We start from the raw sequence: 85,752 nt of genomic DNA on the forward strand, positions 1-85,752 counted from the left end.
GTGGCGTTTGTCTGCTTTCGACTGTTTACACAATCGCAGGCTGACGAAAGAGTTGGTTGCGGGGGCCGGATTTGAACCGACGACCTTCGGGTTATGAGCCCGACGAGCTACCGAGCTGCTCCACCCCGCGTCCGAATTGTCACCCTCAAGCCGAGCAGTAGCTTGGTGGTGTTTGTCTGCTTTCGACTGTTTACACAATCGCAAGCTGACGAAAAGTTGGTTGCGGGGGCCGGATTTGAACCGACGACCTTCGGGTTATGAGCCCGACGAGCTACCGAGCTGCTCCACCCCGCGTCCGAATTTTTCTCGAAGTGGCCGAGCAGTAGCCATTTCGATTTCTCCTTTCCTACCAACCGGTTATACCGGTTTGACTGGTCAGGATCTCAGATGGTTGCGGGGGCCAGATTTGAACTGACGACCTTCGGGTTATGAGCCCGACGAGCTACCGGGCTGCTCCACCCCGCGTCTGAGGTCGCCAATAATAGGCGCCAGCGCACAGATTGCAAGTAAATATCTCAAAAAAAGTTTATTCGTAGATTAATCGGACAAATAGTGCGGTCATTAGCAGCATCATGCTGTTTTTTCAGGCAATCGAGTCCTTGCCAGGCATCCGGCACTACACTCAATAAGGTGAACACTCCTCATTTTGGGTAGGTAGAATATGCGCATCTCCGCCGGTCACTGCCGTCAGTTGGGGGCCACACCCGACAGTAACGGCGTCAACTTCGCGATCTGGGCACGCCTCGCCAGCCGGGTCGAACTGCTGCTCTTCGCAAGCGCAGACGATGCGACCCCCGAGGTGATCCCCCTCTCCCCGCGCCTAAACCGCACCGCCTACTACTGGCATATCCATGTGGAGGGGATCTCGGTCGGGCAACGTTACGCCTATCGCATTCAGGGCCCGTGGCGCCCATATGGCGGCACCCGCTTCGATGCCGAGAAGGTGTTGCTCGACCCTTACGGCCGCAGCATTGAGCTTGGCGCCAATTACGATCGATGGGCGGCGGCCCGTCCAGGCAGCAATCTGGCTTGTTGCGCCAAGAACAAGGTGGTTGATACTCGCTACTACGACTGGGAAGGAGACAAACTGCCCGCTCACTCCCTCTCCCGCTCGGTGATCTACGAGCTGCATCTGGGGGGCTTTACCAAGTCCCCGAGCTCCGGGGTCGATCCGGCGCTGCGTGGCACCTATCTCGGGCTGATTGAGAAGATCCCCTATCTGCAATCTCTCGGCGTCACCGCCGTGGAGCTGCTGCCGGTGTTCCAGTTCGATCCTCAGGATGCGCCCAAAGGACTCTCCAACTACTGGGGTTACAGCCCCATGTCCTTTTTCGCTCCGCACGCCCAATACGCCTGCGGCGATGATCCATTGACCGAATTTCGCGACATGGTCAAGGCGCTGCACAAGGCCAATATCGAGGTGATCCTGGACGTGGTTTACAACCACACCGCCGAAGGGGGAGATGATGGCCCCACCTTCTCGTTTCGCGGCATCGACAACGAGGCCTACTACATCCTCGACAACAACCAGAAGGACACCAACTATTCGGGCTGCGGCAACACCTTCAACGGCGCCCATCCGGTGGTGCTGCGGATGATCATGGACAGCCTCCACTTCTGGCGTCAGGAGATGCACGTTGATGGCTTCCGCTTCGATCTGGCTGCCATTCTGTCGCGGGATGAATCGGGTCAGCCGCAGGCCAATGCGCCGACCCTGCGCACCATAGATACCGACCCCAACATCGCCGACATCAAGCTGATTGCCGAAGCCTGGGACGCGGGGGGACTCTATCAGGTGGGGTCACTGGCCGGCGCCCGCTGGCGTGAGTGGAACGGCCAGTTCCGGGATGATGTGCGCCGCTTTCTGCGCGGGGATGACAACAGCGTCACCGCCTTTGTCGAGCGGCTCTGCGGCAGTCCCGACATCTACCACTATCACCACGCTGATCCCGAGAAAAGCATCAACTTCGTTACCTGCCACGACGGTTTTACCCTGTGGGACTGGGCCAGTTACAACAGCAAGCACAACGAGGCCAACGGGGAGGAGAACCGTGACGGCTGCGATCACAACTTCAGCTGGAACCACGGCCATGAAGGGGTAACGGAAGATCCCCAGATCAACGCCCTGCGGATGCGCCAGGCCAAAAACATGATGGTGGCGACCCTGCTCTCGGTGGGCTCCCCCATGCTGCTGATGGGAGACGAGCTGCTGCGCACCCAGCGGGGCAACAACAACGGCTACTGTCAGGACAATGCCACCTGCTGGATGAACTGGCTGCCCAATGCCCGCAGTCAGGAGATGTTCCGCTTTATGAAGGAGCTGATCCAATACCGCAAACACCTGTTCCAGCGCCCGGAGCAGGAGAGCATGCCGCTGTCGCTCACCGAGATCCTGCGCCACAGCGAGATCTGCTGGCACGGAATCAACGCCGGGCAACCGGATTTCAGCCCCCACTCCCACGCCATCGCCATGTCGGCGCTGTCGAGCGAGACCAAGCTGGCGCTCTATGTGCTGTTCAACGCCTACTGGGAACCCCTCACCTTTAACCTGCCGAGCCCCCCCAAGGGGGTCGGCGGCTACTGGCGGCGGATCCTCGATACCGCCCTCCCCTCGCCGCAGGATATCTGCACCTTCGGCATGCCGCTGGAGGGGCTGACCCGGGAGTATCTCGCCCAGCCGCGCAGCAGTTGCCTCTTTATCTGCGGGGCCGACGACTTCTATTGATCGATTGCTGTGAATTGATAGCAGCGATACCTGCAAGCCAGATATGTAAAAGCCCCGAGTGTTGGCTCGGGGCTTTCTCTTTTCAGCACCAGTGTCAGATCAGCTGGTGCAACACGCTGGTAGCGGCGATCTGGGCGATCAGCAGGCCACACAGGGAGGTGGAGACCACCACTGGCGCGGTATCACGCTGCAAGTAGAGCGGGCTGAACCAGAGCAGCAGAGAGGCCACCAGCAGCGCTGCCTGGGTCACCACCGCCGGGATCAGGGCATCGAGATTGGCCTCACCCCCTTGCCAGCCCACCAGCACTGCCAGCCAGACAAGGCTGGCCATCGCCCCCACCAGACCGGCCAGCGGCAACAGGGTGTTGAATGCCTTGAGACGATGGCGGGCCCGCAGCAGCATCAGGTGGGCAAAGGCCGCCCCCAGCATCGCCATCTGCAGCAGACCGCTCACCCAGCCCTGCAGTTGCAGCAGCCCGAAACCATAGACAGCGAGCGGCAACGCCGGTAGCCAGAGCAGTGTCGAGGGGACTGAACGCTTGCCCTCCAGCCGTGACTGGGCCAGCGACAAACCGACCCCGAGCACCAGTGCTACACCACCACTCCAGATAAGCCAGCTGGCCGCCTTGGCCTCCACCGCCAGCATCAGAGAGAGTGCGGTAATGACCCAGATGGAGAAGAGCTGCTGACTGATGCGCGAGCGCTGGCCGGGGCAGATATCACCGCGCCACAGCACGATACCGAGGGCGATCAGGGCGCCAAGCGCCATCAATCCGGTGAGGGGAAAGAGCCAAAAAGGGAGTTGGACGAACACGACGCCTCCAGCAGTAAAGATTCGAGGTGCGCCACCGAGGCGCCAGAGAGGGGCGAGTATACCCAAACCGGCGGATATCCCCAATCGCGACAAACAATCGTGGGCAAACAATCCGGGGCAATTTGCCGCCAGCAAGGCTCACCTTGAAGTGCACCCTGCTGGCAGCCATGCTCATAGTGACGAGATGCAGCGCTGGCGTTAGCCCTGACCACGGGCCAGCGCCACCACCCGGGCAAACATCTGGCGGATCACCGGCGGAATATGCTCGGCGCCGAGCCGCTCCGCCTCTTCCACCACCGCCAGCGCCATTCCCGGCTTGCTGCGGTGATGAATAGCCTTATTGATAATGTGACTGGCGCTCCACATGGCGCGCCCGCCCACCCCGGCCTCGCGGCGAAACACAGCTTCAAAACCGTTGTGATAGAGGTAGTGCTCGATGTCGGCGGCAGGGAGCTGGGTCAGTCGGTCCCGCTCCCGCTCTCCCTTGAGCTGGCCCCGGGCCGAGGTGGCATACTTGAGCCCCGCCTCGTCGCCATCGGTCAGCAGGTGCCACTCGATGCCAAAATCTCGCGCCACCTTGATGAGCGGCGACTGGCCGCACTGGGCAAACTCGATGATCCGCACCCCTTCGGCCCGCAGACTGTAACCGCAGATCTGCGCAAGCTCGGAGAGCAGCCAGATCTCGGTCTCCCCCTCCACCAGCAGCCAGCAACGGGCAAACAGCGACATGGGGCGGTTGATCCGCACGTGGAAGGCGATCTTGCGCAGATCGTCGCTGCTGTAACGCTCGCCCCCCAGCTGGTGACAGAGGATATCCTGCTGACGGCGCACCAGCCGCCGCACCTGATTGAGCGGCAGGGAAGAGAGCAAGTCCCCCGAGTTGGTGGTGAGCAGCTTCTGACCCGGCAGTTGTTCCAGCAGCCCCCACGCCAGCGCCAGCATGGTCGGGTGCAGCCGGCTCTCAGGATCCTCCAGGATCATGATGGGACGGGCCCCCTCCTCCAGCTCCCGGTTGCCCCGCGCTTGCAGCAGGGTAGCCGCCATCCCCGCCATCGCCAGCTGCAGCGCGCGGTTATCGGCGCGGCGCAGCAGGGTATGCAGGTTGCCCGGATTGCGCAATGTCATGGGGCGATTGATGATGTCACGCTGACTGCGCGGCTTGTTCTTGATGGGGGCCAGGGCGTTGAAGTAGTGATCCATCAGCTGGCGCACCGCCTGCAGCGCCTCTTTGAGCTCCGGCTCGCCGATCCGCTGGGGTTCGTCGATCAGCTTGTCCGCCAGCTCGCTCAAGCGATGTTCGGAGAGATCTCCCCACTGCAATGTCTCCACCCCGTTGCGAGCGGTACGGGCGTCCCGCAGCCGGAACACAGGGTTCATGGTGATGAGCAGGCAGACCAGCTCGTGGGTATTGGCGATGGGCAAGCTCTTGCCTACCCCGTCGAGAAAGTCGTGAATGGTGAGCACAGAGCCATCCGCCTGCAGCTCGGCGCTGGCGCGATAGTGAATGCGGTGGAATTTGTCCTTGTGCAGCACCCAGGAGGGGCAAAGACGGGCCAGCCGACGGGAGTGCTGACACATCTGGGGTCTGTGCTCACTGAAGGTGAGCACCAGTTGCAGGTGGCGCGCTGGGGCCAATTCGGGATCTTCCGGTTGGTGAAAATCCTCGGCGGTGAACTGATAGGGCTCGGCATCCTGCCCCAGCAGACACCAGAGGGCGCGCAGCAGGCTTGATTTGCCCCAGGTATTTTCACCAATCAGCACCGTTGTCTGATCGAGCCCGAGCGACAGGCGATTTATACCGCGAAAACCTTTGACTTCAATACGTTCCAGAAACATCCAGCCATGTCCACATCATTGTGATGGGGCAATAGTGGCAAAGTTACCGGAAAAATCCTATCGCAGGCGGGGCTTTTTCAACGTGAACTGTGAGGCACTGCAGGTTCGGGAGGGGTCACAACAGCGGTGCGATCTTGCGGGGCATTCCAGTGGCTGAACCAGAGATGACGGGTACGGATTTGACGTTTGCGATAATTCAATGGGCATTCCTTTCAATGGATAAGTGGTAGAGAGTACACATCTTTTGCCCAAAGTCTCAGGGTTATCTGTGACGGGAAGATGACAATTGCGCCCGCCACTGCCCCGGCGTCAAACCAAACGCCTCGCGAAAACGATTGCCGAAATGGGCCTGGGAAGAGAAGCCACACTGACTGGCGATGCTGGCCAGCGGCTCGGGGCCAGCCAACAGCTGCTTGGCCCGTTTGAGCCGCAGCCCAAGCAGATAACGATGGGGCGGGCAGCCGAGACTCTGGCCGAACATGCGGGCAAAGTGATACTCGCTCAGCCCCGCCTGCTGGGCCAGCTCTGCCAGCGTGACCGAATCGGCCAGATGGGCCTGCAGATACTCCTGCACCCGCTTGATCACCACGGGCGCCAGCCCGCCGCGCAGAGGCGGCAGACCGGGAGCCTCCTCGGTGTGGTGGCGGTAGGCGTGGAGGATCAACATCCAGGCGCCGTGTGAAAGCGCCAGCCGATCGACCCCGTGCTGCCACTGCAGTTGCATCAGCTGGCGCTGCACCAGCTCGGCCGCCTGCGGATCGTCGATAAAGGTCTTGTCCACCAGTTGCAGGTGGCGCCCCTCCTTGTCACACACCTCCTCGGCGATACGGGTGAGATGAGCCGGGGTGAAGTAGAGATGAAAGAAGCGAAACTCTTCGCGCACCAGCCACTCGGATCTGTGGTGATCCGGCATGATGCACACCTTGCCGGTGCCGCCGTGGCCACCCGGCCCATCGAGTCGCTCGGTCTGCTCGCCTCCTTGCAGATAGACGCTCAGGGTGTGGTGGCCCGGCTTGTGATAGCGGGTCTGATCGTAGCAGTTGCGCCAGCTGGCGACGCCAAGCCCCGGCTCCAGCCAGCAGGAGTCCTCCAGCCGGGCGCCGGTGCTGACCAGTGCGTCGAATACCCCTGCTGTTTTCATTCGCCCCTGCCACCTGTTCCGGTTATGTGTACGGGTTATCCCGCTGCCATCCATCTTACCGACCGCGCCCGCAGATGACAGCGCAGGGCGATGAAAAACCGCAAGATGGTGCAATCCAGCCATCAGGGCTCGCCCCATAGTGGGTCATCTCTCCCTGACTCACCGGAACTGTGATGAATCTGATGCTCTATCTTGCCACCGTGCTTATCTGGGGCAGCACCTGGATTGCCATCGCCTGGCAACTTGGCCCCATCCCCATCGAGGTGTCGGTGCTCTACCGCTTCCTGCTGGCAGCAGTTGCGCTGTTTGCCCTGCTCGCCGCCAGCGGCCGCTTTCCACGCCTCCCCTGGCACGGCCAGCGTTACGCAGCACTGCTCGGTGCCCTGCTCTTTTCCACCAACTTTCTCTGCTTCTACCACGCCACCCGTTATATCCCGAGCGGCATGTCGGCAGTGATCTTCGCCAGTGCCAGCATCTTCAACGGCATCAACCTCTGGCTGTTCGAGCGCAAGCGCCCCACCCTGCGCTGGTTGCAAGGCTCCTTGCTGGGGCTCTTTGGCACCCTGCTGCTGTTCTGGCCGGTGCTGGCGGATGCGCAACTGGGTGCAAACGGCTGGAAGGGGTTGCTGCTCGCCTGCGGCGGCACCCTCTGCTTTTCGCTCGGCAATCTGGTCTCGGCCCGGGGCCAACGCCACGGCTACCACGTACTGCAACTGGTGCCCTGGGGCATGGTTTACGGCGTGGTGCTGTTGCTGGGCTGGGTCATATTGCTCGGGCAGCAACTGGTGGTGCCGACCGATGGCCACTATCTGGCGGCCATGGTCTACCTCGCCCTTTTTGGCTCGGTGATCGCCTTTAACGCCTACCTGACGCTGGTGGGGCGCATCGGTGCCAGCAAGGCCTCCTACGCCACCGTGCTCTTTCCGTTGGTGGCGCTTACCCTCTCCACCTTTTATGAAGGCTTTGTCTGGCAGCCAGTCTCGGTGGCCGGAGTGGTGATCAGCCTGATCGGCAATCTGGTGATCTTCGCGCCGCCCTTAAGTGAATGGCGCATTCGACCGGCCAAGGCAGCAAACGACCCTTGCTCCTGAACCAGTCAGCCCCTAAGGTAGCGCTCAATCTGTGACGATCCTGATGGCGATAAACAAGGGGGCGAGATGTTACTGGAAGGGCTGGAGACGCTGAGCCTGCTGGCAAGTGAAAGAACGATGGCCAAGGTGGCCAGTCGCCTCTATATCAGCCAGTCGGCGGTAAGCAAGCGGATTGCCCAGCTGGAGCTGCGCCTTGGCAAGAAGCTGATCGAGCCGGAGGGGCGCCAGATCCGGCTCACCCCGCAGGCGCAGGAGCTGCTGGAGCGAGTGGCCCCGAGTCTGGCAGAGATGAAGGGGGTGCTTGCCGATAGTCAGGATCTGGCGGATCAGAGTCCCCTCCCCATCGCTTGCTCCGAAACCCTGCTGGCGGGTTATCTCGCCCACTTTGTGCGCGACTATCTGGAGCGCGATCCCCACCTTGCCCTCTCTACCCACCACACCCCGGTCATTCTGGCGCGGGTGCGCAGCGGTGATGCCCTGCTCGGCATCTGCGCCGGTCGGCTCCCTCCCGGCCATGGCCTCGGCGCCGATCTGCTACTGGAAGAGCCCTTCTATCTGGTTGGCGAGGCGCAGCAGATCCTGCCGCCAGCCAGCGCAGAAAGCAGGCGCAAGATCCTCACCATGGATCTGGAGAACCCCTCCAACCGCTACCTGCGCGAACCGCTGGCTGATTTGGGGCTGGAGCCCGCCATGGAGCTCGACTCCTATCTTGCGCTCATCGAACTGGCCAAGGCAGGCATTGGCCCTGTGCTGCTCCCCGCTGGCCTGCTGGGGCTGGTGGGAGAACAGGGGGAGATGGCCCGCCCACTGCCCGGGCTAGGCCGCCCCCTGCATCTGGTCTACCGGCCAAACAGCCTCAAGCGAGAGCGGATCGCCAGGCTGGTGAGCGCCCTGCAACAACACTTTCGCCACCGCAGCGACACGCCGCGCTAGCCATGTAAAACACCAGATATGACAACGGGACCCTTGGGCCCCGTAAACATCCGATTTGTCGCACACTCGCCGCGGCTCAGATCCAGGCAAACAGCTCGGGATACTGGCTCCAGACCAGCTTGGCAGACATCAGCAAGGAGACGGTCACCAACAGCGGCTTGATAAGCTTCACCCCTTTTTTCAGCACCATCTTGGAGCCAAAGCGGGCGCCGATAAACTGCCCCAGCGCCATGCAAAAACCGACACTCCACACCACCTTGCCACCAAGAGCAAAGAACAGCAGGGAGGCAATATTCGAGGTGAAGTTGAGCAGCTTGGTATGGGCGGTGGCGCGCGCCATGCCAAAACCCGCCAGCGCCACGAAACCGATGGCAAAAAACGAACCTGTGCCCGGCCCGAAAAACCCGTCATAAAAACCGACACCGCCCCCCACCAGCAGCGCAAACAGCATGGGAGTCAGACGGCGGGAACTCTCGGCATCGCTTACCCGCGGCGAGAAGTAGAAGTAGCAGGCAAAGGCCATCAGCAGGAAAGGGAGCAGGCGCTCGAGAATGGCAGCGTCTATGGTCTGCACCGCCAGCGTGCCGATAGCCGCACCGATAAAGGTGCAGATCACCGCAGGCCAGATCATGGCCCACTCCAGCAACCCCTTGCGAGCATAGAACCAGGTGGCGGAGAAGGAGCCGAAACTGCTCTGCAGCTTGTTGGTGCCGAGCACCAGCGCAGGCGGCATGCCGGTGGCGAGCAACGCTGGCACCGTCAGCAAGCCGCCGCCACCGGCGATGGCATCGATAAAACCGGCGACAAGCGCCACACCGAACAGGGCAAACAGGGTAACCAGTTCCAATTCCATCCATAGACCTCACGAGAGTGGGTTGCCCGAAGGGGTTGGGCAACCGGAGATAACGAAAACGACGTTGTGCAGGGGCTGCACAGGCTGTCCGCTATCCTAGCGGGCCACTGACCATGAATCTAACGAAACAGTGGCAGCCAATTGATTCCTGATTTTCATTGATGTGAGTTGCCACGCCCCGGCCCCCTCAGAGGGCCCCGTTAGCAAGCCGGTGAAGCGACGTTCGCTTCCTTGATGGCCGCCAGCGCCTCACAGAGATGATCCTCATCGGCACTGGGGAAACGGCTGACCCGACCGGCCATGTAGCGGCTGCTGAACAAGTTGAACCAGTGCTGCAGTGCCTGCCCCGCCTTGAGCTCTCCCGCCACTTCCAGCACGCAGGCCGCCACTTCGGCGGTGCAGAGGTGCTCATCGCAGTTGGCGACCCGCATACCGTAGGTGGAGAGCGTATCGGGTTTGATGGCGAGCACCGGATAACCGTCCAGATAGGGGCTCTTGTTGAACATCTTGCGCGCCTCTGGCCAAGTGCCATCAAGCAGGATAAAGAGCGGTTTTTTACCCGGTGCCAGCGTCACCTCGCCGGTCAGGCGGGCAGGCGCCTTCTCGCAAGCGGGAAAGACTACATAGGGCTGCCAGGCGGGATCGGCCAGCAGGGCCAGCAGCTCGGGATGGGGTTGGGTGCGCGACCAGAGAAACGCCCAGGTGGTATCCGGCAACACATCGGCGATCAGGCGACCGGTGTTGGAGGGCTTCATCGGCTCGCTGTCATACATCAGCAGGCAAAAACCGGCCTCAGCTTTGAGCTCGGGGCGCCACTCGCAGGCACACCAGTCCTCGCGCAGCTGACAGGCCGGACAGCGAGCCAGGGTGCCGCCACGGGCAAGAAACGGTCGGGTAGAGATACTCTTGCGCCAGGCCCGCAGGCGGTTGACGGCGTGATCAGGAACAGGCTTCATCTAGGTTCACAACTGGAGTCAAAACAGGAACGGCAGCGGTGCCAACATGTCACGCCGCCATAGGGCGCGATAACAGGGGGGCTGCCGGAAAAGGGCAAGATTGTACCCAGTTACGCGCTGGCGGAACAGCAATCCCTGCCCCTTTCGCCAGACGCAGTGCCAACCTCTCTTGTCTTACGACTCCTGACAGCTGCGCAGCAGCTCCAGCAACAGGCTGCCATCGCGCAGTGCCTTGTGCACCTGCACCGAGGTGGGCTTGGTGGGATCTTCGTAGAAGTGGGTGGATTCAATCTGCAGCCGCACCAGATATTCGGCGGGCAACTGGCTGGCCAGCGACTGGTGCAGCATGGGGAACAGCAGCCGATCGGCACGGGTGATTTCCCCCCCCAGCAGCAGCTTGCCCGGATTGAGCAGGCAGATGAGATTGGAGAGCACCTTGGAGAGACGACCCGCCGCCTGATGGAGAATATCCTGACAGAGGCTGTTGCCCGCCAGCGCCAGCTCGCACAGCTCGCGGATGGTGACGCTCTCGGGCAAGTCGTGCTCCTGCATCCGCTCGCGCAGATCCCGGTATTGCGCCTCCAGCGCCTGATTGGTCACCAGGGTGCAGGCACAGCCAAAGCCGCCGCAGTAGCAGCGCTGGCCATAGGGTTCGAGCTGCAGGTGGCTGAGATCCCCGAGCAGCGCATTCTCGCTCTCGATGAGCTGACCATTGACCACCATGCCGACCCCAATGTCGTTGTGGACAAACACCAGCACCGCATCGGCGCAATTTTTGGCGGCTCCCCACTCCCGCTCGGCCTGGATCCAGGTGCGCACGTCACCGCTCACCAGCACAGGTACCGAGAACGCCTGTTGCAGAGTCGGGCCAAGGGGCCAGTTGCGCAGATCGTAGAAGGGAAAGTGCTTGACCATGCCGGAGTGGCGCTCCACCTGACCCGGCAGGCAGAGGGCGATGCAGGCCAGACTGAGGGACTTTCTCGGCAAAAACACCTTGATGGCATGCACCAGACTGCCCAGCAGATCGGCGCGCTCCTCCTCGGTAAAGAGGTGGCGCTGGCGGGCCAGCGAACGGCCGGAAAAGTCAAACAGCGCCATATCCACGTAGCCACGGCCAAGACGCATGGAGAGAAACTGGAAGCGGCGCTCGTTGATGCGCAGCAAGGTCTGACGACGGCCGCGCCCCACTGAACTTTCACCACAGGTGACCACCAGACCCCCATCGAGCAGTTCCCTGGTGATCTTGGTGATACTGGCAGGCGAGAGGCCGGTCAGGCGGGAGAGATCGGTGCGCGACAGCTCCTTGTGCTCTTCCAGGCTGGCATAGACCAGGCCGTAGTTGAGCTGCCGGATCAAATCGATACTACCTTTCACGATCTCATTCATAGGGTATGGGGCAAAGGCTGAAAAAAAGAGGCTGGCAATTTTCACACATTATTGGTCAATCCCCAAATAAAGTGCGGCCTGAACCGGGGGTCAGGCCGCATCTTGTGGTGGCCGTCACGGACCATTACAAGATCAATAACGGAATTGCGATACCAGTTTGCGCAATTTGTCGCCGGTACTGGCCAGATCGCGGGTGGTGCTGTTGGATTCCACCGCCGCGCTGGTCAGCTCGCTGACAATCTGCTGAATGGCCACCAGGTTCTTGTTGATCTCCTCCGATACCGCGTGCTGCTCCTCGGCGGCGGTGGCGATCTGGATGTTCATGTCGTTGATGGTACTGACCGCCATCACCATGCTGTCGAGGGAGCTGGCGATATGGCTCGCCTCTTGCACCGTCTCCTGGCTGCGATCCTCGCTCGCCTGCATCACCTCCACCGCCTGCTTCACCCCGCCCTGCAGACGTTGCAGCATCTCGTTGATCTCCTTGGTGCTCTGTTGGGTACGACCGGCCAGCGAACGCACTTCGTCCGCTACCACCGCAAAGCCCCGTCCCTGCTCACCGGCACGGGCCGCCTCAATGGCAGCGTTCAGCGCCAGCAGGTTGGTCTGCTCGGCAATGCCGCGAATAACCTCCACCACCGAGCCAATCTTGGCGGTCTCTTGCGCCAATTGCTCGATAACGCCGGAGGCGGTATGCACCTCCCCCACCAGCCGGTTGATACTGTTGATGGCCCCGCTCACCACGCCCCGGGCGGCGTCCGACTCACGGGCCGCATCGCTGGTTGCTGTCGCGGCATTGGAGGCACTGGCAGCCACCTCCTGCGCGGTGGAGCTCATTTCGGTCACAGCTGTGACCACCTGATCGGTCTCGCGACTGTGACCCTGCATCTGATGGTCATAGTGCTCGCTCAGATGGTGCAGCTTGTCGACCGCGCTAAAGAGGTGGTTGCTGGTCTCGCCCACCTGACTCACCACCGACTGGATCCGCTCGACAAAGCGGTTGAAAGCGCTGGCCAACTGGCCAATCTCGTCCTGACTCTGCACCTTGAGACGCTGGGTCAGATCCCCGTCACCGTTGGCAATATCGTTCAATGCCAGCACCGCATCTGCCAGCGGCTTGGTAACCCGGTTGCCCACAATGACGGTCGCCGCCAGAGTGATACCGAGGATCAACAGGATCACCAGCACACTGCTCTGCAGCGACTCGTGCATGTTGCTCTCGCGCTCTGCTCGCAAGGCCGCCAGCTCGTTGTCGATATCATCGATATAAAAACCGGTGCCAATGGCCCACTGGTATTTGTCCAGCACCAGAGTAAAGGCCAGCTTGGGAGCATCGCGCCCGATGGAGGGCTTGGCCGTCCAGTATTCGGTAAAACCATCCCCCTGACGGGCCGACTTGAGGATCTCCTGGATCAGCAACTTGCCCTTGGCATCCTTGTCGTTCCAGCGGTTTTTCCCCTCCAGCTCGGTACGCACCGGCAGCAGTATGGTGTTGCCCTCGAAGTCATAGACAAAAAAGTAGCCGTCACTGCTGTAACGCAGCGGCCTGAGCAACTCTTTGACCTTTTGACGATTTTCCGGAGAATCAGGCAGCGCATAAACGGCATCGACGGCGGTTTTGGCCATCATGATGTAACTGCTGAGCAGCGCTTTACGCTCCTTGATGGCATTTTCCCTCGCCACCACCAGATCAGACTCCAGATCGCGCTTGGAGACCATGTAGTTACTGAGATTGACCACCAGGGCCATCAACAGTACGGGGACTGCGCCCAGTAACAGGATTTTCTGCTTTAGCGTCATCTTTCACATCCTTGCAGCTGTTTTTATTGGAATTCCTTGCTTACTCATCAGTATAGGTGCTGGCAGGGCGAGCCCAGCTTTCGTTACAATTCCCTTAAACAAATCGGCCAGAACGTGAAAATCATGAATCTTTGTCCTTGCGGCTCAACCCTTTCTCTCGAATTGTGCTGTGGCTCACGTCACAGTGGCGCTGTGGCTGACACCCCGGAACAGCTGATGCGCTCTCGCTACAGCGCTTTTGTGCTCGGTCTGGGGGAGTATCTGGTCCATAGCTGGCACCCGGCCCACCTTGGCGGTCTCACCGCCGAAGAGCTTTCACGCATCGACACCCGCTGGGATGGTCTCGAGATCATCGCCAGCCAGGGCGGTCCGGAGGATGAAACCGGGATGGTGGAGTTTAAAGCCTGGTTTCTGGAGGGGGATGAGCGTCACTGCCTCCATGAGCGTTCCCGCTTCGTGCGTTATCAGGGCCGCTGGGTCTACACCGAGGGAGAGCAGGATCCGGCCCCCCTCAAAACCGGCCGCAACGATCCCTGCCCCTGTGGCAGTGGCAAAAAGCACAAGAAGTGCTGCGGCTGACGCATCACACCCCCACCAGACTCGTCAAACAGTGACAAGGGGCATCCGATGCCCCTTTTTTGTGCCTGTTATTCGCCACCAGCCCACAAACCGATGCGATAACAAGCGTGACAAATGTCACATAATGCTCATTAACGCGCGAGCAAATGAGCGTTTGCGAGCGCAAATTTGGCCCATATCAAACATTTCCACTCAGAAGTAGGCCACACTGGCCTCATCTGGAAGAGATGAGACGGGCAACAATGAAAAGAATAACTACACAAGTCGTCATCATAGGCGGCGGTGCCACAGGGGCCGGCATCATGCGCGATTGCGCACTGCGCGGCATCGACTGCATCCTGCTCGAGCGCGATGATATCGCCGCCGGCACCACCGGCCGCAACCACGGCCTGCTCCACTCCGGTGCCCGCTACGCGGTGACGGATCAGGAGTCCGCCCGCGAATGCATCCAGGAAAACCGCATCCTCAAGCGGATTGCCAGCCACTGTGTCGAGGACACGGGCGGCCTCTTCCTCACCCTGCCGGAAGATGACATCAATTTCCAAACCACCTTTATGGATGCCTGCGCCCTGGCCGGTATCGAAACTCGCCAACTTGATCCCGGTGAAGCCCTGCGCATGGAGCCCAACGCCAACCCGGCGATGATCGGCGCCATCCATGTGCCGGATGGCACGGTCGATCCGTTCCGCCTCGCCGCCGCCAACGTGCTGGACGCGAAAGAGCACGGCGCCCGCATTTTCACCCACTGCAAGGTGCTGGGGCTGCTGCGCACGCAAGATCGGGTACACGGGGTCAAGGCCATCAACACCCGCACCGGCGAAGCGTTCGAGGTGGAGTGTCAGGAGGTGATCAACGCCGCCGGCATCTGGGGCCAGCAAATTTGCGAGTACGCCGATCTCGGCATCCGCATGTTCCCGGCCAAGGGCTCCCTGCTCATCATGGATTACCGCATCAACCAGCTGGTGCTCAACCGCGCCCGCAAACCGGCGGATGCGGACATTCTGGTGCCGGGCGATACCATCTCCCTCATCGGCACTACGTCGAGTCGCATCGATTACAACAAGATTGACCAGCTCACCGTCGAACCCGAAGAGGTCGAAGTGTTGCTGCGCGAGGGGATCAAGCTCGCTCCCATCATGGCCCGCACCCGCCTGCTGCGCGCCTACGCCGGGGTGCGCCCGCTGGTAGCGGTGGACGGTGACGACACCGGCCGCAACATCAGCCGCGGTATCGTGCTGCTGGATCACGCCGAGCGTGACGGCCTCAAGGGCTTCAACACCATCACCGGCGGCAAGCTGATGACCTACCGCCTGATGGCGGAGTGGGCCACCGATCTGCTGGCCAAGAAACTCGGCAACAGCAAGCCCTGCCAGACCGCTGAACTGAGCCTGCCCGGCTCACGGGATCCGGAAAAGGTCTCCGCCCCCGGTCTCTCGGTGCCGGTCGAAGGCTCAGCCCAATACCGCCACGGCGAGCGGGTCATCGCCTTCTTCCGTGACAATCCCAAGGCCAACGCCCTGATCTGCGAGTGCGAAATGGTCACCGCGGGTGAAATCGAATACGCCCTGCGCGAGCTGGATGTGGACAACCTCATCGATCTGCGCCGCCGCACCCGTCTGGGGATGGGGCCCTGTCAGGGCGAGCTGTGTGCCTACCGCGCCGCCGGCCTGATGCAGGAGTATGGCAAGGCTGACGGTCGTCAGGCCTGCGTCATGTTGCGCCAGTTCCTCGAGGAGCGTTACAAGGGGACCCGCCCCGTCCTGTGGGGTGATGCCCTGCGCGAGGCCGAGTTCACCTACTGGATCTACGAAGGGCTGTTTGGCCTGGGGGAATGGACGGCGCCACAGCTGGTCGCCGATACCCCACGCGACCCAACCAGCGAGACCACTCACAAGGAGAGCCGTCATGAAGTTTGACAATATCGTTATCGGCGGTGGCATGGCGGGACTCTCGGCTGCCCTGCGGCTGGTGGAGGCAGGCCAGAAGACCCTGCTGATGGCCTCAGGCCAGAGCGCGCTGCACTTCTCCTCCGGCTCGGTCGACCTGCTAGAGAGCGAGGGGGATCCCCGCGCCGCCCTGCCCGCCTTTATGGCGGCCCATCCGGATCACCCCTACAGCAAAGTCGGAATGCAGAATATCGAGGCGAGTCTGGCCGATCTGCAGCGCCACTGCGCCGCGCAGGGGCTGCCGCTGATGCGCAACGAAACCAATCACCAGCGCCTGACCCCCATCGGTACCCTCAAGCGCACCTGGCTCTCCCCCGATACTTGTGCCTGCGTGACCGATGCGCCGATCCCGGACGTACTGCTGCTGGCCACCCTCGAGGGCTTTCGCGACTTTCATCCGGCACTGGCGGCCGCCAATCTGGCGACCCATCCGCGCTTTTCCCACTGCCGTATTCTGACCGGCGAAATCCGTCTGCCCCAACTGGCCGAATTCAGCCACAACCCCCACGAGTTTCGCTCAGCCGATATCGCGCGCCTGTGTGACAAGCATCATCTGGTGGCCGATCTGGCCCGCGAGATCAGCCGCATGGTGCAGGAGAGCGGCGTGCCCGACTGCCGCCATATCGTGCTACCCGCCTGCCTGTCGCTGGGGCTGGTTGGCCCGCGTCTGGCGGAGCTGGAGCAACGTACCGGCTGCACCATCAAGGAGGTGGCGACCATGCCGCCATCGCTGATCGGGATGCGGATGCAGGAGGCGCTCAAGCGCCGCTTCATGGCCCTTGGCGGCACCTTCCTCACCAGCGAGCGGGTGCTGGGCGCCCGTTACGAGGGCGATCGGGTGGTCGGCGTACACACCCAGAATGGCGATGACCAGCTGTTTGAAGCCGACAACTTCGTGCTCGCCTCCGGCAGCTTCTTCAGCCGCGGGCTGGAGTCCCGTCTGCGCGGCATTCGCGAACCCATCTTCGATGCCGATGTGCTGAGTCTGGAGGAGCGCGACGCCTGGGCCGGTCGCCGCCTGTTCGACCACCACCCCTTTATGGGCTTCGGGGTCAAGACCGACGACAAGCTCAGAGTGCTGCGCGGTGGCAAGCCGCTCGCCAACCTCTACGGCGCAGGCAGCGTGCTGGCGCACTATGACCCCATTAAAGAAGGTTCCGGCTCCGGCGTGGCAGTTGCCACCGGCTGGCAAGCCGCTGGCCATATTCTGGGCGCCGCCCAATGATTACTTCGTCCCATATCCCGTGCCTTCACACCCTACGGGAGGAGAACTGACATGCTACTGGATCATGCCAACCAAACTTTCGATCAGTGCATCAAATGCACCGTCTGTACCGCCTACTGTCCGGTGGCCAAGGCCAACCCCGCCTACCCCGGCCCCAAACAGGCGGGCCCGGATGGGGAGCGGCTGCGGATCAAGAGCCCGGAGCTGTTTGACAGCGCCCTCAAGCACTGCACCAACTGCAAGCGCTGCGAAGTAGCCTGCCCGAGCGGGGTGCGCATCGGCGACATCATCGCCAAGGCCAAGCACCAGTATAGCGGCTTCAAACCGGGGATCCGCGAGTTCGTGCTCTCACACACCGATCTGATGGGCAGCATGTCTACCCTGATGGCGCCGGTGGTCAACTTCACCACCGGCCTCAAACCGATGAAGCTGGTGCTGGACAAGGCGCTGGGGGTCTCCTCCCACCGCGACCTGCCCAAATACTCCCAGGGTACCTTCCGCGGCTGGTACAAGAAGCAGAAAGAGACTCAGGCCCGTTATGAGCGCCAGATAGCCTATTTCCACGGCTGCTACGTCAACTACAACCACCCGCAACTCGGCAAGGAGCTGGTGCAGGTGCTCAACGCCATGAATATCGGCGTGCAGCTGCTGGAGCGGGAGAAGTGCTGCGGTGTGCCGCTGATTGCCAACGGCTTCATGGACAAGGCCAAGCAGCAGGCGGCCTTCAACATCAAGCAGATGGAGAACTCCCTGCTCGGCAACGAGATGCCGCTCTTGGCCACCTCTTCCACCTGCGGCTTTACCCTGCGCGATGAATACCCCCACCTGCTGGAGCAGGACAACCACAAGGTGCGGGATCGCATCTCGCTGGTGACCCGCTTCCTGTGGAACGAGTTCTACAAGGGCAACCAACCGGCGATGAAACCGCTCAATCTGCACATCGCCTACCACACCCCCTGCCACATGGAGAAGATGGGGGGCGTCATCTACACCCTCGAATTGCTGCGCGCCATTCCCGGGGTCAAGGTGACGGTATTGGAGTCCCAGTGCTGCGGGATCGCTGGCACCTACGGCTTCAAGTCGGAGAACTACCAGACCAGCCAGACCATCGGCGAGGGGCTATTTGATCAAATCAACCGCCTCTCCCCCGATCTGGTGATCACCGATTGCGAAACCTGCAAATGGCAGATCGAGATGAGCACGGCGTTTCGCTGCGAACATCCCATCCACCTGCTGGCCCAGGCGCTGGCCTGAATCCCCTCGGCCCTTGCGGCCGCATAAAAACAATCCACGCAGAGATAAACAAAGAGCCGGCAATTGCCGGCTCTTCTTTTTTACGCTTCACACACGCTATCAGGGGTGCTGGATGATCAGGCTATGTTGATCTTCCAGCATGCTCTGCAGGATATCGTGGGACGAGGTGCTGGTGAGATTCCAGCTGGTCAGGTCCACATCCTTCAGGGTGATCTGCTGGGTCACATGACCATCCCCGGCTGGCGAAACCGAGAGATTCACATCGCTCAGGCCATTGCTCCCCGTGGTCACCGAGGCTGAGAGATGCTTGAGCAGATCATCGACACCATTGCCAGTGACCCCTTGCAGCATGTCAGCCAGATCGATCTTGTCCCCTTGCTCCGGATGGAAGTCGGTGATGGTATCGATGGCGGGCAGCCCCTGACTCCCCTCATCCCCGTTTTGCCAAACGAAGAGATCGCTGCCAGCCCCGCCGGTGAGAATGTCGTTGCCATGGCCCCCCAGCAGACGGTCATCGCCGGAGGCGCCAAACAGCCAATCCCCCTGATCGGAACCGACCAGCTCATGACCACTCTGGCCGTGCACCGTAATGGTCTCAAGGGGCGTGCTGACGGTTGAGCCGCCGACACTCGACTCGGCACTGATCCCCAGCACATGGTCACCGTCGCCAAAACCGCTGAAGTAGAGCGGAACCAAGTGATCGGCCGGGATCAGCCAGTCGCCATTGCCATCGGCATGACCGACGCTCTGACCATGCTCATCCTGCACCTGCGCCCCATTCAGGCCGCTGATGCGGATGGAGAGCTCACCGGTGGCCGGATTGACCACGCTGGCGTTGATGCCAAGGGGAATAACGGCCCCCTGCAAGGCATGGAACGCATGCTGATCCACCGTCAGACTCGGCATATCCGGCTCGGGAGTGACAGTGATGGTCACCTGATCGGTGTCGCTCAGCGGGCCACCCGCACCAGTGTTGCCCTGATCGGAGGTAGTGACGGTCAGGGTATCCTCTCCCCAGAAATCTTTGGCCGGTTCATAGTGCAGGTTGCTTGCCAGCAACTGGTTGAGATCGGCCAGCGACCCCACCAGAGTGATCTCGCTGGTACCCGCCCCCTGCACCATCACTGCACCGGTTGCACCCAGCAAGGTCAGTACACCATGTTCGACCCGCAGCACCATGGAGACAGGCGCACTGCCTGCATCCACATCCTTCACGCTGACACCGGATAGCGACAGAGAACCATCCTCTTTGACCGTCATGCTGCCAGGCAGCTGATTGACCGGGGCATCATTGACCGGCTGCACCTCGATGGGCAGCACATCGGTATCGCTGAGTGCCCCGCCAATACCCGTGTTCCCCTGATCGTTGGTGACCATGGTCAGGGCGTCATTGCCGTAGAAATCACTGTTGCCCTGATAGGTCACCCCACCAGAGAGCAAGGCATTGAGATCGGCCAGCGTGCCGGTCAGCACCAGCGAACCGGTGCCGTTGCCGACCACCGTCACACCGCTGCCAGCAGGCAGCGTCAGGGTGCCATGCTCCACCGACAGGGTGATCTTGATGGGGCTGTTGCCTGCATCCACATCTTTCACCTGCAAACCGTGGATGACAAAAGGCTGATCTTCCTGCGCGACCTGAGGGGTCGTTGGCAATATGTTGATTGGCGCATCGTTGACCGGGCTTACATCCACATGGATGGTGCCATTGACCTCGGGGCCAAGGGTGTCGTTGTCGAGGCTCTGGGCGGTGATCTTGAGATCCAGTGCACCGTTGGCATCATTGGTCACCAGCTCGACCGTACCCAGCTTGCCGCCCTCGGTAGTGACCTGCCAGCGACCGCCACCCAGATCAACAACCGTCCCCGCCACGCCATTTGGCAAGCGGATCTCGGCGCCATCAGGCACCCCTTCTATGGTGACCCGCACCTGCTCGGGCTTGTTCTCATGCACATTACCCGCACTGCCGCCGGTTGGCTGGGTATCCCGGGTCTCCAGCCCCAGATCCAGAGTGATCACATCCCCTTCGGTACCGCTCGCCTGACCCTGAATGTCGGCGATAAGGGCATCCCCCACCGGATTGACGGTGACGGTAAAGCTGCCACTGGTTTCGAGCGGAATGGTGAGCCCCTTGTCGAGAGTAAAGGCGCTCAGCGACAGCTCCACGGTGCCGCTGAAATCAGCTGGCGGGATCAGGGTCAGCTTGGAGAAATTGGTCCCCACCGGGATCTGCCAGACGCCGCCGCCATTGTTGACCGCCGGAGCCGACAGGGTGAAGCCATCCGGTACCCCCTTGATCTGCAATGCGACGATCTGCTCCGAGCCATCGTTATCGATTAGGGTTGCGCCAAATCCGGCAAAATTGGCCGTGCCATCTTCGCTCCCCGTGACGCTGTGCACCGAAAGCTGGGCCGGATCGTTGACCGGCTTGATCTCAAATTCTGCATGCCCGTTCCAGCTGGCTTGCGCCGTGCCGGTGGTAGCGGTATCGAGAATATCGACCTGGATATCGAGCGGCACCTTGCCGCTAAAGTGCTCTTTGGGCACAAACACCAGATCTTTAAGCGCCGCCACATCGTTGACCACCAGGGTGGTCAGTTGCTGGTTGCCGACCAGGAAATAGCCGAATTTGGGATCGACGGTGATGGTCACCGCCTTCACCGTCTCGAGACCACCGTCAGCCACACTCGGGCTGATATCAGCCAGTTTGACCGACAAGTCGAGGTGAATGTGGGTGTCTTCCAGATTGTCCGGCTGACCATCCCCATTCACATCCTTGACCTGCAGCGTCAGCTCGGGCTGACCATCCTGGCCACCGTTGATATCCACTTCCGGAGTAATGGAGAGAGTGACTTGCTTCTCGACCAGCTTGGTATCGCCGCTCACCGTATCAGTGTTGACCAACCGCACATTGAAACGCAGGCTGTCACCGGCATAATCCGTCGGCAGGGTCAGGGTCAACTTGTCGAGATCACCGAGGCCGCCAGGCAGCTTGATCAGATACTCGCCATTGACGAAGTCATAGGTCAGCCCTTGTACATTCACCCCTGCTGGCAGGCCGGTAATCACGATGCTGAGCTCGTCGTCAGCAATGTCTGCAGTCCCTAGGGTTACCATGCTCTTGAGCTGGGTGCCGAAGTTGACGCGATGATCTTCCACCCCGGTGATAGGGCTGACGTTGTCGAAATCGACGTCGGCCGCAATTTGCCCAGAGTTGGTCGAGCCACTGAACTCGGCGTGGACGGTCAGCTCCCGATACACTGGCGCGCTGACATCACCCTCGCTGTTGTCACCCAGATCGATCACTTTGGCACTGACCTTGAATGTGACGGTACCACCAGGATAACCATCGGGAGCGTGTAAAGAATAATTGCCTAGCGCACTACTCGGCACAGTCCAGTTGCCCATGCCATCGTTGATCCCCCCCACCACCACGAAGCCGGGTGGCAGATCGCTAATGACCAGATAGTCGATGACTTCATCGCTGGTCGGATCCCTGTCATCGAACACGAAGACGCCATTCAAGGGAATATCCTGCCCATGGTGGCTCTCAAGCGGGCCGCCGGTCTGCACCAGCTTGCCATCGGACTCCACCACCGCCTGGATATCGACATGCAGCTGACCATCAATCACCTTGTTAGCCACTACACTGGAGTCCACATCCCGCTGAGTCACGGTGACATGGCTCTGGATGGTGGTATCCCTGTCACTATCTTCCGGTGCTTTGACCAACAGCTGGCCGCCGTTTAACAGGCTCTGCAGATCTGTGTCACTCAAGTCCACCGTACCGCTATTCACGGTCAGCTGGGTCTCGACCCCGCCCACCCGGATCCAGATCTCGTAACCGGGCTCGATACCGGAAAGACTGAGGTGCGTCACCTTCTCGGCGTCGTCAGTGAGGGTCGGATGCCAATCCAGCACGGTGAACTGATCTTCCAAGCCGTGGCTGGTCTTGCTGTAGTCGGTCGCATCGATCTCCGGCTCCACCTTGATATGCAGCGGTACCTCGAAGCTCTTGTGATCACCATCGTTCTCGGTCACCACCACCTTGGCGATCAGGTCCAAATCTTCTGTGCTGTTATGGGGCGGCTGGATCACCAGGTTGCCAAGATCCGACACATCGACCTGATAGGTCGGCTTGCCATGGGCGTCGAGTCCGGCAAAGGTGAGCGTCAACTCCTTGCCGCTGGCATCAAATACCCTGGCCCCTTCCGGCAGGCCACTCAGCACCAGGTTAAGGCTTTCCGAGGTATCTAGCGGGGTCTCCGCCAGTTCACCGGACACCAGCTTGAAGTTGAGCGGCGCCTGGCCATCTTCTGCCACCGTGATGCTGTAGCCTTTGCCAATACCTTCATGGGTCCAGTCGGTACCATTGAGGATAAAGTCCGGTCTATCAACCACCCCCACCAGATCCACATGGAGTGTCTGACTGGCGGTCTCTTTCTCGTTGACCACGGTATGGGTCTGGCCACTGGCATCGGTCAAGGTGGCCGTGTCCTTCACCACCCCCTTGATGGTCAGATCGAAATCGACGTTGCTGTTTTTCGGCGGTTGCAGCTTGAGTTCGCCAATCCGATCAAAAGGAACCTCATAGTAACCTGCGGCGTTCTGCGCCACGGCAACGTCCCCCAGCCACAAGATCGCGCCAGCAGGCAAGCCACTGATACGGACAAACATCTGCTCGGAGCCATCGAGTTTGTCACCCAGATGAGCGAGGGAGATCTTGCTGCCCAGATCGAGCTGGGTGTCTTCTTTGCCCTGAATGCCACGAATGGTCAGCTTGGCGTCATCTGCCACCGGATTGACGTTGATCACAAGCTCAATCTTGTCTCCCTGCGCCGTACCCTGGCCCGGAGCGATCGGGTTCTGCTCCGTGCTGATCGGGGTCACCGACAGCTTGATGTCACCGCTAAAATCCTTGGCCGGGACCACGGTCACCTTGTTGATGTCGCCACCAGCCACTGTATAGAGGCCGTTTGCCCCCGGGGTCAGCACCTTGCCGTTAAGAGTCAGAGTCCCCTGACCCGACTCCCAATTGATCTGGTAGGTCAGGGTCTCGGAGCCATCCGTATCGGTGAGGCTCGCCTGCACATTGAGGGCAATGCCGCTGCTGTCCTCGTTGGTGGTGTAGTGCTGGTGCGTGCTACCCGCATCCCACAGGGGTTTGTCGGCAATACCTTGCACCGTGATGTCCAGATTGCCGGTGAGCACCGGGGGCTTGCTCCCCTCGGTGACGCCCACCTGCAACTGCACCGGGAAGCGCAGCGGATTGCCTCCGTTGTTGTAGCTCGAGTAATCGTGGTTAGGCACGAAGGTGACACCGGTGAGCTGGAACTTGTCGTTGGTGTTGGCCACCGCCACCATGGCCGCAGGCGGCACCTCATACCAAGTCTTGCCACCCAGGGTGATGGTGGTCAGCGCGACACCGTTGAAATAGAAGGTTCCCTGGGCATTGGCAGGTGCCTGGATAAGCAGCTGCTCCACATGCTCGCCCCGATCGAAATCCCCCACATCCAGATTCATGGTGATGGGGATCCCCTGGCCAGGATCGGTTGCTCCGGCATCCTCCTGACCGGTGACTGCGCTCACGCTGAGCATGCCAGCCTCGTCCCGGATGGTCAGAGTCAGAACCCCATCATCGGTATCCCCGTCACCGTCCACCAGGTGGAACTCAATCTGCTGCACCAGCGTGGTGTTGCTGTGATCAATGCCCGACCTGGCAGTGAAGCTGTAGTTACCCTCGGCATTGATCACCAGGGTGCCGATGACTTGTCCTGTGCCATCTGTTACCGAGATGGTGGTATTACCACTAGCCGCGATGGGGTGCTCGGTGCCATTGATGGTGACCGATTTCACTACCGCATCGTCCGCCCCCTCTCTGGCAGTGGCCAGCAGATCGCCGGTCACTTTCACACCTTCATCCAGGATCTGGCTCGCATCCACGGCCACAGGCACATCATCCTGCACGCTCACATGACCAATCACTTCGGCACTGAGGTCTCCGTCACTGTCCTGCGCCTGTAACGGCAGCTGGATATCCAGCAGATCCTTGCCCTGAGCACTGTGATCAAGATTGCCGATAAGCTCGAAGGTGTAGCGACCGGAGACATCCAACGTCAGCTTGAAGATGAGCTTGCCTGCGCTGTCCTTGCCAAGATACACACCCGGCTGGCTATCGGCGCCAATGGTGACAACCTTGCCCCCCGACGTGAGGGTGTTGAGGGCGTTGAAGCGAGCCACATCCAGTTGCAGAGAAGCCACCCGGTCACTCCCGGCGGCGATCGTCACCTGACCGATGGCAACCTCTCCCGTGCCTGACGGGCTGGTGCCTCCATGCTGGCCATTGCCCCCGTTGAGATCCGACTCCTTAACGGTGACTCCCTCGATAGCGGTGATCACGGGATTGTCAGCATCGGTGATTACGGCTGTGGTACTGCCAGTGATCACGCTGCCATCGCTGTCGGTTACCTTGATTGGCAAGGTCAGGTTGAGTCTGTCATCCGCCCCGTGATCCAGGTTGGTATGCACCGTCACCTGATAACCTATCTCTGCGCTGGTGTGAGCGGCGATGCTGACGGGGACGGTCGGGATGGAGACCGTCATCACAACCAGACCGCCACTGGTCACCGCCTGGAAGGTGTGACCATCGGTGCCAACCGCTTTCCAGGTCAGGGTTTCGCCGTTATGGGTGATGGGCTTGCCGCTGGCATCCATGACCTGACCGGAGAGGGTCAGTCGCACATCGGTCACCGGATCCGAGTCAGCTTTGATGATTATTTTGCCGCTAGCCTGCTGGTCATCCACGGCCGAGTTGGCGCCATCGAAGCGCCCTTCATTGAGGGTTACATCGGTCAGGGTGAGGGTCGGTTTCTCCCCTTCCCCAATCTGGATATTGAGGGTGCCGCTGGTGCTGTCGTTGTTGCCGCCCGCCTTGTCGTAATCGTTGACGATCACCTTGATGGGGAGCTCGGTCACGGCGTTGGCGCCCTGATGGGTCCCCTGATAGAGGGTCACCTGATAGTCAAAACCGTTCTTGCCCGCCTGATCCAGCGTGCCAACCAGCCGCACCTCAAACACCTCGACGCGCTGGCCATCGACCACCACATAGCCCTTGAGCAGCTGACTACCCGGGATGGCGGGATCCCCATCAAGCAGCTCGTACTGCACCGGTTTACCCAATGCGGTCAGCGCAGGTTGTTCGCTGGCATCGGCAAAGGCCACCTCGACCACCCGATCCGACCCGGCTTGCACATCGAAGTGACCGGTTTGACTCAGGCTGTTGCTGCCGGTGAGGTCCCCCTCATCCAGGGTTACACCGGTGCCCGGAATAAAGCTCGGGGCCTTGCCATCCGCGATGGTGAGCGGCAGCGTGGTACCGATGCGATCGCCATCCTTATCGGCCAGGGTGACCGCCAACGGCAGGTTGAGGGATTCACTCCCCTTGTGATCCAGCTCGCCGCTCAGGGTGACCTTGGCGGTGACGCTCCAGTTGCCGTTGTTATCGACCAGGCTCAGCTCGGCGCGCAGCACCACCTGGCCACCGGCGGTTCCGACCAGCTGGCCGGTTGCGGGATCAACGGCGAAAGTGACCTGGTTACCGTGGCTGGTCAGTCCGGTCAGGGTGCTCTGGATAGCGGCGATATCAAAACCAAGAGAGTTGGGGTCAAGGGCATCGCTGCCGTGCGCGACCGAGAAACTCATGGTGCTGACGGCAGCCGTCTCCCCTTGCGCCATCTCGGTGATGGTGGTACCGGTCACGGCAGAGATGGTCGGATTGGCACCATCACCCACCGCCACGGTAATAGTGGAGGAGACCTTGTCACCATCGCTGTCGAGCAGGGTAAAGCCCGCCTTGAGCAGGCTGTCGGCACTGCCCTGATCCAGCGGTTGATGGAGGGTAAAGCTGTATTTGCCATCGTTGCCGAGGGTCAGCTCAAACACCAGCTTTCCATCTGGGGTACGCCCCTCGATAAGATGGTCAGCCACCGTGATAGTCACGGCCTGCTTGCCAGAGGTGAACCCTTGCAGCCCCGGCTGTTTGGCATCGAAAGTGATGCTGGCCAGCGGATCGCTGCCCGCTGTGATAGTCAGATCACCGTCAAGGGTCTGGCCCTGCTGCCAGTTGCTATCTTCGGTGAGCGTGAGGGAGACAGGATTAACCTGCGGCAAGGCACCATCAGTAATGGTGATATTGAGGGTGCCGAGATTGCTCTTGTCGCCGTCAAAATCTGAGCCCTGTACCTTCAGGCCAAGGTTGAGGCTGTTGGTCGCTTCCGGCTCGTCAAACACCCCGTTCAGCGAGACGTTGTATTTGCCATCCAGTCCGATGGTAACGGTGAGGATCGTCTTGCCCTGCCAATCCTTGACGATCAGCTGGTTGTCTTGAACCTCGTAACTCGTCGCCTTGCCCTGGCTGGTAAGCCCCGCCAGCGCCGGTTGGCTCGCCTCAAAGTTGAGGGAGACCAGACGATCGCTCCCCACCGTCACCGGCAGCTGACCATCGATGCTCTGGTTGCCACCTTCTTGCAGCTCGACCCCCTTGTGGATATCCAATGCAGGATCACTGCCGTCGTTGATGATCAGCGTCAGGTCAGCGCTGGTGCTGTCGCCATCGATCTCGTTGGCGCTCACCTGCAACCCAAGCGAGAGGCTGTCGCTACCCTGATGATCGAGCGGTCCGGTGAGGGTGACCACCACCCGCCCAGCCAGATCGCTGCCCTGCTGCTCTGCATTCAATTCTGCACGCAGCACCTCCACCCGTTGGCCACTGCCATCCAGGTAGTAACCCACCAGGGTGCGATCATCGGCAAATTCAAAGGTCAGCGGATGACCATCGCTGGCAAGACCCGAGCCGTTGAGGGTAGTCAGGGTGTTGCTCTGATTACTGAACACCAACGAATCCACCAGCAGAGGATCGGCGGTGTGTTTGACCACAAAGCTGTTCTCGCCCACCACGGCGGCGCCGTTGGTAAAGGCATCTTCAGTCAGAGGAATGGCCGGGATCTCGAAGCTGGGCGGATTGCTGTCCACCAGATTGATCACCAGCGGCGCCTTCACCAGATCACCGTCGGTATCGCGATATTCGAGGTTAAACGGCAGGCGCAACGCGTCCTGACCGTGATCCAGGCTCTGACTCCAGACGATGCGGTAGCTGCCGTCATTGTTGAGGGTCAGGGTGAAGACAGTCGACCCACCGGCACTAGCAGTCAGGGTCTGGCCATTAATGGAGTAGCCAAGCGGCACACCTTGGCTGACGAGCCCCAGCCCTTCCAATGCACTCTGGTCAGCGGCGAAGGTGACCTGCAGATTGCCATCGACGCCAGCACCGGTATTGAGGCTACCGGTCGCCGTGACAGGGCCATTGGCCAGCCCGGTTTCAGATAGCGTGAGCGTCTCGCTCTGGCCGATCAGAGGCGCACCGTCCAAGGCCGAATTACCCGCCAAATCGGTGACGCTGGCCCGCACTTCAAAGGATTGATTGATACCGGAGAGATCCAGGCCGCTCACCTGCCACCGGCCATCGGCTCCCACCAGTGCCGAGGTGGTCAACAGCGGCTGGCCATTACTGTCGACCAGAGTGATGGTGACGCTCTGACCCGCTTCCACATTGCTGGTGGAGCCGCTCAGGGTGGCACTGCTGTTGCCAAACAGGGCTGCGGTATCGAGATCATCGATATCGATGAAGGCCTGAGTATCGACATTGATAACGAGGGTATCGCTGGCGCGGTTGCCGGCAATATCCACGGAATTGACCTGAAACTGGTACTGGCCATCGGCCAGGGTCTGCGGCAGCTGATATTGCCAGTTACCGGCGGCATCCACCGTCAGGACGCTGAGCACGCTGCCGCCAAGGCTCAGGGTTACGATGGCGCCGGGCTCCCCCTTCCCTTGCAGCAGCGGGGTATTGTCGCGGGTCAGATCATCGATCTGGCTGGCGCCGGTGTCGCTCTCATCGGCGAGATCGAGGGTGATGGTGGTGATGGTATCGAGCAGAGTCTGTCCGGTGTCGCTGGCATTGTTGCCCGCCTGATCCTGGGTATTGGCCACAATCTGCAACGGGCCATCCACCAGCTTGCCGGTCACATCGCCAAAATTGGCTTCCCACACCAGGCCGGGCAGTACCACGGTCGTCACCGTCAGTGAATTTCCCGCCTGATCGATAAGGGTCACAGTGACTGGCTGGCCAACCTCCACATCATCCACCACACCACGAATGATGACGCCAGCCGCTTCATCGGCGTTGATGATGTTGTCGCTGGTTTGGGGCTCGGTGATGGTGATGGCGGCAAAGAAATCGCGCTCTTCAGAAAACAGCAGCTCATCGCCCACCGGTTGCACAGCATAATCGGTATCAAAACCGGCCTCGGCCAGGGTGGCATCATTGGTACGATCGACCACCACAAACCCACCCGAGCTGGAACCAGCCACACCACCGATATTGCCTGCAGCAGGCGCTGCGATACCGGCGGCGGTCTCCTGGAACAACTCGGTCGGATCGATACCCTGACGGATCGCCTCCTGCAACGAGGCCAGTTCCGGATCGGCAGGTTGTCCATCAGCAGCAGGCGTGACGGGCTCAGGTTTGGCGGCCGTTTCTTGCTCGCCAGCAGGATCACTGCCCGGCTCGGCTAGCTGAAAATTGCTCCCTTGAACGGATTGCAGGCGATCCCCCGGCTGCAGCGCCATCCCCACCTTTGCTCGCATGACAGATCCATCTGCACTGATGACAAACACGGAGCCCTCGAGTTGGGTGATCACCGTGGACTTTTCAATTTGCAACTCTGCCATACAACCTCCAGCAAAACCTTAACCACCAACATCAGTACCTACAGTGTACTTGTCTGTTCAATAATCATACCGCACCAGACTAAGTGGGTCTTTTCGCTATTTTCGACAATGATTGCCATAAAATGGCCGTAACTTACAAGATTGTGCATCTGACAGGCCCCTTTTAATAAAATGAGATTTGGATGAACCCAATTTCATCACCTTTATTAATAGGTCTATCAGACTTCACGTGACCATTTCTGTCGTTTGACGATAAATCCACTGCAGCTTCAATAAATGGATCATAATCCGAAGGTCAAAAGCTCACACCACGACACCGCAAATTTGCATATTCAGTCAATTATTAGCATAAGACATTGCCAGAATATGTGAACAATACGGCAGCAATCAGGATCAGCAGCAAAAAGTGCCAGTACGCAACTGCACCGTTCAAACTCCTGCCATCGAATGCTCGGCAGTTAACAAGAAGTTGAGTTTCCATAAAATTTAATCCAGATCTCATTTCAACGATCAATCCTGCGCCCCAATTGATCTGGCACAACTCTCCCGACGATAAATCATCATTAAATTTACCTATTTGTTAGGGTACGTCTCGAGCAATCAGGTATTGCGCGGTTTTATTCACCGTCAATCAGACCTCTGCCCACCCTGCCAAAAGGGGATGAAATCCACGCAACAAGATGGAATCGGGCAGATCGGAACATTTATCTGGGAGTGATAAACGTGGGTTCACAACACAGGCATACCAAACTGGGGCTCGCCGCCCTGCTGCTGACCAGCTGGCTTGGCGCCAGCGGCTGGGCACAGGCTGATGAAGCAATCACCAAGGGCAAGATCGAGGCGCGCAGCGAGCTGTTCGCCAAGGATCACGCAGATCAGTTCACCAGCTGGCAAGCCACCAGCGAGAGCCGCGAGCGCACCGATGCGCTGGCGGAAGATCCCAACATGGTGGTGCTGTGGGGCGGTTACCCCTTTGCCAAGGATTACAACAAGCCGCGCGGCCACTTCTATGCGCTGACCGACGTGCGCGAGACCCTGCGCACCGGCGCCCCCAAGACCGCCGAAGATGGCCCCCTGCCAATGGCCTGCTGGAGCTGCAAAGGCCCGGACGTGGCCCGCGTTATCGACGAGAAGGGTGAGGATGGCTACTTCAAGGGGATGTGGGCAAAAGGTGGGCCGGAAGTAGTCAACACCATCGGCTGCGCCGACTGCCACGACACTGCCTCGAAGGAGTTCAAGGAGGGCAAACCGGCCCTGCACCTCTCCCGTCCCTATGCCGATCGGGCCATGAGCGCCATCGGCAAGCCGTTCAAGGAGCAGGGGCGCTTTGATCAGCAGTCCCAGGTGTGCGGCCAGTGCCACGTGGAGTACTACTTCAGCGGCCCCACCAAGGCGGTCAAATTCCCCTGGGACAAGGGCACCACGGTTGAGCAGATGGAGGCCTACTATGACGAGCTGGGCTTCGCCGACTGGACTCATGCCCTCTCCAAAACCCCCATGCTGAAAGCCCAGCACCCCGAGTACGAAACCTGGCGCGCCGGCATTCACGGCCAGAACAACGTCGCCTGTGTCGATTGCCACATGCCCAAGGTGCAGAACGAGCAAGGCAAGGTCTACACCGATCATAAGGTGGGGAACCCATTCGATCGCTTCGACCAGACCTGCCGCAACTGCCACACCCAGAGCAAGGAGATGCTGCAAGGGATCGTCAAGCAGCGCAAAGAGGCGGTGATCGAAACCAAGCTGAAGGTCGAAAAGCAGCTGGTACACGCCCACTTTGAAGCCAAGGCGGCTTGGGATGCCGGCGCCACCGAGGCGCAGATGAAAGATATCCTGCAGGACATCCGTCACGCCCAGTGGCGCTGGGACTACGCCATCGCCTCCCACGGGGTGCAGATGCACGCCCCTGAAGTGGCCCTCAAGGTACTTGGTGGCGCGCTGGATAAAGCCGCTGACGCCCGTACCAAGCTGGCGCGTCTGTTGGCCAGCAAGGGGATCAGCCACGAAATCGCCATCCCCGACATCTCCACCAAGGAGAAAGCGCAAGCGGCCCTTGGCATGGATATGAAGCAGTTCAACAGCGACAAGGCCCAGTTCCTCAAGACCACGGTCCCCGCCTGGGATGCCGAGGCCAAAGCGGCCGGACGACTGGCACAGTAACGGCGCCTGCGGGTCCGGCGCCAAGTCGGACCCGCAGCGGATGGAGGCTTCCTATGGGTGATTTAACGATGGATTTCTTACGACTGATGCTGATGGCAGCCATGCTGCTCACCAGCCTGCAGGGTCAGGCGGCCGAGCCGGCAGCAGCCCCTGTTCCAGCTACACATGAGGTGGAATTTTTACGCAATCCCGACAAAGCCTGCACCGACTGTCACAAGGAGCAGAGCGAGGGAATGCACGGCAAGCATGGTCAGGCGACCAATCCCAACAACCTCAAACCGGTGACCTGCACCAACTGCCACGGCCAGCCCTCCCCCCAGCACAGGGAAGGGGTCAAGGATGTGATGCGCTTCAGCCACAGCCTGAAGGATAAAGAGAGCATCAAGCTTTATCCCATCAGCGAGCAGAACGGGGTCTGCATGAGCTGCCACGAGCCCAAAGAGCTTCGCGAGGCGCTCTGGGCCCACGATGTGCACGCTACCAAGCTCACCTGCACCAGCTGCCACCAGCTGCATCCGGTCAAGGAGCCCATGGTGGGGATCCCGGAAAAATCCCGCATCAAGCTCTGCGTCGACTGCCACAGCAAGCAGCATGAGGCCAGCAAGGCCCGGCAAGAGCAGTCCAAACCGACTAGCGGCAAGGAGGCATCATGAGCTGCTCTCGCCGTGACTTTATGGCGGGCATGGGCGCAGGGGCCCTTATCATGATGACGGGGACTGCTCGTGCCAACACCCGCTCCCTTGCCACCACCCTCGCCCACAGCCAGACCATCGACGGGATCCGCTATGGCATGATCCACGATGAGACGGCCTGTATCGGCTGCACCGCCTGTATGGATGCCTGCCGGGAAGTGAACAAAGTGCCGGAAGGGGTCTCGCGCCTCGAGATCATCCGCTCAGGCCCGGTCGGTGAATTTCCCGATGCCGAGTACCGCTTCTTTCGCAAGTCCTGCCAGCACTGCGACAACGCCCCCTGTGTGCACGTCTGCCCGACCGGCGCCTCCCATATCCGCAAGGAGGATGGCATCGTCGATGTGGAGCCGGATCTCTGCGTCGGCTGCATGTATTGCCTCGCCGCCTGCCCCTATCAGGTGCGCTTTATCAACCCTGTGACCAAGGTTGCCGACAAGTGCGACTTTTGCCGCAAGACCAACCTGGCGGCGGGCAAGGAGCCAGCGTGCGTGGAATCCTGCCCCACCAAGGCGCTGGTGTTCGGTAATCTGGATGATCCGGACAGCCCCATTGCCCAACGGCTGGTGAAGGAGACCACCTATCGCTACAAGCAGGCGCTCGGCACCTCGCCCAAGATGTACCGCGTGCCCAAAGGGGAGATAACGTCATGACGATGCAAGCGGCATTTCACTTCCCTTCCCTTGTCTGGGGATTTGTCCGATCGCCATCTACCGCAGTCACAGAAGGAGGAATGGCTCATGTTGCATGACGCATTTCACTTCCCTTCCCTCGTGTGGGACTGGCCCATCGCTATCTATCTCTTTCTGCTCGGCATCTCCGCCGGGGCCACCACCCTCTCGGTGCTGCTGCGCCGCAAGGGCGCCGGCAGCGAGAACGGCATCATCAAAGCGACCGCCATTCTGGCGCCAGCGAGCGTGATATTGGGGTTACTCATCCTCATCTTCCATCTGGCCCGCCCCTGGACCTTCTGGAAGCTGATGTTCCACTACCAGTTCGACTCCGTGATGTCGATGGGGGTCATGCTGTTTCAGCTCTATATGGCGGTGCTGTTCGCCTGGCTGGCGGTGGTGTTTCGCACCGAGATCGAGACAATGCGCAGCCGGTTGCTGAAAGAGAAGTTCGCTTTTGTGGATGGGTTGATTGGCTTGCTCGCCCGCATCGAACGGCTGCTGGCGCCGCTCTTGCTGCTGCTTGCCGTGCTGCTGGGGGCCTACACCGGCTTTCTGCTCTCGGCACTCAAGACCTATCCGCTCTTGAACAACCCGGTGCTGCCGGTGCTGTTTCTGGTCTCGGGCATCAGCTCCGGCATCGCCTCCACCATCTTGCTGGCGGTGACGCTCTTCAAGGAGAACCATCACAGCAAGGGGGTGAGCTTCGTGCATCGCTTCGAGCGGCCGGTGCTGGCGGTGGAGGTGCTGCTGCTGGTCTGCTTCTTTACTGGCCTCTATTTCGGTGGTGGCCAGAAAGAGGTGGCGATGTGGGCGGCCATCGGCAGCGGCTTCTGGGCTCAGGTGTTCTGGGTCGGCGTGGTGGGGATCGGTATGCTGCTGCCCCAGTTGCTGGCCCTGCTGACCCCGGCGCCCCTGCGGGAGCGAAACGGCCATCTGGTGCTGGTCTGCAGTCTGACCCTGATGGGGATCCTGCTGCTGCGCTACTTCGTGCTCTATGCCGGCCAGATGACGGTCGTTTAAAAACCGGTTCACGCTCCTGTTGCGAGGCCGTGATCAAGTCTCATGTGCTGCTCGGAATCCTCATGTATTCACATACACTCCGGTTCCTGCGCTGCTCTTTACCTTGCTGACGACCTCTCACGACGGATCGTGAACCGGTTATTGAAAGCTGGGGATAAGCGCCAGCGGCTCTTCGGGTGACTGGCGCTTATTTGTTGCGATGAGTTGTTGCGATTGGTTGTTGCCAGAAAGGTGGATGTTATCCCCCAGCGCCGGTACGGTGCAGACGCTGCGGCATAACATAGACGAATGATTGACTGGAGGTTATGTGCTGGCGGAGCTCGGCTATCTCTCACTGTTGCTGGCAGCGGCACTCTCCTTGCTGCAAGGCACACTGCCCTGGCTGGGATTACGGCTCGCCTCCCCGACCCTGCTGCGCTGCGCCAAGCCGCTGGCCCTCCTGGTCGCGATCCTGCTGTTGGCCGCCCTGCTGCTGCTCGCCAGCTGTTTTGGCCTCGATGACTTCACCCTGGTCTATGTGGCCCAGCACGCCAACAGCGCCCTGCCGCTTGGCTTCAAGCTGGCGGCCGTGTGGGGCGGCCACGAGGGCTCCATGCTGTTCTTCGTCTTTGCGCTGGGGCTGTGGGGCGCCCTGGTGGCCCTTTGCTCCAGGCGGGTCGATCCGCTGATTACAACCCGGGTATTGGCCATCATGGGGCTGATCGTCGGGCTGTTCGGCCTCTATACCCTGATCTTCTCCAGCCCGTTTGACCGCCAGTTCCCGGGGCCGCTGGAGGGGCGCGATCTCAACCCCATGCTGCAGGATATCGGCCTTATCATCCACCCGCCCCTGCTCTATCTCGGCTACGTCGGCTTTGCGGTCAACTTCGCCTTCGCCATGGCTGCGCTCCATTCGGGCAGACTGGATGGCGCCGTGGCCCACTGGAGTCGCCCCTGGGCGCTCGGCTCCTGGGTGTTTCTCACCGCCGGTATCGTGCTGGGCTCCTGGTGGGCCTATTACGAGCTCGGCTGGGGCGGCTGGTGGTTCTGGGATCCGGTGGAAAACGCCTCCCTCTTGCCCTGGCTGCTCGGCACCGCTCTGCTGCACGCCCTGATTCTCTGCGAGAAGCGCGGCGCCTATGGTCACGCTGTGCTGTTGCTCTCCATCTTCACCTTCGCCTTGAGCCTGCTCGGCACCTTCGTGGTGCGCTCCGGGGTGCTCACCTCGGTGCACGCCTTTGCGGTGGACCCCAGCCGCGGCCTCACCCTCTTGTTACTGCTCGGCTTGCTATTGACCTGCGCCCTCACCCTGTTTGCCCTGCGGGCGGACATTCGCGCCCCCTACGCCCGCTTTGGCTTGCTGTCAAAGGAGGGGCTGCTCGGCGCCGCCATCCTGCTGCTCTGCGTGGCCTGCGCCAGCGTGCTGCTCGGCACCTTCTACCCCATGGTGTTCCAGTCGCTCCATCTGGGTTCGCTCTCGGTGGGTGCCCCCTATTTCAATACCATCTTCGTGCCGCTGGCCCTCTGCCTGATGGGGCTGATGACCCAGCTGCCGCGCCTGCGCTGGCAGCAGCTTGCGCCACATTCCCGACTCAACGCTCTGTTGCCGCCGCTGTTTGGCCTGCTTGGCGGCGGGCTCATTAGCCTTGCCTATCTGGAACAGGGATCTTTTTCCGGTAACTGGAACGGCATCCTCGCCAATATAGTGAGCCTCTGGCTGATGGCCAGCCTGTTGCTCCCGCTCTTGCAACTGACGTCGCTGCGCGAGCTCACCCTCAATCGGTTCGGCAGCTTGCTGGCCCACCTCGGGGTGGCGGTGTGTGCCCTTGGCATCGCGCAGGTGAGTCACCACAGTCAGGAGGGGGGCACTGTGCTAAGTGCCAACCAGCCCTACCAGCTCGGTGCCTTCGAGTTTCGCTATGAGGGACGCGAGCCGGTGATCGGCCCCAACTATACCGCCGAGCGCATCACGCTTAGCGTGCACAAGAACGATAAAGAGGTGGCGCGGCTGACGCCGGAGCGGCGCCACTACAGCGTACGCACCATGAACATGAACGAGCCCGGCATCGCTTGGGGGCTGTTTGGTGATCTCTACGTGGTGCTTGGCGAGAAGATGGGACCCGGCGCCTATGCCATGCGGCTGCACTACAAGCCGCTGGTGCGCTGGATCTGGCTCGGCGGCCTGTTGATGATGGCTGGCGGCACCCTGCGCCTGCTCGCCCGCCGGCCGCTGCTGGCCCCTAGTCGCAGTCCAGTGCGATCTTCGCCTCGCCCTCTGCTCAATCAGGAGTCCTTATGAACGCCCGTCTGCTCCTGTTCGTGCCGCTTGTGCTCACCCTGGGGCTCGGTGCTCTGCTCTGGCTCGGCCTTGGCAACAACCCCTACAGCCAGGATGAGGCCGTCGCAGGGCGCACTCTGCCCGCCTGGCAGAGTGACAATCTGTTTGGCGGTGCTCCCATCCACACCGCGGCGTTCAAGGGGGAGCCCTTTGTGCTCAACATCTGGGCCAGCTGGTGCCCCAACTGCCGCGCCGAGCATCCGCTGCTGGGTGAGCTGGCCAGCGCCGTGCCCCTCTATGGCCTCAACTACCGGGACAAGGGGGACGCCGCCCGCGCCTGGCTCACCGAGGCGGGTAACCCCTATCGCGCCGTGCTGGCCGACCCCGACGGCAAACTGGCCCTTGAGCTCGGCGTCTACGGCACGCCGGAAACCTATCTGTTTGATGCCGATGGTGCCCTGCTCGCCCGCCATACCGGCGAGCTTACCAAAGGGATCTGGCAACGCCAGTTTACCCCCCTGCTCGACAAGGCGCGAGCGGATGCGCAGATAAAGGCCGCCACAATGGCACCCGCGATTGCGCCATCTATTGCAACATCAGCTCGGGAGACACAGCCATGATGTGCCGTTCTCTTGCTTGCGCCCTGCTGGCCCTCGCCATGCTGCTGAGTGCAACTGCATATTCCAGCGGGGTCAATACCTATCAGTTTCGCCACCCCGAGCTGCAGACCCGCGCTCAGGAAGTGGCCCGCGCCCTGCGCTGCCCCCAGTGCCAGAACCAGAATCTGGTAGAGTCCAACTCCCCCATCGCCAGAGATCTGCGGCTAGAGCTCTACCGCTGGGTGGACGAGGGACAGAGCGATGAGCAGGTGATCGCCCGGATGACGGAGCGCTTCGGCGATTTCGTCCGCTACGATCCCCCCTTAAAGGCCAGCACGGCGCTGCTGTGGGGCGGCCCCCTGCTGCTGTTGGGGCTGGCGCTGTTGACCCTGTTTCGCCGCCTGACGCGCACAAAGGTACAAGCCATCCCTGTCGTTAGAGCAATGATTGAACCCATTCATCAACCTGCGGCCGATCCCCGCAGCGAATTGAATTGGCTGATCATGCATGGGGAGCAGACAGGTCTCTCCCCTGACCAACCACTCTACAAGGAGCTAGTTGCCGCCCGCCTGGCCAACGCCATCCCGGCGGCTGAGCTGGCCCTGCGCGCGCAACTGGCCAACCAGCATGACAATCGCGGTCGCAATAACCGGCACGGGCGGGCCTTGTTGCTGCTTAGCCTCCTGGCCATCGCGGCCGTTGCCGCTGTGTATCTCAGCACCGGCCGCTATCAGGCATGGCAGGATTATGCATCCCGTCCCGATCCGCTGGCGGGGTTGAGCCCGCGGGATCTGCAGGACAAGGAGCTGGGCGCCCTGCACCAGCGCCTGCAAACCAACCCTGCCGATCTCGACCGCTGGGCGGCGCTCGGCCAGCTCTATCTCTATCGCGGCGAATATGACAACGCCCTGCTCGCCTACCAGCGAATCGCCCTGCTGGAGGGGGGGGCCAGCGCGGCGACCCAGGCCGCGCAAGCCACCGTGCTCTACTATCAGGCGGGCCAACAGCTGACTCCCGAGGCAACCCGCCTGCTGGAGAGCGCTCTCAAGCAGGACTCGGGGGAAGTGAGCGCCCTGATGCTGCTCGCCTCCGATCACTTCCTGCATGGTCGCTACAGTCAGGCCATTGCGCTGTGGCAGCAACTGCTCGATGGCGAGCGCCCTCGTATCAACCGGGCCGCGCTGATCGAGGCGATCCAGACGGCAAGCATAATGGGCGGGTAACCCCTTGATTGAAGGAGGGTAATTGTGGTGATATGGCGCCGCGACCACGCAAGTGGCTCAGCACTCTCTTTCAATAGACAAGGATGTCTGGATGCAACTCACCCTGTTAAACGACTCGGGCAAATTCGATGGGCTTGATGACACCATTAGGCACGTCTTTGCCAAGACGGCCAACAAATTGAATGCCTTGTTCGATCTCTCCCAACTGGATGTAACCTTCAGCCCTTTTGCCGAGGGGGATGCGCCCGACTCGGGTATCGGTGGCTGGGCCATCAACATGTATCGGATAGAACTCCAGCTTGATCTGGAGAGGCCCGACATCAAAGAGGTAATCATCACCGAATTGCCTGCCGTGCTGGCCCACGAAGTCCACCATATCGTGCAAAAGAAGAACAAGGTGGCAGCAGAGACTCTGGCCGAAAACCTGATTTTTGAAGGGCTGGCTTGCTACTTTGAGCAGAGGTTCAATGGCGGCACACTCCCCTCGCTGTTCAAGGAGTCTCATCATCATGACTGGCAATCGCTCCTGGCAGAGATGACGCCCCATCTGTCCAGCAAGCAGTTCAACTTTTTAGATTTTTTCTACTGCCGTGATAACCGGCCATTTCCCAAATATGCCGGTTACTGGGTGGGGTTCAATCTGGTGGCCAACTATCTGGCCAAAAATGGACTGAATGAAATAGAGGTCATGGGCCTACCCGCCGAGGCGTATTTCAATTAACACGCCTTCACACTGTTCGTGGCGATTACAGAGCCCAAATCCGGAGAGAAGATCATGATCCCCATTCGCTGCAAGGCCGTCTCTGGCGTTGCCCTCACCACTGTCGATGGCGAAACCAGATTGCTGGTGATGAAACGGGTCAAGGGGGGCTTCTGGTGTCATGTGGCAGGCACGGTGGAGGCGGGTGAAACCGGCTGGCAGACCATTATTCGGGAGTTTGGCGAAGAGACGGGTATCAGGGTCACCGAACTCTACAACGGCCAGTATCTGGAGCAGTTTTACGAGGCGAGCCTGAATACGGTGGAGGTTGTACCGGTCTTTGTGGTCTATTGTCCGCCCAATCAGGCGGTGACCCTCAACGACGAGCACACCGAATATCGCTGGTGTTCCCTGGCCGAGGCCAAGGCGCTGGTGAGTTTCCCCGGCCAGAAGGCACTCTACGACCATATCTGGCACCATTTTGTCGACAACGCCCCCTCTCCCCTGATGCGGATCGATATCCGCTGACCGCGCACGGCTTCCCCCTGTAAATGCAACACGCCCCCGGATGGGGGCGTGTTGTATCTCAAGCCAGCCAAGCGCTTTTGTTAGACCAAGCAGATGGCCTACGGCCGCTCGCCAGCGGCCAGACGGCGGTTGATATCGGCGATAACCGGGGCGATGTCGGCAAGGGTATCAATCACATAGTGCGCCCCCGCCGCCCGCAGTTTGGCCTCGGCCGGTGCGCGCCGGGCAGCGATCTCCGCCTCGCTCATGGCGGCAAACTCTTCCCAGGTGGCACCAAATTCGTTGCCGGAAACCGACAATCCCACCGTCCACATGCCCGCTTTCAGCCCTTCGCTGATGCCGGGTACGGCGTCATCCACCTTGATGCAGCGATGCACCGCGCTCACTCCCAGCTCAATTACGTTGGCCAGCGCCATCCAGGGGCCGGGGCGACCACCGGCTTTGAGGTCATCGGTAGCGACCCAGTGATCCGGGCGATAGCCGTGATCGGCCGCCGCTGGCACCAGCGCCTCCATCACCGGACGGGGATAACCGGAGCAGGAGCCGATTTTCATCCCCTGCACCCGCAGAGCGTCCAACACAGGCAGCACACCGGGGATGGGGGCGGCAAAGCGGGTCACCGCGGCAATCTGCAGCGGCATAAAGGTGTGATAAATGTGGTCCACCTCGGCGTGGCTCATAGGATGGCCGAAGCGGGCCTGCCAGCGCGCATCCACCGAGGGCAAACGGCCCAGCGCGGCGATATGATCCCACTTGCCAAGGCCCATGGGCTGGCGTGCTTCGTCCAGAGTCACGGGGAAGTCATAGGCGCGGGCGAAGGCCTCGACGAAGATGGAGGTGGGGGCGAAGGAGCCGAAATCGACGACGGTGCCAGCCCAGTCGAGGATCAGCGCCTCTACGTCGGTGATCGGATCTACAGCAATCTGCAAGTCAGTCATGGTGGTGTTCCTGTTTCGGTGAAAGCGTGATCTCGCCAAGGGCGCGATCGAGAATGGTGATGGCGCGCACCAGATCGGCGCGGTCGATATTGAGTGGGGGCGAGAGCTGAATGACATTGCCCTGGGAGACCTTGAAGCTGAGCCCCAGTTCCAGACAGCGGTAGAGCAGCCGCTCGGCGGCCAGGCTATTGCGGGTGCGACTCTGGCGATCGACCACCAGATCGAGCGCCCACAGGAGGCCGATACCGCGCACCTGCCCGATCAGCGGGTGACGCTCGGCAAGCGCTGCAAGCTCTGCCGCCATAAAGCGGCCATCCTCCTGCGCTTTTGCCAACAATCCAGATTCGCGGATGGTCGCGATGGTCGCGAGGGCCGCCGCGCAGCCGATAGGGCTCTTCTCGTGGGTGTAGTGACCGAGGGAAATAGCTGCCGCCTGATTGAAACGGTCGCGGGTAATGAGCGCGGCAAACGGTACTACCCCGCCCCCCAGCCCCTTGCCCAGACAGATGATGTCAGGCTCGATGCCAAACTCTTCAAAGCTGAACCAGTGGCCAGTGCGGCCTAGGGCATTGGGGATCTCGTCGACGATCAGCAGCACCTTGTGGCGATCGCAGATCTCTCGCACCCGCTGCCAGTAGGCCTTCGAGGGAACCTGCACATCGGTATTGCGGATGGGCTCGGCGATAAAGGCGCCGATCCCTCCCTCCTTCTCGATGACGTACTCCAGATAATCGGCGTAGTGCAGGTCATCCCCCTCCCCGCGATACCAGGCACCGCGATAACGGGTGGGCGGTGGGATGCGCTCCACGCCGGCCATCAGCGGGCCCATACCAGCGCGAAAACAGGCCTCGCCGCCAACCGAGATGGCATCGAGGGAGGCGCCGTGAAAGGCATCCCACAGGGATACCACCTTGCTGTTGCCGGTGATGAAACGGGCGAGCTTCAGGGCAATCCCCACCACCTCGCTGCCGCCGGGAGCGAACAGCACCCGGTTGAGATCGCCTGGGGCCAGTTCGGCCAGAGTGCGGGCACAATCGATAGCAACCTGATGGGTGTAGCGGCGGGGCGCGAACGGCAGATCAGCGAGTTGCTGCTGCACCGCGGCTACTACCCTAGGGTGGCCGTGGCCAAGCTGATGAACGCTGTTGCCGTGAAAATCGAGGTAACGCTTGCCCGATACGCTGGTCAACCAGCTCCCCTGCGCCCCCTCAATCAGATCGAGACAGGGGGTGGAGAGGGCCTGATGGAGAAAGTAGCGGCTATCTTCCACCAATCCAGCCTGTACATCTTCGCTCTGGCCCGCCCACCAGCGCGCCCGCCCCTCGCCAAGGTTGATATCCCCTTCGCTGTCGGCGCGGCCGCTGCCGTGTAGCTTATGGTCATGCAAATCGCGGCCACGCAGATCACGACCCTGAGCCTGCATGCTGGTCATCGCGCGTCCCCTTGCCAGTAGCAGGCGCTGGCCATGGCGGCGAGCAGATCCCGCACCCGCTCAGGGGTCACGTCACCGATATTACCGATACGGAAGCAATCGGCTTGCGATACCTTGCCCGGATAGATGACAAAGCTCTGCGCCTTGAGCCGCTGGTAGAAGTCGGCGAAGCGGTAGTCCGGGTGGGTCGGAGAGTAGAAGGCGGTGATGATGGGGGATTGCCATTTTTCTGGCAGCAGCGGCGCAAAGCCGAGCTCAGCCATCCCCGCCACCAGTGTGCGCTGGTTCTCGCTGTAGCGCCGATGGCGGGCGGCAATGCCCCCCTCTTTATCCAGCTCGCGCAGCGCCTGAGCAAAGGCGAGCACGGTATGGGTGGGCGAGGTAAAGCGCCACTTGCCCCCCTGCTGCTCCATGGTCTGCCACTGGGCATGCAGGTCGAGGGAGACCGAGCGAGCGCGCCCAGCACAGGCCGCCAACGCGGCGCGGCGAGCGATAACAAAACCAAAGCCCGGTACCCCCTGAATGCACTTGTTGGCCGAGCTGATAAGAAACTCGATGCCAAGGCGTCCCATGTCGATGGGGATACCGCCAAAGCTGCTCATGGCATCGACGATCAGGCGGATGCCGCGGCGCTGGCAGAGCGCAGCCACCTCCTCAAGGGGGTTGAGCATGCCGGTGGTGGTCTCGCAATGCACCATGGCCAGATGGGTGATCTCGGGGTGGCGCGCCAGCATCGCCTCGATGGCGGCGGGCTCCGGGCGGGTGGTCTCGCCGCAGTCCAGCTCGTGGTGGCGCAGGCCAAGGCAGCGGGCCATCTCCCCCATGCGGGCACCGTAGGCGCCGTTGTTGATGATCAGCAGACACTCATAGACGCCTATCGCCGAGCCCAGCACACTCTCCACCACATAGCTGCCACTCCCCTGCAGCAGCACGGCGCTGTAGTCACTTTGATATTCAGGGCCAGTTGCCAGCCGCACCAGCTCGCGGCGGATGGGCTCAACCACGCCCTGGTTGTAGTCCGCATCCCAGGTGCAGCTGTCTTGCAGCATGGCGGCGCGCACCGTGGCAGTGGTCGAGAGGGGGCCCGGGGTCAGCAGCAGGTAATCGACGGCGGCGGGGGCCGCAGGAATATGGGTCATGACTTCGCTCCATTTGGTATATACCAGAATGAGCGCATTGTGGGTAACTGCCCCGCCAAGGTCAAATGGGTGGCGCTACGTGCAACAAAAAATTCATTTTCAGCGCCGGGATCGCGATAATCTAGGAGGCCTGAACAACAGGGGCGATACTGGTATCTACCAACACATGTTGATGTTGCCCTTTAACCACCGGGCAGATGACCAGCCCTGTGCCCAGCCCATTGCCCAACTCATTGCACAACTTATTGCAAAACCAGGGATTTTCATGAGCAAACCGCAATATCTGCAGATCAAGGATGCCCTCGCCAACCAGATCCTGGCGGGGGGGCTGGCCCCCAACGACAAGCTCCCCTCCGAGCGGCTGCTGGGGGAACTCTATGGCACCACAAGGGTCACCATCCGCGAGGCGCTGGTGCAGCTGGAGGCGAACGGCCTTATCTATCGGGAGGATCGCCGCGGCTGGTTCGTCACACCGCCACGCTTTCGCTTGAACCCCAGACGCACCTCCAACTTTCACCAGATAGTGCGGGAGCAAGGGGGTGAGCCGCACACCGAACTACTGGAGAAAAGCCGTCAGGCGGTGCCGCCCGCATTGATGGCGCAGCTGCAGCTCAAGCCGTTCGACAGCCTGTTTCTGCTAAAACGGCTGCGCTACGCCAACGGGCGCGCCATCTGCTACTGCGAGAACCACTGCCTGCCCGAGCGGGTACCCGGCCTGCTGGCGCTGGATCTCAACGGCAGTCTGACCGAGATCTACCAGGCCCATTACGATCTCCACTACGCCCGCATGCAGGTGCGCTTCTTCCCCACCGCCCTGCCGGACGAGGTGGCCAAGGCGCTGGGGGCCACCGCCGGCCTACCCGCCCTGCGCCTCGAACGACTCAACTTCGATCAGCACGGCCGGGTGCTCGACTTCGATCTGGAGTACTGGCGTCACGACAGTCTGGAGATCGAGGTGGATACCCAGGATTAGTCACGGATAAATCAGGAACGGCAAAACGTCACGGGGCTGTCACGGTCACGTCATAAAGATCCCCTAGCCTCTCTCTCGACCAATCTGGTTTATACCAAACCAATTTAACTGGAGAAGAGGATGAAACAGGGAACCCATCTGCTGGCCGCCGCCGTGCTGGCTGCCATGACCGCCCCGGCACTGGCCGCGACCGATCTCACCGTCTACACCGCCTTCGAACCGGAGCAGCTCAACGAGCTGAAAACCGCGTTCGAACGCCAGCATCCGGACATCAACATCAAGTGGGTGCGTGACTCCACCGGCGTGGTCACCGCCCGCTTGCTGGCAGAAAAAGCGCAGCCCAAGGCGGATGTGGTGTGGGGACTGGCCGCCACCAGCCTGATGCAGCTCGATCAGCAGCAGATGCTCAATGCCTATGCACCGAAAGGGCTGGAGAAGCTCGACAGCCGCTTTCGCGACAGCAAGGCCGAGCCGCACTGGATCGGTCTGGACGCCTTCTTCAGCGCCATCTGCTTCAACAAGGTAGAGGCGGAAAAACAGGGGATCCCGGCCCCCACCAGCTGGGCCGACCTCACCAAGCCCATCTACAAGGGCAAGGTGATCATGCCCAACCCCAGCTCCTCCGGCACCGGTTACCTGAGCGTTGCGGGCTGGCTGCAGAGCATGGGCGAGCAGCAGGGCTGGCAATTTATGAACGGCCTTCACCAGAACATCGACCGTTACACCCACTCGGGCTCCGCCCCCTGCAAGCTGGCCGCCAGCGGTGAAACGGTGATCGGTATCTCCTTCGACTTCCCGGCTACCAGCCTCAAGGCCAAGGGAGCCCCCATCGAGGTGGTGTTCCCGAAAGAGGGGTCGGGCTGGGATATGGAAGCCGCCGCCATCATCAAGGGCACCCCCAAGCTGGAAGCCGCCAAACAGCTGCTCGACTTTGCCGCCACCGAACAGGCCAACGCCCTCTACAACAAGTCGTTTGCCGTGGTCGCCATCCCCGATGTAGCCCAACCGAGAGCGGGCTATCCGGCGGATATCAAAGGCCAGATGATCGACAACGACTTTAGCTGGGCAGCCCGCGAGCGTAACGCCATCCTGGCCCAGTGGAGCGCCAGCTTCGACGGCAAGACCGAAGCCAAGCAGTAAGCGTGAAGGTCGGCGGTTTGTTCACGCCAGACACACCGCTGCCAATAAACTGCCAGTCGAAGGCCAACAGCTGTTGGCCTTCGCTTTTTGGTTTTAACTTCCCGAGTTTGCATTGCCTTCAATTAGCGATGCTTAGTCCATTCGCACAGTGCCCAGCCACTTGCTGGCGACCCGATCTCATTTGACTGTCATCAAGCTGTCATCCCCCGATCACCTGACCGTCACACTTCACCTGCAAACTGGTATATACCAAATCAGTAGCGAGTCGAACCATGACCCAGCCCTATCTGGACATTCAACATCTCAACAAGCAGTTCGGTGCTTTTCAGGCCCTCAAGGGGATCTCTCTGACCATTGAGCCGGGGGAGTTTATCTGCTTTCTCGGCCCCTCCGGCTGCGGCAAAACCACCCTGCTCAGAGCGATCGCCGGGCTGGATCTGCCAGACAGCGGCGAGATCTGGCAAGGAGGGCGCAATATCTCCCGCCTGCCGCCCCAGGAGCGCGACTTTGGCATCGTGTTTCAGTCCTATGCCCTCTTCCCCAACCTGACGGTGGCCCAGAACATCGCCTTCGGCCTTGAGAATCAGGGGCTGGCGCGGGATCTCATCAAGGAGCGGGTGGACCACTGGCTGGGGCTGGTGGATCTCACTGCCCAGTCCCACAAATACCCGAGCCAGATCTCAGGCGGCCAGCAGCAGCGGGTGGCGCTGGCCCGGGCCTTGGCCCTCTCCCCCGGCCTGCTGTTGCTGGACGAACCGCTCAGCGCGCTGGATGCACTGGTGCGCACCCATCTTCGCAGCGAGATCCGCGCCCTGCAGCAGCGCCTTGGCATCACCACCATCATGGTGACCCACGATCAGGAAGAGGCGCTGACCATGGCCGACCGCATCGTGGTGATGGAGGGCGGCCGCATCGTGCAGGTGGGCACCCCGCAGGAGATCTACCACCAGCCTGCCAGCCGCTTCGTGGCAAGCTTCGTCGGCACCATGAACTTCCTCGAGACCCTGGTGCTGAGCCCCAATCAGGTGCGCCTCAACGAACAACCGCTGCAACTCGCCAATCAGGCCGCAGCTGGCAGCAAATTGCAGGTGGCGATCCGCCCCGAGGCAATCACCCTGAGTGCGCCGAGCGAGCCGTATCTTGGCCAACATGGTGTTGAAGCAATCATCGATCAGGTGGAGTTTCTCGGCGCCGCCCAGCGTCTGATCTGCACCGCCGACACCTATCTGGGCCCGCAGCAGATCCTGGTGGAGCGCCCGACCCACGAGCTGCCCCGCCACGAACAGGGTGGCTGGCGCAGCGGCATGCGCTGCTCGCTGCACTGGCCCGCCGGAGCGATGCAGCTGTTTGAAGGAGATCGCCCATGACAGCCCCCTTCGCGACCTCCTCCCTGCTGCCACCAGTGACAGCCCGCCAAGACTCTCGCTGGCAGCGGCTCTGTCGCGGCTGGAGCCGGGATCAGCTGCTGCAACTGATCCTGCTGGTGCTCGGAATTGCCCTGCTCACCGGCGGTCTGTTGCTGCCGCTGCTCACCATGCTGCAAAAGAGCCTGCAGGATGAGAACGGCCTCTGGGTGGGCCTTGCCAACTTCAGCGCCTACTTCGACTCCCCTCATCTGGGGCGCACCATCGGCAACACCCTCTGGCTCGGGGTGCTGATCACTGCGCTGGTGGTGACCATCGCCTTTGGCTACGCCTATGCCCTCACCCGCACCTGCATGCCGGGCAAGCCCCTGTTTCGCCTCATCGGCCTTATTCCGCTATTGATGCCCTCCCTGCTGCCCGCCATCAGTCTGGTCTACTGGTTTGGCAATCAGGGGATCGCCAAGGGGCTGCTCGGCGGCGAGAGCATCTACGGCCCCATCGGCATCGTCATTGGTCTGGGCTTCTGGTGCTTCCCCCACGCCCTGATGATCCTTATCACTGCGCTCGGTCAGAGCGATGCCCGCCTCTATGAAGCCTCCCGGGTGCTGGGCAGCAGCGGCTGGCGCACCTTTGTCACCGTCACCCTGCCTACCGCCCGTTATGGCCTGCTCAGCGCCGCCATCGCCGTCTTCACCCTCACCATCTGCGACTTCGGAGTTGCCAAGGTGATTGGCGGCCAGTACAGCGTGCTGGCTACCGACATCTACCGGCAGGTGATCGGGATGCAGAACTTCTCGCTGGGCGCCGTTGCCAGCGTCACCCTACTGCTGCCGGCACTGTTGAGCTTTGCGCTGGAGCACAGAGTGCGCAGCAAGATGCAGGAGCAGAGCAGCATCAAGGCGGTGCCCTATCAACCCAAACCCCATCGGCTGCGGGATCTGCTGGCGCTCGGTTGGTGCACGCTCTGGGCCCTGCTGTTTCTGGCGCTGGTGGGGATGGCCGTTTACGGCTCCCTGGTGCAGTTCTGGCCCTATAACCTCGGACTGACGCTGGATCACTACGCCTTTGACAGCAACAGTGTCTACGGCTGGCAGCCCTTTACCAACACCTTGCAACTGGGCCTCTATACCGCGCTTATCGGCACCGTGCTGGTGATGGTGCTGGCCTGGGCGCAGGAGAAGGGGCGCCACTTTGCGCCGCTGCGCCAGCTGTTGCATCTGCTTGCCATGCTGTCGCTGGCGGTGCCCGGCATGGTGCTGGGACTGGGCTATATCTTCTTTTTCAACGGCAATCCGCTCTTTGGCGGCCTCTATGGCACTCTGCCGCTGATGGTGCTCTCCTGCGTCATCCACTACTACACGGTGGGTCATATGACGGCGCTGACCAGCCTCAAGCAGTTGCCAAAAGAGCTGGAGCTGGTAGCCATCTCATTGCGCATTCCGCTCTGGAAGGCGTTCTGGCGAGTCACCCTGCCCGCCTCCCTGCCAGCGCTCTTGGAAATCTTTATCTATCTGTTCGTCAACGCCATGACCACCACCTCGGCGGTGATCTTCCTCTATTCGAGCGACAGCGTGCTCGCCTCCATCGCCGTGCTCAATATGGAGGATTCCGGCGATACCGCCGCGGCCGCCGCCATGGCCACCCTGATCCTGCTGGCCGCCGCCACCGTCAAGCTGCTCCAGCTCTTTTTGAGCCGCGCCCTGCTGGATCGCACCCAGCGCTGGCGCCACCAATAACCTTATCGAGGAGTCATCATGTCCACTCTCCCCTTCTGGCTGGCCGAAGCGCTCGCCGCCGAACAACCCGCACCGCCCACACCCCTTCACGGCCACCACGAGGCCGATGTCTGCATCGTCGGCGGCGGCTTTACCGGGCTTTGGAGCGCCATCGCCCTTAAACAGGCCGAGCCACACTTGCGCATCACGGTGCTGGAGAAAGATAGCTGCGGCAGCGGCGCCTCCGGACGCAACGGCGGCTGTTTGCTCACCTGGTCGGCCAAGTATTTGACCTTAAAGCGCCTCTTTGGCGAGCAGCAGGCCGCCTGGCTGGTGCAAAGATCCGAGCAGGCGGTGCACGAGATCGCCCGCTTCTGCGACACGCACAACATAGAGGCACAGCTGAGGGTCGAGGGCACCTGCTACACCGCCACCAGCGAGGCGCAGCGCGGCCTGATGGAGCCGGTATTGCAGGAACTCAAACGCGCAGACCTTAACCAGTGGCAAGTGATTGAAGAGGGTAAACTGGCGAGCCAGAGCGGCTCCCACGTTCATCTGGAGGGGCTCTACAGCCCTCATGCCGGTTCGGTGCAACCGGCACTGCTGGTGCGTGGCCTGCTGCGGGTAGCGCGGGAGCTGGGCGTCGAGGTTTATGAAGGCTCCCCTATGCAGCGCCTTGAGGCGGGCCAGCCTGCGCGGGTGCAAACACCGCAGGGTGAGGTGTGTGCCCGCAAGGTGGTGCTGGCCCTCAACAGCGCGATGGTGCAGCACTTTCGCGAGTTTCGCCGCAGTATCGTGTTGGTCTCCTCCGATATGGTGATAACCGACCCCGCGCCGGATGCCCTGGCTGCCCAGCAGCTTGCGCACGGCCGCTCCGTGGTGGATGGCCGCACCTTTGTCCACTACTACCGCTCGACCCCGCAAGGGCGGCTGATGCTGGGCAAGGGGGGCAACACCTTCGCCTTTGCCAACCGCCATCTGGCCGAGTTCGATGCGCCGAGCCGTTATCTTGCCCCTCTCACCCGCACCCTGCGCCGCTTCTTTCCGGCGCTCAAAGAGGTGCCCATCGCCGCCAGCTGGTGCGGCGCCTCCGACCGCTCGGTAGATGGCCTCCCCTTCTTCGGCCACTGGCGAGGGCAGCCCAATATCGTCTATGGCCTCGGCTATTCCGGCAACGGGGTGGCGCAGAGCTGGATCGGCGGCCAGATCCTGGCGGCCCTGGTGAGAGACGAGGTGCGGGAGGAGGACAAGCCGTGGCGCGACTGCGCCCTGGTAAGCGGCCCGCGCGGCTACTTCCCGCCAGAACCATTCCGCTGGCTGGGGGCCATGGCGGTACGCAATGCCATCCGGCGCAAAGAGCGGGCGGAAGATGAGAACCGTCCGGTGGCCTGGTATGACAAACAGCTGGCCAAACTTGCCGATGCGGCGGGCAAGGCGGATAAATAGCCCGGCGATAACGGGCAACATTACCCATATTGCTCACCCCTGATCCCACTTATTCAAAAGCCGACCAGAGGGTCGGCTTTTGAATTACGAGGCTTACTCGCGATATACAGTGATACCGCATCATCTAAATTGGTTGCTACGGCATAATAATCTTGACAACACCAATAGCTGATAGCAGGCAATCCATGTAGCATACTCGCCACCAAACGCTCGAATACGCATCGCTACTCGAAACTGAGGATAGTGATAAATGACAATGTGCAAAATGGGACGAGTGATGAAAACAGTGTTGATAACCGGAGCGAGCAGAGGATTGGGGTTAGCACTGGTTCAGACTTTTTACGAGCGCGGATATCAGGTTTACGCCGTGGTCAGAACCACCAGCGCTTGTGACATGCTCACTACTCTCTACCCTGCCGTCTCTGTGCTGATAACCGATGTCACCCATGAGAATTATGAAGAACAGCTATTTGGTTTTATCCAAGACAGAGCAGTAGATATCGTCATAAATAATGCTGGCTCTGCTGGCACCCCGGGGATCGACACAAGGCATAGCACCGGCGACCAGCTGGTTTATGAATTTAAGACCCATTGTGTCGGTGCGCTATCAACCGTTAATGCCGTATTGCGCAATGAAAATGTATTACCCCCATCCTTGATCGTAAATATCAGTTCAAGGAGAGGCTCATTAAATATGCAAGCGGCAGGCGCAGCCAAAGGAGTAAAATGCTCTTTCTCCTATCGCATAGCAAAGGCAGCTCAAAACATGCTGTCACTGTGTATGGCTGATGATCTGGAGAACATGGGGATAAACGTTATCTCGGTTCACCCCGGAGCATTACTTACCAAAATGGCACCTGCTGATGCAACACTGACACCAGAGCAGTCAGCAAATCGATTGGCTGAAATGATAGAAGGCAATAATTTTAATACACGGGATTTTATCTGCTTGGAGACAGGCAAGCTGCCTTGGTAGAACATCGTGATCAAACGGCACAGAATATCTTTACAACTCCAAACTACTTGTAGGTAACGGCATGGCTAATATAGTTAAAAAACTACAACATAAATATGGCGAAAAGAACCGCTATGCTAACTTTGGGCCTTGCCTGAGAAAAGTTCATATCGATGGGTTCAGAGGGATTTATGAACTTGATCTTGATATAGACTTTCCAATAACAGTCATTTCTGGTCTTAATGGAGCAGGGAAAAGCACTGTAGGTCAACTTGCAATATGTGCATATAAAAAACCATCTACCTCAGTTGAATACAAAAGACAATACATAAAAGATTTTTTTCCTATCTCAACCGCAGATCCAAAACCAATATCTGATGGAGCGAAAGCTATTTATTTTTATGAAACAGATGACTATAAAAAACAACAAGAAGTAACAATATCACGAGCCAACTCAGCATGGTCGGGCTACAAAAGACAACCTGAGCGGCACTGTTACTACGTGGGGTTCACTGTTTATATACCCAAAGTAGAACGAAGAGATGTGAGTGTTTATGGTGGTTCAAATCTCCAATTTACAGAGAAACGAGATATAGACCAAAAAGTCATCGGTAAAATGGCTAGAATCATTGGTCATAAATATGATGATGTTACATTTCAAGGCGTTTCTCATAAGGGGAAAGAATCAGAAGTAGGTATAGCATCAAGACTTGGATACTCATACTCTGAAAATAACATGGGGTTTGGAGAAGGACGAATCCTTTATACTGTTGACAAACTTGAAAATTCTCCAGAACAAAGCCTTTTTATTCTTGAAGAACCTGAAACCTCATTGCATGAGAGTGCACAGCATGAATTTGCAAGATATCTTTTAGATGTATGTAATAGGCGCCACCATCAAATCATTCTTTCAACTCACTCCAGCGTCATAATTAATGCACTTCCACCTGAATCACGAAAGTTACTATTAAGAAATGAAAATGGCGTAGAAGTAGTAAATAAAATCTCATCTAGTCAAATTCGTTCAGTTTTGTCATCAGGTCATGTCAGGCAGCTAGATATATGCGTTGAGGATATTTTCGCAAAAGTATTGCTAACTGAAGTCATTCGTATAAAAAAGAAAGACCTGTTAAAGGTAGTAGCCATCCATGATATTGGAGATAAAGATGCCGTTCGAGAAGCTGTCCGTGTACTAAACAAAACAGGAAAAAGAGCAATAGCAGTAAGAGATGCTGATGTTGGTGTAGCGCCCCAAGAGTCATTACATTCATTTCCAGGAGTGAACCCTCCCGAAAAAGAAGTCTTTAGCCATCCTAAAGTTAAGGCTCTTTTACTAGAAAAATATGATTTACATGTCGACTGGATTCTTGAAAGAGATGAAGTGACCGACCATCATCTTTATGCAAAAGAACTTGCTCGTGAAGCAGAATCAGAAGAAAGTGTGATACGTACAGTTGCAATTGAAGAATACATTAAAAGTATTGAAGATGAATTTAGCGAATTAATTTTTGCGATTGAAAATGCAGTTAAAAGCTAGTTTTAAATAAAATTTACTTTCTTAATAAAAAGCCGCCCATTGGGCGGCATTTTATTAGAGATAACGGGCTAGCAGGAATTACCAGCCGGTGACTTCGCGCAGGGCCTTGCCGATATCGGCCAGGGAACGGACGGTTTTCACGCCAGCATCTTCCAGCGCGGCAAACTTCTCGGCGGCGGTACCCTTGCCACCGGAGATGATGGCGCCAGCGTGGCCCATCCGCTTGCCGGGAGGGGCAGTAACACCCGCGATATAAGAGACCACCGGCTTGGTGACGTGGGCCTTGATATAGGCGGCTGCGTCTTCCTCGGCGTTGCCGCCGATCTCGCCAATCATCACGATCGCTTCGGTCTGCGGGTCGTTCTGGAACATCTCCAGAATGTCGATAAAGTTGGAGCCCGGGATGGGGTCGCCGCCGATACCGACGCAGGTGGACTGGCCAAAGCCCTCGTCAGTGGTCTGCTTGACCGCTTCGTAGGTCAGGGTGCCGGAGCGGGAGACGATGCCCACCTTGCCCGGCTTGTGAATGTGTCCCGGCATGATGCCGATCTTGCACTCACCCGGAGTAATAACGCCCGGGCAGTTGGGGCCGATCATCCGCACGCCGGTCTCTTGCAGCTTCACTTTGACGTCCAGCATATCCAGGGTCGGGATGCCTTCGGTGATGGTGACGATGAGCTTGATGCCCGCGTCGATCGCTTCCAGGATCGCGTCCTTGCAGAATGGAGCTGGAACATAGATGACAGAGGCAGTGGCGCCGGTCGCTTCGACCGCGTCACGGACGGTGTTGAACACCGGCAGGCCCAGATGGGTGGTGCCACCCTTGCCCGGAGAGACGCCGCCCACCAGCTGGGTTCCGTAGGAGAGCGCCTGCTCGGAGTGGAAAGTACCCTGACCGCCGGTAAAGCCCTGGCAGATCACCTTGGTATCTTTGTTGATCAGAACGCTCATCAGTTGGCCTCCGCTGCTTTGACGACTTGCTGCGCGGCATCGGTCAGACTCTTGGCCGCAATGATGTTGAGGCCGCTCTCGGCCAGCTTGATACCACCCAGCTCGGCGTTGTTGCCTTCCAGACGGACCACGACGGGCACCTTGACCCCCACTTCCTTGACCGCACCGATAATGCCTTCCGCGATCATGTCGCAGCGCACGATGCCGCCGAAAATGTTGACCAGCACCGCTTTGACGTTGCTGTCGGAGAGGATGATCTTGAACGCCTCGGTCACCCGCTCCTTGGTGGCGCCGCCGCCGACGTCAAGGAAGTTGGCCGGCTTGCCGCCGTGCAGGTTGACGATATCCATGGTACCCATGGCCAGACCCGCGCCGTTGACCATGCAGCCGATGTTGCCATCGAGGGCCACATAGTTCAGCTCCCACTGGGCGGCGTGCGCTTCGCGGGGGTCATCTTGTGACGGGTCGTGCATCTCGCGCAGCTTGGGCTGGCGATACAGTGCGTTGGCGTCGATGTTGATCTTGCCATCCAGGCAGTGCAGGTTGCCCTGCGCGGTGATCACCAGCGGGTTGATCTCCAGCAGCGCGAAATCGCAATCCAGGAACATCTGGCCCAGACCCATGAAGATCTTGGTGAACTGTTTGATCTGATCGCCGACCAGACCCAGTTTGAAGGCCAGTTCGCGGGCTTGATAAGCCTGCGGACCCACCAGCGGATCGATGGCCGCCTTGTGGATCAGATGGGGGGTTTCGTGGGCGATCTTCTCGATGTCCACGCCACCTTCGGTCGAGGCCATGAAGACCACGCGGCGCGAACCACGGTCAACCACGGCGCCCAGGTAGAGCTCTTTGGCGATGTCGGTGCAAGATTCCACCAGGATCTTGGTGACCGGCTGGCCGTTGGCATCGGTCTGGTAGGTCACCAGATTTTTGCCAAGCCAGTTTTGGGCAAAAGCACGGATCTCATCCTTGCTCTTGGCCACTTTCACGCCGCCCGCTTTACCGCGGCCACCGGCGTGTACCTGGCATTTGACGACCCAGGTATTGCCGCCAATCTTGTCGGCCGCTTCGGCCGCTTCTTGTGGGGTAGCACAGGCATAACCTTCGGAGACCGGCAGGCCATACTCGGCAAACAGCTGTTTTGCCTGATATTCATGCAGATTCATAGATGCTCTATCCGTGTTGTAGGTATTTCCGTCCGGGGCTGGTGTTTCTCAATCCCCTGTGAATGGGGGCCTGGGTGGCCCCTCGTTATCTTTCAATCGCTCGGGTATTACTCAAACGTCCAGCAGCACATTCGGCTCGGGGCGCAAACCCCTTGCCCGGGTGCCACGGGCTTAGACGTCCAGCAACAGACGGGTCGGGTCTTCCAGCAACTCCTTGACGGAGACCAGGAAGCCTACCGATTCGCGTCCGTCGATGAGACGGTGATCGTAGGAGAGCGCCAGATACATCATCGGCAGGATCTCGACCTTGCCGTCAACGGCCATCGGGCGATCCTGGATCTTGTGCATGCCCAGAATGGCGCTCTGGGGCGGATTGATGATCGGGGTGGACATCAGGGAGCCGAACACGCCACCGTTGGTGATGGTGAAGTTGCCGCCAGTCAGTTCATCCACGGTCAGCTTGCCGTCACGGCCCTTGCCCGCCAGATCCTTGATGGCCTTCTCGATGTCCGCCAGGCTCATGTTGTCGCAGTCGCGCAGCACCGGCGTCACCAGACCACGGGGGGTGGAGACGGCGATGCTGACGTCGAAGTAGTTGTGGTAAACCACGTCATCGCCATCGAGCGCCGCGTTCACTTCCGGATAGCGCTTGAGGGACTCCACCACTGCCTTCACGTAGAAGGACATAAAGCCGAGCTTGATGCCGTGCTTCTTCTCGAAGATCTCGCCGTACTGCTTGCGCAGATCCATGATGGGCTTCATGTTGACCTCGTTGAAGGTGGTCAGCATGGCGGTGGTGTTTTTCGCTTCCAGCAGACGCTCGGCGATGCGCTTGCGCAGACGGGTCATCGGCACCCGCTTGTCGGTGCGACCACCCAGCGGGGCAACCTTGGCTGCCGGGGCTGCAGTTGCGACCGGTGCGGCTGCCGCAGGCTGGCTCTTGACCTTGATGAAGGCTTCCACATCATCCTTGGTGATGCGACCACCCTTGCCGGTACCGGTCAGCTTGGTCACGTCGATGTCGTGCTCGCCAATCAGACGGCGCACCGAGGGGCTCAAGCCATCGGCACCATCATCGGCCACCGCTTCAGCGGGTTTCTCTTTGGTCTCTTCACCGGCCACCGGAGCGGCGGTGAGGATGGCAATCAGTTGACGGGACAACACGGTTGCCCCTTCCCCTTGCAGAATATCCCCCAGCACACCGGCTTGCGGTGCCGGCACTTCCAGCACCACCTTGTCGGTCTCGATGTCGACCAGCACTTCGTCACGGGCGACCAGATCGCCCGGTTTTTTGTGCCAGGTGGCGATAGTGGCATCGGCCACTGATTCCGGCAGATCCGGTACCTTGATTTCGATAGTCATCCAATCAGTTCCTTTTTACTTCTATGCCAGAGGCTTTACAGGGTAAGGGCATCTTCCACCAAGGCTTTTTGCTGCTTGGCGTGGACAGACATGTAACCGACGGCCGGCGAGGCTGACGCGGGGCGACCGGCATAACGCAGGGTGGCTCCGGTTGGCAGCACGCCATCGTAGTGGTGACGGGTGCAGTACCAGGCGCCCTGGTTCTGCGGCTCTTCCTGACACCAGACAAAGTCGGTGACATGGCTGTAATCGGCCAGAATGGCGCGCACTTCCTCTTCCGGGAAGGGGTAGAGCTGCTCAATTCGCACCAGAGCCACATCTTGCTGCTCGGCCTTGCGACGGGCATCGAGCAGGTCGTAGTAGACCTTGCCGGAGCAGAAGACCACGCGCTTGACCGCTTTCGGATCCAGCGCATCGATCTCGCCGATGGCGTTCTGGAAGGTACCTTCCGCCAGCTCTTCAAGTTTGCTCACCGCCAGCGGATGGCGCAGCAGGGATTTGGGCGTCATCACGATGAGCGGACGGCGCATCGGACGTACCACCTGACGACGCAGCATATGGAACACCTGCGCCGGGGTTGAGGGCACGCACACCTGCATGTTGTGCTGAGCGCACATCTGCAGATAACGCTCCAGACGGGCGGAGGAGTGCTCCGGGCCCTGCCCCTCGTAACCGTGCGGCAGCAACATGGTCAGGCCGCACATCCGGCCCCACTTCTGCTCACCGGAGGAGAGGAACTGATCCACCACTACCTGAGCACAGTTGGCGAAGTCGCCGAACTGGGCTTCCCAGATGGTGAGGCCAGCCGGCTCGGCGCTGGCGTAGCCATATTCAAAGGCCAGTACCGCGTTCTCGGTCAGCACAGAGTCATACACCTCGAACGGGCCTTGCTCGTCGTGCAGGTTGCACAGCGGGGTATAGGTGCTGGCATCGGTCTGGCTGTGCAGCACGGCGTGGCGGTGGAAGAAGGTGCCACGGCCGGAATCTTCACCGGTAAAGCGGATGCGGGACCCCTTGTCCACCAGGGTTGCGTAGGCCAGGGTCTCGGCAAAGCCCCAATCCACTAGCTTCTCGCCAGCGGCCATCAGACGGCGGTCTTCGTAAATTTTCTCGACCTGACGCTGCAGCACGTGGGTCGCCGGATACTGGCTCACCCGCTCGCCGAGGCTCTTGAGATGATCCATTGGCACGGCACTCTCATAGGCCATGTTCCAGTCGTGGCCCAGATAAGGGGTCCAGTCGACGGAGTGCAGCTCCATCGGCCGCCACTCCTTGCTCACCCGCTCGCCGCGATCCAGCGCTTCGCGATACTCGTTGACCAGTTCGGTCGCCCGCTCCTGGGCGAGGCTCCCCTCGGCCACCAGCTGATCGGCGTAGATCTTGCGCGGGGTCGGGTGCTGCTTGATCTTCTGGTACATCAAAGGCTGGGTTGCGCTCGGCTCGTCCGCTTCGTTGTGACCGTGACGACGGTAGCAGACCAGCTCGATCACCACGTCGCGTTTGAAGGTATTGCGGTAATCCAAGGCAATCTGGGTCACCAGCACCACGGCTTCCGGATCATCCCCGTTGACGTGCAGCACCGGCGCCTGCACCGCCTTGGCGATGTCGGTGCAATATTCGGTGGAACGCAGGTCACGGATATAGGAGGTGGTGAAACCAACCTGGTTATTGATGACGATGCGCACCGTCCCGCCGACACCATAGGCACGGGTCTGGGACATGTTGAAGGTCTCGGCCACCACGCCCTGACCGGCCATGGCCGAGTCACCGTGAATGGTGATGGGCAACACGCTGGAGCCATCCTTGTCACCGCGACGATCCATACGGGCACGGACCGAGCCGATGACCACAGGGTTGACGATCTCGAGGTGAGAGGGGTTGAACGCCAGCGCAAGGTGGACGTTGCCACCCGGGGTGGCGAAGTCGGAGGAGAAGCCCATATGGTACTTCACATCACCGGTGCCCCAGGATTCGCCATGCTTACCGGCAAACTCGTCGAACAGGTCCTGCGCCCGTTTACCGAGCACGTTGATCAGCACGTTGAGGCGACCGCGGTGTGCCATACCGATAACGGCCTCTTTGCAGCCCTGCTCACCGGCGCGACGGATCAGCTCCTTGAGCATGGGGATCATGGCGTCGCCACCTTCCAGCGAGAAGCGCTTGGCTCCCGGAAACTTGGCGCCCAGATATTTCTCCAGCCCTTCGGCGGCGGTCAGGCTCTCGAGGAAACGGGTCTTCTCTTCGAGGGTGTAGCTCCCCTTCCCTTCAATGGATTCGAGACGCTGTTGCAGCCAGCGCTTCTCTTCCGTGGAGGTGAGGTGCATGTAGTCGGCGCCTATGCTGCCGCAATAGGTCTTCTTCAGCGAGGCGTAGAGGTCGGAGAGCACCATTGTCTCGCGACCGATGGCGTAGGAGCCCACATTGAAGGTGGCCTCCATATCTGCGCCCTGCAGGTTGTGGAACGCAGGATCCAGTTCGGCAACGGTTTCACGCTGCCACAGGCCCAGCGGGTCCAGATTGGCATTCTGGTGACCACGGAAACGGAAGGCGTTGATCAGCTGCAATACCCGCACCTGCTTGGCATCCACTTGCGGATCGGAGACGGGGGCACTGTAGCGAGAGGGATCCTTGGCCAGACGACGGAAATAATCGCGGACCTGGGAGTGGGGTTGTTCAACCGCATGGCCATTGACCTGGGGCAGCTCGCTAAACAGGCTGCGCCACTCGTCGGACACGGAGTCAGGATTTTCCAGGAAGGATTCGTACAAATCCTCGATATAGCTTGCATTCGCACCAGCCAGGTGAGATGACTCCAACCAGGCCTTCATCACGCCGTTATGCATTTCTATCCCTTGTACTTCTTGTTACTGCTGCGCAGCTTGTAGGGGTCAAATAGCCATCCTGCCACGGGTGGGATGGCTATCCAGAGGTCGGGCCAGCACCTGGCCGGCCCTGATACTAAACAGCCCGATTGAGCAACATCGACTTGATCTGGCCAATCGCCTTGGTCGGGTTCAAGCCTTTCGGACAGACGTTCACGCAGTTCATGATGCCATGGCAGCGGAACACGCTGAATGCGTCGTCCAGATTCCCCAGTCGTTCGGTGGTCGCGGTGTCGCGGCTGTCAGCCAGCCAGCGGTAGGCGGCGAGCAGCCCGGCCGGACCGATGAACTTGTCGGGATTCCACCAGAAGGAGGGGCACGAAGTAGAGCAGCAGGCACAGAGAATGCACTCGTACAGGCCGTCAAGCTTGGCGCGCTCTTCGGGGGATTGCAGGTGCTCACGCACCGGCGGCAACTTGTCATCATTGATGAGGAAGGGTTTGACCTTCTCCCACTGGGTGTAGAACTGGGTCATGTCGATCACCAGATCACGGATCACCGGCAGGCCGGGCAAGGGGCGGATAACGACGTTATTGCCCTTCTTCAGCAGGTCGGAGAGCGGGGTGATACAGGCAAGACCGTTCTTGCCATTCATGTTGAGACCGTCTGATCCACAGACCCCTTCGCGGCAAGAGCGGCGGAAGGCGAGCGTGGGATCCAGCTCTTTCAACTGGATCAGTGCGTCGAGCACCATCATGTCGGAACCTTCAGGAATATCAAGACGATATTCCTTCATATGGGGGACGTTATCAACATCCGGATTGTATCTGTAGACAGAGAATGTGACGTTCATAGGGCTGGCTCCGCAATCAGTAAGTCCGGACCTTGGGCGGGAACGCCTCACGGGTCTTGGGTGACATGTTGACAGCGCGACGGGTCATGGACTCGGTGTCCGGATGATAGAGGCTGTGGCACAGCCAGTTCTCATCGTCGCGATCCGGGAAGTCGAAGCGGCAATGAGCACCGCGACTCTCGGTACGGAAGTTGGCGGCAACCGCCGTGGCAAACGCCGTCTCCATCAGGTTGTCCAGCTCCAGGCACTCGATGCGCTGGGTGTTGAACTCTTTGGAGGTGTCATCCAGACGGGCTGACTTGAGGCGTTCGCGGATAACCTTGAGCTCGGCCAACCCTTCTGCCATCGCCGCACCTTCGCGGAATACGGAGAAGTTGTTCTGCATGCAGCGCTGCAGGTCTTTGCGGATCTGCACCGGGTCTTCACCGTCACGGCAATTTTCCCAGCGGTTGAAGCGGGCCAGTGCGGCATCCAGATCCGACTCGGAAGCATCGCGGCCGTGATCCATCTCGCCCAGGGTGTTGACCAGATGCATGCCGGCCGCGCGGCCGAACACCACCAGATCCAGCAGGGAGTTGCCACCCAGACGGTTGGCGCCGTGTACGGAGACGCAGGCAATCTCGCCCACCGCAAACAGACCGACTACCGGCACATCGTTGCCGTTCTTGTCCTGGGTCAGGCACTGGCCATTCACGTTGGTCGGCACGCCGCCCATCATGTAGTGGCAGGTCGGGATGATCGGGATCGGCTCTTTGACCGGATCCACGTGGGCGAAGGTGCGAGAGAGCTCGCAGATGCCCGGCAGACGGGATTCCAGCACCTCTTTGCCGAGGTGATCCAGCTTGAGCTTGATGTGTGGACCCCAGGGACCGTCGCAACCACGGCCTTCGCGGATCTCGATCATGATGGAGCGGGCCACCACGTCGCGACCGGCCAAGTCCTTGGCGTTTGGCGCGTAACGCTCCATGAAGCGCTCGCCATCTTTATTGAGCAGGTAGCCGCCTTCACCACGGCAGCCTTCAGTTACCAGCACCCCAGCCCCGGCGATGCCGGTCGGGTGGAACTGCCACATCTCCATGTCCTGCACGCCGACGCCGGCACGCAGCGCCATGCCGACACCGTCACCGGTGTTGATGTGGGCATTGGTGGTGGACTGGTAGATACGACCGGCACCGCCAGTCGCCAGCACGGTGGCCTTGGCCTTGAAGTAGACCACTTCACCGCTCTCCATATCGATGGCGGTACAACCCACCACGTGGCCATCCTGGTTTTTCACCAGATCCAGCGCATACCACTCGGAGAAGACGGTGGTCTTGTTCTTGACGTTCTGTTGGTAAAGGGTGTGCAGCAGGGCGTGACCGGTACGGTCGGCGGCCGCTGCGGTACGAGCAGCCTGCTCGCCACCGAAATTCTTGGACTGACCACCAAACGGACGCTGGTAGACAGATCCGTTGTCGAAACGGGAGAAGGGCAGCCCCATGTTCTCCAGCTCATAGATAGCCTCGGGACCGGTTTTGCACATGTACTCGATGGCTTCCTGATCACCGATGTAATCGGAACCTTTTACCGTGTCATACATATGCCACTGCCAGTTGTCATCGTGGGCATTGCCCAGCGCAACCGTGATCCCGCCCTGGGCGGAGACAGTGTGAGAACGGGTTGGAAAAACCTTGGACAACAGAGCGCAGCTCTTGCCGGACTGGGCAATCTGCAGCGCGGCGCGCATACCGGCACCACCGGCACCAATCACCACCGCATCAAATTCACGAGTTGGAATAGTCACCTTACACACCCCACAGCACGACGAAACCCGTCATCAGATAGACAAACAGCACCACGACCAGGGCAAATTGCAGCGCCCCGCGCAGCCCTACCGGCTTGATATAGTCAGTCAGCACCTGCCACAGACCAATCCAGGCATGGATCAGTACGCAGAGCAGGGTCAACAGGGTGAATACCTTGGTGAATGTTTTGGCGAAGAAGCCTGCCCACACCTCGTAGGTGATGTCGTTGAACGCGACAAAGCCCACCAGATAGAGGACATAACAGGTCATGATGAGGGCGGTGGCGCGGATCAGGATGTAATCGTGAACGCCGCTGCGCCCGAAGGTTGCAGAATTGGTTACCATACAAGCACTCCCGCCAATACAGCCAGGATCGCGGTGATCACGAAGGCCACGCGGGCGCTCTGATTGCCGGATTCCAGCTCTTCCCAATAGCCCATATCCATGACCAGATGACGCAAGCCACCCACAATGTGGTATGCCAGCGCAGTCAGGATCCCCCACAGCACGAGTTTGACCAGGAAGTTGTCCATGATGGCAACCACGGTTTCAAACCCTTCGGGAGAGGCGAGTGAAGTACCAAGCATCCACAGCAAGATGCCCAGTGCAACAAAGGTAATGACCCCTGAAACACGGTGCAGGATGGATGCAATGGCAGTGACAGGAAAGCTGATCGTCTGTAGGTCGAGGTTGACCGGTCTCTGTTTGTTTTTCACGCTTGCCCACTCAGCTCCATTGAGCACGTTAGTTATTGTTTTAACTCACACTTGAGGGCACGGAATGGTGATTGTTGGTTTTTTGTTACCAAAACACTCTGAAAAAGCCAAAACGCGAGTTTTCGGTTTCACATCAGGCTTTGCCAAAGCGTTTCAAACACCCGCAGCCATGACCCACGTGGCGCAGTATATCGGCGGCCTTAACCGAAGACAATCAATTAGCTACAAAGAAAACACAAAACCGCAAACTCGATCGCATATTTAATTTAACATTTCATTAATGCCATTAATGGGGTTCCAGCAAAATTGACATTGATAAGGAACTCTGTTTCAAATAAGGCGCTCCAGCCACTTCGGTATGGGTAACAACCTTTGCCAGCGTCATAAAAGTCGTAATAGAGTAGGACTGGAACCAAATTATAAAGAGCAAAGGAGACGTGCTATGGCTGATAAGATAGCCACCCTACACCTGCCCGGAAAAGATCCGGTCGAACTGCCGATCCTCTCCGGCACCATCGGCCCGGATGTCATCGATGTCAGAAAATTGGGATCACAGGGGTATTTCACCTTTGACCCCGGTTTTATGGCGACCGGTTCTTGCAAATCTGCCATTACCTACATTGACGGGGATCAGGGTGTCTTGCTGCACCGTGGTTACCCCATCGCCCAGTTGGCCACCCAGGCCACCTATCTGGAAGTCTGCTACATCCTGCTGTACGGCGAAGCGCCGACCAAGGCCCAATATGCCGAATTCGAACGCCTGGTCACCCGCCACACCATGGTGCACGAGCAGATCGCCTTCTTCTTCCGCGGCTTCCGTCGCGACTCCCACCCCATGGCCATCATGTGCGGTGTAGTCAGCGCCCTCTCCGCCTTCTATCACGATGCCCTCGACATCAATAACGAGCAGCATCGCGAGATCTGTGCCTTCCGTCTGCTCTCCAAGATGCCGACTCTGGCAGCCATGTGTTACAAGTACTCCATCGGCCAGCCGTTCATGCAGCCGCGTAACGCCCTCTCCTATGCCGGTAACTTCCTGCACATGATGTTTGGCGTGCCGACCGAAGAGTACAAGGTCAACCCCATCGTTGAACGCGCCATGGATCGTATCTTTACCCTCCATGCGGATCACGAGCAGAACGCCTCCACCTCCACCGTTCGTCTGGCTGGCTCCTCCGGTGCCAACCCGTTCGCCTGTATCGCCGCGGGGATCGCCTCCCTGTGGGGACCGGCCCACGGTGGTGCCAACGAAGCCTGCCTGCGCATGCTGGAAGAGATCGGCTCGGTGGATCGCATCCCCGAGTACATCGCCAAGGCCAAGGACAAAAATGATCCGTTCCGTCTGATGGGCTTCGGTCACCGTGTCTACAAAAACCACGACCCCCGTGCCACCGTGATGCGCGAAACCTGCCACGAAGTACTGACCGAGCTGCAGATCAAGGATCCGCTGCTGGACGTGGCCATGGAGCTGGAGCGTATTGCGCTCTCCGACCCCTACTTCGTCGAGAAGAAACTCTACCCGAACGTAGACTTCTACTCCGGCATCATCATGAAGGCGATCGGCATCCCGATGAGCATGTTCACCGTGATCTTCGCCATCTCCCGCACCATTGGCTGGATTGCGCACTGGAACGAGTTCCACTCAGACCCGGACAGCAAGATTGGTCGCCCACGCCAGCTCTACGTAGGCCACCCGCTGCGCGAGTTCACTCCACTCGAGCAGCGCTAACCACTGAGCTGATATGGTTTGTTACAAAGGCGGTCATTGACCGCCTTTTTGTTTGCCGCTCTAATGCCCCCTTTCGCGTTAAGGAGTCCATTATGAAACCACTGTTTATCAGCGCAGCCTTGCTGCTGACCGCCTGCCAGAGCACCCCCGCCTCGTCACAGGGGGAGACCCTCTATATCAACAGCCAGTTGGTCGATTGCGTCGGGGTTGGCCCAATGCAGTGCATGCAGGTTCGCAGTGATGAGCAGCAGCCCTGGACGCTGTTCTACCAGAATATTAAAGGCTTCCAGTTCGAGCCGGGCTACCAGTTTCAGCTCACCGTGAGCAAGGAGCAGCTCACCGATGTGCCGGCCGATGCCCCCTCCGTGCGCTATCAGCTGATCAAGGTAGTGAACAAGGTCGCCAGCAAGTAACAAACACGATCAAAAAAACGGGGGATGGCTTATGCCATCCCCCGTTGGTTTATGGGTACTGCGCCTCATCAGGCACGATCAGGTCGGCGCCAACACCATATGCAGCAACGGATAGGGCTTGCCCTGACCATCCAGTGGCGAGCGACCCGTCACGGTGAATCCCATCTTCAGATAGAAGCCCACCGCCTGTTCGTTTTGCTCGTTAACGTCAACCAGCGTCGCGCCGCACTGGCTGATGGCATGCGCCACCAGCCAGCGACCCACGCCACTGCCGCGCGCCTCGGGAGCCACAAACAGCATCTCCAGCTTGCCCTCGTGCACTCCGCTAAAACCCGTAATGAGTCCCTCTTCTGTACGAGCACAGTGCAGTGTCACCGCATCGAAATAGCGCTCCAGAATAAGCGGTCTGAGAGCGAGGATCTCGGCCTCTGGCAGGAAGTGGTGGGTTGCCCGCACCGAGCCCTCCCACAGATCGATGAGGGTTTGATAATCCTCCCCGTTTGCGTGTGCAATCTGCATGGTTGTTTATCCACTTTTTAACATGACTAACCTTCAGCGTTGTTCGCATTCGTTACCCATGACGAGGAGCGAACATGATGATGGCCATTCCAATCAGCGCAATGAACGAACCAACAAGATCCCACATACTCGGCCGAATACCATCCACTAACCAAAGCCAGAAGATGGCGACGAAGATATACACACCGCCATATGCCGCATAGACACGCCCTGCAGCGGTAGGATGCAACGATAGTAGCCAGGCAAACAGCATGAGACTCAATCCTGCGGGGATCAGTAACCAGATGCTGCGACCCTGAGTCAACCAGAGATATGGCAAATAACAGCCAAGGATCTCGAAAAAAGCCGTAATCAGAAACAAGGCTATCGTTTTTAGTTCAAGCATGAGCGGCCTGTGCCCCCTGAAAAATGGGGAATACTAAAGCAAGCCACTGGATAACGTAAGCCGAGCGCTCTCTTTGACCATCCATTCAGGCAAACCTTCAGCAACAAACCTGAGCAATCTGCCCTGCAGGAGCAGGGCAGACTGTGGTTGATTAACGAGCCTGCACCGCTTGCAGCAGCACCGACATATCAGCACCAAAGTGGCGGCTGCGGATCGCCTCGCGAATATCCGCTTCGCTATAACGGCTGCCCGGATAGACCACCACGCAGGAGGTGTCGCCGGGCTTGAGGAAGTGGGTCTCGCCAAACGGGGTATAACGGGTGGCGCCGATGCTGATGAGCGCGTGGGGAGGATGCCCCGCCTGCGCCAGCAGCCCCTGAATGTGCTCCGCCGGCCCCTCATCCTGCTGATGGTTGAACTTGTCGATGGCCCAGTCGAGCAGCTTGCCGTGGAAGTAGCTGTAGTCGATGGCGGCGCTGTCTACCCCGTAGGCGTGCAGCTCGCCATCGCGCTCCAAATAGCAGGCGATACGATAGTCATCGAGCTCGCAACCGGCGGTAAAACCGGAAAGCGGCAGCAGGTTGGCCGCCAACCCCTTGCTCTCTTCGCCCCAGTTCTTCTTCTCGCTGATCTTCTTGGCGTTGGGACGGCGGATGGAACAATCGTTATAGGCACCAAAGGCGCGGGGATGGATCGCCACCACCTGCTTGCCGGCATACTCCAGCTCGCACCAGAGGGCTACTTCCGGCTCGATCTGCACCTTCTCGTCACCACTGACCGCCGCTTCCGGCAGGAAGATCGCCTTGTCGCTCAACGGGAATACCCCAAGCTGACCCGGATGGCCCGGCACGAAGAAGGGGAACAGCGCCTTGGGCGCCGTGGTATCGCGCACCACGACCGCCACGAAATCCGACGCTTCACCCGCCTGCTCCAGATGACCGGCGAAATTGCCCGCGACCCCGAGTCCGATAAACTTGCTCTCTGCTGCTATCTGCATCTTGCTCACCTGCATCTTGCCAACGCAAGGTAGCAGGCTCGTCGCCTACTACCGCTAAAGTGGCAAGATTAAACCACAAGGACCCCGCCTTCGCCCAGTCCGGCCCTGTAGTGATGTGCGCCAGTCCGCTTTTTTAGGGACGAGAAGGCTGTGGTGAACCAGCCATTGCGCACTCATTCAGCTACGCGGTCACCGCGCTGGAAACAGTGCGTTTCCGGCATCTCCTCTCTTTCTCCTTGGGACTCAACTTCATCTTTGTTAGGCTGCCTGCATGCAAAACAGCGGCGCACCTGATTACGCCACAGCTCATCACGGCAACCCCATCGGAGAGAAAACAGATGATCGACAAACTCGCCTGGCTCACCTTTAAAGATCAGCAACTGCTCTGCGCCCGCTCCCACGGCAAGGCGATCTACTACATTCCCGGTGGCAAGCGGGAACCGGGTGAGAGCGACGAGGCGGCGCTAATCCGCGAGATTGAGGAGGAGCTGGCTGTCACCCTGCAGCCCGATACCCTGCACTTTGCCTGCGAGTTCAGCGCCCAGGCCGATGGCAAACCGGCAGGAGTCGAGGTGAGACTGCGCTGCTACACCGGCGAAGCGAGCGGCACCCCGATCGCCTCGGCAGAAATTGCCGAGCTGCGCTGGCTCGACAGCTCTCACCTCGATGAGCTCTCCCCCGTCTCCCGCTTGCTGTTTACCTGGCTGGTTGAGCAGGAGCTGATCCGCTGACAAGCCGTACTCGCGGCGAGCATACGTACCCACCTCATATGAACCAGCGATGGCAATCAGCCACATAACAACGCAACGACAAGGATGTCAGATGAACATTGTGGAAGTTAAGAGTGCAGCAACCTACCAAAGTGCGCTCATCACCCTGCTGCAAGATTGTGTCGATAGCGGCGCCTCGGTCGGTTTTTTACCGCCGCTGACCACGGAGGAATCTACCCGCTACTGGCAAGGAGTTGAAGCGGATCTAGCGGCAGATCACCGAAAGCTATGGCTTGCCCTTGAGCAACAACAGCTCGTGGGAGCGATTCAGCTCGCGCTCTGTGGCAAGGCCAACGGTCGCCACCGGGCCGAAGTGGAAAAACTGATGGTACTGCAAACGGCGAGAGGTAAAGGTGTCGGTCGTGCGCTGATGCAGGCCTTGGAACAAGGCGCCCATGCCGCGGGCCGTTCGCTGCTGGTGCTGGATACTCGCGCCGGTGATGTGGCCTCCCACCTCTATCGTCAACTCGGCTATCAGGAAGCGGGCCAGATCCCGAGCTTTGCACGCAACGCCGATGGCTCCCTTGCTGCGACCGTCATCTTCTACAAACCGCTCTGACCATCCCCTATCCCTTATCCCTTATCCAAATACAGCAGGGCCGCACCAAGCGGCCCTGCTTGTTGCCAGCGTGACTGTTTGTTGCAGCAGTATGGCTTGCGACGGATTGCCACGATACGGCCATTGCTCCTGTATGCCTCAACACCGCCAATTGCTCGCCCCAAAATACAACCAAACAAACAGAAAGATTAATTAATGATTAAAACGCCCCCCTTTTCTTCTTCATCTATTGCCTCATCAGGCGTATCGTGAGAGACCCATTTGATAATCAAATCTATGTTGTTCACTGCCTTGAGGAATAATGGATGCCCACTTTGCCCCGTACAGTTACCTCCCCCAAAAAGTTCATCATCGGTCAACACCTTCTCCCGCAACTCCATGAGCACGTTAAAGATTTTGGTGACTATGCGTTGCTCATCAGCGATGAGTTCATTCTGGAGCGGGTACGGGAAGAAGCTTTGGCGGGGCTCTTGCAGGCAGGCCTCAGGGGAGTGGTCGACAAGTTTCGCTACGAATGCACCGAACAGGAGATCCACCGCCTGACCCACCTTGCAGAGCAATATGGTGCGAATGTGATTGTCGGGATCGGCGGCGGCAAGACGCTTGATGTCGCCAAGGCCGTGGCCTTCTATCTGCGCCGTCCGGTTGTACTGTTCCCGACGATTGCCTCCACGGATGCCCCCTGTACGGCGCTGGCGGTGATCTACAACCAGGCGGGTGAATTTGAACGCTATCTGTTCCTGCCGCAAAATCCGGACGTGGTGCTGGCTGACACTGCCATCATTGCCGCCGCCCCTCCCCGCTTCTTTTCCGCAGGCGTCGGCGATGCCCTGGCCACCTATTTCGAGGCGCGCGCCTGCTATCGGGCGGACGGGCTCAATCTGGTCGGCAAGCGTCCTTCACGCACTGGCCTTGGCCTGGCACAGCTCTGTTACGAGCTGCTTGGTGAGAACATCGAGCTGGCCATGGATGCGATACGCCACCATGTCTCGACTCCGGCGCTGGAGCAGGTTATCGAGGCCACCATCTACCTCAGCGGGGTCGGCGCCGAAGCCGGTGGACTGGCCGCAGCTCATGCCGTCAACAACGGCATGTCACTGATCCCGGAGCTCCATCGTGCCCAGCATGGCGAGAAGGTGGTCTTCGGCCTGCTGACCCAACTTGTGCTTGAGCGCGCCCCGCAACATGAACTTGATGAGGTGTTTCGCATCATCGACTGTGCAGGTCTGCCCATGACGCTACCAGAGCTGGGGCTCACCCACTTTGATGAAAGCGAGTGGCGCAAGGTGGCGCAGCTGGCCTGCGATCCCCTAGATACCATGGGCAACATGCCGATGACAGTGAGTGAACAGGATGTCTACGCCGCCATGGTAGCGGCCAATGCCATGGCTGAGCGTTATCGCCTCCGCCATCCCCGCATCTGATGGCTTGCCGCACTAAACAGGCAAACAGCAAAAAGGCTTGCCCATTGGCAAGCCTTTTTCATCTGCATCCCACCCCCTTGTCGGGATAGACGAAAGTCCGCGTTGACTCAGGGCAGTTTCACCGCTCGCACTTCAACCTCTGGCAGGGCGAAGGCATCTTGCGCGGCGATGAGTTGCAGCTCGTAAGCCTGCTGGCGCCAGGTCTCCTGCAGCACCGCATCCACCGAGGCGTTGGTGCGCTCGAACGCGCTGACCGCATCGTGACCGGCCAGCAAATTGGCCAGCATCAGGGCGCTGATAAGATCGCCAACCCCCACCGGCTGGCGGGCAAAGTCATAGAGCGGACGGGCAATCAGGTAATCCCCTTGCGGAGTTGCCAGCAGCATCTCGAAGCGGCTGGAGTCCTGCGCCGCACGACCGAGATGTTTGACCAGCACCAGCTTGACGCCGCGGGCCAGCAGCTGATGGGCAGCCGCGCGGGTCTGATCCAGATCTGCCAGATGGGTATCACAGAGGGTCTCCAGCTCCAGCAGGTTGGGGGCCATCATGTCGGCCACCGGCAACGCCTGCTCGGTCAGGAAACGGGTAACGCCAGGAGCGACGATACACCCCTTCTCCGGGTGACCCATCACAGGGTCGCAGAAGTAGATGGCATCGGGGTTGGCCGCCTTGACAGCGTTGACCACGGTCAGGATCTCGTCCCCCTGCTCGGCGGAGCCAAGGTAGCCACTCAGCACGGCGTCACACTGGCTCAACACCTCGATATTGCCCAATCCTTTCACCAGCGCACTGATATGACCCGCCGGCATCGCCATCCCCTGCCACCCCTGGGCATATTGGGTGTGGTTGGAAAACTGCACCGTGTTGATGGGCCATACATCCATACCAAGGCGGCGCATGGGGAAGACGGCCGCGCTGTTGCCGGCACAACCAAAGACCACGTGGGACTGAATAGAGAGAACGGATTTCATCGGGAATACCACAGCAAAGGATCAGCAAGGTGGGCAATATATCGGATGAAGATAACGATGCGCCACCTTGGCGCGGGATGAACAGGCAATTTCCTGACTAAAGACAGGTTTTTTACGCCATTTGGCCCGCGTCGACAGGGTGAGCGGAGCCATGATCCGCCGCATCACCGTCCATCACATGCCGTTGTACTCAACGCCATGACGGGCAAAGTGATAGACCCATCCCTCATCACACGGCATGTCACTGGGTGGCGAAATCAGCTCAGGCAATACCGTCACCTTGCCACCAGCGGCATATTGCAGCGCCATCAGGGCGCAGAGCGACGCATCATAGCGATCGGTGCCGACCAGCACATCCGCAGGCAGCTGCGCCGCCAGCTCGGGCCGTGCCGGGGAGGCCTTGCCGCCCACTTTGGCCAATGCCGGATAGACCTCCAGCACGGCGCGACTGGCCTTCGGGGCAACGGTCGGCACCAGTTGCAGATCCGAGAGTCGCGGCAGCATGGAGAGCGCCAGGGTGGCGTTGTTGCCGAGCCGGTCGAAGGTAGCCGAGAGCGGCTTCTTGCCGTACTGCTGATACAACCAGCGCTCGCAGTCGCGATAGGCGTAGGGGTTGTCTATCTCACGCTCGGGAGCGGCGCAACTGTGTGGTTGGCCGTTGAGCAGATCCCGCAAGGCGCGGGGAAAGGCGAGCGGCGCATCGATACCGAGCGCCAGTTGCGGGCAGGCTTCTACCTGCATCAGGGTCAGCTCGTTTTGCAGGGCGGGACGCAGCAGAGCGGCCAGATCTGGCGCCACCCGCGAGCTCAGACGAAACAGCGGCGACACCCCGAGCCAGTGCAGGCGGTTGGATTCGGCCTGCCAGCCCACCACGGCCACCGCCTGGGCACTGCCCTGCCAGCCACGCACATCCCAGCCGATCCCGATTGCACTCATCTGCCCTGCCGTCATCAATTACCTCTGTTCGCCTGTCACAAGTTGCAAGAGACACAGGGTAATCAGCAGAGGCCCTTAACGCAAAGCGAACCGCCCACTCAGAACGATTTCTGGAAGTTCACCAGCGGCAGAATGGGGAACACACCGTTGGCGGCATAGTTGGCCAGCCCGATCTGCAAGCCGTCGAGGTGCTTGGTCGCATTGATAAAGCCAATCTGGAAGGTGGTACGCTCGGCATAATTGACCAGACCGACGCTGGCCAGCGCATTGCCCTTGGCGATATTGACCGCCCCCCAGTTAAGCCCCTGCACATTGTTGGTCAGGTTGACCAGCCCCAGATTGACGCCGGTATCCTGGCCTTCGTGCCAGTTGATGGCGTTGATAGCGACCCCGCCAAACTGGTGACGCACCCGACCAGCACCGAGGAAAATCCCGAGCTGCAGACCGCTGAACTGATCCACATCGGAGAGGGCGAAGATCGGCAAATCAATACCCTTCACCTGACCGGTCCGACCGTAGAGCAACGAGGCGCGCGCCCCTTCCACCTGATGGGACGCGGGCAAATTGACCCCGGGCAGCGAGACCTGCACCGGAGTACTGGCCTGCGCGACACCGCACAGAGTAAGGGCGCTGCATGCCAGCAGCAGGCGGGAGAGTGTCATGGAAAGTTCCTTGGGCCATTGAAAGTGGCCCGATCCTAACAGTCAGGGGAGAGTGTGGGCACACCAGCAGGGACGAGGTGCGTCACGATACGTCACGGGTGGCCCTCTCACCTCTCTATCAGGTCTTGCGAAAGCGCCACCTCAAAGACAATCGGCCACTTTTTCACAGCGAGTGGCCCCTCTTCCTTTCTTTGCCTGAGCGAACTGCCTAAAATAGTCGCCCTGCTGTATCCGGCATTCATCCATCTAGAGGATTTCCCATGGAGACGTTTCTGCTCGAAGGTCACCCCTTCGTTGCCTTGTGTGACCTTATCAAACATCAGGGGTGGGCCGATTGTGGCGGCGCCGCCAAAGCCCTCGTTGCCGAAGGGCTGGTCGAGGTGGACGGTCAGGTCGAGACTCGCAAGCGCTGCAAGATCGTGGCCGAACAGGTGGTCAACTTCAACGGCATGAAGGTCGTGGTGAAAGAGGGCGTCAGCCCGGAGATTGGCTAATCCCGTCTTGGGGAGCCACTCTCCGGTAACCCGCTAGCTGGCCTTGATCGACAGGGTCAGCACAAAACGCGCCATCGCCTCATCCCCGTTCAATGACGGACAAGTGGCCACCACCTGGATGGGGCGATTTATGCGCTGACCGCTTGCCAGCGATTCGTCGATCATGGCGTCAATATCCTCCCCCGCTGCGCAGTCGAACTGCACATCCCCCTCCGGTCGTTTCAAAAACTCCCCCTGCACATCCTTGAAGGCGAAGTGCACCTTCTTGCGCCGCTGCCGCCCCTTCTCCATCACCAGCAGACCGCCCACCAGATCGGCGCCGGTCGCCAGCGCACCAAAATACATGCTGCCCAGGTGGTTGCGGGTACGCCAGCCAAGGGGAATGCGAATGCGCAGCGCCTTGGCGTTCATCTCTTCGATGATCGGGGCACAAAACCCGATGACGGGAATGTAGCGCCAGGCGAACAGCCGGAGCGCCAGATTGGCTTTGAAGCGTTGCAAATCCATATGCGAACTGATCCGATGAGTTAATGTAAACAACATGTTGCCTGCATCTGCGCCATTCGACAAGCACAGGGATCACGGTTACGACCTTTTGCCCAACGCAAAAAAACAGAGGGAACCGCACTGGTTCCCTCTTTTCGTTCATGTCGCTGTTACAGCAAATGTGCCGATCAGGCGCGCTTCTCTTCCAGCCAGGCCCCCTGACTCTGCATCTCGAACAGCTGGGCATAGTGACCGCCGAGGGCCATCAGCTCGCTGTGGCTGCCCCGCTCGCTCACCTGACCGCGGGAGAGCAGCAGGATCTCGTCCGCATCGACGATGGTCGAGAGGCGGTGGGCGATGGCGATGGTGGTGCGGCCACGACGGGCAGCAGAGATCGCCTGCGACAGCGCCAGCTCGGTCTGGGAGTCCACACTCGCCGTCGCTTCATCCAGAATGAGGATGCGCGGATCCCCCACCAGCGCCCGGGCAAAGGAGAGCAGTTGCCGCTGACCGGCGGAGAGGTTCTTGCCCCCCTCCTCCATCAAGGTGTTGATCCCCTGTGGCAAGCTGCGCACAAAGTCGGCCAGCTGCACCTCGCTCAACGCCTGCCAGAGCCGCGCTTCGTCTATTCCGGCGCGGCCGAGACGCAGGTTCTCCGCCAGGGTGCCGACGAAGATAAAAGGATCTTGCTGCACCATCCCGATGCTGCGGCGCACCGCCGCCAGCGACAGGGTATCCAGTGCGTGATCATCGAAGCGGATCTGCCCCTGATCCAGCGGATAGAAGCCCATCAGCAAGCTGATAATGGTGGACTTGCCGCTGCCGGTATGGCCCACCAGCGCCAGCATCTGGCCCGGTTTTGCGGCAAAACTGACCTCCCGCAGCACCTGCTGCTCACCATCGTAGGAGAAGCTCACCCGCTCGAAACTGACCCGCCCTTCCAGCGGGCGCAGCTCGCCCTCGGTGCTCTCGCGGGTTTCATCGAGCAGGGCAAAGACCCGCTCCCCCGCCACCATCGCCTGCTGCAACTGGTTGAGCTGGTTGGTCATCTCGATGAGCGGCTCGATCATCCGCCCCAGATAGCTGATAAAGGCGTAGAGCACCCCCACCTGAATGGCACCGGCGTGGCTACCCCCCTCGTGGGCGAACAGCGCCAACAGACCGATCAGCACCATCATGTAGAAGAGATCGATGAGCGGGCGCAGCAAAATGCCGTTGATCTTGAGGCTCTTGATCCGTGCCGACCAGTGCTGCTGGTTCACCTCGGCAAAGGCGTTGGCAAAGTGGCGCTCCTGCACCATCGCCTGGATCACCGGCATCCCCTGCAGCGACTCGTTGAGGCGGCTGTTGATGTCGGAGAGCAGGCTGCGAGTCGCTCGCACCACCGGCACGCTCAGTTTCTGGTAGAGCCACATCACCCCGCCCACTGCGGGCAGCAGCAGGGAGCAGACCAGCATCAGCCGCAGATCCAGCAGCGCCATGGAGATGAGGATGCCGCACAGCAGCACCACCTTTTGCACCAGCAAGCCGATCACCTGCACATAGAGGTTCATGATCGCCTCGGTGTCGTTGGTGATGCGGGAGATGAGCGAACCGGAGCGATGCTTGTCAAAGTAGCGGGCCGGCAAACGGATGGCGGTGGCAAATACCTGCTCGCGCAAAGTTTGCACCACCGCCTGAGCGATGCGGTTAAAGCGCAGGGATTGCAAATAGAAGCCCGCCGCCGAGAGCACCTGCAAACCCAGATAGCCCGCCGCAATCAGGGCAATGGTGGGCAGCACGATATTGCGTGGCGCCAGATAGTCATCGATAAAAAGCTTGATCAGCAGCGGCCCGGCAACTTCGGCGCCGGTAGCGAGCAGCAAACAGATCCCCGCCTGAATAAGCCAGCGAGGATACTGGGCGCAGTAGGCGAGCAGTCGTTTAATGGTCGGATTCACAGGCTCTCCTCCACCGCTTCTTCGAGACGCTGGTAACGCACCATATCCGCATACCAGCCATTGTGCGCCATCAGGGTACCGTGATGACCCCGCTCACTGACGGCCCCCTGCTCCAGCACCAGGATCTCGTCGGCCTGCTCCACCGCCGTCATGCGATGGCTGACCAGGATCAGGGTGCGACGATGGGCCTTGAGGGCATGCAGAATTTGCTGCTCGGTGTGGGCATCCACCGCCGAGAGCGCATCATCGAGCACCAGAATGGGCGCCTCCAGCAGCAGGGCGCGGGCAATGGCCAGCCGCTGTTTCTGGCCGCCGGAGAGGGTCACCCCCTTCTCCCCCACCTCGGTCTCATAGCCCTTGGGGAAACGCACGATATCATCGTGGACACAGGCAATGCGCGCCACCCGTTCGATCTCCTCGCGGCTCGCATCGGGTTTGCCAAGGGCGATATTGGCGGCGATGGTGGTGGAAAACAGGAATGGCTCCTGCGGCACATAGGCAAACTGGCTGCGCAGTGTGGCGAGCGGCAGCTGATCAATCGGTACGCCACCCATAACAATCGAACCGTGAGTCGGATTGGCAAGGCGCATCAACAGCTTGAGCAGGGAGCTCTTGCCTGCCCCGGTGCGCCCCACCACCCCGAGCATCCCCCCTTGCTTGAGGGTAACGTCGATATCCGCAAGCAGGGTGCGCTGCTCAAGTTGATAGCTCACCCCTTTGATCTGCAAAGGAAAGGCAGAGGTAAACGCGGCCGGCTGGGCGGGCTCTTCGATATCGCTGCGCTCCCCCAGCAGGCTTTCGATACGGGAGTAGGCGGCGCTGCCCCGCTCGATGATGTTGAACAGCCAGGCGATGGCAAACATCGGCCAGATCAGCTGGCCGAGGTACATGGTGAAGCTGGTGAGCTCACCCAGAGTCAGCTCATCGCGCAGCACCAGCACACTGCCCCCCGCCACCGCGAGGAAGTAGGAGCAACCGATACAAAGGTAGATGACCGGATCGAACTTGGCATCGATGCGGGCCACCGCCATATTGCGCTCCCCCGCCTGTTTGGTCAGCTCGGCAAAGCCTTCATCTTCCAGCGATTCAACCGCATAGGATTTCAACACCCGTACGCCGGAAAGGGCCTCCTGGGTCTTGTTGTTGAGCCTGGAGAAGGCCCCTTGCGCCGCCTTGAACTGGGTGTATATCTGGGTGCCGAAGCGGTTCATGAAATAGGCCATCACCGGCAGCGGCAGCAAGGAGACCAACGTCAACTGCCAGGAGTACTGGCTGCACATGATGGAGAGCACCAATACCCCGACCATGATGGAGTCCACCAGAGTCAGCACCCCTTCGCCAGCGGTCATCTCCACCGCCTGAATGTCGTTGGTGGCATGGGCCATCAAATCGCCAGTACGGTGGCGCTGATAAAAATCTGGGCTCATCCGGGTGAAATGACTGAACAGGCGATTGCGCAATACATAGGCCAGACGGTAAGAGGCACCGAACAGCATCACCCGCCAGACGTAGCGCAGCAGATAAATCAGCACACCCAGACCAAACAGCCCCGCCAGATAGCGCATCAGGGTGCCATTGTCGAGACCGCCCTTGGTGATACCATCCACCACCCAGCCCACCACTTTGGGCGGAATAACGGTCAACAGGGCCACCATCAGCAGCAGGGAGATGGCGGCCAGATAACGGGGCCACTGCTCCTTGAAAAACCAGCTCAATCGTAGAAATACGCTCACACCACCAACCTTTAGCGCTCTCTGCCCGTGACCGCTCCAAGGAGCGGCCATCAGAGAAGCCACGCAGAAATAAAAGAATGAAAACAATCGCCTCCGGCTGGAGGCGATTCGAACGAAAGCTCATCATATCCCGAACCGGGATGGTTGAGAATAATTACTATTTAATTCACTGTGACATGCGATCATCCCCTGATGAATAGGGATTATACGAATTTTCATGCTGCTCACCGGTCAACAGGAAGTGTGACACCTCTTCCCGGGTCTGGCTGAACACCTGTTGCAACTGTTCGAGATCCGTCTCGCTTAGCACCTCGTTTTGCCGCAAGCGCCACTCCAGCTCGCCAGCCACCAATTGCAGACGGGCCGCCGAGATATTGGCAGACACCCCCTTGAGGGTGTGCAGCAGCTTGCTGGCCACCTCGGGCTGCTGACGGCGCAGGGCGGAGCGGATCTCCCACAGGTCGTCCTTGTGCTCCGACATGAACAGCTTGAACAGGATCTGCAACGCCTCCTTGTCCTGCTCCAGCCGCTTGAGGGCATCCTGCAGATCGAGGATCCCGATCATATCCGGCGGTTTCACCTCCATGATCCCCGCCTGCTCCACCCCTTGCGGCTTTACCCACTGCAGCAGGTTGTTGTAGAGATCCAGCTTGCTCACCGGCTTGGTGACATAGCCATTCATCCCCACCCCCAGACAACGCTCCTTGTCACCGGGCATGGCACTGGCGGTGAGGGCAATGATGGGCACATCGTGTTTGTCGACCATCTTGCGGATCTGGCGGGTGGCATCGAGTCCGTCCAGCACCGGCATCTGCAAATCCATCAGGATCACGTCAAAAGGCTGCTCTGCGACCCGCTCCACCGCCTCCCGACCATTGCTGACCACACACACCACCGCATCGACGCGCCGCAGATATTCGATGATGAGCTGCTGATTGACCCGGTTGTCTTCCGCCAACAGCACTCGGGTACCCTGCAACAGGGATTTGAAGTGTTGCTGATCCCCCTGAGCCTCGGCCTTGCGCAAGTTGAGCTCGTAGGAGCTGCCGTTGAGCAGTTCGTCCACCTTGGCCAGCAGGGCATTTTCGGTCATCGGTTTGGGCAGAAAATGGGTCAGCCCCATGCTGTCCATCCGGGCGTGCAGCCCCTCTCTGGCCCAGGCGCTGATCATCAGGATGGGGATCCGCCGCCACTGGCTATGCTGATACATCTCCAGCGCCAGATCGAGCCCATCCTCCTGACCCATGCGCCAGTCGAGGATCGCCAACCGCAGATTCGGTCCCTCTTCACGGAGCAGCTGACGGGCGCGGGAAAGGGAGTTAACCGGCAGCACTCGCACTCCCGCCCGAGTCAGAATGTCCCGGGCCAGATCCAGCACCAGTTCGTTGTCATCCATCACCATCACCAGCGGCTGGTTTTCGAAGAAGACTTTCCGTCCAGCGACGCCGTAGACCGCCTGCGCCATCGGAATATCAAACTTGAACAGAGAGCCGACGCCAGGCTTGCTCTCTACGGTGATCCGCCCTCCCATCAGCTCCACCAGACGCTGGGAGATATTGAGCCCAAGACCCGAGCCGCCATATTTGCGGGTATTGCCCGCCTCCAGCTGGGTAAACGCCTGAAACAGTTGGGTCTGCTTCTCTTCGGCAATGCCGATGCCGGTATCGCGCACACTGAAGCGGATCCGCATTGGGTGAGGATTGGCCAGCTCGATGCAGACTTCGACTTCACCGCGTTCGGTAAACTTGATGGCATTGTTCACCAGATTGACCAGCACTTGCCCCAATCGCAGGGGATCTCCACGCAAGAAGACCGGCACCTCCGGTGACTTGCGAATAACCACCTCCACGTGTTTGCGCTCCGCCAGATCGGCAAACATGCCCGCCAGCGAATCGAGCTGCTCGCTGAGATCGAAGTCGATCTCCTCCAACGTCAGCTTGCCGGACTCCACCTTGGTCAAATCAAGGATGTCGTTGATCAGCAGCAGCAGGGTATCGGATGAGGATTTGATCTTGCCCAAATAGTCGCGCTGTTGTTGATCCAGTTCAGTCTGCAGTGCCAGCGAGCTAAAACCTATGATGGCATTCATGGGGGTGCGGATCTCGTGGCTCATGTTGGCCAGAAAATCGCTTTTGGCCTGGGCCAGCAAGCCGGTCTGGCGCGACAGTTCGCTCAGCTTCTGGTTACGGCGCCACAGGGTGAAGGCCACCAGCGCAAAGCAGATCAAAGCTCCGCACAGCACCATCAGATAAAAGCGATTCATCAAAGAGGAGGCGCGCTCCAGCTTGTCGAGTTTCCAGCGCACCAGACTCTCGATCACATGCATGTCGATGAGCTGGTAACGCAAGGTGTGATAGGCAATCACCTGCTGGCTCATCTCCTTGCTCAGGCGGATCAGGGTAGCGATCTCCGGCAAGTTGCCATAACGGGATTGCAACTGCTGTTGCAGCTGGTCCAGCGTAGTCTGTTCACGTTTGTCCCAACTGCGCTGCAGATAGTTGCTCAGTTGCGCCAGCTCCTCCAGGTCTCGATGAAGCGCACTGTCTGACGGGCTTATCCCCCGCACCTTTTTAATCTGGGCCTGCAGGGGCGCATTGAGGTACTCGATAGCCATCTCAATGGCATGAAGCCTGGCCAGCGCCATCAGATAGGTGTCCATGTCATCAAGCAGTGCCTGGGAGAGATCGTCTTGCACCAGCTCGGGATCGCTTCTGACTTCCCGTACAAAACCGTCAAGGGTGATGGATAACTGGTTCAGGCGCTGCTGGACATTGCTGTCATTGGCCTGCTCCCGCCCAAGCAGATAGACGGTATCGGCGTTGATCCGGTTCAGCACCACCTCGGCCGCTTCGTTCAGGTTGTGGGCCTGCTGCTGCTGACTGAGCGACTGCCAGCAGTAGCCCGAAAAGGCAAGCAGCAGGGCAACAATCAGCCCTGGCACAGCACGGTTTTTCCGTGATCCTTTATTCATCCCGTCTCGACTCTCATCTGGTGGTCGCTGAATTATCCGGTCAGGCAATGAACCCTGGGGAATTATCCACTCCCGCTGGGCACTGTGTTACCGTTATTGCTCTGATATTTCGCTATTGTTTCGCGATTGCTTCATTCTGGCTTCTCATCATATCCCCGGCCAGAGCTGATTTAGAAGGAACCAATTATGTCATTTATCACTACTTATTGTAGCCACTGCTTTACCAGGAACCGCCTGCCCGTTACCCATATCGATACATCTGCCAAATGCGGGCGCTGCAAAGCCCTCCTGTTCAGCCAGACCCCTTGCCTCGGGAAGGCGGATAACTTCGATACCCTGATCAACTCAGATATCCCTGTCGTGGTCGATTTCTGGGCCAGCTGGTGCGGCCCCTGCCAGCAGTTTGCTCCGGTATTTCATGAGGTTGCCCATGAACTCGAACCACGGATGCGCTTTGTCAAAGTCGATACCGAGCAACAGAGCACCATTGCCGCCCGTTACGCCATTCGCAGTATCCCCACCCTGATGGTCTTCAAACAGGGCAAACTGGTGAACCAGATAAATGGCTCCTTGCCCAAGAACATGTTCAAGCAATGGCTGGAACAGTTCATGGATGTTTGATTTATATTTCGCACATGTTTTATTTATGTGTTCATTTCCTCATTTTTATCAATGAGTATGTGAGTAGAGGCTGATTTTCAACATGTGAGTCTGTTTCAAACAAGTGAATGGATGTAATCTCGGCAACACAAAAACAACCATAAATTAACCGAGAGAACATTATGCACACATCAGCTGTACCCTCTGCTCCATCTCGCTGGCTGGACATCAAATCAGGGATCGTCATCCTGGATGTTTTGCTACTTTGTGCCATGCTCGCCTGGCTCCCGTTTGATCCCATGGTCAACAAGGGGCTGGGCATTCTGGTCTTTATCGCCATCCTCTGGCTGACCGAAGCACTGCACGTCACCATCACCGCGCTGCTGGTACCCCTGCTGGCTACCGTGCTCGGGGTGTTTGACATGAGCAAATCCCTCACCGATTTTGCCAACCCGATCCTGTTCCTCTTTTTTGGCGGTTTCGCCCTCGCGGCAGCCCTCTCCAAACAGGGACTGGATACCCTGATGGCAGGCAAGGTGATGCACCTGGCCAATGGTCATCTAGGTTGGGGCGTCATCCTGCTCTTTACCATCACAGCCGCCATGTCGATGTGGATCAGCAACACCGCTACCACCGCCATGATGCTGCCACTGGCGATCGGTATGCTGGCACGCCTCGATAGCAAAAAAGAGCGCGCCACCTTCGTCTTCGTATTGCTGGGGATCGCCTACAGCGCCAGTATCGGCGGCATCGGTACCCTGGTGGGTAGCCCACCCAACGCCATCGCAGCCGCCCAGATGGGGATTGGCTTCACTGACTGGATGAAATTCGGCGTTCCAGTAGTGCTGATCCTGATGCCCTGCGGTATTGCCCTGCTCTATCTGGTAACCCGCCCGCGTCTCAGCCACCGCGTCGAGATCCAGGATGTCACCATCAACTGGACCCGCGAGCGTAAAGTGACGCTGGCAATCTTCCTGACCACCGTTGTGCTCTGGATCGGCTCACAACCCATCTCCAACGCCTTTGGCGGTATTCCGCAACTCGACACCCTGATTGCGATGGGCGCCATCGTGGCCATCGTGGTCAGCCGTGTCGCCAGCTGGGATGACGTCAACCAGAACACCGACTGGGGCGTGCTGATGCTGTTTGGCGGCGGTCTGACCCTGAGCGCCATTCTCAAGGCCACCGGTACCAGTGCCTTCCTGGCCAGCCATCTGTCGGCCGTACTCTCCAACGCCAACATTTTTGTCGTGTTGCTTATGCTGGCCGCCTTCGTGGTGTTCCTGACCGAGCTGGTCTCCAACACCGCCACCGCCGCGCTGTTGGTTCCCCTGTTTGCCGGTGTCGCCGAGGCGCTGGGTGTATCACCTGTGGTGATGTCGGTGTTGATCGCTATCGGTGCCTCCTGTGCCTTTATGCTGCCGGTCGCCACGCCGCCCAATGCCATCGTCTTTGCCAGTGGCCACATCCGCCAGAGGGAGATGATGAAAGCCGGTATGGCTCTGAACGTGGTCTTTACCGTGTTGCTCGCCCTGCTGGCCTACTTCGTTGGCGATATCCTCTGATCCACCTCCCCCCCAATAAACAAAAACCCCCGCATTGCGGGGGTTTTCTCATTTATGAATCCGATTAGCCGATGTTGCAGGCCTTCAGATCCCAGATCCGATCCACATAGTCCTGAATAGAGCGGTCGGAGTTGAACTTGCCCATGGTGGCCGAGTTGATGATGGCCTTCTTCGCCCACAGTGCCGGATCCCGATACCAGGTATCGATCAGCTTGTGTGCATCCGAGTAGGACTGGAAGTCCGCCAGGGTCAGGTAAGGGTCTCCCCCTTCCAGCAAGGAGCGCTTGATTGAAGCCAGCTCACCCGGACGACCAGGCGTGAAGTAGTCGGTATCAAACCAGTCCAGCACGGCTTTGAGCTCGGAGTTGGCATAGTAGAAGTCGTACGGGTTGTAACCGCGCGCCTTCAGCGACTTCACTTCGTCCACGTTCAGACCGAAGATGGCACAGTTTTCGGCACCCGCCTCTTCAGCGATCTCGATGTTGGCTCCATCCAGCGTCCCGATGGTGATTGCACCGTTGAGTGCCATCTTCATGTTGCCGGTACCGGATGCTTCATAACCTGCAGTGGAAATCTGCTCGGAGACATCTGCCGCCGGAATCAGCTTCTCGGCCAGACTCACGCGGTAGTTCGGCATGAACACCACTTTCAGCTTGCCCTGGATACGAGCATCGTTATTGACTCGATCCGCCAGCTTGTTAATGGCATAGATGATGTCTTTGGCTAGCTTGTAACCGGGCGCCGCTTTGGAGCCGAAGATAAACACACGCGGATGCATGTCATAGTCCGGGTTGGCCAGCAGACGACGATAGAGTGCCATGATGTGAATGAGGTTCAGCTGCTGGCGCTTGTACTCGTGCAGACGCTTGATCTGAACGTCAAAGATCGCCTCGGCACTGACATCGATACCTGTTTCATCTTTGATGACCTTGACCAGCTTCTCTTTGTTGTGACGCTTGATGGTCATGAACTGCTGCTGGAACGCCTTGTCGTCGGCAAACTTCACCACGCCACGCAGTTTGTCCAGTTGCAGCGGCCACTCTTTGCCCACTACTTCGTTGTAGAGGCCAGCCAGTTCCGGGTTGCACGCCAGCAGCCAGCGACGCGGGGTCACCCCGTTGGTCACGTTGCACATTTTTTCCGGCCACAGCTCGGCATACTCGGGGAAGAGATCTTCCTTCACCAGCTTGGAGTGGATCTCGGCCACACCGTTCACTTTGGACGAACCGATCACGCACAGGTTGCCCATGCGAACCTTGCGCACATCTCCCTCTTCGATGATGGAGAGCTTGGCTTTGATAGCATCGTTGCCCGGCCACTTGGGCTCCACCAACTCGTTCAGGAAGCGGGCGTTGATCTCGTAAATCACCTCCAGATGGCGAGGCAGTACTTTCTCGAACAGGCTGACCGACCACTTCTCCAGCGCTTCCGGCAGCAGAGTGTGGTTGGTATAAGAGAAGACCTGATAGCAGATAGCCCAAGCGGCATCCCAGTTCAGATCTTCCTCGTCAACCAGCACCCGCATCAGTTCCGGGATGGCGACAGTCGGGTGAGTATCGTTGAGCTGAATAGCAATTTGCGCGGCAAAGTTGCTGAAGTCACTGCCATGGACCCGCTTGTAGCGGCGTATGATGTCCTTGATGGAGCAAGCACAGAAGAAGTACTGCTGGATCAGACGCAGCTCTTTACCTGCATCGGTCTCATCGTTCGGATACAGCACCTTGGAGATGGTCTCGGCCTGGGCTTTCTCAGCCTGGGAGTCGATGTAACCACCGGCGTTGAACACGTCCCAGTCGAAAAACTCGGAGGCGCGGGATTCCCACAAACGCAGGATGTTGACGGTGTGACCGCCAAAACCGACCACCGGAATATCCCAAGGCACCCCTTTAATCTTGCGACCGGCGTGCCATACCTTCTTCAGGCCGCCATTGTCACCAAACACGGTCTCGACGTAGCCATAGAGCGGCACTTCTTGCACCGACTCGGGGCGGCAGATCTCCCAGGGGTTGCCATATTCACGCCAGGAGTCCGGACGCTCGATCTGGCGGCCATCCTGGATTTCCTGACGGAACAGACCGTGTTCGTAGTGGATACCGTAACCAACAGCCGGATAGTTCAGAGTGGCCAGCGAGTCGATAAAGCAGGCAGCCAGACGACCCAGGCCGCCGTTGCCAAGTGCCATGTCAGGCTCTTGTTCGCACAGGTCGGTCAGTTCCAGACCGAGTTCGCCCAGCGCCTCTTCGCAAGTCTTGTAGAGGGAGAGGTTGTGCAGGTTGTTGGAAGTCAATCGTCCCATCAGGAATTCAGCAGAGAGATAGTGAATCGCACGAGTATCTTTCTTGAAATGAGTCTGCTGAGTGCGGGTCAGGCGCTCGTACACCTGTTCATTGACGGCCGCCGCAGTGGCTTTCCACCACGCTTCGGGAGAGGCTTTCTGTTCGCTTGTTCCCAAGGTAGAACGCAGGTGACGCACGATACTCGCCTTGAGCTGATCTTTATCCAGTTGGAGATCCTGGTCTGTCTTCTTCTTGGTAGCCATAAACCATATTCCTTCGTTACAAATAAAATTGTTATCCCGCTTGCGGGACCGGCGCTGTTGTTATCTCAAAATATGTACCGGCGTGAGAATACTAACTAAAGCGGCAGAATTAAAAGTTAACGCAAGTCACACTTTAACCGATAAAAACAGCCTAAAAAGCTTGAAAACCCTTTCCTTTAATTGATCGCACAAAAACAAACATTCCCTTTATTATCATAAGCTTAATGAAACAATAAAAATATTCTGGCATGAATAGGTTTTCAGAGATTGCCAAGCCTTGAAAATCCCTGAAAATAGGCAGCAAGACGGCACATTGAAACCGGTTTCAATGTGCCTGAAAAATTACCGTATAAATATGAAGCAATCATTGCACCCTTAAAGATGTGCTTTGAACTGATTGCTCAATGGATCGTAATGGTACCCAATCTGATCCAGACGTCCTGCCAGCTGCTCTTCACTCATATCGTAATAGGCCAGCAACTCCTCCAACCCGTCACACTCAAGCCTTAGCTTCTCATTGATGATGCCCAGCAAGATGTTGGCATCAAGACGTTGCAAGGTACTGATATCCATGGCGGCACCTCCTGTAAATGACCTGTATAACCATGGGCGGTTACGCAAGGTTTGTCCATAGTACGAAAAACACCCAACCAGCTTTATATTTAATAGTGTTTAAAAACATAACCTTACTAACGACACATGCCAACACCATCACATTTTTCAGCAAAAACACCTTGTCACTGCCACAGGATAGAACTACTGTATGCACATACAGCTTGGATATTCATACAGGAACCCCATATATGAACCAGCCCCTGCACTCACTGCCCTTTGCGATGAATCGTGTCATGAGCAAGCCCTGGCCAACCAGAACCGCCTGCAAAGCGGAGTTGGCTCATTATGGTGTGACTATCCAGTCTGATGATCAGTTTCTGAGCGAGCTGACAAAGCTTGGGGAGGCTCATACCGGCTGGATCTTGCTGATCGCCCCGCCGGGACGCCCCACAGTCAGCCGTCTGGAAGAGCGAGGTATCGATCCCAAGAGAGTGCTGGTGGTACATAGCCCCAAAATCAAGAACTGGCAGCAAACCCTGGAGCGCAGTCTGGGCAATGGTCACTGCGCCGCCGTATTTACCTGGCTACCCGAGCAGATCGAGCTGGATCACGTCAAGCTGCAGCGACTGGGACAGCAATCTGGCGTGCTCACCCGCTTCTTTGGCGCGAAACGGACTAACCTCGGCACACCTCTGCTGGCCTATTCAGAGCAAGATATCTATCTCAATCATTAAGACAAAAAACGAACGCCTACGCAGGCTCTCCCGCGGGTCGCAGTGACAGAAGGGCGCAAACAATATGTGACCAGCGGCTTTATTTGAAAGACAAGCTTACAACAGCCTGACGGTAGGCATCGGAGATCATTTGACCCTGCTTGCAGCAAGCAGACAAACATCAAAAGATGTAACGGATAAAGAAGCAGAAAATAAAACCTGAACTGGACAATCATGCAGCCCAAGTATTCAAACCTGCGGGACTTCCTGCCCACCAGCGAACCCGTTTGAGTAATATGATGAGGCTGAAAGTCATTGCATTCATTTGAGCTGATCACGACAATTTGCCCACCGGAGTGACCCTCTCCTTGAAATACCGGGTAACAAGGGGTATAACCACGCGTTTTATCAGGTGTAATAAGTGAGCGGTATGATGCAAGCCCCCTTTTGGCAGACCAAGAGTCTGCAGCAGATGACTGAGTCCGAATGGGAATCCCTCTGCGATGGTTGCGGAAAATGCTGCCTCAACAAGCTGATCGATGAAGATACCGACGAACTGGTTTTCACCAATGTCGCCTGCAATTTGCTTAACACCAAGACCTGTCAGTGCTCTGATTACGCCAATCGTTTCAAAAAAGAGCCTGACTGTCTGCAGATCACCCATGACAAGATCGCCGAATATGACTGGCTCCCCTCAACTTGCGCATATCGCCTGCTGTCTGAAGGTAACGCTCTTCCAAAGTGGCATCCTCTGCTGACCGGCAGTCGTTCCGCGATGCATCAGGCTGGTCAATCCGTCCGTGGCAAAGTCATTCACGAGGATCAGGCCGGTGAATGGATCGATCACATCATCACCTGGGCCAGCTGACACGCTCAACCCGCTATTCTCCAGAGGCAAGGGCTGCACAATGTGCAGCCCTTGTTGTTTCTGCAAGCAGGGTTTGTAGCTTCACACATATCTGGCTGGCTAAACCAGACACCTCCCCGCTGCGTATGGAAAGGGAGAGGCAGAGGCAGAGGCAGAGGCAGAGGCAGAGGCAGAGGCAGAGGCAGAGGCAGAGGCAGAGGCAGAGGCAGAGGCAGAGGCAGAGGCAGAGGCAGAGGCAGAGAATGATTCCATAGTCACAGGCTTATGGGTATTGCTTGATACCCACGATGGCGCCTCTGTTCACCCCTTAAACCTGATCAGCTGTTCCACGAGCCATAGCAACACTGATGCAATGGCAGGCAAAGCAACCGCCTATCCCCTTAGAGCGATAATAAAGCATAATCGCATTACAGGCGGGGCCTAGGTCAATCCTAGTGAGCCCCTCCCCCTTAATCC

General features: G+C 59.3%; 65 protein-coding genes and 3 tRNA genes. 34 read left to right on the forward strand and 34 right to left on the reverse strand.

Features of this window, described 5'->3' with window-relative positions:
* Positions 1-53 precede the first annotated feature (53 nt).
* The 3 genes from A9G06_RS16885 to A9G06_RS16895 all read right to left on the reverse strand — a co-directional run bounded on the left by A9G06_RS16885 (position 54) and on the right by A9G06_RS16895 (position 465).
* Positions 54-130: transfer RNA gene (locus A9G06_RS16885), tRNA-Met, on the reverse strand.
* A gap of 87 nt (positions 131-217) precedes the next feature.
* Positions 218-294, reverse strand: a tRNA-Met gene (locus A9G06_RS16890).
* A 94-nt stretch (positions 295-388) separates the two neighbouring features.
* Positions 389-465: transfer RNA gene (locus tag A9G06_RS16895), tRNA-Met, on the reverse strand.
* A 196-nt stretch (positions 466-661) separates the two neighbouring features.
* On the opposite strand from A9G06_RS16895, the gene glgX reads away from it, so the two are divergent.
* Positions 662-2,725 (forward strand): glycogen debranching protein GlgX, encoded by a 2,064-nt coding sequence (glgX, locus tag A9G06_RS16900; protein ID WP_069555947.1) that lies wholly within the window; start codon positions 662-664, stop codon positions 2,723-2,725.
* 94 nt (positions 2,726-2,819) lie between these two features.
* On the opposite strand, the gene A9G06_RS16905 is transcribed toward glgX, so the two are convergent.
* The 3 genes from A9G06_RS16905 to A9G06_RS16915 form a co-directional block, all read right to left on the reverse strand.
* Entirely contained in the window at positions 2,820-3,539 is a 720-nt protein-coding gene (locus A9G06_RS16905) for a hypothetical protein (protein ID WP_069555948.1), read from the reverse strand.
* A gap of 198 nt (positions 3,540-3,737) precedes the next feature.
* On the reverse strand, positions 3,738-5,375 hold the full coding sequence (locus tag A9G06_RS16910; protein ID WP_069555949.1) for an ATP-dependent endonuclease: 1,638 nt from the start codon (positions 5,373-5,375) through the stop codon (positions 3,738-3,740).
* 262 nt (positions 5,376-5,637) lie between these two features.
* Positions 5,638-6,516 carry a helix-turn-helix domain-containing protein gene (locus tag A9G06_RS16915; protein ID WP_069555950.1) on the reverse strand — a complete coding sequence of 293 codons (879 nt, stop codon included), beginning with the start codon at positions 6,514-6,516 and terminating at the stop codon, positions 5,638-5,640.
* A 173-nt stretch (positions 6,517-6,689) separates the two neighbouring features.
* Here A9G06_RS16915 and A9G06_RS16920 point away from each other — a divergent pair, with 173 nt between their 5' ends.
* On the forward strand, positions 6,690-7,607 hold the full coding sequence (locus tag A9G06_RS16920) for an EamA family transporter (RefSeq protein WP_069555951.1): 918 nt from the start codon (positions 6,690-6,692) through the stop codon (positions 7,605-7,607).
* Positions 7,608-7,673: 66 nt separating this feature from the next.
* On the forward strand, positions 7,674-8,540 hold the full coding sequence (locus A9G06_RS16925) for a LysR family transcriptional regulator (RefSeq protein ID WP_069555952.1): 867 nt from the start codon (positions 7,674-7,676) through the stop codon (positions 8,538-8,540).
* Between the two features lie 76 nt (positions 8,541-8,616).
* Here A9G06_RS16925 and A9G06_RS16930 read toward each other — a convergent pair whose 3' ends face one another.
* The 4 genes from A9G06_RS16930 to A9G06_RS16945 form a co-directional block, all read right to left on the reverse strand.
* The gene (locus tag A9G06_RS16930) at positions 8,617-9,393 is read right to left on the reverse strand and encodes a TSUP family transporter (RefSeq protein WP_005333472.1); all 777 of its coding nucleotides are present in this window, start codon (positions 9,391-9,393) and stop codon (positions 8,617-8,619) included.
* A gap of 200 nt (positions 9,394-9,593) precedes the next feature.
* The gene (locus tag A9G06_RS16935) at positions 9,594-10,349 is read right to left on the reverse strand and encodes a tRNA-uridine aminocarboxypropyltransferase (RefSeq protein WP_069555953.1); all 756 of its coding nucleotides are present in this window, start codon (positions 10,347-10,349) and stop codon (positions 9,594-9,596) included.
* 174 nt (positions 10,350-10,523) lie between these two features.
* Positions 10,524-11,735: an ROK family transcriptional regulator gene (locus A9G06_RS16940; RefSeq protein WP_005333476.1), complete on the reverse strand. Its 1,212-nt coding sequence runs from the start codon at positions 11,733-11,735 to the stop codon at positions 10,524-10,526.
* A 132-nt stretch (positions 11,736-11,867) separates the two neighbouring features.
* Positions 11,868-13,535 carry a methyl-accepting chemotaxis protein gene (locus A9G06_RS16945; RefSeq protein WP_069555954.1) on the reverse strand — a complete coding sequence of 556 codons (1,668 nt, stop codon included), beginning with the start codon at positions 13,533-13,535 and terminating at the stop codon, positions 11,868-11,870.
* A gap of 123 nt (positions 13,536-13,658) precedes the next feature.
* Between A9G06_RS16945 and A9G06_RS16950 the strand changes: the two genes are divergently transcribed.
* From A9G06_RS16950 to glpC, 4 genes are all read left to right on the forward strand, one after another.
* Entirely contained in the window at positions 13,659-14,114 is a 456-nt protein-coding gene (locus A9G06_RS16950; RefSeq protein WP_074045197.1) for a YchJ family protein, read from the forward strand.
* 242 nt (positions 14,115-14,356) lie between these two features.
* Entirely contained in the window at positions 14,357-16,030 is a 1,674-nt protein-coding gene (gene glpA, locus A9G06_RS16955) for an anaerobic glycerol-3-phosphate dehydrogenase subunit A (RefSeq protein WP_069555955.1), read from the forward strand.
* On the forward strand, positions 16,020-17,285 hold the full coding sequence (gene glpB, locus A9G06_RS16960; protein WP_069555956.1) for a glycerol-3-phosphate dehydrogenase subunit GlpB: 1,266 nt from the start codon (positions 16,020-16,022) through the stop codon (positions 17,283-17,285). The genes glpA and glpB overlap by 11 nt, the downstream gene beginning before the upstream one ends.
* Positions 17,286-17,336: 51 nt before the next feature.
* On the forward strand, positions 17,337-18,539 hold the full coding sequence (glpC, locus tag A9G06_RS16965; RefSeq protein ID WP_069555957.1) for an anaerobic glycerol-3-phosphate dehydrogenase subunit GlpC: 1,203 nt from the start codon (positions 17,337-17,339) through the stop codon (positions 18,537-18,539).
* Positions 18,540-18,638: 99 nt separating this feature from the next.
* On the opposite strand, the gene A9G06_RS16970 is transcribed toward glpC, so the two are convergent.
* Positions 18,639-29,324, reverse strand: coding sequence for a retention module-containing protein (locus A9G06_RS16970; protein ID WP_069555958.1), 10,686 nt, complete (start codon positions 29,322-29,324; stop codon positions 18,639-18,641).
* Between the two features lie 717 nt (positions 29,325-30,041).
* Here A9G06_RS16970 and nrfA point away from each other — a divergent pair.
* The 9 genes from nrfA to A9G06_RS17015 all read left to right on the forward strand — a co-directional run bounded on the left by nrfA (position 30,042) and on the right by A9G06_RS17015 (position 39,174).
* Positions 30,042-31,484 (forward strand): ammonia-forming nitrite reductase cytochrome c552 subunit, encoded by a 1,443-nt coding sequence (gene nrfA, locus A9G06_RS16975; protein WP_069555992.1) that lies wholly within the window; start codon positions 30,042-30,044, stop codon positions 31,482-31,484.
* Positions 31,485-31,537: 53 nt separating this feature from the next.
* Positions 31,538-32,137: a cytochrome c nitrite reductase pentaheme subunit gene (nrfB, locus tag A9G06_RS16980; protein ID WP_069555959.1), complete on the forward strand. Its 600-nt coding sequence runs from the start codon at positions 31,538-31,540 to the stop codon at positions 32,135-32,137.
* Positions 32,134-32,826: a cytochrome c nitrite reductase Fe-S protein gene (nrfC, locus tag A9G06_RS16985; protein ID WP_069555960.1), complete on the forward strand. Its 693-nt coding sequence runs from the start codon at positions 32,134-32,136 to the stop codon at positions 32,824-32,826. The genes nrfB and nrfC overlap by 4 nt, the downstream gene beginning before the upstream one ends.
* Before the next feature lie 87 nt (positions 32,827-32,913).
* Entirely contained in the window at positions 32,914-33,867 is a 954-nt protein-coding gene (gene nrfD / locus A9G06_RS16990; RefSeq protein WP_069555961.1) for a cytochrome c nitrite reductase subunit NrfD, read from the forward strand.
* A 307-nt stretch (positions 33,868-34,174) separates the two neighbouring features.
* Positions 34,175-36,145, forward strand: coding sequence for a heme lyase NrfEFG subunit NrfE (nrfE, locus tag A9G06_RS16995; protein WP_069555962.1), 1,971 nt, complete (start codon positions 34,175-34,177; stop codon positions 36,143-36,145).
* Positions 36,142-36,744, forward strand: coding sequence for a DsbE family thiol:disulfide interchange protein (locus A9G06_RS17000; RefSeq protein ID WP_069555963.1), 603 nt, complete (start codon positions 36,142-36,144; stop codon positions 36,742-36,744). The genes nrfE and A9G06_RS17000 overlap by 4 nt, the downstream gene beginning before the upstream one ends.
* Entirely contained in the window at positions 36,741-37,946 is a 1,206-nt protein-coding gene (gene nrfF / locus A9G06_RS17005) for a heme lyase NrfEFG subunit NrfF (RefSeq protein ID WP_069555964.1), read from the forward strand. The genes A9G06_RS17000 and nrfF overlap by 4 nt, the downstream gene beginning before the upstream one ends.
* Before the next feature lie 91 nt (positions 37,947-38,037).
* The gene (locus A9G06_RS17010; RefSeq protein WP_069555965.1) at positions 38,038-38,667 is read left to right on the forward strand and encodes a DUF2268 domain-containing putative Zn-dependent protease; all 630 of its coding nucleotides are present in this window, start codon (positions 38,038-38,040) and stop codon (positions 38,665-38,667) included.
* 54 nt (positions 38,668-38,721) lie between these two features.
* On the forward strand, positions 38,722-39,174 hold the full coding sequence (locus tag A9G06_RS17015; protein WP_069555966.1) for an NUDIX domain-containing protein: 453 nt from the start codon (positions 38,722-38,724) through the stop codon (positions 39,172-39,174).
* A 98-nt stretch (positions 39,175-39,272) separates the two neighbouring features.
* Here A9G06_RS17015 and phnX read toward each other — a convergent pair whose 3' ends face one another.
* Genes phnX through phnW form a run of 3 tightly spaced genes read right to left on the reverse strand, consistent with a single transcriptional unit; the run spans position 39,273 to position 42,683 of the window.
* On the reverse strand, positions 39,273-40,112 hold the full coding sequence (gene phnX / locus A9G06_RS17020; RefSeq protein WP_069555967.1) for a phosphonoacetaldehyde hydrolase: 840 nt from the start codon (positions 40,110-40,112) through the stop codon (positions 39,273-39,275).
* Positions 40,105-41,544, reverse strand: a complete 1,440-nt coding sequence (locus A9G06_RS17025) for an aspartate aminotransferase family protein (RefSeq protein WP_069555968.1) — start codon at positions 41,542-41,544, stop codon at positions 40,105-40,107. Before A9G06_RS17025 ends, phnX begins: the two co-directional genes overlap by 8 nt.
* A complete protein-coding gene (gene phnW, locus A9G06_RS17030; RefSeq protein ID WP_069555969.1) occupies positions 41,541-42,683 on the reverse strand; it encodes a 2-aminoethylphosphonate--pyruvate transaminase in 1,143 nt (380 codons plus the stop codon). The genes A9G06_RS17025 and phnW overlap by 4 nt, the downstream gene beginning before the upstream one ends.
* 265 nt (positions 42,684-42,948) lie before the next feature.
* Here phnW and phnR point away from each other — a divergent pair, with 265 nt between their 5' ends.
* The 7 genes from phnR (at position 42,949) to A9G06_RS21620 (ending at position 51,813) form a co-directional block, all read left to right on the forward strand.
* The gene (gene phnR, locus A9G06_RS17035) at positions 42,949-43,656 is read left to right on the forward strand and encodes a phosphonate utilization transcriptional regulator PhnR (RefSeq protein WP_005352498.1); all 708 of its coding nucleotides are present in this window, start codon (positions 42,949-42,951) and stop codon (positions 43,654-43,656) included.
* 120 nt (positions 43,657-43,776) lie between these two features.
* Positions 43,777-44,796 (forward strand): putative 2-aminoethylphosphonate ABC transporter substrate-binding protein, encoded by a 1,020-nt coding sequence (locus A9G06_RS17040; RefSeq protein WP_069555970.1) that lies wholly within the window; start codon positions 43,777-43,779, stop codon positions 44,794-44,796.
* 272 nt (positions 44,797-45,068) lie between these two features.
* Entirely contained in the window at positions 45,069-46,163 is a 1,095-nt protein-coding gene (locus A9G06_RS17045; RefSeq protein WP_069555971.1) for a putative 2-aminoethylphosphonate ABC transporter ATP-binding protein, read from the forward strand.
* A complete protein-coding gene (locus tag A9G06_RS17050; protein ID WP_069555972.1) occupies positions 46,160-47,896 on the forward strand; it encodes a putative 2-aminoethylphosphonate ABC transporter permease subunit in 1,737 nt (578 codons plus the stop codon). Before A9G06_RS17045 ends, A9G06_RS17050 begins: the two co-directional genes overlap by 4 nt.
* Before the next feature lie 18 nt (positions 47,897-47,914).
* Complete coding sequence (locus A9G06_RS17055) at positions 47,915-49,321, forward strand: FAD-dependent oxidoreductase (RefSeq protein WP_069555973.1); 1,407 nt, start codon at positions 47,915-47,917, stop codon at positions 49,319-49,321.
* A gap of 277 nt (positions 49,322-49,598) precedes the next feature.
* Positions 49,599-50,297 (forward strand): SDR family NAD(P)-dependent oxidoreductase, encoded by a 699-nt coding sequence (locus tag A9G06_RS17060; RefSeq protein WP_171903399.1) that lies wholly within the window; start codon positions 49,599-49,601, stop codon positions 50,295-50,297.
* 61 nt (positions 50,298-50,358) lie between these two features.
* Positions 50,359-51,813, forward strand: a complete 1,455-nt coding sequence (locus tag A9G06_RS21620) for an AAA family ATPase (protein WP_083243816.1) — start codon at positions 50,359-50,361, stop codon at positions 51,811-51,813.
* A 78-nt stretch (positions 51,814-51,891) separates the two neighbouring features.
* Here A9G06_RS21620 and sucD read toward each other — a convergent pair whose 3' ends face one another.
* From sucD to sdhC, 8 genes are all read right to left on the reverse strand, one after another.
* Positions 51,892-52,764, reverse strand: coding sequence for a succinate--CoA ligase subunit alpha (sucD, locus tag A9G06_RS17065; RefSeq protein WP_069555975.1), 873 nt, complete (start codon positions 52,762-52,764; stop codon positions 51,892-51,894).
* The gene (sucC, locus tag A9G06_RS17070) at positions 52,764-53,930 is read right to left on the reverse strand and encodes an ADP-forming succinate--CoA ligase subunit beta (RefSeq protein WP_005361097.1); all 1,167 of its coding nucleotides are present in this window, start codon (positions 53,928-53,930) and stop codon (positions 52,764-52,766) included. Before sucC ends, sucD begins: the two co-directional genes overlap by 1 nt.
* Before the next feature lie 171 nt (positions 53,931-54,101).
* A complete protein-coding gene (gene odhB / locus A9G06_RS17075; protein WP_069555976.1) occupies positions 54,102-55,292 on the reverse strand; it encodes a 2-oxoglutarate dehydrogenase complex dihydrolipoyllysine-residue succinyltransferase in 1,191 nt (396 codons plus the stop codon).
* 35 nt (positions 55,293-55,327) lie between these two features.
* A complete protein-coding gene (sucA, locus tag A9G06_RS17080) occupies positions 55,328-58,135 on the reverse strand; it encodes a 2-oxoglutarate dehydrogenase E1 component (RefSeq protein ID WP_069555977.1) in 2,808 nt (935 codons plus the stop codon).
* A 115-nt stretch (positions 58,136-58,250) separates the two neighbouring features.
* The gene (locus tag A9G06_RS17085) at positions 58,251-58,967 is read right to left on the reverse strand and encodes a succinate dehydrogenase iron-sulfur subunit (RefSeq protein WP_005333549.1); all 717 of its coding nucleotides are present in this window, start codon (positions 58,965-58,967) and stop codon (positions 58,251-58,253) included.
* Positions 58,968-58,983: 16 nt separating this feature from the next.
* A complete protein-coding gene (gene sdhA / locus A9G06_RS17090; protein WP_040066317.1) occupies positions 58,984-60,750 on the reverse strand; it encodes a succinate dehydrogenase flavoprotein subunit in 1,767 nt (588 codons plus the stop codon).
* Between the two features lies 1 nt (position 60,751).
* Complete coding sequence (gene sdhD, locus A9G06_RS17095; protein ID WP_005333558.1) at positions 60,752-61,096, reverse strand: succinate dehydrogenase, hydrophobic membrane anchor protein; 345 nt, start codon at positions 61,094-61,096, stop codon at positions 60,752-60,754.
* The gene (sdhC, locus tag A9G06_RS17100; protein WP_005333571.1) at positions 61,090-61,467 is read right to left on the reverse strand and encodes a succinate dehydrogenase cytochrome b556 subunit; all 378 of its coding nucleotides are present in this window, start codon (positions 61,465-61,467) and stop codon (positions 61,090-61,092) included. Before sdhC ends, sdhD begins: the two co-directional genes overlap by 7 nt.
* A gap of 64 nt (positions 61,468-61,531) precedes the next feature.
* On the opposite strand from sdhC, the gene A9G06_RS22055 reads away from it, so the two are divergent.
* From A9G06_RS22055 to A9G06_RS17110, 3 genes are all read left to right on the forward strand, one after another.
* Positions 61,532-61,732, forward strand: coding sequence for a hypothetical protein (locus tag A9G06_RS22055; protein WP_124929313.1), 201 nt, complete (start codon positions 61,532-61,534; stop codon positions 61,730-61,732).
* Between the two features lie 177 nt (positions 61,733-61,909).
* Positions 61,910-63,196 carry a citrate synthase gene (locus A9G06_RS17105; RefSeq protein ID WP_005333572.1) on the forward strand — a complete coding sequence of 429 codons (1,287 nt, stop codon included), beginning with the start codon at positions 61,910-61,912 and terminating at the stop codon, positions 63,194-63,196.
* A gap of 92 nt (positions 63,197-63,288) precedes the next feature.
* Entirely contained in the window at positions 63,289-63,609 is a 321-nt protein-coding gene (locus A9G06_RS17110; protein ID WP_069555978.1) for a DUF4377 domain-containing protein, read from the forward strand.
* A 78-nt stretch (positions 63,610-63,687) separates the two neighbouring features.
* Here the strand turns inward: A9G06_RS17110 and A9G06_RS17115 are convergent, their stop codons facing one another.
* The 3 genes from A9G06_RS17115 to A9G06_RS17125 form a co-directional block, all read right to left on the reverse strand.
* Positions 63,688-64,128: an acetyltransferase gene (locus A9G06_RS17115; RefSeq protein WP_069555979.1), complete on the reverse strand. Its 441-nt coding sequence runs from the start codon at positions 64,126-64,128 to the stop codon at positions 63,688-63,690.
* A gap of 52 nt (positions 64,129-64,180) precedes the next feature.
* Positions 64,181-64,513: a YnfA family protein gene (locus tag A9G06_RS17120; protein WP_042063251.1), complete on the reverse strand. Its 333-nt coding sequence runs from the start codon at positions 64,511-64,513 to the stop codon at positions 64,181-64,183.
* 151 nt (positions 64,514-64,664) lie between these two features.
* Positions 64,665-65,510 carry a DUF5718 family protein gene (locus A9G06_RS17125; RefSeq protein WP_069555993.1) on the reverse strand — a complete coding sequence of 282 codons (846 nt, stop codon included), beginning with the start codon at positions 65,508-65,510 and terminating at the stop codon, positions 64,665-64,667.
* A gap of 338 nt (positions 65,511-65,848) precedes the next feature.
* Here A9G06_RS17125 and A9G06_RS17130 point away from each other — a divergent pair, with 338 nt between their 5' ends.
* The 3 genes from A9G06_RS17130 (at position 65,849) to A9G06_RS17140 (ending at position 68,263) form a co-directional block, all read left to right on the forward strand.
* Positions 65,849-66,241: an NUDIX domain-containing protein gene (locus tag A9G06_RS17130; RefSeq protein WP_069555980.1), complete on the forward strand. Its 393-nt coding sequence runs from the start codon at positions 65,849-65,851 to the stop codon at positions 66,239-66,241.
* Positions 66,242-66,332: 91 nt separating this feature from the next.
* Positions 66,333-66,839, forward strand: coding sequence for a GNAT family N-acetyltransferase (locus A9G06_RS17135; protein ID WP_069555981.1), 507 nt, complete (start codon positions 66,333-66,335; stop codon positions 66,837-66,839).
* Between the two features lie 305 nt (positions 66,840-67,144).
* Positions 67,145-68,263 carry a glycerol dehydrogenase gene (locus A9G06_RS17140; RefSeq protein WP_069555982.1) on the forward strand — a complete coding sequence of 373 codons (1,119 nt, stop codon included), beginning with the start codon at positions 67,145-67,147 and terminating at the stop codon, positions 68,261-68,263.
* Positions 68,264-68,370: 107 nt separating this feature from the next.
* On the opposite strand, the gene pdxY is transcribed toward A9G06_RS17140, so the two are convergent.
* The 3 genes from pdxY to A9G06_RS17155 form a co-directional block, all read right to left on the reverse strand.
* Positions 68,371-69,234, reverse strand: a complete 864-nt coding sequence (gene pdxY / locus A9G06_RS17145) for a pyridoxal kinase PdxY (RefSeq protein ID WP_058056929.1) — start codon at positions 69,232-69,234, stop codon at positions 68,371-68,373.
* A 174-nt stretch (positions 69,235-69,408) separates the two neighbouring features.
* Positions 69,409-70,185, reverse strand: coding sequence for a DUF429 domain-containing protein (locus A9G06_RS17150; protein ID WP_069555983.1), 777 nt, complete (start codon positions 70,183-70,185; stop codon positions 69,409-69,411).
* A gap of 83 nt (positions 70,186-70,268) precedes the next feature.
* Positions 70,269-70,832, reverse strand: a complete 564-nt coding sequence (locus tag A9G06_RS17155; protein WP_069555984.1) for a phaC PHA synthase — start codon at positions 70,830-70,832, stop codon at positions 70,269-70,271.
* 260 nt (positions 70,833-71,092) lie between these two features.
* On the opposite strand from A9G06_RS17155, the gene ybcJ reads away from it, so the two are divergent.
* Entirely contained in the window at positions 71,093-71,326 is a 234-nt protein-coding gene (gene ybcJ / locus A9G06_RS17160) for a ribosome-associated protein YbcJ (protein ID WP_005361116.1), read from the forward strand.
* A 33-nt stretch (positions 71,327-71,359) separates the two neighbouring features.
* On the opposite strand, the gene A9G06_RS17165 is transcribed toward ybcJ, so the two are convergent.
* From A9G06_RS17165 to A9G06_RS17180, 4 genes are all read right to left on the reverse strand, one after another.
* Positions 71,360-71,833: a DUF4442 domain-containing protein gene (locus A9G06_RS17165; protein ID WP_069555985.1), complete on the reverse strand. Its 474-nt coding sequence runs from the start codon at positions 71,831-71,833 to the stop codon at positions 71,360-71,362.
* 167 nt (positions 71,834-72,000) lie between these two features.
* The gene (locus tag A9G06_RS17170; RefSeq protein ID WP_069555986.1) at positions 72,001-73,752 is read right to left on the reverse strand and encodes an ABC transporter transmembrane domain-containing protein; all 1,752 of its coding nucleotides are present in this window, start codon (positions 73,750-73,752) and stop codon (positions 72,001-72,003) included.
* Entirely contained in the window at positions 73,749-75,485 is a 1,737-nt protein-coding gene (locus A9G06_RS17175; protein WP_069555987.1) for an ABC transporter transmembrane domain-containing protein, read from the reverse strand. The genes A9G06_RS17170 and A9G06_RS17175 overlap by 4 nt, the downstream gene beginning before the upstream one ends.
* A gap of 166 nt (positions 75,486-75,651) precedes the next feature.
* Complete coding sequence (locus A9G06_RS17180; protein ID WP_069555988.1) at positions 75,652-78,456, reverse strand: response regulator; 2,805 nt, start codon at positions 78,454-78,456, stop codon at positions 75,652-75,654.
* Positions 78,457-78,642: 186 nt separating this feature from the next.
* Between A9G06_RS17180 and trxC the strand changes: the two genes are divergently transcribed.
* A complete protein-coding gene (gene trxC, locus A9G06_RS17185; protein ID WP_069555989.1) occupies positions 78,643-79,077 on the forward strand; it encodes a thioredoxin TrxC in 435 nt (144 codons plus the stop codon).
* A gap of 161 nt (positions 79,078-79,238) precedes the next feature.
* Positions 79,239-80,621, forward strand: coding sequence for a DASS family sodium-coupled anion symporter (locus A9G06_RS17190; RefSeq protein WP_005333606.1), 1,383 nt, complete (start codon positions 79,239-79,241; stop codon positions 80,619-80,621).
* A 64-nt stretch (positions 80,622-80,685) separates the two neighbouring features.
* Here A9G06_RS17190 and A9G06_RS17195 read toward each other — a convergent pair whose 3' ends face one another.
* A complete protein-coding gene (locus tag A9G06_RS17195; protein ID WP_069555990.1) occupies positions 80,686-83,160 on the reverse strand; it encodes a glycogen/starch/alpha-glucan phosphorylase in 2,475 nt (824 codons plus the stop codon).
* Positions 83,161-83,535: 375 nt separating this feature from the next.
* Positions 83,536-83,733 (reverse strand): DUF4250 domain-containing protein, encoded by a 198-nt coding sequence (locus tag A9G06_RS17200; RefSeq protein WP_005333612.1) that lies wholly within the window; start codon positions 83,731-83,733, stop codon positions 83,536-83,538.
* A 230-nt stretch (positions 83,734-83,963) separates the two neighbouring features.
* Here A9G06_RS17200 and A9G06_RS17205 point away from each other — a divergent pair, with 230 nt between their 5' ends.
* Both A9G06_RS17205 and A9G06_RS17210 read left to right on the forward strand, forming a co-directional pair.
* Complete coding sequence (locus tag A9G06_RS17205) at positions 83,964-84,449, forward strand: hypothetical protein (protein WP_064335890.1); 486 nt, start codon at positions 83,964-83,966, stop codon at positions 84,447-84,449.
* Positions 84,450-84,861: 412 nt separating this feature from the next.
* On the forward strand, positions 84,862-85,296 hold the full coding sequence (locus A9G06_RS17210; RefSeq protein WP_171903400.1) for a YcgN family cysteine cluster protein: 435 nt from the start codon (positions 84,862-84,864) through the stop codon (positions 85,294-85,296).
* Positions 85,297-85,752: the final 456 nt, after the last annotated feature.

The sequence above is a fragment of the Aeromonas sp. DNP9 genome (assembly GCF_001728955.1).
GTDB lineage: Bacteria > Pseudomonadota > Gammaproteobacteria > Enterobacterales > Aeromonadaceae > Aeromonas > Aeromonas veronii.

Coding starts and splice junctions, on each gene's coding strand:
- glpB (WP_069555956.1), top strand. CDS start 16,020: ATGAAGTTTGACAATATCGTTATCGGCGGTGGCATGGCGGGACTCTCG.
- A9G06_RS16935 (WP_069555953.1), bottom strand. CDS start 10,349: ATGAAGCCTGTTCCTGATCACGCCGTCAACCGCCTGCGGGCCTGGCGC.
- A9G06_RS17180 (WP_069555988.1), bottom strand. CDS start 78,456: ATGAATAAAGGATCACGGAAAAACCGTGCTGTGCCAGGGCTGATTGTT.
- A9G06_RS17195 (WP_069555990.1), bottom strand. CDS start 83,160: ATGGCTACCAAGAAGAAGACAGACCAGGATCTCCAACTGGATAAAGAT.
- A9G06_RS21620 (WP_083243816.1), top strand. CDS start 50,359: ATGGCTAATATAGTTAAAAAACTACAACATAAATATGGCGAAAAGAAC.
- A9G06_RS17055 (WP_069555973.1), top strand. CDS start 47,915: ATGTCCACTCTCCCCTTCTGGCTGGCCGAAGCGCTCGCCGCCGAACAA.
- A9G06_RS16930 (WP_005333472.1), bottom strand. CDS start 9,393: ATGGAATTGGAACTGGTTACCCTGTTTGCCCTGTTCGGTGTGGCGCTT.
- A9G06_RS16925 (WP_069555952.1), top strand. CDS start 7,674: ATGTTACTGGAAGGGCTGGAGACGCTGAGCCTGCTGGCAAGTGAAAGA.
- glgX (WP_069555947.1), top strand. CDS start 662: ATGCGCATCTCCGCCGGTCACTGCCGTCAGTTGGGGGCCACACCCGAC.
- A9G06_RS16915 (WP_069555950.1), bottom strand. CDS start 6,516: ATGAAAACAGCAGGGGTATTCGACGCACTGGTCAGCACCGGCGCCCGG.
- A9G06_RS17015 (WP_069555966.1), top strand. CDS start 38,722: ATGATCCCCATTCGCTGCAAGGCCGTCTCTGGCGTTGCCCTCACCACT.
- A9G06_RS16940 (WP_005333476.1), bottom strand. CDS start 11,735: ATGAATGAGATCGTGAAAGGTAGTATCGATTTGATCCGGCAGCTCAAC.
- A9G06_RS17165 (WP_069555985.1), bottom strand. CDS start 71,833: ATGGATTTGCAACGCTTCAAAGCCAATCTGGCGCTCCGGCTGTTCGCC.
- A9G06_RS17150 (WP_069555983.1), bottom strand. CDS start 70,185: ATGACGGCAGGGCAGATGAGTGCAATCGGGATCGGCTGGGATGTGCGT.
- A9G06_RS17190 (WP_005333606.1), top strand. CDS start 79,239: ATGCACACATCAGCTGTACCCTCTGCTCCATCTCGCTGGCTGGACATC.
- A9G06_RS17210 (WP_171903400.1), top strand. CDS start 84,862: ATGCAAGCCCCCTTTTGGCAGACCAAGAGTCTGCAGCAGATGACTGAG.
- nrfB (WP_069555959.1), top strand. CDS start 31,538: ATGGGTGATTTAACGATGGATTTCTTACGACTGATGCTGATGGCAGCC.
- A9G06_RS16945 (WP_069555954.1), bottom strand. CDS start 13,535: ATGACGCTAAAGCAGAAAATCCTGTTACTGGGCGCAGTCCCCGTACTG.
- glpC (WP_069555957.1), top strand. CDS start 17,337: ATGCTACTGGATCATGCCAACCAAACTTTCGATCAGTGCATCAAATGC.
- A9G06_RS17060 (WP_171903399.1), top strand. CDS start 49,599: ATGAAAACAGTGTTGATAACCGGAGCGAGCAGAGGATTGGGGTTAGCA.
- A9G06_RS16950 (WP_074045197.1), top strand. CDS start 13,659: ATGAATCTTTGTCCTTGCGGCTCAACCCTTTCTCTCGAATTGTGCTGT.
- A9G06_RS17205 (WP_064335890.1), top strand. CDS start 83,964: ATGAACCAGCCCCTGCACTCACTGCCCTTTGCGATGAATCGTGTCATG.
- sucD (WP_069555975.1), bottom strand. CDS start 52,764: ATGAGCGTTCTGATCAACAAAGATACCAAGGTGATCTGCCAGGGCTTT.
- A9G06_RS17110 (WP_069555978.1), top strand. CDS start 63,289: ATGAAACCACTGTTTATCAGCGCAGCCTTGCTGCTGACCGCCTGCCAG.
- A9G06_RS17155 (WP_069555984.1), bottom strand. CDS start 70,832: ATGACACTCTCCCGCCTGCTGCTGGCATGCAGCGCCCTTACTCTGTGC.
- A9G06_RS17125 (WP_069555993.1), bottom strand. CDS start 65,510: ATGCAGATAGCAGCAGAGAGCAAGTTTATCGGACTCGGGGTCGCGGGC.
- A9G06_RS17105 (WP_005333572.1), top strand. CDS start 61,910: ATGGCTGATAAGATAGCCACCCTACACCTGCCCGGAAAAGATCCGGTC.
- A9G06_RS17200 (WP_005333612.1), bottom strand. CDS start 83,733: ATGGATATCAGTACCTTGCAACGTCTTGATGCCAACATCTTGCTGGGC.
- A9G06_RS17085 (WP_005333549.1), bottom strand. CDS start 58,967: ATGAACGTCACATTCTCTGTCTACAGATACAATCCGGATGTTGATAAC.
- phnX (WP_069555967.1), bottom strand. CDS start 40,112: ATGACTGACTTGCAGATTGCTGTAGATCCGATCACCGACGTAGAGGCG.
- nrfD (WP_069555961.1), top strand. CDS start 32,914: ATGTTGCATGACGCATTTCACTTCCCTTCCCTCGTGTGGGACTGGCCC.
- A9G06_RS17130 (WP_069555980.1), top strand. CDS start 65,849: ATGATCGACAAACTCGCCTGGCTCACCTTTAAAGATCAGCAACTGCTC.
- nrfC (WP_069555960.1), top strand. CDS start 32,134: ATGAGCTGCTCTCGCCGTGACTTTATGGCGGGCATGGGCGCAGGGGCC.
- A9G06_RS17120 (WP_042063251.1), bottom strand. CDS start 64,513: ATGCTTGAACTAAAAACGATAGCCTTGTTTCTGATTACGGCTTTTTTC.
- sucC (WP_005361097.1), bottom strand. CDS start 53,930: ATGAATCTGCATGAATATCAGGCAAAACAGCTGTTTGCCGAGTATGGC.
- pdxY (WP_058056929.1), bottom strand. CDS start 69,234: ATGAAATCCGTTCTCTCTATTCAGTCCCACGTGGTCTTTGGTTGTGCC.
- sdhD (WP_005333558.1), bottom strand. CDS start 61,096: ATGGTAACCAATTCTGCAACCTTCGGGCGCAGCGGCGTTCACGATTAC.
- A9G06_RS17115 (WP_069555979.1), bottom strand. CDS start 64,128: ATGCAGATTGCACACGCAAACGGGGAGGATTATCAAACCCTCATCGAT.
- sucA (WP_069555977.1), bottom strand. CDS start 58,135: ATGCATAACGGCGTGATGAAGGCCTGGTTGGAGTCATCTCACCTGGCT.
- phnR (WP_005352498.1), top strand. CDS start 42,949: ATGAGCAAACCGCAATATCTGCAGATCAAGGATGCCCTCGCCAACCAG.
- A9G06_RS17045 (WP_069555971.1), top strand. CDS start 45,069: ATGACCCAGCCCTATCTGGACATTCAACATCTCAACAAGCAGTTCGGT.
- A9G06_RS22055 (WP_124929313.1), top strand. CDS start 61,532: ATGGTGATTGTTGGTTTTTTGTTACCAAAACACTCTGAAAAAGCCAAA.
- A9G06_RS16920 (WP_069555951.1), top strand. CDS start 6,690: ATGAATCTGATGCTCTATCTTGCCACCGTGCTTATCTGGGGCAGCACC.
- A9G06_RS17140 (WP_069555982.1), top strand. CDS start 67,145: ATGCCCACTTTGCCCCGTACAGTTACCTCCCCCAAAAAGTTCATCATC.
- A9G06_RS17040 (WP_069555970.1), top strand. CDS start 43,777: ATGAAACAGGGAACCCATCTGCTGGCCGCCGCCGTGCTGGCTGCCATG.
- A9G06_RS16970 (WP_069555958.1), bottom strand. CDS start 29,324: ATGGCAGAGTTGCAAATTGAAAAGTCCACGGTGATCACCCAACTCGAG.
- A9G06_RS17000 (WP_069555963.1), top strand. CDS start 36,142: ATGAACGCCCGTCTGCTCCTGTTCGTGCCGCTTGTGCTCACCCTGGGG.
- odhB (WP_069555976.1), bottom strand. CDS start 55,292: ATGACTATCGAAATCAAGGTACCGGATCTGCCGGAATCAGTGGCCGAT.
- A9G06_RS17135 (WP_069555981.1), top strand. CDS start 66,333: ATGAACATTGTGGAAGTTAAGAGTGCAGCAACCTACCAAAGTGCGCTC.
- ybcJ (WP_005361116.1), top strand. CDS start 71,093: ATGGAGACGTTTCTGCTCGAAGGTCACCCCTTCGTTGCCTTGTGTGAC.
- A9G06_RS17010 (WP_069555965.1), top strand. CDS start 38,038: ATGCAACTCACCCTGTTAAACGACTCGGGCAAATTCGATGGGCTTGAT.
- A9G06_RS17050 (WP_069555972.1), top strand. CDS start 46,160: ATGACAGCCCCCTTCGCGACCTCCTCCCTGCTGCCACCAGTGACAGCC.
- nrfF (WP_069555964.1), top strand. CDS start 36,741: ATGATGTGCCGTTCTCTTGCTTGCGCCCTGCTGGCCCTCGCCATGCTG.
- A9G06_RS16910 (WP_069555949.1), bottom strand. CDS start 5,375: ATGTTTCTGGAACGTATTGAAGTCAAAGGTTTTCGCGGTATAAATCGC.
- trxC (WP_069555989.1), top strand. CDS start 78,643: ATGTCATTTATCACTACTTATTGTAGCCACTGCTTTACCAGGAACCGC.
- glpA (WP_069555955.1), top strand. CDS start 14,357: ATGAAAAGAATAACTACACAAGTCGTCATCATAGGCGGCGGTGCCACA.
- A9G06_RS17025 (WP_069555968.1), bottom strand. CDS start 41,544: ATGACCAGCATGCAGGCTCAGGGTCGTGATCTGCGTGGCCGCGATTTG.
- phnW (WP_069555969.1), bottom strand. CDS start 42,683: ATGACCCATATTCCTGCGGCCCCCGCCGCCGTCGATTACCTGCTGCTG.